Raw genomic sequence first — 112303 nt, forward strand, 5'->3', positions numbered from 1 at the left:
GGGGTGCAACTGGCTGCGATTGGTTACCCGCATCTGTCGCGCGACGAGATCTATCACCACGTCGAGACCTTCTACAAGCGCTTCTATTTCCGGCCGTCGAAGATCTGGGAAATCGTGCGTGAGATGCTGATGAGCTGGGACATGATGAAGCGGCGTCTGCGTGAAGGCGTCGAGTTTTTCCGCTTCCTGCGCGCGCACCAAGCGTAACCGGCATGCACGCCTCCCGCCGTGTTGCGTGGCTGGACCAGGCATGAAGCGCCTCGCCTGGCTTCTGTACCCGATTGCCGGGTTGTTGGCGATCGGGCTTATTGACCTCGAAGGCCCTCTGCTTGCGGTACATATGGTGCGCCTCGCACTGGAAGTCCTGTGCGGCGTGGGCGCCGTATTCGGCATTGCCTACACGTTGCTGGCGGGTGCCCTGGTTGCGCGTTTCTTTGCTCGCAACACCTGTGAGCCCACCAGCTATCCGCCTGTCACGATCGTCAAGCCGTTGCATGGCCACGAGTGGACGTTGCTCAGCAACCTGTCGAGCTTTTGCCAGCAGGACTATCCAGGCCCGCTGCAATTCCTGTTCGGTGTACACGACGCGCAGGACGCGGCGCTGCAAACGGTGGAACAACTGCGTCTGCTGCATCCGCAAGCGCATATCACCGTGGTGTCCGATACGCGTTTGTATGGCCCCAACCGCAAGATGAGCAACATCCTCAATATGCTGCCCGAGGCGCAGCATGATGTGCTGGTGTTTGCGGACAGCGACGTGAGCGTGGCGCCGAATTATCTGCGCAATGTGATCGGCGAGTTGCAGAGACCCGATGTGGGTCTTGTCACCTGCGTCTATCGCGGTCAGCCGGATCCGGGATTCTGGCCGCGCCTGTCCGCCAAGGCGACCAACTATCAGTTCCTGCCTGGCGTCGTAACGGGACTGGCACTGGGGATGGCGCGTCCGTGTTTTGGACAGACCATTGCCATGCGGCGTGAAACGCTCGAGAAGATCGGCGGCTTCGCGCAGTTCGTGCATCACCTGGCGGAGGATCATGCGATCGGCGAAGCGGTACGCATGATTGGCGAGAAGGTGGTAATTCCACCGTTCACCGTATCGCACGCCTGTGTCGAGACGAGTGCCACCAAGCTGATTGCGCACGAATTGCGCTGGAGCCGGACCATCCGGACGATCGATCCGGTGGGCCATCTAGGCTCGTTGGTGATGTATCCGCTCGCTTTTGCGTTGCTCGCCGCGGCGCTTTCGGGGGGCGCGGCGTGGGCGTGGCCGCTTGTGGCGACGGCGCTGTTTGCGCGTCTTGCACTGAAAATCCGCTCCGATCACGCGTTGCGGCAAGCTCATCGTGACCTGTGGCTGCTGCCGTTCTGGGATATCGTGTCGTTTGCGATCTTCGTGACGAGCTTCTGCTCGACACGGGTGATCTGGCGAGGCTTCAGCTTCAAGGTGGATGGCGATGGTTTGCTGTCGCCGGTTCAAGATGAGTAGGTTATGAAGCATTTAGGTCGTTTTGCTGCACTGCTTGGCCTGATTGCATCGCTCTGGCTGGTGATGCACGACAATCCGGGCGCCGTGCTGGCACTCATGCGTGCCGCGGGTGCGGGGCTGGTGCTGGCGGGGTTCGCCCACGTATTGCCGATGCTTGCCAACGCGTGCGACTGGCGCAGCCTGATACGCGGCGCGAACCGGCCGAGCCTGGCAGGCATGTGGCATCTGGTCTGGATCCGTGAATCGGTCAACAGCATGTTGCCGGTGGCACGTATCGGCGGCGAGGTCGTGACGTTTCGGCTGATGCGCAAACACGGCTTGCGTGGCTCGACGGCGGCTGCCAGTCTGGTAGTCGACATGCAACTCACGCTGATCAGCCAGTTGCTGTTCACGCTGGTGGGCATCGGCTTTCTGTTTGCGCACGCAGCGTCCGGCACGCTGCGGCTCGCTGCCGATCTCGCCTGGGGCATCGTGGCGCTGGCGCCGTTGCTGGTGCTGTTCGCCTTGGTGCAGCACGCGAGCCCGTTCGAACGCGTCACGCGCATGCTGAACCACGCGACGAGCGGCAAGCTCGCGGCGCTCGTCGGCCAGTCGGCGCAGATCGATCGCTCGATCAAGCTGATCTGGCGCCGCCGTGGCGTGGTGCTGCGCTATCTGTTCTGGTGGCAACCGCTGCAATGCGTGCTGACCGCGCTGGAAATCTGGCTGGCGCTGTATTTTCTCGGTGCGCAGGTGAGTTTCAGCGAGGCGGTGGTGATCGAGTCGCTGATTCAGGCCGTCAGTAGTGCGGCGTTTTTTGTGCCGGGCGGTCTGGGGGTGCAGGAGGGCGGCTTCATCCTGATCGGCGGCGCGTTGGGGCTCGATCCTGCGACGTGTCTTGCGCTTGCGGGAGCGAGACGAATTCGCGATCTGTTGATCTTCGTGCCGGGGCTGCTTGCGTGGCAGATTGCCGAGTCGGCGGGAAAGGGGCTGCATTCCGCACGCTCGGCGACAAGCCAGGCTCAGTGCTACAACAACTCGCGAATCCGGTGATACAACATCCCGAGTTCAAGGGCGGGTCCACGTAACGCCGGCCCACCCGGAAAGCGCGCATGACGCAGTTGCGCAAACAGATCGAACGCCGCCGTTTCACCCGCCATCGCCTGCGCAACGACGCGCCCGGCAATTCCGGTCAGCGCGACACCGTGCCCTGAAAACCCCTGCACATAGAAGTAATTCGGATCGATCGAACCGAAATCCGGTGCGCGGTTGCGCGTGACATCCACGAAACCGCCCCATGCAAACTCGACTCGCGCATCGGCGACTTGCGGGAACACGCCAACCATCCGCGTGCGAATCTGTTCGGACAACTGCGCAGGTGACGCACCCGTCGAACTGGCACGGCCACCAAACAGGACCCGGTGATCGGCTGAGACGCGAAAATAGTCGAGAAAGAAATTGTTGTCGCATACAGCGGCGCGCCCCTCAATCAACGCAGAGGCTCGTGCTTCGCTGAGCGGCTCGGTGGCGACGATATACGAGGCAATCGGCGCTATGCGCGCTGCAACGGCTGCGGGCAGCACATTGCTGATGGTCGCGTTGCCGCACGTAGCAACAAAGCGGCAGCGCACCTCACCTGTCGCCGTCCGAACGATTGGCCGCGCGCCGCGCACGACTTCGATCACCGGTGAGTGTGCGAACAGCAACGCGCCAACGCTGCGCGCTGCGTCGGCGAGCCCGAGGCAATATTTGAGCGGATGCAAATGCCCCGACAGCGGATCGTAGACGCCGGCGAGATAGCGCTGCGAGGCTACGCGAGCGCGAATCTCATCCGTGTCGAGCCACGAAAGTTTCGAATAGCCCCAGCGCGACGATGCATCGTTCATCCACGACCGCAGATCGGGCACGCGTTTCGGTTTGGTGGCGACGGTCAGATAGCCGGGCGTGAAATCGCACGCAATGTCGTAGCGTTGGATGCGCTCGCGCACCAGCGCGACACCCTCCACCGACATCGCCCACGCCGCACGCGCGCCTTCGAGCCCGAGTTGCTTTTCGATGATCTCGTCTTTCGCAAACCCCACCAGCGTCTGGCCGCCGTTTCGACCCGACGCGCCCCAGCCGGGACGGTGTGCGTCGAGCACGATCACCGACAAGCCGCGTGCGCGGCATTCGAGCGCGACAGACAGCCCGGCGAAGCCTGCGCCGATCACGCAGACATCGGCTTCCATTGCGCCGTCGAGCATCGGATCGTCGGCGAGGGGGCGCACCGCGCTCGCTTCATAATAAGAGTTGCGGATCAGCGCATCCGCGCGGCGGTCGAGACTCTCTGTCATCAAAGCAGGTCCTTCATTCGATACCAGGCCATCGCGAGGACGAGGGCAGGGGTGCGCAGTGTAGCGCCGCCGGGGAAATCGCGATGGCGAATCTTGCCGAACAGGTCGAAACGCGATGCCTGTCCATGGATGGCTTCGGCAATTAGCTTGCCGGCGAGTCCGGTCGTGTTGACGCCATGACCGGAGAAACCTTGGGCGAAATAAACAGTAGGCGAAAGACGGCCAAAATGCGGCGCGCGATTCATCGTGATATCGACAAACCCACCCCACGCATAATCGACCTTCACGTCGGCCAGTTGCGGGAACGTCTTCAGCATATCGCGACGCATCGCTTCACCGAGGTTACGCGGGGCAAACGTCGAGTAGCTGACCTTGCCGCCCCACAACACGCGGTGATCAGGTGCAGGCCGGAAATAGTCGAGTACGAAACGGCTGTCGCAGATGGCCGCATGCGCGGGCATCAATGCCTGGGCGCGGGCTGCATCCAGCGGCTCGGTGGCGATCACGTAAGTGCCCACCGGCATGATCTTGCGCGCGAGTTCCGGCGCCAGCGCGCCGAGCCAGGTATTGCAGGCGAGCGCGACGAACTGCGCGTGAACCTGGCCGCTGGCGGTTTCGATCACATGTCCGCCGCCTTCGCCGTGCATACTCGTCACGCAACTGTCTTCGAAAATCTGAACGCCGGCTTCGCGCGCCGCACGCGCGAGGCCAAGCGTGTAATTCAACGGATGCAGATGGCCGCTGTCCGGATCGAACAGGCCGCCCAGGTAGCGGGCGGATTGCACGTAGTGGCAGAGCGACTCGCGCTCGATATAGCGGAAACGGTCGTAACCGAAGCGTGTTGCTGCTTCGTCACGCCACTGCCGCAACGCGCTGACGTCGCGCGGTTTGTTCGCCGCATGCAGATAGCCGAAGCGAAGGTCGCAGTCGATCTGGTGCTTCGCAACCCGTTCCCTGACGATGTCCAGCGTCTCGAGCCCCATCGCCCACATGCGTTTGACGTCTTCGGCAGGCAGGTGCTTCGCGAACGTATCCATATCGCACGCAAAGCCGCCAATCAACTGACCGCCGTTGCGCCCGCTCGCCGCCCATCCGACTTTCGACGCCTCCAGCACCGCGACCGAATAGCCGCGTTCAGCGAGGTTGAGCGCGGTCGAAATGCCGGTGAGGCCGGCGCCGATCACGCACACATCCACCTTCAATAGACCATCGAGCGGCGCGTGACGGGTTGTATCGTTGAGCGTCGCGGCGTAATACGACGCGGTATGAGGCTGGTTCGAGAACCGGAGCATAGGCAGAACACTTGAAATGCCGAAGCACGATGCCGGAAAGCAGGGCGCTGCGCTTCGGCTGGACTGATTAGAACGAGTAGATGAACTGCGTGGCGAGGATGTCGTTAGACTTGCTGTACGACCCATCGTTGCGCAGGAACACATTCTGGCTGGCCCAGTCGTGCCGGTATTCCACCTTCACCGTGATCTGCTGGGTCGCGTAGAACAGCACGTCGAGCGCGACGTCCTGGTGCGTGGCGCCCTTGCACTCGAAGCCGTGGTTCGAGGAATTGGCGAGACAGTTCGCACCAATGCCGAAGCCGTCAGCCGTATCCATGCCGTTCGAGTTCAGCGCAATGCCACCGCCGCCGCCACCGTTCTTCTGGTCGACCAGCAGGTCGTAACGCACAGTCGCGCCCATGCGGCCTACCATCGGCATATTGAACTTGCGGTGCGCGAGCAGCGACAGACCGTACCATTGGGCCTGGCCGCCGTTGTACGCGGCGTTCTGCTGCTGGCCATAGTCGAGTTCTGCGTTGTACTGAACGTCGGCGAGCGTGTAGGTCGCGTCCGCTTCGGTGAAGAAGAACGTGCCGAAGGCGCTAGGCGCAACACCACCCACGCCATAGACCGGATTGCCATTCGAATCGAGTCCGGAAGCGAGCGTCTGGCGGCCAATATTGAACGAACCGCCGATATCCAGCGCGCTAGACCACGTATAGTCGACCCGGCCCGTGAAGGTCGGAATCTTGTTGCTGCTCGTGATCGGGTCGCCGAGTGCGTTGGTGCCCGTCTGCACCACGGAGCCATACGTGCGGTACTGTTCGTTGCCCAGCATGAATTTCCAGGCCCACGCGCTGTTGTCGCCCGTATAGTTCACGCCGACACCCACGTAGCTGCCCGGGTCCGAGAAGTCATACAGCAGGTTGTGCGTGAGCGTGAGGATCTGATTCGACTGCTGCACTTCGTAACCGCCGAAGCTTGGCATCAAACCCGCGACGAAGGTGGTCGTCGCCGTCACCGGCACGGTCACAACGGCCGTGTTCAGGATGTTGTCGCTGATCGTGCCATGCTCGTTCTGCAGCAGCGTGATGCCATTGCCGCGGTTCGGCATCAAGGTGATTTCAGCCGAAGGCGCCATCGGCCCCACACCGAAGGTCTTCTTGATGTCCAGGTAGAGATCGCCGAACGTGCTGTTGAAGTAGTTGTAGGCGCTTTCGTGGTTCGCGAACAGGAACGACGAGCTGCTCAGATCGCGGTTATACAGGTACGTCGGGTCGATATAGCCCGTCACCGAGAGACCTGCAATCGGGCCCGTGTTCTGTGCATCGACCAGCGAATCGACCTTCAGTTGCTGATTGGCGATCTGCTGCTTCATCGAGTCGACCTGATCGTTGGTCAGCGTGGCCTGCGCCTTGCCATAATCAGGTGACGAAATATCCACCGGCGCCGCGGCCACGGCAGGCGCCGCCGGCGCGACAGGCACGGCTGCCGGAGCGGCGGCCACCGTTTTGGGTTTTGCTGCAACCTCTGCCCGCAATTGCTTCACTTCTTTTTGTAATGAGTTCAATTGCGCCTGCAGCGCCTTGATCTCATCGCTGGTGGCATCCGCCATGGCGAGGCCAGGCAGACTCCCCGCCACTAGCAGGCAGATGAGTTTCTTTCTCATGCACATTCTCCTTGTTGGTGTATTGCGCGTAACTGTTTAAATCTGGACTGCACCGAGCGACTTGCGCACGGTGGCGGGTTGTGGGGGAACGGTGGCCGCATCGGCGGCTTCCGCCACGGCGAAGGCCATCTGCATGTCGCGGGTGCGCTTGCGTTCGCGGATCTGCATCCAGCGGTTGACGGCGATCACCCCGATCGTCACCACGCTGATAAAGATGGTTGCGAGCGCATTCATTTCCGGATTCAGACCGAGACGAACGCGCGAGAACACGACGAGCGGCAGCGTGGTCGAACCCGGACCGGAAAGGAAGGCGGACAGCACGAGATCGTCGAACGAAAGGGTGAACGACAGCAGCCAGCCGGACATCAACGCCTGCGAAATCAACGGCAGGGTGATCAGGAAGAACACCTTGAACGGTGTTGCGCCGAGATCGAGCGCGGCTTCTTCGAGCGACTTGTTCAGTTCCTTGACCCGCGATTGCACGATGATCGCCACATACGACACGCACAGCATCACGTGACCGATCCAGATTGTCAGCAGGCCGCGACCCTTCGGCCAGCCGAGCATCTGTTCGAGGGCGACGAACAGGAGCAGCAACGAGATGCCCTGAATGACTTCCGGAATCACCAGCGGCGCGTTAATCATCCCGGCGAACAGCGTGAAGCCGCGAAAGCGGCCGAAGCGCGCGAGAACGAAACCGGCCCACGTGCCGATCACGACGGACGCACAGGCGGTCAGCAAGCCGATCTTGAGCGAGAGCCACGCGGCGCTCAGCAACTCCTCGTCCTGCAACAGCGCGCCGTACCACTTCAGCGAGAAGCCGGACCACACCGTGACGAGCTTCGATTCGTTGAACGAATACACCACGAGGCTGATGATCGGGATATAGAGGAACAGAAACCCGAGCGTCAGGACCGTATTGGAAATCTTTCTATTAGGCTTGATCATTTCGCGCCCTCCAGTTCCTTGACCTGGTAGTACTGGAACACGGCCATCGGCACGAGCAGCAGCAGAACCATCGCGACCGTGACGGCGGATGCCATCGGCCAGTCCATGTCGTTGAAGAACTCGTCCCACATCACGCGGCCGATCATCAGCGTGTCGGCGCCGCCGAGCAGTTCGGGGATCACGTATTCGCCCACGGCCGGGATGAACACCAGCAGGCTGCCGGCGATAATGCCGTTCTTCGACAACGGCAAGGTGATCCGTGTGAAGGCCGTCCACGGTTTGGCGCCGAGGTCGTACGCGGCTTCGAGCAGCGTCAGGTCCATCTTCACGAGGTGGGCGTACAGCGGCATCACCATGAACGGCAGGTACGAATAGACCATGCCGATATAGACGCCGATATCGGTGTGGTATAGCCGCAGCGGCGAGTGGATCATGCCGATCGCCATCAGCGTGTGATTGAGCAGGCCGTCATCTTTCAGGATGCCGATCCATGCGTACACGCGAATCAGGAACGACGTCCAGAACGGCAGCATCACGCCCATCATCAGCAGGTTGCGTTTGGCCGGCTCCGAACGGGCGATGTAGTACGCCACCGGATAGCCGATCAGCAGACAGAAGAAGGTGGAGACCGCGGCCATCTTCAGTGAGCTGATGTAGGTCGCGATATACAGATCGTCCTGCAGCAGGAACGCGTAGTGGCTGAGCTGAATCGCGAAGTGCACGACCCCGTCCTTGATGCTGAGGAGGTCGGTGTAGGGTGGAATGCCCAGCCGCAGATCGGCGAAGCTGATCTTCAGCACCAGCACGAAGGGCAGCGCGAAAAACAGCGTGAGCCACGCGAACGGCACACCGATTACAGTCGTACGGCCCGAGGGCAACATGGCCGTCAGGCGCTTTTTCAGCCAGGCGAGCGCGCCGTTCGCTTGCGGCGCACCGAGCGCCGCGGAGGAGGTGGGGGCGGACGTTTTCATTGCGTCACCACCACGCCGCTGGCGGGCGACCAGTAGACGAACACGTCGTCGTTGTAAGCGGGTGCGCCTTCGCTCATCAGGTGCGAGCTGGACAGGTTGGACACGACCGTCTTGCCGCTCGGCAGGCGCACGTGGTACAGCGAATAGCTGCCCATGTAGGCCACATCCGAAACCACGCCACGCGCCCAGTTGTGGGGTGTGCCAGGCTTTTCGAGCGACACCTTCACGCGTTCCGGACGCACCGAGATACCTACCGGCATGCCGAGCGGCCCGGTGATGCCGTGGCTCACATACATGCGAGCTTCGAGGTCTTCGCTTTCGACGAAGATGTGATCGGGTTCGTCTTCCACCACCACGCCTTCGAACATGTTGGTCGAACCGATGAACTCGGCCGAGAAACGGCTGTTTGGAAACTCGTACACCTGCGACGGCGTGCCGATCTGCACGATGCGGCCTTCGCTCATCACGGCGAGGCGACCGGCCATCGTCATGGCTTCTTCCTGATCGTGCGTCACCATCACACAGGTCACGTCGACCTTCTCGATGATGTTGACCAGTTCGAGCTGCGTCTTCTGGCGGATTTTCTTGTCGAGCGCGGACATCGGCTCGTCGAGCAGCAGCAGCTTGGGACGCTTGACGAGCGAGCGCGCCAGTGCCACACGTTGCTGCTGGCCTCCGGAGAGCTGATGCGGCTTGCGGCCCGCGAACTTGCTCATCTGCACGAGGTGGAGCGCATCCGCGACACGTTCCTTGATTTCGTTCTTCGGCGTGCCTTCCTGCTTGAGACCGAAGGCGATGTTCGCCTCGACGCTCATGTGCGGAAACAGCGCATACGACTGGAACATCATGTTGACCGGACGCTTGTACGGCGGCATCGCCGCGAGGTCTTCACCGTCGACGAAGATGCGTCCCGAGGTCGCTGTCTCCAGCCCCGCGAGCATGCGCAGGAGCGTGGACTTGCCGCAGCCCGAACTGCCGAGCAGTGCGAACAGTTCGTTCTTCGCGATGGTGAGATTGACGTTGTCGACAGCGGTGCTGTCGCCGAATTTCTTCACGACGTTTTCAATCCGGACGAATTCGTCCGATTTGCTTTTAGCCGCAACCGCGGGTTTGGCCGCTTTGGGTGCTGCCTGGGCGACGGCATTTGAGGTGGTCGAGTTCATGGTGTAACCATTCCTTGCGGATCGCGGGCATAAGCCTCTCCGTGCGGGGCGCGCGAGGCGGCTCACAAAGATCTGCTGCGATCGGGAAACATGGGGCTGCGCGTGCAAGGCGCAGGCTGACTGCCTTATTGCCTGATTCAGGCGGAGAGGGATCGAGCGACCCCTGCTCCGCGGTTAAATATGCTTATCAGCAATGAGTAGAAAATCAGTGGCCGGTTTTGAGCTGGGCCCAAAGACGGTTTTCAAGGCGCAGAATGTCGCTCGGCATTGGCTTCATCAGCGTCATCTTGCTCAGCACGTCGTCACCCGGATAAACCGTGGTGTCCTGCGCGACGCCTGGGGTGACGAACTGACGGGCTGCCTTGTTGGCGGTCGGATAGAACACTTCGTTGGTGATGGCGGCGTTGACCTTCGGATCTTCGATGTAGTTGATCCACTTCAAGGCGGCTTCAGGGTGCGGTGCGTCCTTCGGAATCACCATCACGTCGAACCACAGCAGGCCGCCTTCCTTCACGTTCGAGAACTTGATCTGATACGACCGCTTGGCTTCGGCAGTGCGGCGACTGGCAATGCCGACGTCGCCCGACCATGCCACTGCGACGCAGACGTCATTGTTGGCGAGGTCGTTGATGTAGCCGGACGAGTTGAATTGGGTGATATACGGGCGGACTTTCTTCAGGACTTCGAAGGCAGCCTGATAGTCGGCCGGGTTCGTGCTGTTCGGGTCCTTGTGCATGTATTGCAGCACGGAGGCGAATACGTCGACGGCCTGGTCGAGGAACGACACGCCGCAGCCCTTCAGCTTGGAGAGGTTGGCCGGATCGAACACGAGCGCCCAGCTATCCACCGGGGCATCGGCGCCGAGCGCCTTTTGCACGGCCTGCACGTTATAGCCGATACCGTCGGTGCCGTAGGCCCAGGGCACACCGTACTGGTTGCCCGGATCGGCGTCGGTAATCATCTTCATCAGGACCGGATCGAGATTCGCCAGATTCGGCAGCTTCGACTTATCGAGCTTCTGGTACACGCCAGCCTGAATCTGCTTGGCCATGTAGTTCGAGGTCGGCACCACGATGTCGTAGCCTGAACTTCCGGCAAGCAGCTTGGCCTGCAGCGTGTCGTCGCTATCGTAGTTGTCGTACTTGACGTGGATGCCGTCCTGCTTCTCGAAGTTCGGAATCGTGTCTTTGGCAATGTAGTCCGACCAGTTGTACACGTTTAGATCCGTGTCGGCCGCAAGCGCCGGTGTGACCGACAGCGCAGTAAAGCTCGTGACGGCGAGCAGCGCGGCCCCCGCAACCGCATGTCGAAGATGACGTCCAGTATGACTAGCGCTCATGACTTTATTTTCCCTTGAGGTTGAAGTCCCGGCATGAGCACGCGTTGTAAAGCGCCCATGCCGGAAAAGAACTGCCGTTACGAAATTCCGAGTTGTTGTGCGGTCGCGTCTACGGCTCTTTTCGCCTTCGATACGATTTCGTCGATTTCCTGCTTCGTAATAACGAGCGGCGGCGACAGCAGCATCCGGTCGCCGCTTGCGCGCATGATCAGATTGCCGTTGAAGCAGAAGTCGCGGCAGATCGTGCCGACGTCGCCTCCATTGGCAAAGCGCTTGCGTGTGGCGGGATCCTGCGCGAGTTGCAGGCCGGCCACGAGTCCGGTGCCGGCGATATCGCCGATGATCGGATGGTTCGCAAAAGTGTCGCGCAGTGCCTTCTGAAAGTACGGGCCGGTGTCGGTCTTGACGCGTTCGACGATCTTTTCGTCGCGCAGCAGTTTCAGATTGGCGACCGCCACGGCCGCTGCGACCGGATGACCCGAGTAGGTGAGGCCGTGATTGAAGTCGCCGTTTTCGACGATGGCCTTGGCCACGCGATCATGCAGACCGACTGCGCCCATCGGCACATAGCCGCTCGTCAGACCCTTGGCGAGCGTGATGAGGTCGGGCTCGAAGTCGAAGTGCTGATGCGCGAACCATTCGCCGGTGCGGCCGAAGCCGCCGATCACTTCATCCGCGACCAGCAGAATGTCGTACTTGCGGCAAATACGCTGGATTTCCGGCCAATAGGTGGACGGCGGGAAAATTACGCCGCCTGCCCCCTGGAAAGGCTCACCGATAAACGCGGCGACATTCTCGGCGCCGATCTCGAGGATCTTGGCTTCGAGTTGTTGCGCGCGGGCGAGACCGAATTCTTCCGGCGTCAGATTGCCCTCGGCTTCGCCGAAGTAATACGGTTGATCGATATGGACGATGTTCTCGACCTTCGACGGCATCTGCTCATGCATGTAGCCCATGCCGCCCAGCGTGCCGCCGGCGATGGTCGAGCCGTGATAGCCGTTCTTGCGCGAAATGACATACTTCTTGGCGTGCTTGCCTTGCGTCGCCCAGTATTGATGGACGATGCGCAGCACCGTGTCATTGCCTTCCGAACCGCTGTTGCAATAGAAGAAGTGGTTGAAGGGCGCCGGGGCCAGTTCCGCAAGCAGCGCGGACAGTTCGATGACCGGCGGATGCGTGGTCTTGAAGAAGGTGTTGTAGTAGGGCAGTTCCAGCATCTGCCGGTAAGCCGCGTCGGCCAGTTCCTTGCGGCCATAACCGACGTTCACGCACCACAGACCCGCCATGCCGTCGATGATCTGATTGCCTTCGGAGTCCCAAAGGTACACGCCCTTGGCCTTGACGATCACGCGGCTACCCGACTTGTTGAGCGAGCCCATATCCGAAAACGGATGGATGTGATGCGCTGCGTCGAGCGCGCGATATTCTGCCGTGCTGCGATGTTGCGAAACCTGCGCGGCGGCGGCCGGCTGGGCCGGCTGCACGTACGCGACTTCTTCTGTTCTGTAGCTCATATTGCCTCCAGTTGTTCTGTTTGTCGCGGCGCGTCTTAAACGTGCAGCAGCAAATGGCGGCGTTCCCACGAACTGATCACGCGGAAGAACGCTTCGTATTCGGTTTCCTTCAATGCCAGGTAGGCCTTGACGAATTTCTCGCCGAGCACTTCTGCGATCGGTTCGCACGCACCCATCAGCGTCAGGCCCTCTTCGAGATTGCGCGGGAGCTGGTAGGGCAGTTCGTAGCCGTCGCTGATGAGCGGCTCGGTCGGACGCAAACCTTGCGTCATACCGAGGTAGCCTGCTGCGAGCGTGGCCGCGATGGCGAGGTACGGATTGCAGTCGACGCCCGGAATGCGGTTTTCGATGCGGCGCGCGGCCGGCCCCGAATGCGGAATCCGGAACCCCACCGTGCGGTTGTCGTAGCCCCACTGCACGTTGATCGGCGCGGCCATGAAGCGCGACAGACGGCGATACGAGTTGATGTACGGCGCGAAGATCGGCATCAATGCGGGGGTGTATTTCTGCAGGCCGGCGATATAGCCGTCGAACAGTTGCGTCGGCTTGCCGTCGCCACCCGTGAACAGATTCTGGCCGCTTTCTTCGTCGACGAGGCTCTGATGCATGTGCATCGCCGAGCCGGGTTCACCTTCCATCGGCTTGGCCATGAACGTCGCATACATCTTGTGACGCAAAGCCGCCTCGCGCACCGTGCGCTTGAACAGAAACACGCTATCTGCGAGCTTGAGCGGGTCGCCGTGCATGAAATTGATTTCCATCTGCGCCGCGCCGACTTCGTGAATCAGCGTGTCGACTTCGAGCTCCTGAATATCGCAGTACTCATAGATATCTTCGAAGAGCGGATCGAATTCGTTCACCGCTTCGATCGAGTACGCCTGACGGCCGGTTTCCGGACGACCCGTACGGCCGATCGGCGGTTGCAGCGGCAGATCCGGGTCCTTGTTCATGTCCACCAGGTAGAACTCGAGTTCCGGTGCGATGACCGGCTTCCAGCCCTTCGCCTTGTAGAGTTCGAGCACCTGGCGCAATACGCGGCGCGGCGAGATCGCGACCGGCGTACCGTCGAAGTGCACGCAGTCGTGAATCACCTGTGCGGTAGGGTCGACCGCCCAGGGAATGAGGCGGATGGTCGACGCATCGGGAACGCAGACCATATCCGGGTCGGTGACGCCGGTCAGGGACCCGTCTTCCGGATAATCCCCCGTGACGGTCTGGATCATCACCGCTTGCGGCAGGCGCATGGATTCGCCGGATTCGAACTTGCTGCGCGGAATGATCTTGCCGCGCGCGATCCCGGCCATGTCGGGAATGATTGCTTCGATCTCGGTGATGCGGTGTTGTTTCAGAAATTCGTCGATGTCATGCATGATTGTTCTCTCAGTTTTTGCGCGGACTGGACGCGGCTTGCGTGGCGGCGGTGGAGACCGCGCCGTGGCCGGCCCTGGTGCGCATTCGATCGCGGCAGGCATCGCCGAAGGCCTGGAAGATCGCGGTGGAGAGCGCATCGCTCGCATGCTTCCACTCGGGGTGCCACTGCACACCCAGAGCGAAGGCGCGGGCATCCTTGACGCTCACCGCTTCGATCAATCCGTCCGGCGCCGTGGCTTCGGCCACGAGGCCGTTGCCCAGCCGCTCGACGCCTTGACCGTGCAGGGAATTCACCCGCGCCTCGTGCGCTCCGGCTGCGAGGCGCTGCAGCAAGCCGCCTTGAGTCAATGCGATGAGATGCGAGGGTGCGTATTGCACGTCCAGTTCGTCTTCCTTGTTCTCGCGGTGGTCGTTCAGGCCTGTCACCGCGTGAACGCTTTGATGCAGCGTCCCGCCAAACACCACGTTCATTTCCTGAAAGCCACGACAGATGGCGAGCACGGGGACACCAGCGTCGACGGCGGCCATGATGAGCGGCAGCGTCGTCGCGTCGCGTGCGGCGTCGTGCAGCGTGCCCGGCGCGCTTGCGTGACCGCCGTAATGGTGCGGTTCGACATTCGAATAGCTGCCGGTCAGCAGCAATCCGTCCACCGTCGCCAGAATGTCGGCGGCAGCCTGACGATTGCCGAGCGCAGGCAGCAGCATCGCCAACGCCTGCGAACCGTCGACCACGGCGGCGATGTACTTCTCGCCCACCATGTGCGACGGGTGCGCTCCGTTCATCGTTCTGTCGGCGCTAATGCCGACCAGAGGTCTGGTTTGCATGACTAATTGAATGGACGTGTTTGTTCCCCGCGGGATGCGGCACGAACAACGTTTAAACAGGCGCGGCACGGTTGCGCAGCCGTGCGCAGTGCGCAAAGCCACCAGAAGTGCAGGCGGAGGTCGAAAGCGGACCATGCCGCGCGTTGCTATCAGGGAGACCGTTCGATTCAGTCTGTTGTCCGGCGCAACCCGCAAAGGTTTGGGCAGCCAGCAGGCGCAACTATGCCTGCACAAGCGCAGATACCCACGAAGGCGCGCTCAGACAAACAGGTGAACCGAACGGTAAATAGGCGGGAGGCGCTACGGCAGCAGCGAAGCGACCTCGTCCGTGCGTACGGCTATGAAAGCACGCGCAGAGACGGAATTGTGGCGTCGGACAGAACGGCGGGACAGGATCGTGAAGACGGACAGAAAGCGGCGAAACGCCAGACTGCCGTTGCTGCCGTCGGCGATGGCGCCTTCAGGACGAAGACGTCTCGCCTGACTGCGTTCCCACCTAACCAAAGGGCCTCGGACTCTCACGATTACACTCGACTAGCGACGTTGAAAGTATTGAACGCCTCGCTCCAGTAACGCACCGTGCGTTTAAAGAAACGTGACGCGGGATGATCGTCCAAGCCCTCGCGAACCAGCTTCGCTGCGTCGCAATTCACTCCGGTGAGTGTCTGTGACGTGGGCATGACGATCGCCTGTGAACCAGCATATACGAGCCAATATTGCCGTCAAATCATTTTTATAAAAGATTTATCAGGGCTTACCCGAGGTCACAGGCCGAAACACGTAGGTTGGGAATGTTCGTTGCGATAGTGAGTAATTCTAATTTCGCTCAGGGTTTGCCCTAGCAGCGGCGGCTTTAAAGTGATTAGAATATTCAACACTCGCGAGAGGCGTGGGTGACCTTTACCCGACCCTCGTGGGTTCCCTGAACCGGTTCATCCACTCTGAGAGTGCAGCGATGTCCATCGAAGTAGCGACCCGCTTGCAGTACATCCGTAAGAAGAATGGCCTGTCTCAGCGCGAGCTGGCCAAGCGGGCGGGCGTCACCAACGGCACCATTTCGTTGATCGAACAAAATCGCGTCAGCCCCTCGGTCGGCTCGCTTAAGAAGCTGCTCGAGTGCATTCCAATGAGCCTTGCGGAGTTCTTTACGTTCGAAGTCGAAGCGGACCGCTCGGTGGTATCGCGCCGCGCCGACATGCCGAATCTCGGCAACGAGTCGATCGAGTTCTATCTCGCCGGTGCAGGCGTGAAAGACCGCAACATGGGCATTCTGCGCGAGGTCTATCAGCCGCTCGCGGACACCGGTCCGGAAATGCTGGTGCATACGGGACACGAGGGCGGCGTGATCGTCAGCGGTCAGATCGAATTGACCGTCGAGGGCGCCACGTGGCTGCTCGACCCTGGTGACAGCTATTACTTCGAAAGCCGCCTGCCGCACCGTTTTCGCAATCCCAGCGCGGAACATGTCTGCGAAATCGTCTCGGCGAATTCACCCCCGAGCTTCTAGACACTCCGCGTCAACGCCGTTACGGCGCACGTGAGGGCTGCAAGCGCGGTCCGCACGTCGAACGTCGAGCGCATAACATTGAGGCATCCTGATGGAAAAAACCCTGGCATACTGGCAAGACAAAGCGGCAACGCTTTCAATCGAAGGCCGCGCGTTTATCGACGGCGAATACCGCCATGCAGCAAGCGGGCGTACCTTCGATTGCCTGAGCCCGATTGACGGCAAGCTGCTCGTCAAGGTGGCCGACAGCGCAGCCGAGGATGTGAACGCGGCGGTGGCCGCGGCGCGCTCCGCGTTCGACGCGGGCGTGTGGTCCGGGCTGAATCCGCGCAAGCGCAAAGCAATTCTGCTGCGTTGGGCGGGCTTGCTGCGCGATCATCTCGACGAACTGTCGCTGCTCGAAACGCTTGATGCGGGCAAGCCGATTGGCGATACGACTTCGGTCGATGTACCCGGCGCCGCGTATTGCGTGGAATGGTTCGCTGAAGCCATCGACAAGATCGGCGGCGAAGTCGCGCCGGCGGACCATCATCTGGTGGGACTCGTCACGCGTGAACCGATCGGCGTGGTGGCGGCGGTGGTGCCGTGGAATTTCCCGATCCTGATGGCCTCGTGGAAATTCGGCCCGGCGTTGGCCGCAGGCAATAGCGTGGTGCTGAAGCCCTCTGAAAAATCCCCGCTCACGGCGATTCGCATCGCCCAGCTCGCGTACGAGGCGGGCATTCCCGCAGGCGTGTTCAACGTCGTACCGGGTGCGGGCGAACCGGGCAAACTGCTTGCGCTGCATCCGGATGTCGACTGCCTCGCTTTCACCGGCTCGACCAACGTCGGCAAGCAGATCATGCAGTACGCCGGTCAGTCCAATCTGAAACGTGTGTGGCTCGAACTCGGCGGCAAGTCGCCGAACATCGTGATGTCCGACTGTGCGGACCTCGACCGTGCCGCCAACGCGGCGGCAGGCGCAATCTTCTACAACATGGGCGAGATGTGCACGGCGGGTTCGCGCCTGCTCGTGCATCGCGACATCAAAGACGTGTTTCTCGACAAGCTGATTGCCGCCGCGCGCAGTTATACGCCGGGCAATCCGCTCGATCCGAAGACCTCGATGGGCGCAATCGTCGATCAGGTGCAACTGGACCGCGTGCTGGGCTATATCGAAGCGGGACGCGCGGAATCGAAGCTGCTGCTCGGCGGCGGGCGCGTGAAGCACGAAACCGGCGGCTACTATATCGAGCCGACCATCTTCGACACGAAGGCGGACGCGAAGATCGCCCGCGAAGAAATCTTCGGGCCGGTGCTGTCGGTCATCACATTCGATACGGTTGAAGAAGCGATCAGGATTGCCAACGACAGCGAATATGGCCTTGCCGCCGCGGTCTGGACCTCGAACCTGACAACCGCGCACGAAGTCGCGCGCAGCCTGCGCGCCGGCACCGTGTGGGTCAATTGCTACGACGAAGGGGGCGATATGAATTTCCCGTTCGGCGGCTACAAGCAATCGGGCAACGGCCGTGACAAGTCGTTGCATGCATTGGAGAAGTACACCGAGCTTAAATCCACTCTGGTGCGGCTGCGCTAAAGGATTCGCAAGCCAGCGCGGGGGGGCAGGACTCGCACCGTCGCGTTCCCAATGAATCCGAAGCCGGGCGACACGCGCACAACTTCAGGAAAATCGCGCGTGTTGCCGGCGTGTTTTATCAGGTCGTCCCATGACTGAACTGCTCTATGGCGACGGTGCAATCCGCCGCCCGTCTCTCTACGGCTCGTCGATCGAGAACACTTACGCGGGTGTGCTGTCGTTCATGCGGCGCAAGTACACACGCGAACTGGCAGGGGCCGATGTGGTCGTTTCCGGTGTGCCGCTCGATCTGGCCACGACCTTCCGTTCCGGCGCGCGTCTCGGTCCTGCCGCGGTGCGGGCGGCGAGCGTGCAGTTGTCCGAATTACATCCCTATCCGTGGGGCTTCAACCCATTCGACGATCTCGCCGTGACGGATTATGGTGACTGCTGGTTTGATGCGCACAATCCGTTGACGATCAAACCAGCGATCGTCGAGCATGCCCGCACCATTCTGCGTTCGGATGCAAAGATGTTGACGCTAGGCGGCGATCACTACATCACCTACCCGTTGCTGATTGCGCATGCGGAGAAGTATGGCAAGCCGTTGTCGCTGATTCACTTCGACGCCCACTGCGACACCTGGGCCGACGACAGTCCGGACAGCCTGAATCACGGCTCGATGTTCTACAAGGCGGTGAAAGACGGCCTGATCGATCCGAAGACCTCGGTGCAGGTCGGCATCCGTACGTGGAACGACGACTTCATGGGTATCAACATCCTCGACGCGGCGTGGGTGCACGAACATGGCACGCGTGCGGCGGTGGAGCGGATCATGTCGATTGTCGGGGAACGTCCCGCGTATCTGACCTTCGATATCGATTGTCTCGATCCGGCCTTTGCACCGGGCACGGGTACGCCGGTTGCCGGCGGGTTGTCGTCGGCGCAGGGGTTGGCTATCGTGCGTGGTCTCAGTGGCGTGAACCTGATCGGCGCGGATGTCGTGGAAGTGGCGCCCGCGTACGATCAGAGCGAAATCACCGCGATTGCCGCCGCACACATAGCCTGCGACCTGCTTTGCCTATGGCGGCAACGCAAGGTCGCTGAAGCGCGTTAGCGGGTTGGGTGGGTTGGGTGGATTTAGCGGCCTTGCGGCCCGCGTCAGCCCGCGAAGAATGCTTCGCGGAGCTGACGATCAGGTTCGCGATACGCGCGTCGCCGCGATCACATCGGCTACGCCTGCGGCGGTCGCCGCCGAAAGCGTCCAGCCAAGATGCCCATGTCCGGTGTTATAGAACACACCGGGCAGGCGGCCTTTACCCACTTTCGGCAACATGCTCGGCAGCATCGGCCGTAAGCCGGCCCATGGGATCACGCGCGACGTATTGACCTGCGGAAAATGTCGGCGAGTCCATTCAGTCAGCGGCGCAATACGCTCAGCGCGAATGTCGCGATTGAAGCCGTTGATTTCAGCGGTGCCGGCCACGCGGAAGCGGTCGCTGCCGAGGCGGCTCGTGACGATCTTCGCGCTGTCGTCGAGCAGACTGACCCACGGTGCGCCGTGTTGGCTCGCGGCGTCGTCGAGACAAACCGTGATGGAATAGCCTTTGACAGGGTAGATATTGACGCGGTCGCCGAGCATCGACGCGAATTCGCGGCTCTGCACGCCGGCACAGACCACGACCTGCGCAAACGTCTGCTGAAACGGCTCGCCCGCTTGCCTCGCGTCGATGCTGAAGCTGCCTGCGCGGCCGGGCGTGATCGACGTGATCTCCGTGTCGTAACGGAATTCGACGCCAAGACGCTCGCATGCCTGCGCGAGGCCACGTGTGAACTTGTGGATGTCGCCGGTCGAATCGGACGGGGTGAAGAAGCCACCATGGAAGGCACCGTCGAGTGCCGGTTCGATCTGGCGAATATCCGCCACGCTCACCGGGTTGCGTTCGAGTCCGCCTTCGTTGAGCAGCGCGTTGACTTTAGCCGCCGCGTCGAATTCCTTGCCGGTCTTGTAGACGTGCAGAATGCCGCGCCGTTCGAGGTCGAAATCGATCTGCTCGCGCGCCGCAATCGAAAACAGATGCTCGCGCGCGGCAATCGCCAGTCGCACGGTTTCGATGGTGTTCGCACGGTAATGCGGAATCTGCCGCAAAAATTCGCCCATCCACGAATACTTGTGCCAGCTCGGCAGCGGATTGAGCAGCAGCGGTGCGTCGCGGGTCAGCATCCAGCGCAGGCCTTTGACGACGGTTGCCGTGCGGTTCCACACCTCGGCATTGCTAACCGACAACTGGCCGCCGTTGGCGAAGGAGGTTTCCATCGCGGCATAGCGGTGGCGTTCGAACACGGTAACGTTGAAGCCGCGTTGCGCGAGGGCGTAAGCGGTCGTGACGCCGGTAATGCCGGCGCCAATGATGGCGATGCTTGACATGTCATGGTCCAGAGTAAGTGAGCACGGCCGTTTCCGGCTTCCATGCCCCATCTGTCCATGTACCTGAGAGTTTCTTTTCGCGCGCATCCCGTTGCCGGGCGGGCGAAAATCCCCTTCGGTGGGCGCGTAAAGCGCCGCTCTCCAGATGTTCCCGCTGGGCGGTCCTTGTGCCTGAGAGTTTCCGGGGCGGTTGCTCCGTCGGCGCCGTCAACGCATTGCTGCGTGACAGTCTCTCCCGCGACAGCGTGTAGAACGGCGTAACGGTAGCGGTTGCCAATCATTCCGGCAAGTGATTTTTTGCGGGTTGGCAGCTCTGCGGTTTCGCTGATGCGTTCAAAGCGGGCGTGCCGCCTCGATGCAATCCGGCTGCTGCGCGATGGCGGTTCGCCCGGCATATATTTGCGCATCACGCATCAATCGTATAGCCTTGCTTCGGCATCCCGCCTCAAACCAGTTATCGGGCACCGTGAAGGATATCCTCTCCCTCAAGCTGTACACCCGCGTCGCGCGGCTCGGTAGCTTCTCGGCTGCAGCGCGCGAATTCGGGCTGTCGCAATCGCAGGTATCGCGCATCATCGCCGACCTCGAAAGCGACCTGGGGGCGCGTTTGCTGACGCGTACCACGCGAGCAGTCGTATTGACCGATGCAGGCGCCGAGTTTTTGTCGCGTCTCGACCCAATCCTCACGGCGCTCGAGGACGCCGGTCAGAGCGTGCGCGAAGGCAGCGAACTGCGTGGCATGTTGCGCATGAGCATGCCGAGCAGCGTGGCGATCCGCGAAGTGATCCCGCGTGTCGCGCCGTTTCTTGCGCGTCATCCGGAATTGCGGCTGCAGATGCTGCTGGGCGATCGTCCGCAGGATCTGGTTAGAGACGCGGTGGATGTCGCCATCCGGCTCGGAAATCTCGTCGATTCGAGCGCCACCGCAAGGCTGATGACGCACATTCAGCGGGTCATCATCGCGGCGCCTGAGTACATCGAACGTCACGGTGCGCCGGCCACGCCCGATGAGCTGAAACAGCACCGCATCGTTGGCGGACCGGCGTCGGTGGTCCCGGCGGGCTGGAAATTTTCACGCGGGGACGAGGACGTGACGGTCGAGCTCGAAGCGCATTTTTCAACCAACGAGAACGAGGGCGCGGTGGCTGCGGCGATCGCAGGGATCGGTATCACTTCCACCAGCGAATGGGCCTGCCGCCGCGAGCTTGCCGATGGCTCGCTCGTCAGGCTGCTGGTCGAATGGCAAACCGCCGACATTCCGGTGCACGCATTCTTTCCCATGGGCCGGGCCACCCGCGCTGCGGGACGCGCGGTCGTCGAATACCTCACGGCTGATTTCAGGCGCGAAGAACGCGCTGGCTCATTTCGCGTCTGACGATTCTTTTCGCACTGCCAGATGCTCGACGCGGGTAGGCGACCAGGCGCCGCCGTCAGTTGCGCCATCTATGCATCCCATACATAAAAGATAGCGAAAACCGATGGCTACCGCCGTCGGCATTCCGCCGTTATCTTTCTCTTCACCACGCCGCCAGAAGGGAAGTGAAACGACAACGACACGCTCCGTCCATGAGCCTCGCCAATCTCAGACTTCCGCCGGGCCGCGATTCGATTCACTCACTTTGATCGAGACCGACATGAGCAAAACCACCCCTAAACAGAACAGGGCCCTTGTTCTCGAAGCGTTCGATACGCTTTTCAACAAGCGCGACTATGCCGCTGCCGAACGCTTCTGGTCGGACCGCTACATTCAACATAGCGCGCATATCGCGCCGGGACGTGAAGGGCTGTTTGCCCTGATCCGCACGCTACCTGACACGTTGCGTTACGAGAATCAGCTGATCGTGGCCGAAGGCGATTATGTGATCGCACACGGGCGTTTCTCGGGTAGCGGCAGGCCGGCCGCGTGGATCGCAGCAGACGTGGTCCGCTTTGAAGACGGCAAGCTCGCCGAACACTGGGACGTATTGCAGGACGAAGCCACCCAGGCGGAATCCGTCAGTGGACTGCCGATGTTCGGTGACCGGTTTCCCGCTTAAGCGCTGCACGAATCCACCTGCACAACCCTTGCAATTTTTTTAAGGACTCCATCATGAAACTCAGCGGAAACACGATCTTTATCACTGGCGGCGGCTCGGGCATTGGCCGTGGACTGGCCGAAGCGCTGCATCAGCGGGGCAACAAGGTCATCATCGGCGGACGCCGGCGCAGCCATGTCGACGAGGTGGTGGCGGCGAACCCCGGCATGGCGGCAATCGAGCTGGATATTACCGACGCCGGAAGTATCGAACGGGTCGCGGCCCAGTTGATCAAGGACCATCCGGCCCTCAACGTGCTGATCAACAACGCGGGCGTCATGCAGCCGGACACAGCGCATGGCCTTGACGTCGGTGTATTCGTCGACCAAGGCCGCGCTGCATTCGTACGTCATGTCACAACGCTTCATGCTGCGCGATACCACGGTGCGTGTGCTCGAAATCGCACCGCCGTGGGTGCGCACCGACCTGATGAACAGCCGCGAGGCCGAACAGGCGATGCCGCTGGACGCGTATATCGAGGAAACCATCGACGTCCTCGCAAGCGGATCGGATGAGGTACTGGTCGAAGGCGCGAAGCTGTTCCGGGGCAATCCGGGGCCGGGCGAGCATGATGTGGTGAACGGCTTCAACGCGCAGATGGTGGAGGTATTCTCCGCTTGATCTGCCTCCGGGCTTGCGCGCCTATGTTCAGTACGACAGACTGGGCAATGGATGTTGTTACTGGCCCGGTTTTGCGCGAGCGGTCAGCCGATGTGGCCGCTCGCGCTGCACTTCATTGCGCTGCGGCGCTCAGGCTTGCACTTCGATCGCGTCGACCCGGTCAGGGTAGAAGGCGAGGTAAGCCTTGATGGGTTCGACTGCCGCATACGGGTTTTCATACGTCCAGACCGCGTTCACCGAGCGCTCGCCGCCAGCCGGAATCGAGTAATACGAGCAATCGCCCTTGTAGGGGCAGTAGGTAGCATGCGTGGTGCGCTCCAGCAGGCTCATGTCCACGTCCTTACGCGGGATGTACAGGACGGCTGGGTAGGCGGCCTCGCGCAGCGTCACCGCTTCGCGGGTATCGGCGATCACCTTGCCGGCCAGCTTGACCACGATATGCGCCGGATTCGGCTCGATGGTGATCGGATGGTCCGGACCGGGCACCTTGACAGTTTTGGCGGCGGGATTGGGGTTGCTTGACATCGAAACACTCCTTGAGTTGATCGCCGTATGCACACGCAAGTGCGAGGCGAAGCCGGTATGGCGGGCCGCGGCCGCTCAGGCGGCAAACGGCATGAAGTCGAGACATGCGCGTTCGTCCGCGCCTGTCACCATGATGGGGCCTTTGAAGATTTTGCGCAGGAGCAATGCCGCGGCCGGCGGCCGAGCCTCGACCCGCGCTTCAGGTTTTCACTGGTTCGATCAGAGTTTCGAGCCGCCGTCGACGTGCAAGGTGTCGCCCGTCACCCAGCGTGCGTGATCGGAGGCGAGGAAGGCGACCGCACCGGCGATGTCGTCGGGTTGCGCGATGCGCTGAGCGCCTGCATGCCAAGCGTGATGTCGCGGCCCGCATCGGTTTTTGTGAAGTTCGACATGTCGGTCGCGACCACGCCGGGCGCGACGGCATTGACGCGAATGCCGCGCTCGCCGAGCGCTACAGCGAAATGCCGGACCAGCGTATCGACGGCGCCTTTGGTTGCCGCGTAGGCCGACAAGGCACCCACTGCCGAATGAGCCGCGAGCGAGGAAAGCAGCACGACGCTACTGCCTTCTCCCAGCACCGGCAGCAACTGCTGCACGAGAAAGTAGGGCGCTCGCACATTCACGGCGAACAGGTCGTCGAAGTCCTCGACCGTGGTGTCTTCAATGCGCGCTGCCTTGGAGATGCCGGCGTTGGCGACCAGCACATCCAGACGTTCGCCGACAAATTCGCGTACTTGTTTTGCGAGCTTTTGCGGACCATCGGCTGCACGCAGGTCTGCGCCGACTTTTTGGGCCTTGCCGCCCGCCGCGCGGATTTCCGCGACCACCGCATCGGCTTCCTTCTCTCCACTGCTGTAGTGAACCAGCACCTCGGCGCCCTGTTTGGCGAGGGCGAGCGCGCTGGCGCGCCCAATGCCGCGGGAAGCGCCGGTCACGAGGGCGGTCTTGCCGTGCAGATCAGTCATGATCAATTCCTTTAAGGTTGAAGGCTGCTATGCCTGCGGGGTGCGCGTGCACGCCGGGCGCTTGCGAATCAAAGCTGCGACGCGTGGCGTGTTGTCGGTTTGCGTCGCTGACATGAAAGCCAATTTAATGGCGCAAGGGCAAAAGGAAAAAGACTTTGTAGGTGGGTGGCCATGCTTCAGGAGCATGCTTTGACGATGACGTGCCCGATCGTTAGGACTGCATCGTCCAATGCGTGAGGTAGAGCCGGGTGTCGGGAAAATGAAAGCATGCGCTGATACGCATGGCTCGATGGGCTTGCGGGATCGTCCACATCGAAGAAGACGAGCGCAACAAAGCCCTCGCGATCTGCTGGGATCGCAGGCAGAGGTCTTGTTGTCGCGACTGGATATGCGCGTAGGTCGGAGCTGAGCTCGGGCAGAAAGAGGACCGCAATGGACCAAAAGAGTGGCGGCGGATCAGCCGGTGGGCCGATCCGCTATATCATGCCGGGCCTTCGAGGTATTCGATCGCTTCGGCCAGCACCATTTGCGCGGCATTGGCCGGACGGGCCGCAGTGCGGCCGGCCGGTCCATAAACGGCGTCGCCGCGCACGATACTGTTCCCAGTCAGCGCGCACACCCCTTGCGAGCGGGCGATCCGGCGAATCCAGAGCTGCTCGCAATAGTTGGCGGCGGTGGAGTCCCGCCATGTAATCGACACGGATTTGGGGCTGAAACGTTCGACGAAGGTCACGACGGCGCTCTCCGCGAGGGCCGCGGGCGCGCGGGCACGATCGGCCGCTGCGCCGCGCCGGGCGCGGTTGCTACACTCGCGCCCGGAGCGGGAGGCGGGCTGGCGTGGCTCTTCGGTGACATCCTGCGCGGTCTTGTCGACCCGCGCTGCGCCCGCATTGACCGCGCTCGACAGGGGCCCCGCGCCGTCCTTGAGCCCGGCAATCACGACCGCCCATGGATCGGCAAGCCGCGCGGGCGTCATGGCGGACCGGGGCAACGCGGCGCCGCTCGACGGGAAGGCTGGTTCGGTGGCGTCGTGGCGCTCGGTGGCATCGACCTTCAGTTGTCGATTGCGCGTCGCGGTTCGCTTGTGCGTCACCGCGAAGTCTGACCCGGTTCCTGTTCCGTTCACGTCGAATCCTTTATTTGGCGCCGTCCTTGCGGACAGGGCGGCCTGTAACGATGTGCTGCCATTCGCTTCGGCGCCCGCTGCCGCGCAGCGAAGAGACGCCAACGCCCGTCGTGGCGGCAAGCGACACAACGGGGCATGGAGTGTGGGTGCCCTTTACGACACCCTCGAGGGCATGATATCGACTGCCTTACAGCGGATAAATACGCGTTCGCTGAAAACTCCGTTTGGGTTCTGCCAACAATCGAACCCTGCGGGACATGGGGCGCGGTTGCGCCTGTGCCGGTCACACGGTGACGACGATCTTGCCGAACTGGCCGTTTTTCTCCAGATAACGGTGCACTTCCACGAAGTCGTCGAACCTGAAGGTACGATCGATAACCGGTTTGAGTGCGCCGCTTTCCAGGCCTTTAAGGACAAATTCGACCGCAGCCTTGCGGCGGGTTTCGTCGCCGCTCGTCAGCCAGATGTTGTGCGCCTTGACCGTGATGACCTTGGCAATCATGTCAAGAATGGGCAGCGGCGTGACCTCGGTGCTGAGCGCGCCGTAGATGAACGCGATGCCACCGAACGACAGGGCGCCCACCAGTTTGGCGAAGGTGGGACCGCCAACCGGGTCGAACGCGACGCGCGCCCCGTTGCCGCCGGTGATACGCATCACTTCCTGCACCAGGTCGGATTCTTCCGTGGCGATCACGTGCGCCGCGCCGGCTTCGAGCAACTGGGCGCGCTTTTCCGAGGTGCGCGTGAGCGCAATCGTCGTCGCGCCCGCATAGTTGGCGAGCTGGATCGCCGCGAGGCCCACGCTGCTGGAGGCAGCCGGAATGATGACGAAATCGCCCTGGGTGACCTTGGCGTCTTCGATGAGCGCGCCGTAGGCCGTCACGAACATCATCCATACCGAGGCAGCCTCCGCATACGAGAGCGTCTTTGGATGCTTCACGACCGCGTAGTCCGGCGCAATGATGACCTCGCCGTACGTAGCGTATTGGTTCATCGAAAACGACGGGATGATGCTGACGTCGTCGCCCACTGCAATACCGTTGACACCTGAGCCGACGGCATCGACGACGCCTGCCGCTTCGTAGCCGAGACCGGCGGGGAATTTGACCGGTTCGATATAGATGTCGGTGCGCCACATGGCTTCGGCGCGGTTGATACCGATTGCCTTCACGTTAATGCGAACTTCATTGGGACCGGGCGCGCGAACTTGCTGTTCGACGAATTCGAGTACTTCGGGACCGCCGGCTTTTGCAAACTGAATCGTGCGTGACATGTGAACCTCGTGATCGGGACATCTAGATGGATGATGAAGGGGCACCGCGTTGAGCGTATTGAGTCTAGTGCAGGGTTACGCTGTCGCAAGGGCTTCGTAAGCGGGGAAGTCCGTGTAATGCGTTTCGTCGCCGCCCCAGAAGGCCGCACGGACGTAAGGCGTGAGCGGCAAAGCGTGCTTCAGGCGGTACGGCAGGTCCGGATTCGACGAGAAGTGGCGCCCAAACGCTACGAGGTCGGCATCGCCCGATGCAACGATCGCTTCAGCGCTCGCGCCGTCGAAACCACCTGCGGCGATAATCGGACCCGTGAAATGTGGCCGCAGATACTTCACCGCGACCGCAGCGTGTCCTTCGTGCAGTGTTTCGTCGCCCTTGATTCGCGGTTCGATCACATGCAGATACGCGAGGCCGTATCCGTCGAGCACTTTTGCCACGTAACTGAAGGTGGCTTCCGGATTGCTGTCGGAGATGCCGCCCCACTCGCCGGACGGCGAGATCCGCACGCCAACCCGTTCTGCACCGAACACCGAGATCAGCGCTTCGACCGCTTCCCGCAGGAATCGCACACGGTTTTCAAGCGGGCCGCCGTAGGCGTCCGTGCGCTTGTTGGTACCGTCCTGAATAAACTGGTCCACGAGGTAGCCGTTTGCGCCATGCAGTTCGACACCGTCGAAGCCTGCGTCGAGTGCCCGTTGAGCGGCCAGCCGGAAATCTTCGATGATGCCGGGGATTTCTTCGATCGCCAATGCACGATGCGGTGACGCCGGAACGAAACCGTCCTTGGTGAGTGCTACGCCATCGAACGGGACGACCGAGGGCGCCAGCGGCGCAACGCCGCCCGTCATTTCCACGTGGCTTTGCCGGCCGCCGTGAATGAGTTGCATGAAGACGCGGCCGCCCTTGGCATGAACCGCGTTGGCGATGGCCTTCCAGCCTTCCGTCTGGCCGTCGTGATAGAAGCTCGCGGCGCCCAGATACGAACGGGCCGTGATCGAGATGCTGACACCTTCGATGATTTCGAGGCCGCCTTCCGAGGCGCGCTGGCCGTAGAAATCCGCCATCATCGGGCTGGGGATGTCGTTCGGCTGAATGGTGCGCAAACGGGTCATCGGCGCCAGAACGACACGATGGGAGAGGGAATAGGCACCGACCTGCTTGGGAGTGAATAAGTTTTTCATGATCTCGATTAATATGGATGACGAATTAAATTGAAATGAGGTTGGACCTGCGATACGGCGTTACTGGATGGAATAGTGGTTAAATTTTTTCGGGCCTCCGTCGACGCATAAGGTTTCGCCCGTGATCCAGCGCGCGGCATCCGAAGCCAGAAAAACCACGCTGCTGCCAATGTCCTCGAACTGCGCACTACGTTTCAATGTCTGCCTCTCGAGCGTGGCCTCGCGGCTATTCTTCGTGGTCGCGAGCGCCGACACGCTGTTTGCCGCCACGCCCGGTGCAATCGCATTCACGCGCACACCGCGGCTACCGAGCGTAAGTGCGAAATGCCTGACGAGCGTATCGACCGCGCCCTTGCTTGCTGCGTAGGCCGAAAGCGAACCCACCGAGGCATGCGCGGCCAGCGATGAAACCAGCACGACGCTGCTGCCTGTACACATCGCCGGCATGAGTTGCTGAACCAGAAAGTAGGGCGCACGCACGTTCAGGGCGAACAGTTCGTCGAAATCGTCGACGGTGGTGTCTTCGAGGCTCGCGTCCTTCGCGATCCCGGCGCTCGCCACCAGCACGTCCAGACGCGCGCCGATCACGACGCGCACCCGCCTGGCCAGCCGGTGCGGACCTTCCGGCGTGCGCAGGTCCGCGCCAATCTTGTCGGCATGCCCGCCGTCGGCGCGAATCAGCGCAACCACTTCGCTGGCGGCCTGGTCTTCGCGGCAGTAGTGAACCAGCACCTGGGCACCCGCCTGAGCGAGAGCCAGCGCAGCGGCGCGGCCAATTCCGCGTGAGGCGCCCGTTACCAGCGCGGTTTTGCCGTTGAGAAGGCTCATGCCCGGCTGGCTGGCAGTTGCGTATTCGCCGCTGGGCAAAACGACCGACATGTTCATTTCAGTTCCTCAGCGATATAGATGTCAGGCATGGAGCGGAATCGGAGCGGGTTGATTGTCTTGATCGGATTGCCGTTGCGTCGCCGCCTGATGGGTAATCTAGTGGGGGCTTGCACAAAATTAAAAGACTTTGTAGGCTGGCTGGCATGCCTGTGAGGCATGGGTCGTCAAAGAGGGTCTATGGAACTTCGCCATTTGCGGTACTTCATCGTGGTCGCCGAGACCGGCAGTCTCACGGTGGCGGCCGAACGCCGGCTGTTTACCTCCCAGCCGTCGCTGAGCCGCCAGATTCGCGACCTGGAAGAGGAGGTCGGCGCCGAACTGTTCAGTCGCAGCGCACGCGGGGTTGAACTGACGGCGGCGGGCAAGGCATTTCTCGACCACGCGCGACTCGCGCTGTCCCAGGTCGACGCCGCCACCGAGGCGGCGCGGCGTGCGTCGCAACCCTCCAAGCCGGTCTTCGCGCTCGGGTTTCTGACGGGGCAGGAAATGACCTGGCTGCCGCGTGCGATGCAGGTGTTGCGCGAGGAATTGCCGAAGATCGACGTGACGGTGTCGAGCCACTACTCACCGGACCTGGCCGATGCTGTGGCGCGCGGCAAGCTCGACCTCGCGTTTCTGCGCGCCGAACCGGGGTTCGATCTGGACTACCGGGTGGTGAGTCGGGAAAAGCTCATTGTGCTGATGCCAAGCGATCACCGGCTGACCGCCCGGAGCACGATCCGCCCGGAAGATTTCGCGGGCGAGCCGTTCATCATGGCGACGAACAAGGCGACGGTGCTCAATCAGGTGATCTTGCGCTATCTGCGCGACAACGCGATCGAGGTCACGCCCGAACACGGCGTGGACAATCTCGCCATGGCGATGTCGCTGGTGGCCTCCACGCGCGGGCTCGCCCTGTTGCCGGAGTACGCCAACAACCTGCTGCCGTGGTCGGTGGTGAGCCGCCCGCTCGAAGGCGAAGCGCCGACGGTCGATCTGGTGATCGGCTACAGCCGGTCGAATACGTCTGCAGTCCTGCAGATGTTTCTTTCCAGGGCGGATGAACTGGCGCTCTGACGGTGTTGCCGCGTGATGGCTGATACGTAAACGATAGGATCATCACAAACTGCGCGATTCTTGTTGTGATTCTCTCGCCGTTTACCGATCAGATAGGGCTAAATGTTATTGACGCATCATTTGGCTGATGCGAAGATCACAACACACCTCGCGGCCCGATCGCGAAGCATAAGAATTCGTCATACGGACGAAGGAGACATCAGGATGAGTGAGCCGGTTGCGGTCGCGGCCGCTTCATCGCCTCAAGTGCCATTGATCCGCGTCACGGGCGTCACCAAGAAATTTGGTGGCGTGCAGGCGCTGCGCGGCGTCAATCTGGAGGTTTTGCCGGGTGAAGTGCATGCACTGCTCGGCGAAAATGGCGCGGGCAAATCCACCCTCATCAAGATACTGAGCGGCGTCCACGCGTACGACGAAGGCTCGATCGAAATTGCCGGCCAGAAGGTCGCGTTCGAATCGCCGGCGAAGTCGCGCGAAGCAGGCGTCGCCGTCGTCTATCAGGACCTGAGTCTGGTCGAATCGCTGTCGGTGGGCGCCAATCTGATGCTCGGGCGCGAGCCGCGCACGCGGCTGGGCTTCGTCAGGCAGCGCGAGCTGATGGCGCAGGTCAGCGCCTTTCTGCGCGAACACCATATTCCGCTCGATCCACGCGTGCCGGTCGATTCGCTGCCGTTTGCCTATCGTCAGATGACGGAAATCTGCAAGGCGCTGATGGGCGATGTCCGTGTGCTGATTCTCGACGAACCCACCTCCGCGCTCACGGGCGGCGAAGAACAGATTCTGTTCGACGCGATTCGCACGGTGACGGAGCGCGGTGTCGGCGTGATCTACGTCACGCACCGGCTCAACGAGGTGTTTCGCATTTCCCAGCGCGTGACGGTGTTCCGCGACGGCGCCAACGCGGGCCATTTCGCCACCGCCGAGACCGACATGAAGCAACTGGTCGCAGCCATCGTCGGCCCGCGGCATGCGGCCATGCAGGCGAGGCAGGAAACCACGCGGGGCGTGGCGACCCAACCACAACCATCCGCGGACACAGGCGCGGCAGCGCAGATCGCGCCGCCGGTCGATCATGGCGCGCCGGTGCTGACGCTCTCGAACGTGAGCAACGCGCGTCTCTCGCGCGTGGATTTCGCCGTGCGCAAGGGCGAGGTGCATGGTCTTGCCGGGCTGATCGGAAGTGGCCGCACGGAAATCCTGCAGACAATCTTCGGTCTGCTACCGATTCACACCGGCACGATCGAACTCGACGGCGAGCCTCTCGCCGCGCGCAGCCCCGCTGACGCGATCCGGCGCGGCGTTGCGCTGGTGCCGGAGGACCGGCATCTGCAAGGGCTCGTGCTCGACCATTCGATCGAACGCAATCTGACCTTGCCGCGCCTTGCGCAGTTTTCGCGCGGGGGCTGGCTGCTTGCGAAAGCGGCTGCACTTCAGGCGCGCACGGCGATGAAGCAACTGGCCGTGAAGGCGCCCGATGCGTCGACCCAGGCGAAGTTTCTCTCCGGCGGCAACCAGCAGAAGGTCGTGTTTGCCAAATGGAACTATCCGCGCCCGAAGGTGTTGCTGCTCGACGAGCCGACAGTCGGCGTCGATGTCGGCGCGCGCGAAGAAATCTATGGTGTGGTGCACGACGCGGCGCGCGCGGGCACTGGCGTGGTGGTGGTGTCGTCGGATCTGGACGAACTGTTGCGGCTGTGCGACCGAATTTCCATCGTGGTGGACGGCTCGATTGAACGAACCTACGAGCGCGGGCAGATTCGCCATGCGGAAGAACTGCACCATCTCATTCAACTTCCCCGCTTTACCGAAGAGCTTGCAACATGAACGAGTCTGTTTCGCCGATGTCCGCCGAGCAACAGGCCGCCCAGCGGCACGGACGCGCGTGGCGCATCGCGCAGCTTCTGCTGCAGGGCGATCGCCCGTACATGCTGTATATCGCGTTTGCGATTCTGTTGGTGGTGTTCAGCTTTGCGTCGCCATGGTTTCTGTCCGTCGATAACTTCCTGAATATTGGGCGGCAGACGGCGCTGGTGTCGATCATCGCAATCGGCATGACGTTCGTGATCATTGCGCGGCAGATCGATCTTTCGGTGGGATCGGTGCTGGCCTTGTCGGGGATGTCGGCGGCGCTGGCGATGTCGCACATCAGCGACAACTGGATTCTCGGCGCGATCGCAGGCATTGGCACCGGCGCGATCGTCGGCGCAATCAACGGCTTCGTCACGACGCGCCTGTCCATTCCGTCGTTTCTCGTCACGCTCGGAAGCCTGAGTGCAGCGCGCGGTCTGGCATTGATGGTCACTACGACGCGCCCCGAGATCATCACCAACGACAGGTTCATCGCGATCTTCGGTGAAGGCGATATCGCCGGCGTGCCGGTGCCGATCTTATGGACGCTGCTCGCCGTGATCGGCGGCATTCTGCTGCTGCACTACAGCGTGTTCGGCCGGCAGATTTATGCGGCAGGGGGCAATCCGACGGCCGCGCTTTATTCAGGCATCAACATTCGCCGCGTGACGACGCTCGCTTTCGTCCTGACGGGCGCGTTGGCCGGGCTCGCCGCGCTGGTACTCGCCGCGCGTTCGCATGCCGCGCGCCCCGACGTGGTGCAGGGCATGGAACTCGACGTGATTGCTTCCGTCACGCTGGGCGGCTGCAGTCTGTTCGGCGGACGCGGCTTCATTCTTGGCACGCTGCTCGGCAGTCTCATCATCGGCACGCTGAATAACGGGCTGGTGCTGCTCGGCGTGAGTTCGTCGCTGCAACTCGTAATCAAGGGCGTCATCATTGTCGCGGCAGTCGCGTTCACCCGCAAATAGGATAGTTAGCACTCAGAGTCAATTGGTTCGCCATGGATGCAACGTTGCGTGTCGGGCCGTGAAGGGTAGTCCAAAAGAATCGCAGGAGACGCAGTACAACACGACCAACGGAGGAAAACCATGAACTATCGTCGTGGATCTGGAGCGAGACTGGCCAGTGTTCTGGCAACAACGGCGCTCGCGCTATGCTGTTCGCAGGCTCTCGCGCAGGCATGCACGAGAGCCTGCCGGTGAACTCGATTGGACCGAAGGGTATCGTCGGTCAGGGGCCGAATGGCGAAAAGGCCGCATCGGTCGATGCCGTCAAGCTGATGGATGCCGAAGCCGCGAAGGTCAAGGCCGGCAACTTCAAGGTCGGCATTTCGATGCAGACCATGAACCTCGACTGGTCGCAACTGCAGGTGCAGGGCATCACGGACACGCTGAAGAAATACGGCGTGGAAGTGATCGGCACGGCGTCGGCCGAGTATCAGGTCGACAAGCAGATCGCCGACATCGAAAACACGATTCAGCGCCATCCGAACGGCATCATCTCGATCCCCGTCGACGGCACGGCAACGGCTGCGACCTACAAGAAAGTCTCGCAGGCCGGTATCAAGCTCGTGTTCATGGACAACGTGCCGACCGGCCTCAAGCATCCTGAGGAGTACGCGGCAATGGTCTCGGCGGATAGCGAAGGCAATGGCCAGATCGCGGCGAAGGTGCTCGCATCGTGCGTGCCGAAGGGCGGGACGGTAGGTCTGGTGAACTTCGGTGTGGATTATTTCAGCACGACGGAGCGCACCAAGGCCGTCAACGACTGGATGAAGAAGAATCGCCCCGACATCAAGGTCAAGCAGGTCGCGTTCACGGACCCGTCGAAAGTCGGACAGATTGCGGGTGACTTCCTCACGGCGAATCCGGACGTCAAGGGCGTGTTTGCCGTATGGGACCAGCCGGCGCTCGACACGCTGACGTCAATGCGCGCACAAGGACTCAATACGCCTATGACGACGGTCGACCTCGGTCTCGAATCCGCCATTGAAATTGCCAAGGGCGGCCCGCTCAAGGCAACCGGTTCGCAGCGCCCCTACGATCAAGGCGTGGCCGAAGCCATGGCGATGATGAAGGCGTTGATTGGGCAGACGCCGCCGGCATGGATCGGCGTGCAATCGCTGCCTGTCGTGCAGTCGAACGTGCTCGAATCGTATAAAACGGTATTCAAGAAGGACCCCCCGCCGCAACTGGCCGATGCCTGCAAGAAGGCCGCGCCCGCCTGCGGTTGATGACCTGAAAGCGCTTTAGCGCATTTGCTGGGATGGTTCGAGAGCGAAGCCTTGGTGGGCTTCGCTCTTTTTTATTGCGCGCTGGAGGCTGTGACCGCATCCGGAGCGCTGCGAAACCCGCTTGCCAAACCGTGAAGCGAAAACCAGATTGACGCGCACTGGCGTGCTTGCTAGTCTGCTAGAAAACCGACCCCGTTTTAGGTAATGGCTAAGACATTAGCCCCTGCCGGAAGGGTCAGATGTTTACAGTTATTACTGTGACTCACCTGGTGACCATTTAGGCAGTGCACAACTGGCTTTATCACCGACGCTTGAGGCCTTCCCAAGGCCATAGATAGCGCCGCCAACGATTGCTTCTTCCAAGAATGGGAGCAGTGCAATGAGGCACGAATCAACAGAAAACCCGGCAAAAGTGGTGTTCGCAGAGCGAGAGGTGCCCATTTTTCGCGTCGGCGATGTCGTCCGTGTTGCTGAACGAACGCCGGTTGGGCATTACCGCGTGCCGACCTATCTGCGGGGCAAGACGGGTGTCGTGGAAGCGGTCATCGAACCACCGGGTATCGACAACGAAGACGAAAGCTTTGGCCGGAACGCCGGAATCAAGCTGCACTATTACCGCGTCTCGTTTCCGATGACACGTCTTTGGGAAAACTATAAAGATTCACCCGGCGATGCTCTGCACATCGAAGTGTTCGAAACGTGGCTCCAAAGGGAGAAACCATGAGCAGCGAAGTTCCGGCACACGGCGACGATCACGATCACGATCATTCTCACGCGCCCGTCCAGCAGGAAGGGCATCCGTCGTACTACGAAATCATGGAGATTGCAGTACGCGAATTGCTGGTCGAGAAGAAATTGCTTGGCCCCGGTGAGGTCAGACGGCAGATAGAAGTGCTCGATTCCCGCACACCGGCCCTTGGCGCCAAGGTAGTCGCGAGAGCGTGGGTTGATCCTGCCTTCAAAGCGCGCCTGCTGGAGAATGGCCGCCAATCGTGTGAGGAGCTCGGGGTCAGTTTCTATGACGACACTCAGCTGATCGTGCTGGAGAACACCGAGAAAATCCATAACGTCATCGTGTGCACGCTCTGCTCGTGCTATCCACGTGCGTTGCTGGGCCTGCCCCCGGACTGGTACAAGCTCAAGCCCTATCGAGCCCGCACGGTATTGGAACCGAGAGCGGTACTCGCCGAGTTTGGTACGGTGATACCGGACGACGTCGAAGTGCGTGTGAGCGACTCGACGGCCATGGTCCGATACCTCGTCTTGCCACGTCGTCCACCGGGCACGGAAGCGCTGTCGGAGGATGAACTCGCCGCGCTGGTCACGCGCGATGCGATGATCGGTGTCATTACGGTGAAAGGGCCCGCTGAGAAGGAGGCATCATGACTGGCACAGAGCAGCAGGTAAAACGCCTTCCCAACGACATCGGCGGTCTTCCGGCTGCGCCTATCCAGCAAGTAGAACACCCGCTTGAACCTTGGGAGAAACGCTGCCATGCCTTGGCCGACGTGCTTGATTATCACAAGATCATCAATACGGAAGAGAAGCGGCGGGGTGTGGAGGCGTTGGGCGCCGAAATGGTCAACAGCCTGAGTTACTACCAGCGCTGGATTGTCGCCTTCGCCAACATACTCTTCCAGAAAGGCATTCTGGTGCCCAGCGAGTTGGCCCTCAAGATGGATGAGGTGGAGTCTCGCTTCCATGATTCTGATCCCGGTGCAACGGCACCGCACGGTTCATGAGTTCGCCACTTGCGCATCTCGTTCCGACCTGCTTTGTCGAGGCCGATCCGCAACTCGAACTGACAAGGCGAGCGGCGATTGAATGTATCGGCACGTTGCTGCTCACCACCGTGGCCGCAGGTGCAGGCCTGGCGGTAACGCAGGTGGAACCGGGCAACCACGGGTTTGCTTTGCTGCTTAGCGCGTTAGTCACGAGCGGCGCACTGGTGGGCCTGATCCTGGCGCTTGGCAAGGTCTCGGGCGGCCATTTCAATCCGCTGATCACGCTGCTGCAGTGGATTTCCCGGGAGCGAAATGGCAAGTGCACGATTGCCTACGTCGTGGGTCAGCTGATTGGAGCCGCACTTGGCGCCGCGATCGCAAACATGCTGTTTCCAACGCCGTCTGTTGAGCAAGCGATGGCCACGCCAACAGTGGCTCTTGTTGCAAGCGAATTCATTGCGTCCGCGGGGTTGATGACGATTGTGTTCGGTTGCACGCGAAGCGGCCTGGCCAGTACCGGACCCTTTGCCGTGGGTGCCTGGCTGTTCGCTGCGATTATCGCGACACCATCCGGTTCTTACGCTAACCCTGCGATTACTGTGGCCTCGATCATCGCCCATGGGCCCGTCCACCTGAGCGTTCGGGCCGTGTGGCTCTATGTGCCCGCCGAACTGTTGGGCGCGGTGCTCGCGATCCTCATTATCGCCATCGGCTTTCCGCGCAAAAGACTGCCTGATGTGGTGGAACAACCCGTGGATAGAGCCGCGCTGCAGCGCTAAACCTCGTGCCGCGTTAGTGATGAGCCTTCGGTACGACCGGCAATCACACAATCAGCTGGGCAACGCCAGGCATGCCTGATTGGCACGCTTCTTCCAGGACCGAAAGAGGTCGAGCAACGTTCTGGACGGAGCGGACATCGCCCCCTTTCGTTGCCAAACCGCTCCGACATCCATCGTCGGCACCGCGATGCTTAGGTCGCGACGGCTAATTCTGTTTCCTTCAAGGGACCACGGGCGGTAGACCAGGTCCGAGAGAATGGTGACGCCCTGTCCGAGTGCCACGAAGCTTCGCACCGCTTCTATGGATTTACTCTGCAACCGGACATCATTTTTATGCTCTGGGCGTTGGCGGGAACGCTGACCTATCATCCGCCGATCATGTCGTGACAAGAGTTGCTCAACCTCAACCTCTCATAGCCGCGCAATGAGCGCTTTCGCCGCGGCCGGATTGCGCTCCTTGAAGCCACTGATCACGTAGAGATAAACATCGTGCCCGCTTTTTGCGACCGGTTTGGTTTCAACTGGTTCGAGATCCTCAGGAACGATACCAGCGGCAAGCTGGCGCGCTCGTTCGGCCCACGCATCGAGTGCCTTCTTTGAATATCCTTCGCCCTGCTTTTCGGTTGTCCCCATGATGCGCGCATACACAAACGGCGCGGTGAGGTTGGCTATCTGCGGATAGTCGCTATCGCCAGCCAGCACGATCGCTACACCGTATTTTTTCGCCAGCGTGACAAAGGCTTCGTTGCGGAAACTTTCATGCCGGACTTCGACGGCATGCCTGAGGGTAAGTCCGTCGAGCGTTTTTGGCAGCAAGGTCAAGAATGCTTCGAAGTCCTCTGGGTCAAATTGCTTGGTGGTGGCGAACTGCCAGTTGATCGGGCCGAGCTTGTGCTTCAGATTCGCGAGGCCGCTGGCGAAGAAGCGTTCGATACTGTCGCCGGCTTCGGCCAGCACGCGCCGGTTCGTTGCATAGCGCGGCGCTTTGAGCGCAAATGCGAAATCGTCGGGCGTCTCGTCGTGCCACTTCGTGTAGCTCTCAGGCTTTTGCAAGCCGTAGAACGTCCCATTAATTTCTATAGTCGACAGGTGGCGGCTGGCGTACTCCAGCTCGCGCTTTTGCGTCAGGTCTTCCGGATAAAAGACGCCGCGCCATGGGGCATAAGTCCAGCCTCCAATACCCACCCGGATGCGCGGTTTCGTACGCGTTGCCATATGCGGTTTTCCTTGTTGTTCGGGTGTGCGTGGCGGGGCTCAAGCTTGCGCATTGGGACAGCAAGCGCAATGCCACGCTGGCGGTTCGCAGCGGATTCCGCGTGTCGCTCAGCGAGCGCATAGCTTAACCCAGCCACCCTTTCCAGACACTGCGCGGGCGAAAGCGGTTTCCTGATGCCCAAACGCTAATGCTTTTATCTCTAAAGCAGATAGTTGTTATCCGCCATATCGCGTTGCGCGATACGGTCGGTGATCGGCACACTGATGCAACAAATCAATCGCCGCTATCAGGAGACATTCATGCGCACTCAAGTTGGCATCATCGGTGCCGGGCCGGCAGGCCTGCTTCTTTCTCATCTGCTTCATCTGCGCGGCATCGACTCAGTTGTGCTCGAATCGCGCGCCCGTGGGCAAATCGAATCCACCATCCGCGCGGGCGTGCTCGAACAAGGCACGACGGATCTGCTGCGCGAAGCGGGCGTCGGCACGCGCATGAAGGCGGAGGGCGCGCTCCACCATGGCTTCGAGCTCGCTTATGAAGGCAAGCGTCGACGCATCGATCTGACCGGGCTGACGGGTCACTCGATCACCGTCTACGCGCAGCACGAGGTCATTAAAGACCTGGTGGCCGCACGCATGGAAGTGGGTGGCGCCTTGCTGTTTGGCGTGTCCGACACGTCGATTCACGGCATCGATACCGCGACGCCTTCAATCCGCTTTACGCACGAGGGCGAGGCTTGCGAATTGCAGTGCGATTTCGTAATGGGTTGCGACGGCTCGCAAGGCGTGTCGCGTGCGTCGATTCCGGCGCCATTACGTAAGGATTACGAACGGGTCTATCCATTCGGCTGGTTCGGCATCCTGTGCGAAGGCCCGCCCTCTGCGGACGAACTGATCTATGCGCGCCATGAGCGCGGCTTTGCGCTCGTCAGCACGCGTTCCGCGAACGTGCAGCGAATGTATTTCCAGTGCGACCCGAAGGACTCGGTGAACAACTGGTCCGACGACCGCATCTGGGCCGAACTGCACGCACGGGTCGATTCCGCCGACGGTCAGAAGGTGGTGGACGGCAAGATCTTCCAGAAGAACATAGTCGGCATGCGCAGTTTTGTCTCGACCACCATGCAGCACGGGCGGCTGTTTCTGGCGGGCGATGCGGCCCATATCGTGCCGCCGACGGGCGCCAAAGGCCTGAACCTCGCGGTCGCCGACGTGCGCGTGCTAACCGCCGCCCTGCGCGCATTCTACGAAGAAAACCGCAGGGATCTGCTCGATAGTTATAGCGCCACGGCCCTCAAGCGCATCTGGCGTGCCGAGCATTTTTCGTACTGGATGACCCGCATGCTGCACCGGCTCGACGATGCGTCCCCGTTCGAACAGCAGTTGCAAATCGCGGAACTGGACCACGTCACGACTTCCCGTGCCGCTGCGACGGCGCTGGTGGAAAACTACGTGGGTGCGGCATCGGTATAACGCCACGCGCTTGCCGCGCGCCCCGCATCAAGCGTCAAGCACCGCCGCCCTTATCGACCTTCTTGCCGCGGCGCGCGACCGGCGTCACTTCGATGGGCGCCGGCTGCTGCGCCGCCTCGGCCGCTTCCAGGCGCCGGCTTGCTTCGCCCACCTCGTGCCTGAACTGCACCAGCGCGGCCAGCGCCGCATCCGGCGGCTGCAGGGCGGCCCACAGCACATCGATCAGGCTGCCCGCGGTAGCTTCGATATCCGTGCGGCGGTTGGCGAGCGTGGCGTCCCACAAGACGTGCTCCATCGGCCCGAACACCATGGATCGCAGCAGCCGCAGCGGCATATCCGCGCGCACCTGGCCGGTTTCCTGGCCACGCGCGAGCACGCGCATGAGCGGCGCCGTATAGCGCCGTTGCATATCCGTCAGCGCTTCGCCGAGTTCGTGATGCCGCGCACGGCCCTCCGACAGCACCAACGCGCACAGATCAGTGCCGTTCACCAGCATCAGGCGCAGGTGCATCCGCACAATGAAAGCAAATTGTTGGCGCACGCTGCCGTCGCGCGGCAGGCCGGTTTCAATCGCCTCGATGATTTCGTCGTACCAGTCGCCGATCACCCGCGCGCACAACTCCCGCTTGCCGCGGAAATAGCTGAAAACGGTGGCCTCGGAGATGCCGAGGCGCTGCGCGATCTCAGCCGTGGTGGCGCGCTCGTAGCCCTTCTCGGAGAACACATCGCGTCCAGCCTGAAGGATCTCCTTCACGCGCTGCTGCGATTTGCGTCCGGCCGGCTGGCGACGCGATACCGGCGCTTCAGGCGCGGTTCCGGCCCTGGGTGCAGCCATCATCTGAGTCCAGTTCAAGTTTCAAGGTACGGGGAACCCGGCTTCACCGAGTTTAGCACGCTGATACGGGGCTTCAGTCCGTCAAAGGAGTATCTGAGTATCACTCAAAAATACCTATTGACGTATACGTAAATCTAGCGTGAAATTCGCCTTGTGCGAGCGCGCGCCGTGAAGCCGCGCATGCGAACGCCTACGAATTCCTGGAGACACTGCAATGAGTAACCTGCCCGGTTTGCAATTCCCGCTTGGTGAAGAGATCGAAATGCTGCGCGACAGCCTCGCGGGTTTTGCAGCGAAGGAAATCGCGCCGCGCGCCGCAGAAATCGATCGCACGGATCAGTTCCCCATGGACCTGTGGAAGAAGTTCGGCGACCTGGGCGTGCTCGGGATGACGGTGTCGGAGGAATATGGCGGCGCCAACATGGGCTATACGGCGCACATGGTCGCGATGGAAGAGATCTCGCGCGCCTCGGCTTCGGTCGGCCTTTCATACGGCGCGCATTCCAACCTGTGTGTGAACCAGATTCACCGCAACGGTACCGAGGCGCAAAAGCGGAAGTATCTGCCCAGACTGGTGTCCGGCGAACACGTGGGCGCACTCGCCATGAGCGAGCCGAACGCCGGTTCGGACGTGGTCAGCATGAAACTGCGGGCGGACAAGAAGGGCGACCACTATGTGCTGAACGGCACCAAGATGTGGATCACCAATGGCCCGGATTGCGACACGCTGGTGGTCTACGCCAAAACGGATATTGAAGCGGGCCCGCGCGGCATGACCGCGTTTATCGTCGAAAGAGGCATGAAGGGCTTTTCGGTCGCGCAGAAGCTCGACAAGCTCGGCATGCGCGGCTCGCACACGGGCGAACTGGTGTTCGAGAACGTCGAAGTGCCGGAAGAAAACATCCTTGGTCAGTTGAACGGCGGCGTGAAGGTGCTGATGAGCGGGCTCGATTACGAGCGCGCGGTGCTGGCAGGCGGCCCGACCGGCATCATGGTCGCGGTGATGGACTCGGTGGTTCCCTACATTCACGACCGCAAGCAGTTCGGTCAGTCGATCGGCGAATTTCAGCTCATTCAAGGCAAGGTGGCCGATCTGTACACCACGCTGCAGGCGTGCCGCGCGTATCTGTACGCGGTGGGCCGTCAGCTCGACACGCTGGGCTCGGAGCACGTGCGCCAGATGCGCAAGGACTGCGCGGGCGTGATCCTCTACACCGCTGAAAAGGCCACGTGGATGGCCGGCGAAGCGATCCAGATTCTCGGCGGCAATGGCTACATCAACGAATATCCGGTGGGCCGTCTGTGGCGCGATGCGAAGCTTTATGAAATCGGCGCAGGCACGAGCGAAATCCGCCGCATGCTGATCGGCCGCGAACTGTTTGCGGAAACGCTTTGACACTTGAGCCGGGCCGCTCAAGCGGTCCGGTCCGCGCAAGGCGGTGAATAGAATAGCGGTGCACAGGAGAGCCAGGCAATGCCCATCATTGAAACAAAGCTGAATCCGCGCTCGGACGATTTCCGCAACAACGCGGCTGCGCTCGAGGCACTGGTTGCCGATCTGCGCGCCAAAGTCGAAAAGCTCGCCTTGGGCGGCGGGCAGGCTGCGCGCGACAAACACGTAGGACGCGGCAAGTTGCTGCCGCGCGACCGGATTGCGCAATTGCTCGATCCGGGCACGCCGTTTCTGGAACTGTCGCAACTGGCCGCGTTCGGCATGTATCACGACGACGCGCCGGGCGCCGGCGTGATCACGGGCATTGGCCGCATCGCCGGACACGAATGCGTGATTGTCTGCAACGACGCCACGGTCAAGGGCGGCACGTACTATCCGGTGACGGTCAAAAAGCACGTGCGTGCCCAGGAGATCGCGGCGGAAAACCATCTGCCATGCGTGTATCTGGTGGATTCCGGCGGCGCCAATCTGCCGAATCAGGACGACGTTTTCCCCGATCGAGATCACTTCGGGCGCATCTTCTTCAACCAGGCGAACCTGTCCGCGGCCGGCATTCCGCAAATTGCCGTGGTGATGGGTTCATGCACCGCGGGCGGCGCCTATGTGCCGGCAATGAGCGACGAGTCGATCATCGTAAAGAACCAGGGGACGATTTTTCTCGGCGGGCCGCCGTTGGTCAAGGCCGCGACCGGTGAAGTGGTCAGCGCGGAAGATCTGGGCGGTGGCGACGTGCATACGCGTCTGTCCGGGGTGGTCGACCATCTGGCGCAGAACGACGCGCATGCGTTGGGGATTGCTCGCAGCATCGTCGGCAATCTGAATCGCACCAAGCAGGTGCCGGTGGCGCTGCAGGAGCCGAAGCCGCCGCGCTACGACCCGAAGAGCATGTATGGCGTGATCCCCGTCGACACGCGCAAGCCGTTCGACATTCGCGAGGTGATTGCCCGTATCGTCGACGATTCGGCTTTCGACGAATTCAAGGCGCGTTATGGCACGACGCTCGTGACGGGCTTCGCGCATATCTGGGGGCATCCGGTTGGCATCATCGCCAACAACGGCATCCTGTTTTCGGAGTCCGCGCTAAAGGGCGCGCACTTTATCGAACTGTGCTGCCAGCGCAAGATTCCGCTCGTTTTCCTGCAGAACATCACGGGCTTCATGGTGGGCCGCAAGTACGAAAACGAAGGTATCGCGCGCAACGGCGCCAAGATGGTGACCGCGGTGGCCACGGCCAAGGTGCCGAAGTTCACGGTGATCATCGGCGGCTCGTTCGGCGCGGGCAATTACGGCATGTGCGGCCGCGCGTATTCGCCGCGCTTTCTGTGGATGTGGCCGAACGCGCGCATCTCCGTGATGGGCGGCGAGCAGGCGGCGTCGGTGCTGGCGACGGTCAAGCGTGATGGCATCGAAGGCAAGGGCGGGACTTGGACGGCCGAGCAGGAAGAGGCGTTCAAGCAGCCGATCCGCGAGCAATATGAACACCAGGGGCACCCGTACTATGCTAGCGCGCGCTTGTGGGACGACGGTGTGATCGATCCGGCACAAACCCGCGATGTGCTGGGCCTGGGACTGTCCGCGTCGATGAACGCGCCAATCGAAGACACGCGTTTCGGCGTGTTCAGAATGTAACGCGGCAGGCCCTGAGCGAAGGAGTCGATCGATATGGAATACGAAACATTGAGCCTGACGCAGGCGGGCCAGGTGGTGACGGTGACGTTGAACCGCCCCGACGTGCGCAACGCATTCAACGAAACGATGATCGCCGAACTGACGGCGGCATTTGCCGGGCTGAATCAGCGCGACGACGTGCGCGCCGTCGTGCTGGCCGCCAGCGGCAAGGCGTTTTGCGCGGGCGCGGACCTGAACTGGATGAAGAAGATGGCCGGCTACTCAGACGAGGAGAACCGTGCCGACGCCATGCGTCTCGCAGCGATGCTGTCGGCCATCTACCGCTGCAACAAGCCGGTGATCGCACGCGTCAATGGCGACGCCTACGCGGGCGGCATGGGTTTGATCTGCGCCTGCGACATCGTGGTGGCGGCGGACACGGCGCGCTTCTGTCTTTCCGAAGCGCGTCTGGGCCTGATTCCCGCGACCATCGCCCCCTATGTGATTCGCGCGCTCGGTGAGCAGGCGTCGCGCCGCTATTTCACGACCGCCGAGCTGTTCGACTGCGCGACGGCGCTGCGTGTTGGGCTCGTCAGCGAAGCGGTGAGCGACGACCAGCTGGACGCGACCGTGCAGCAACTGACCGACACGCTCTGCGCCAACGGGCCGCAGGCAGTGCGCGCCTGCAAACAACTCGTGCAGGACGTGGCTGGACGCGAACTGGATGACGCGCTGATCGAAGAAACAGCCGCGCGTATTGCCCGTGTACGCGCCGGCGCGGAAGGCCGCGAAGGGGTGGCGTCGTTCCTCGAGAAGCGCGCGCCGGCATGGCGCCACTAAGGTCGCTGTACGCTACGACAAACCGCAGAACAACAGTCCTGAACCGGACCACTCAGCGAGACACCTCATGTTCAACAAGATTCTGATCGCCAACCGCGGTGAGATTGCCTGCCGGGTTGCCGCCACCTGCAAGCGTCTCGGCATCGCGAGCGTGGCGGTGTATTCCGACGCGGACGCCAATGCGAAGCATGTCGCGGCGTGCGACGAAGCGGTGCATATCGGCGGTTCGACTGCGGCCGAGAGCTATCTTCGCTACGAACGCATCATCGCAGCGGCACGCGCGACGGGCGCGCAGGCGGTGCATCCGGGCTACGGTTTTCTGTCGGAAAACGAAGATTTTGCGCGAGCTTGCGAAGCGGCCGGTATTGTCTTCATCGGACCGCCGGTCGAAGCCATTGCCGCGATGGGCTCGAAAGCGGCCGCCAAGGCGCTGATGCATGCCGCCGCGGTGCCGCTGGTGCCCGGCTATCACGGCGACGATCAGGATGCCAAACTGCTGCAACGGGAAGCCGATTCGATGGGCTATCCGGTCCTGCTGAAGGCAAGCGCGGGTGGCGGCGGCAAGGGGATGCGGGTGGTGGAGCGCAGCGAAGATTTCGCCGCGGCGCTTGCGTCCTGCAAACGCGAGGCGGCCAGCAGCTTCGGCAACGACCGCGTGCTGATCGAAAAGTATCTGACCCGGCCGCGTCACGTGGAAGTGCAGGTGTTCGCCGACCAGCAAGGCGGCGCCGTGTATCTGTTCGATCGCGATTGCTCGGTGCAGCGCCGCCATCAGAAAGTGCTGGAAGAAGCGCCGGCACCGGGTCTGTCCGCCGAATTGCGGCGCGAGATGGGCGAGGCGGCGGTCGCCGCGGCGCGCGCGGTGAATTACGTGGGCGCGGGCACGGTCGAGTTCATCATGACGGGCGCGAGCCAGTTCTATTTCATGGAGATGAACACGCGTCTGCAGGTCGAGCATCCGGTGACCGAAATGGTGACGGGACTGGATCTGGTCGAATGGCAATTGCGGGTGGCTTCCGGCGAGCCGTTGCCGCTCACGCAGGCGCAACTTAAACTCGACGGTCATGCCATCGAAGCGCGTATTTATGCCGAGCATCCGGCGCGTGGGTTCCTGCCGTCGACGGGCACGCTCAAACATCTGCGCATGCCGCAAGGCGTGGAATTTACGCTCAGTTCGACGGATTTACCCGGTTCACGCGCAGCGGTGCGGATCGACAGCGGTGTGCGCGAGGGCGACACGATCACGCCGTTCTACGATCCGATGATCGCCAAGCTGATCGTGCATGGTGCCACGCGGGCCGAAGCGCTCGCGCGGATGAGCCGCGCCTTGCGGGCTTGCGAAGTCGTGGGTCCGCATACCAATGTCGAGTTTCTGCAGCGCATCGTGGCGAGCGAGCCTTTCTCGAGCGGCGACCTCGATACGGGCCTGATCGAGCGGTATCACGATGTCCTGTTCGCGCCGGTGAAAAAGCCCTTTCGTGAAGCGCTTGCGCTGGCCTGTGCGGCCTTGCTCACGCGTGAAGGCGGTACCGCACATGGCGCGTCGCCGTGGGATGCGCTGTCGCACTGGCGTCTGAACAGCGGCTATACGCAGACGCTCGCCTGGCGCGATATTGAGGGCGAAACGGCCTTTGCTGTGGTGTTTGCCCGCGATGGCGGCGCGCAAACGCTGGAATATGCAGGGCAGCGTGACGGTTTTACGTGGTGGAGCGGCGCGGGCGTGCATGAGTTCGGCGCGACGATCGGCGACTCGCACGTTACGGGGCGCGTGTTTGTCGACGGTGACGTGTTTCATGTGTTTTGCCTCGGTGAGGCGCAGGCCTTCGAATGGCAAAACCTGCTGGCGCATGCCGCGGACGCTGAACACGGTGAAGGGCGTCTCACTGCGCCGATGCCCGGCAAGGTGATCGCCGTGCTGGTGGAGCCGGGTGCGGTGGTCGAGAAAGGCACGCCGCTGATCGTGATGGAAGCCATGAAGATGGAGCACACGATTGGTGCACCGACGGCCGGCACGGTATCGGAAGTGCTGTATGCCGTCGGCGATCAGGTCGCTGACGGCGCGCAATTGCTGGTGCTCGAGGTGGGCTGAGCCGCCTCGATCGAGCGGTTTGGAATGGCTGTTGCGGGCCGGCGGGTCCAGTTCAGGCGAGGCGCGGATAGCCCAGGGCTCGCGCCTCGTTTTCCAGTTTCGTGATGCGCGCGTAGTCGCTCAAAGGCAGGCTCGCGAAGCCTTTTAGGCGCAATCGCGCAGCACGTGCGGGTTGCGCTGCGGTGGCTTCGTTCAGCGCTAAACGCATTGCCTCGATCATGCCCTGCGGCACGGTGTTTGCAGCAATCAACGGCAAACCTGGCGACGCAGCGGTCCAACGGATCTCCCTCACCTGGTGGGCGAGTTCCGGCATTTCATCGCGCACGAACGCGAACGTCACGCAGTCGATTGCGGCAATGTCCGCGCGGTTTTCCGCCACGGCCAGCAGTGAGCTCAGGTGTGAGCCGGTGCGTATCACCTCGTCAAAAAATCTGCCGTCCTGAGCAATGGGTGCCACGGCGTGGCGGAACACGTTCATGCCGCTATTCGAATCGTCCTGATTGTAGGCAGCCCGTGCGCCGCGGCAGGCGTCGAGCGTGTCGAGGCGTGCGTTAGTGCGTGTGATGAGCGCGCTCGAATAGTCCGTTCCGCTGCAACCGGGGGCGTCGAACTTTGGGGTCGCAATCAACTGGACCTGCGCGTGCAGGCCGCTCATCAGCGGATAACCGCAGGTTTGCGAAACGAGAAGTTCAGGGCGTCGCCACAAGGCGTGCAGATCGTCGCCCGGTTCGACGATGCTGGCGCGCGGGGCGACTGCTTGCAGGACGTCGGCGAGCAGCGTGCGCCACTCGGCGGCGAGCGCGGGCGTGACGTTGTACATCGGGAAGGCGGCGATCCAGTTCATGGTTGCGATTCTGGCATAGCAATGCCTGTTCCTGTCAATCGGCTACGCACGAGGAACGCTGCTTGCGCAACCTCCTCAAGCATGGGGCGGAGTCGCGCCGTGCCGTCCCGCACTGAAGCTGCGGCCATGCGTTTGTTCAGGGAGGCAACAATGAGTCGCATGATGGCTTATCGGATTCATCGCTTTGGCAGCCTGGAGGAATTCCGACCGGAAACGGTCGACGTGCCGGATCCTGCCGATAACGAAGTGCTGGTCCGCGTGCAGACTGCGAGCGTCAACCCGGTTGATCTCAAGACGCTGGCCGGACATTATCCGCTGATAGGGGAAGACCAGCTGCCCTACACGCTAGGACGAGACTTTGCCGGTGTGGTGGAACGGGTAGGCGATGGCGTGACACGATGGAAGGCAGGGGATGCGGTGTTTGCCTTCGTAGGCCAGGGGCCTGGTGCGTACGCCGAGTATGTGCTGGTCGATGAACACGCATTAGCGCGCCCGCCCAGGAAAGTCGACCTGTTCACGGCAGGAGCCGTGCCCCTCGCCGCATTGACGGCATGGCAGGGGCTGTTCGATCACGGCGGGTTGAAAAGCCGGGATCGTGTGCTGATTCATGCAGGCGCGGGCGGAGTCGGCCATTTCGCAGTGCAGTTCGCCCGGTACAAAGGTGCGGAGGTGTTCGTGACCGCGTCGGGCGACGGCGTGGAATTCGTGCGCGAGTTGGGCGCCGACCACGTGATCGACTATTCCACCCAGCGGTTCGAAGAGCATGCCCGCGACATGGATCTGGTGTTCGACCTTGTCGGCGGAGAAACGCAAACACGTTCATGGGCCGTCGTCGCGCCCGGGGGCGCGTTGATCTCGACACTCAACGAACCCTCGCAAGAGGAGGCGTCAAAGCACGGCGTGCGCGCCGAACGCTATACGGCGCAGCCCGACGGCGCGCAGCTCGCGGTTATCGCGTCGCTGATTCAGGACGGCAAGATCATCGTCAAGGTGGCGGCAACGTATCCGTTCGATGCGACGCACGAGGCGCTGGCGAGGCAGAAGGAGGGACACGTGCGCGGCAAACTGGTGGTCGATGTTCGAGCGACGAATGGCACGTATCAGGCGGCGTGACGCGTGTCATGACGGCAGAACAGTGAGGGCGGTGCTTGCGTTCATGGCCATGCAACGCTACATCGTTGCATGGCTGACGTTCTGGACAACGAACGGCCGCGCCAAAGCTACTCGTGTAACCACGTGTCTACTTTGACCACCACGAAGTCTGCTATGAGCTTTTGCAGATGAGTCGCCGGGTGATAAGCGTCGGCGAACATGTAGACATTGTCGGCATCCGGCGACACATAGGTCGCGCGTGAGCAGAAGAGCGCGCTGGTGTCGTCAGCCTGGAACGCCGGGGGCAGGTTTGCCGGTGCGCACGCTACGTGGGTGCCGACGCTTCCGTCGAAGCGAAAACCCAGTTGACGATAGTTATTCGACACTTCATCAATGAACGTGAACGCGTCGATCCGCAGAATGGCGGGCGACGCGGGGAGGGCGTCATCCAGCGCGCTATTGAATACCTGCGCCATGCGCCGAAGCACGGTTGAGGAACCCGGCATTTGTTGATCGAGCAGGTTCGCGATGGGCGCCTTGCTGATGTCCGGAACGTTTTGCACAACGATATGTGTGGCGCCATGCTGCTGGACATGGTGCGCCAAAGCCGCAAATTGTTGCGCCGCCTGTTGCAGCGAAGGTAGCACCGCCTGCAGGGACGAGCCCGGATCGCCGCCATTCGCAACCATGCCCGCCCATGCACCGTAGGCATCCTGAACGTCATTGGCCCCGCCTTGCATCAATACCAGTTGCTGACTGGTGAAGCGTGTGTGCAACTGAAGATAGGCGGCTACCTGTGAGGTCAACGGGGTCTGCAGCTCGCCGGTGTCGCCGGTTGCATTACCGGGGTTCGGCGGAGCGGCGACGCGCGCACCGCCTTGGGCGTAGCCCAATCCTTCCGGATGTTGCACGGACCGTTGCCCGAAGCCGCCCGTCAACGCCGGCGTGAGGCCCGACCCATAATGTTGCGCGATAAGCTGTACGGAGATCGCGCCCGGATGGGTGGTGTAAGTACCGCCGCCGAATTGCCGGGCGTAGGCATAGGTGCCGACGTCCGAAAGACTGTCGCCGAACGAGACGACCTGCATGAGGCTGCGTGGCGGCCCGGCGGAGTCGGCCGACGCGTTCGATGAATGGGACAAACCGATGACGCTGCATGTCAGCGCAAGGAACACGAAACGACGGACTGTCTGCATGGGGCACTCCGGGGTGGTGTGGTGTACCGAAGAATAGCCGCATCGTACAATTGAGAGAAGGTGCGCTTGACGATGGCCATCAGGGCCGGGGCGCCAGTGAGACAACCGCATTGGAGAGGGACCCATGAAAAAAGGAAAGACGAAACTCACCCGCCATGATGCCGAACGTCTCTTCGAGGGACTTCCTGCCGGCAGTGCGAGGGTCGCGAGCCGCCCCGAGAATCCGTTCGAAGCGGGCGCGTTCGACGAGGTCGAACGCGTCGACGACGAGACCAAGCTCTGGAAAGACAACCTCATCACGCTTCCGGCAATGATTGAATTGCCGGCTGGATATGCATCAGTGTCCGGCATGCGCGAGGCGATGGTCCGGGCATGGCGCGTGAAGTGGGTGAGGGAGGGCGGAAACGAGGTGGTCACCGAATTTCCTGAAGGCTGGAAAGCCGTGCGCCCGGAAAACGGACCCATTGAGCTGCGGGATTCCTTTGGTGTGGTGCGCGCCCTGTACGGATGGGCCGAAGACGCCGAACTGCGGATTCTACCGCGGTACCTGGTTGAATCGCAGGCAAACAGTACGAGCGGCCTGAGCAGCCTGGTGGTCCGCGATCGCGAGAGCAGTCAGATTCTGGAGCGGTCCAGTACCTGGTCGGCTCAAACGGGCACGAACCATCCTGATTGGGCCAGGCTGTCGGCGTGGCTCAATTCCCGCTACCCGCATCATGGCGATCCGCTGCGCTACTGGAAGGATTGCGAAAGCAACGCTCAAAGCTGAGCGATGTCTGGAGGCACTGCCTGCTCTGGAGGTGTTGCTTTGTGCGGATATTGACAACAGTGAATTCGGCTGGCGGCCCTCGTCACTGAGCGAGCGCGGTTCTACACTGGGTACATCGGATGCGTACAAGACGGTACGCGGACACCTGTTGGAGAAAACGCCATGAAAGTTGCTCAATTGCTTGTCGCCGCTGCTCTCGCCATTCCCGCTGTGTCCTCCTTTGCCCAGTCGACGCCCATTTCAATGAACGACGACGTGAGTGCGCAAATCGCGCAAGAACAGCCCACGTACCACTACGCCGATTCCGCAGATCAGTCGCAAGCTGCGTTCAACGACGCCAGGCGGACGAGCGTGCCGCCACGCGTCGCCCAATTGAACATGGGGCGTTATTCGCTTTCCGTGACCCGTCCTTCCTTTTGATGCGTTCAGGCATCGTCAGGAGCAGGTTGTCCTGACCGAACTCGAGGATCGCGACGGCAAGCTTGCCTGCCGTCGCGCGATGCATTCGAGTGTGGGGAGCGGGAAGCTCGGCGCTAGACGCAACGTTATTGCTTCATCATAAACCTGGCTGCCTGCTCTCCAATGATGACGCAAGGCGCCATGGTGTTTCCAGTGGTCACGCGTGGCATGACGGATGCGTCGGCGACGCGAAGTCCTTCGATCCCGTGAACCTTCAGGTTGCCATCGACAACCGACATCGTGTCACGTCCCATTTTCGCCGTCCCGCATTGATGCCAGAAGGTCCCGAGTCCGTTGCGCAGGTACGTCTCAAGCGCGTCTGTGCTTTGTGAAATGGGCGCGACCTGTCTGCGTGTGAATGGCTTCAAGGCGTCGGAACGGCCGAGTTGCTGAGCCACCTGGATGCCGGAAACCAGCTTGTCGAGGTCATCGGGATCAGCCAGGTACCCCGCGTCGATCTTCAGAGGATCCGTCGCGCTGGGACCGGTCAATCGAATCGAGCCTCGGCTCTTTGGACGCATTCCGACCACTAGCGACCAACATGCAGCAGGGACATCCATCGATGCAGCATTTTCCGGCGTGATAAACGGGTGTTGGCTCGCGTAAGTGTAAAAGTCGGGGCTGTCCAGATTCTTGGCACTTTTCCAGAAAGCGACAGTTTCGCTTCTCGATCCGGCGAACGGGGACAACTCGGTCTTTTCGTAGAGAACGCCAAACGAAACGTGATCGTGAAGATTGCGACCGACGCCTGGCAGTGACTGGATGACGGGGATGCGGTGCTGATCCAGTTCCCGTTCGTCGCCGATTCCGGATTGCATGAGCAGCTTAGGCGTATGAATGGCGCCTAAAGACAGCACGATTTCCCGATCGGCGCGCACGGTGATGTCCTTCCCACCATAGGAGAACTCAATACCGCTTGCCCGTTGATTCGTAAAGAGGACGCGGTTGACCACGGCCCCCGTCAATACGGTCACATTGTTCCGGTCCAGAAGAGGGTACAGGTACGAACGGAAGATCGATTGCCGTCGGCTGTTTCGCACCGTTTCGTCGATGATTGAAGATCCGCCGTCTGATTCCATCATCAGCCCGTTAGGGTTCGGGAAGCGTTCGATTCCAATCGACTGCGCGCCCTGCAAAAACGCGGCGGCAAAGGCGTGCGGCGCAGACGACGGCTGGACGTGCACGGTTCCGTTCGTCCCTCTGTATCTGACGTCGGATGCACCCGTCCAGCTTTCCACCCGATCGCGGTAAAGGCCCAAAACCGATTCGTAGTTCCACGCCGCGTCACCGGTTTCCGCGGCATAGAAGTCCCAGTCCGCTCGATGGCCACGGGACCATGTCGATACGTTGATTGTCGAGCCGCCTCCCAGCGCCTTTCCCATCGAATAGCCGATGGCCCGGTTATTCAAGCGGGGATTGGCTTCCGCGGTGAAGCCCCAGTCCAGCTCGCTGCCAAGCGTCATCGGCCAGCGGTTCGGATCGTTGGTAATCTCCAGATCGTCTGTGCCGCCTGCTTCGAGCACCAGGATCTTCGCATCCGTGTTGGCGGCGAGCCGCGCTGCGACCACCGATCCTGCCGAACCCGCGCCACAGATGATGTAGTCGTAGCCGCGTTGCAGGGACGCGGACAACCGGTCCTGATTCGCTCGAACCTGATTGCTGAATTCACTTGTCGAAACATCACTCATGTGCCAAAGCCTTGTCGAAATAGGATGCATATACCGGCGGACCAAGGCGAGCCTTTCACCAGACGAATCGCCGCGCCGTATCGCTTGCTCAAAGAGATAACACTCAAGCGCGCCGGTTATTCCAGGGAAAAAAAAACTTTCTCAATGTGGCGCAACAGGCAACGATGTCGCCTTTCCCGCACGACCGAAGCGGGTGCTCAGTTGTACTGGTCAAATGATGCGGGTTCCTGGTCGGCCCCCGCACGGGGGGCAGCTGAGACCGCCCGTCATTGTGCGAACTCGCGGCCGGCTCCCGAGGATTTTTCGAAGAGCAGGAAACTGGCTGTCAAAAGCGTGCTGCCTATGCCGACTGCGAGCGGAAAATGCCAGTCGGGGCGCGTCATGACTTGCGGCAGGAGCCCGATGGCAAGCGCGGGAATGGCATGCAGACGAGTCATACGCAGCATGACGACGCCGAACAGCATGGCCATTACCGTGGAGATGATGCCTGGACCAAACGCCGCCAGCGTAGCGACGCCCGCGGCCGCCGCGAGCGTGCATACCGCGGGCAACAGCATGGGGCGCTTCGCCCAGGGGCAGACGTCGGCGTGCGCGAACATTTCAAAGACGATCACCACGAGCGGCGGGAAAAACACCATTCTCATGCCGGTCGCGATCGAAAGCAGGTACGCGGCACCGAGAAACACGACGAAGAACGGCACCCAGCGAAACTGTTCGGGCAACGATTCAATTTCATCATCCACCCGATCTGCGGCGCTCGGCGCGGCGTGTGCGGCCTGTTTGTCGAAGAACCTGCGGTAGATCGCGGCGAGGAGGGCAAGCGCGCCCGTGCCGAGCAGGATCGAAAGCGGATACGACCAGCTTTTCTCGTCAAGCGAGAGGGCGAGAACGCAGGCCGAGATGGCCGGCGCGATGGGCGAGCGCATGAGCTTCAGAATGACCATTGCTCCCACGATACAGATCGCAATGGACGCTGCGGAATACGGCAGATAGCGGGTCACGAGTACGCCCAGCACGGCGGTTACTGCAGGAGAGAGCGCGAGCATCCAGGGGGCACGTGCCCAGGTGCCGCGCGGACGCAGGAAGACGTCGTAGGACAGTGCGGCCAACTCGGGGAACAGAAGCAACGCCATGCCGGCCGCGGACGCGGCACCCGCGATCCCACCCATGAAGCACAGCGAGATGAGCACGGCCGACACAATGCGGCGAGATTCAGGAGTTTTCATGTAATGGACCTCTATATTGCGCTGAGCCAGGCCGGCAGGTTATGCAGGAAATACGCATTGGCGAGCGAAGCTTGTTAACCGAAATATTCCCTATGGTAGGTAAATCGGCTTCGTGCGAATATTCCCCATAACTGCACAGCGTCCTGGAGAAAATGCACCGATGTTCGATTGGGAAAATATGCGTCACTTCCTCACGCTCGCCCGCATCGGTACGTTTTCGGGGGCCGCGCGCAGCCTGAAGGTCGATCACGCGACGGTCAGCCGACGCTTGAGCGCGTTGGAGGATGAGATGAAGACCCGCCTGGTTGAGCGTCTTCCGCGCTCCTGCACGCTCACTCAGGCCGGCCAGCGGGTGTTCGAACTGGCGCAGGGAATGGAAGAAAGTGCCTACGCGATCGAGCGCTTCGTGGATGTCAGCCTTTCTCCGCTGAGCGGCAAGGTCTCATTGAGCGCTCCACCTGTTTTGGTGGCCAGTTTTCTGGTGAAGCATCTGGCGGACTTCCGGATTGCACATCCGGGCGTGCAGTTGTCGGTTTCGGGCGAGCCACGGCAAGTTTCGCTGAGTCGGCGCGAAGCGGACATCGCCCTGCGGCTGGTTCGGCCAAAGGAAGCGGCTACGGTGGTACGAAAGCTGGGGCGTATGTCGTTTGATCTTTACGCAAGCAAGGACTACCCGCATCTTCACCATCCGGCTGCGTGGGAATTCATCGCCTACGATGCCGGATTGGCCGACAGGCCGCAGCAGGCGTGGTTGAAGGACGTCGCAAGAGGGCGACCCGTTGCATGTGAAATCGGCGACATCACGGGTCACCTTGCAGCGGCTCAGGCAGGCGCCGGCGTGGCGGGCCTGCCGTGCTTCGTGGCAGACGCCAATCCGAATCTGCGACGCGTCGCGTACGATGGCGAGCGATTTTCGCGCGATATCTGGATGGCGGTGCATCGGGATCTGCGCCGCGTACCGCAAGTACGGGCAGTCATGAACTTTCTACTGGAAATCATCGCGGGAAATGCCGCGTTTACAACCAGCGATTAGAAAGCATTCCGAACTTTGAGCCGGCGCGGAGTTGTTCGGCTCTGGTCTATAGCGAGAGGGAAGGCGGTCAGCAAGCCCGATCATCTGCAAACCGATGCCGCCTGTTCAGACACGCTGCGCCTGGGCGTAACCCGGGGCGTTTGGATCGTACGTGTTGGCGGGGGCAAGCCGTTCCCGGTACATGGCAACGACTTCTGCGAGCGCCTTGCCGACCTGATCGGCGTTCCTGATGCCGGGCAAACGTCTCACGGGACGCGTGGCATCGTTAGTCGTCAGAATGATCGAGCCGGTGCCGAATGGACGCTGCCACCATGGGTGGATCGAGTTGACGCTCTGAATCCGTGAAATCTCGAGAACCGATACGCGGCGATGCAGAATGCCTTGCGTCCAGGTAATCCCCGTGGTGTCGATGACGATGCGAGTGAACGCGGTCTTGACGAACGGAAAGCCGGCCCCGATCAGGACCGCTCCCGCTTGTGCCAGCAGCAGGTGCCACTGAAGCGGAAAAGCATTCGATGTGCATACATGTATGGCGCCGATCATTGCCATAACAGCACTTCCCTTCAGAAGCGCCGGCAGGTTACAGGCCTGCGACGGAGCACCGCTGAAAATTAATTGATTGGCCATCGCACATGTCCCCTTTTTCTGACCCAAGGACCATTAATCCGTCGAAAAAGGCAGCGCTGCCTGATTCGGTTGCGCGTCAGCGAAAAGACTGGCGGAAGTCAATACAACGGATCTCGCGCCGAAAACGCAGGCCCGGCCGCCTGGTGGCACGCGTTTCGGACGTGGGGCGGCGGGGCGATGCATCGGCTGCTGAAATGAACGGGGTTGAGTCGAACGCCACTGTTTTGAAGTCATCGTAGCTCGATGTGGTGCCTACGGTGCGTCAGTATAGCCCCTACGACGAATGTCGTCCGAGACCTACACCCAGAGTGGCGGGCGGGGCAGGCAGGATGTGCGGGTGAGGCGGGCGGGTCGCGCCCGACTACCATGAGTTTTGGGCGCGCGGTGGGATGCACAGAACCCGCACATGCCATTCAGGCAGCAGCGGGCCTCGTTTTGTCAGGTCTATTTGCCAACGTTCAGGAATGGGAGTGGGGCGCCGCCGCCCATATAGGTTGGCAGTTGGCCATTCCATTTCTTGACCGCTTCGAGTGCGATGAACTTGTCGCCGCCTTGATTTTCTACCGCCGATGCCTGAATCGCGATGGCTTTGGCATTCCCTTCAGCCTCGACGACGCGCTGTTCGGTGGCGATTTTGGCGGTTTCGAGATTTTGTTCTGCAGTCAGGCGATTTTGCCCGGCAACTACCTTATTGCGAATTGCCTCGGCAAACCGGTCATCGAACTTGAAATTCTGGACGTTGATGTCGGAGACAATAATGTAATACTTCGACAGTTTCGCCTGAACCTTGGTGATAATCGCCTGCGATACTGCGGTGCGTTTGGTGACCAGCTCCTCGGCGGTATACTGGGACGTAACAGCCTTGAACGACTCGTAAAGCGCTGGCAGTATGAAACTCTGCTCAATAACGTCCGGCGCACCAAAGTGACTGTAGACGTAAGTGGCATGAGTTGGGTCGTATTCGTAGTTAAGGGAAATATCCTCGAATACTTCCTGAAGGTCGGAAGTTGCGCCTTCAGCTTTCGGTGCAAGCGCGGACTGGAATTTGACGTTGAAATCTTCGACACGCGCTATCGGGCCCACAAAATGGAGTCCTGGCGGAAGCGCGTCAGGGCTGACCTTGCCGAACAATTGCACCACGCCCACGGCTCCAGGCGGCACGCTGTGAAGTGGCCAGAATCTGGCCAATGCCAGCAGCACGACAAGCGCAGCGATACCGGCACCGATTGATTTTTTCATTTTCCCCCCAGGAGCATGACAAAACAGGTTTTGGTTTCTGGATGGTTCGGTATTCGTCTCGAACCTTGATTTTTTCCAGCTTTCTTTTCAAACCTTGTTATTTAACCCAAGCTTGTCGTACATGCAATATGTCTCAACAATTATCCACAATTGATGCATGGTATTGGCAATTTCGTTGAATCGTGTTGCGGCGCCTGATCGACAGCTTGTGACAGGCGCTCCCGCCATGGCGGCTCTTTCAACGACAGCGACTCAATGCCCAAGCTGCTGCCGTAAGCGCTTTTCCTGCTCCTGAAGCTCAGGCGTAAAAGCCTCGCCAAAATCCGCAGGCTCAAAGAGAGGCCGAATCTCGATCTCTGAATCACTCACCATCGGGTTCGGGCAGCGTTTTACCCACTCGATCGCTTCGTCCATTGATTGAACTTGCCAAAGCCAGTACCCGGCGATCAATTCTTTGGTTTCAGCAAATGGGCCATCGACGACGGTCCGCTCCTTCCCTGAAAACGTTACACGTGCGCCTGCCGACGTCGGTTTCAGTCCGTCGCCGCCTTGCATGATGCCGGCCTTCACCAGTTCCTCGTTAAATTGGCCCATCGCCGCGATGAGTTCCATGTCTGGCATTTGTCCCGCTTCGGATTCGGGCGTTGCCTTGATGATGACCATGACTCGCATGTTGGTTTTCCCTTTGAAAACGATAATGTTTGAAGGTAAAGGCGCCTTCAGTGACTACGACGAATGATCGTAGGAGAAATCGACACGCGCAAGACGGGTCTGCGCAACCCGTCTCCAATCGAATACTCTCAACCGGCGCCCGCCCATGCGCGCAGGGATGCTTCTTCACCCCGATCGCCCGGAGGCGTACCATCAATAGTCGATCAGCGACCGGCGGGGTGGCTCATGTCGAATTCGTCTCCGTGTTTGAACTTCCGCTCATTCATTGATGAGTTGCGCCGCCGGAATGATCTGGTCGAGATTGCGCAGCCAGTGGATGCGAATCCGGAGATCGGTGCCATCCCGCGAAAAGTCTACGAAGACCGGGCGCCCGCGCCACTCTTCCAGTCAATTCGGGGCGTGGAGCCGGGTTTTCGCGTACTAGGCGCGCCTGCCGGACTGAACAGGCAAAAAGGCGAAGAGTTCGGCCGCCTTGCGCTTCACTTCGGTTTGCCGAAATCGGCGCGACCGAAGGAGATTCTTGAACGCATTATTTCGGCGTCCGGTTCATCGCCAATTGCTCCGCAGATCGTCGACAGTGGCCCCTGCAAGGAAAACATCTGGCGCGGCAACGAAGTGGATCTGACGCGATTCCTGGTGCCTTTGCTTCATGCGGCGGACGGCGGACGCTATTTTGGCATCTATGGATTTCACGTCGTTCGAAGCCCGGACGGTAGCTGGGACAGCGGGTCGGTCGCCCGTTCGATGTTGCATGACAAGAACACACTCGTGGGCCCGGCGATGCCCCAGCAACACATTGGCATGATTCACGGGATGTGGAAGAGTCAGGGCACGCCGACGCCATGGGCGATGGTTCTTGGCGCGCCACCCGCGGCTCTGGCTGTGGCCGGCATGCCGTTACCCGAGCGCGTCAGCGAGGGCGGTTACGTCGGCGCAATGACCGGCGAAGCCGTCGAGGTCGTCAGGACCGAGACCAATGATCTGCTTGTTCCCGCAAACGCGGAAATTATTCTGGAAGGCACGATCAGTTTGTCCGAAAGAGCCATGGAAGGTCCAATAGGCGAATACCACGGGTATTCCTTTGCGGTCGGGCGCGAACAACCCCTTTTTCACGTGGAGGCGGTCACGTTCAGACATGATCCGATCTTGCTCCCAAAGTAAATTGTCTGTTCCCCGAACAGTTTCGTGGTGCGATGCGAGCACCTGTCGCGTCGTTCGGTACGTCCTATCCCGAGGAAATGAAGCGTCGCGTGCTGGAAAACTGGGCCGCATACGGGTTTCCCGCATGACTCTTCAAACCACAACCCTAAACTGGGTCCGTGATCTCAACTGCTAAATGGAGAAAACCATGTCACGCTGGTTCGAAGACAACTCGCGGTCCATCGGTCACACGCCACTGGTCCGCCTCAATCGCGTGACGGACGGTGCGTCAGCCATTGTTCTGGCAAAAATTGAAGGGAGAAATCCCGCCTATTCCGTGAAGTGCCGGATTGGTGCCTCGATGATCTGGGATGCCGAAGAACGAGGCGAGCTAGGCCCAGGTAAAGAGATTATTGAAGCGACAAGCGGCAACACCGGCATTGCTCTTGCCTACGTGGCAGCAGCGCGGGGGATTCCGCTGACCCTCACCATGCCGGAAACGATGAGTATCGAGCGACGCAAGCTGCTGGTCGCCTATGGTGCGAAGCTCGTATTGACGGAAGGCGCGCGCGGCATGCCTGGCGCCATCGCTAAAGCGGAAGAAATCGCCGCTTCGAATCCTGAACGTTACGTAGTCCTTCAGCAATTCAGGAATCCTGCTAACCCTGCCATCCACGAAAAGACGACGGGTCCGGAGATCTGGGACGATACCGACGGTAGCGTGGACATCTTTGTATCGGGCGTGGGCACGGGCGGCACCATCACAGGTGTTTCGCGCTTCATCAAACAGGTTAAGGGCAAGCCAATCCGGTCTGTCGCAGTCGAACCTACGGCGAGCCCCGTCCTCACGCAGAAGCGGGCGGGCGAGCCGCTAAAGCCGGCTCCGCACAAAATTCAAGGCATCGGAGCCGGGTTCGTACCGGAGGTTCTGGATCTCTCTCTGGTCGACGATATCGAACAGGTCTCCAATGAGGACGCAATCCTTTATGCGCGACGTCTGACGAGCGAAGAGGGGATATTGTCGGGCATCTCATCGGGTGCCGCCGTGGCAGTTGCCGTGCGGCTCGCGAAGCGCGCAGAGAATGCAGGAAAGACGATCGTCGTCATACTGCCCGACTCGGGCGAGCGATATTTGAGTACGGTCCTCTTTGAAGGACTGTTCGATGCGCAAGGGTTGGTCACGGGACCCTAGGCGCGTTGCGGGCCATTCCGGCAATCCACTGACATGCAAAACATAAATATTGAATAAATATAAACATATCGAAATTGAATAATTCTCTAGCCCGTCGTTCGTCGCTACGCTGTGCTGATTATCTTCAGGCGAGCACTTATGACGGCTTCCGTTCCAGCATCTTTTTTCGCGCGACGACATGTATTGCGCGCGCTCGCTGTTGCGCCATTAGCCGTGGCCGGGGTGGGACGCGCGGCCGCGGCGACGGCGACCGAAGGTGCCGCTGCGAGCACGAGTGGCGTCACGCTCGTGCTCGGCGATCAGGCTGGCGGCACGCGGGCGCTGGTCGAAGCGGCGAAGGTACTCGACGGTGCGCCCTACGCATACCGCTGGGCCAACTTCCAGGGTGCAGCTCCGCTCTTTGAAGCGCAACGCGCGGGTGCCGTCGATCTTGCGCCCGCCGGCGATCTACCGGTTCTCGCTGCGGCGGTGGGCGACCCAGCATTGAAGATCGTGGCGACACGAGTCGGTTCTGGCGCGCAACTCGGCATTCTGGTCGCACCTCATTCCACGGTCCGCACGGTCGCCGATCTGAAAGGGCGCACCGTGTTCGTATCGTCGGCACGGGGAAGCATCTCGCAGTTCCAGCTTTACGGCGCATTGGCGGAAGTGGGGTTGTCGAAAGACGACGTCACTGTCCGCTTTATTCTGCCCGTCGATGCCTTTGCCGCATTTGCGTCGGGTTCGATCGACGTGTGGGCGACGTTCGACCCGTATTACGGCATTGCCGTGCAACGCGGCGGTCGAATTCTGCGCGACGGCAGCGGCATCAATAGTGGACTCGGTTTCATTACCGCATCGGGCGACGCGCTGACCGATCCACGCAAACGCGCGGCGATTGCCGACGTGCTCGCTCGCTATCAACGGGCCCGCGATTGGGCCATTGCAAACCCCGACGCGTACGCACAGATTTACGCAACGCTCACGCGTTCGCCGCTCGAAGCTGCGAAGCAGATCACGCAACGCGCTTCACTGAAACAACATTTCGTCACCAACGCGGATATCGAAGCGCTGCAGAAAGTCGCGGACAGTGCGAGCCGCGACGCAATCCTGCCGCGCCGCATTGACGTGCGCGCGATCTCGGAGACTCATCTTGCCAGCGCATGACCTCGTATTGACGGAGCGCGACATGTCTACGCAAATTCAAGCTGTCGATCTGTCCGGACTGCAGGCCGCAGACGCAGTCACTCCACGCGATGACCGCAAGCTGATCGTGAGTGGACTTGCCGCGCTTGGTTGGTTCGCCGGCGCGGCGATCACGCAGTGGTGGCCGGCGCTCGACGACTGGCCCTACACGCGCGAGCTGCTGATCCTCAAGCTTGTATTCGGTGCGTTGTCGGTGGCCATTGGGGTGGCCGGCTGGCGCGCCAACGCATCGACGAAGTCGGGCTACGCGCAGTCGAACCGCTTGCGCGCGCAAGCGTGGCTCAATGCGACGCCGTGGCTGCTGGCGCTGTCCATCGCGCTCTCGGTGTGGGAGATCACCACTGCTCAACTCGAATGGCTGCCACGCCCGTTTTTCGCGCCGCCACAGGCGTTGATTGGCGCTTTTGCCGACGACCTGCCGCGACTTGCCGCCAGCGTCGGCCATTCGTTCGTACTGCTCGCTTATGGTTATGTTTGCGGCGCACTCACGGGCTTCGTGATCGGCGTCAGCATCGGCTGGTCGAAGGCGGTCGGCTACTGGCTGCATCCCGTTTTGCGTCTGCTCGGTCCGCTGCCTGCCACGGCGTGGTTGCCGCTCGCGTTCTTTTTCTTCCCGTCGAGCTTTAGCGCAAGCGTGTTCCTGATCGCTCTGGCCACGATGTTTCCCGTCGCGGTGCTGACGTGGTCCGGTGTTGCTAGTGTGAGTTCCGCGTATTACGACGTCGCTCGTACGCTCGGCGCGCGGCCATCGTTCCTCATTCTCCGCGTTGCAATTCCCGCCGCGTTGCCGTCGGTGTTCGTCGGGCTGTTCATGGGACTGGGTGCATCGTTCGCCGTGCTGATCGTCGCCGAGATGATGGGTGTGAAGGCGGGACTCGGCTGGTATCTGCAATGGGCGCAGGGCTGGGCCGCGTATTCCAACATGTATGCCGCGTTGCTGGTGATGGCATTGATGTGCTCCGGGCTCATCACGTTGCTGTTCCGTGTGCGCGACCGCCTGCTCGCGTGGCAAAAAGGATTGCTCAAATGGTAGCCGCTACTCGTCCCAACCCGCTTTCGCAATCGGCTACCGGTTCCGCGAGTGCGCCTGGCCTGCGAGGCACACGCGTCGACGTGCGTGGCGTGAGTCATCAATTTACGCTGCGCGGCGAAGCGCTACCCGTGCTCGACGATATCAGCCTCACGGTCGAACCCGGCGAGTTCGTTGCGTTGCTCGGGGCCAGCGGCTGCGGCAAATCGACTTTGCTGCGGCTTGTCGCTGGTCTGGATGCGCCCGCACGCGGCGCGATCCATGCGGACGGTGAGGTCGTGGCGGGCCCCGATCCATCGCGCGTAGTCGTCTTCCAGGACCCGACGCTATTTCCGTGGCGCACCGTGCGCGATAACGTTGGGCTCGGGCCGCAAGCCCAGGGCAAGACACGTGGCGAGGTGGCGAGGCGCGAAGTCGCCGAACGGATCGACGCCGCTCTGGAGTTGGTCGGCTTGTCGGCTTTCGCCAATGCCTTTCCGCATCAGTTGTCGGGCGGCATGGCGCAACGCGCGGCGCTGGCGCGCGCGCTCGTCAACAACCCCCGCTTGCTCGTGCTCGATGAACCGTTCGGCAAGCTCGATTCGCTGACGCGTATCCGTATGCAAAGCGAGCTAGTACGACTGTGGCAGGCACAGGGGTTCTCGGTGCTGCTCGTCACGCATGACGTCGAGGAGGCGTTGTACGTCGCCAATCGCGTGATTGTGCTGAGCGAACGTCCCGCGCGGATCGTCGCAGAAGTCCGCAACGACGCACCGTACCCGCGCCATCGCGACGATCCCGCGCTGGTGTCATTGCGCCGCGACGTCCTGGGGCTATTGGGCCTCGACACCTAGGCTGCGCGAAGACGCGGCCACCGACATCCATTTCTTCACAGGGAAGCATTGCCATGAGCCATACCGACGACAACCCGCCCTCTAACGCCGCACGCCGCGTGTGGCTGCGCAACACGGCGTGGGCCGCTGGCGCGGCCGCGCTGGGCGGCGCCGCATTCGGCCTGCCGGGCGCACGCGCGTCGGCCGACGAAGCACTGAAGCCGATCACACTCTCGTGGAATGCGGGTGCGATCTGCACGGCGCCAATCCCTGTCGCCGAAAAGCAGGGGTTCTTCCGCAAACATGGTCTGCAGGTCGAACTGATCAACTTTTCAGGGTCCACTGACCAGTTGCTGGAAGCGATTGCAACCGGAAAATCGGATGCGGGCGTCGGCATGGCGCTGCGCTGGATCAAGCCGCTCGAGCAGGGTTTCGACGTCAAGCTGACGGCCGGCATTCACGGCGGTTGCATGCGTCTTCTGGCGACGAAAGCGTCCGGCATCGTCGATCTGCAAGGGCTCAAGGGCCGCACCGTCGGCGTGAGCGATATGGCGAGCCCTGCGAAGAACTTCTTCGCGATCACCCTGAAAAAGATCGGCGTCGATCCGGATAACGATGTGCACTGGCGCCCATACCCGGCGCCGCTCCTTGGCGAAGCGCTGAAGAAGGGCGAAGTGCAGGCGATTGCCGACGGCGACCCCACCATCTGGACGATTCGCGAAGGCGACCATCTGCAGGAAGTCTCTAACAACCTGTGTGGCGAGTATGCGAACCGGGTGTGCTGCGTGCTGGGCGTGCGTGGCTCGCTGATCCGCAAGGACCGTGCGACCGCGCAGGCGCTGACCCAGGCACTGCTCGACGCCACTGAGTGGACCGCGAACAATCCAGCCCGCGCGGCCGCGATTTTTGCGCCGAATGCGCCGGGTGCGAACGTCGAACAACTGACGGCGATGCTCAAGAGCCACACGGATCGTCATCATCCAACCGGCGATGCATTCAGGAAGGAAATCTCGCTCTACGCGGACGATCTGAAAACGGTTGGAGTACTGAACGAGGGAACGAATTCGGACCGTTTCGCGGCGCGGGTCTTTTCGGATGTGCTGGCTTGAGAAGCGAGCGGCGTGGATTTCGTGTCGCGCCTTGAAACGTGAAGCGAGAAGTGTCAAGCGAACGAAAGTTGGTACGAACCGGCTACTAAGGTTGAAACTTTTTCGATTTTAGAGGGATGTCGTAACGGTCAGCCTGAAGGAGCAACGGTTTGCGGGCGATTGACCTGAGGTTGCAACCCCTCCACGAAGTGAAAAACCGTCGGTTCGACAGAAAGCACCACGCTAACATGCGGGGCAAGCTTGGGCGTATCGGTCCGCGAATGCCACACGGATCTGCCTGGCCCGCTTGACGTCATCGCTGTGCGGGTAGATCAATGTCGTCGCAATCGATGCATGGCGCAGATTGTCGCGCACGGTTGTGAGTTTCACGCCGCGCGCGGGCATAAGTTGCATGGGAGTGCCGAGTTCTATGCGGACTCGCGCGACACGGCTTTTCCGCGAGTACCGGATTGTCCTTCTCGAGGCTGCCGATGAGCGGCGTGTCAGGATGCCACAGGGGCGTGACCGGCAACCTTCACGCTACCAGATAGCGGTCGAGCTCAGTGCGGGCATTTGTGACGGCGCAACTTTACCCGCTTTGCGACCTCTCCGGATAACGCTCACCCAATGATCGCCCCCGGCACCAGTTTCTATGCTGGAAAGACTGGAGCCGACCAGTTGGCTCACGCGAAGGCCGGTCGAATACTCACAGTCCAACACGAAGCGCAGGCGTTGCGCCGCTAGCATTTCCCGCCATACGACTACTCGGCTCCGTCTGCAATGGTGCGCACGAGGATCCACTTGGTTCCTTCCGAAGCAGGTCGTGCCGCGGTGGATGCGTGCAGAGACAGTCATGCCTGAACGGCTGCGTAATCATGGTCTGCATCGAGTATGCACGTCGGCTGCGGCGTACGAATGGTGCGGGACGAACCATCGACCTCGTGCGGAAGCGGGGGCGAATCCCGCGGGACGACCCCGCCCGGACCTAAGGTCGTCGTCACTGATCTGCGGCTCCGGCGCCGGCAACGCTCGGAGGGTCCGTATCGCGTGCGTCATTGCCCTGGCGTGCTCGATACGTTCGGCCGCCGGATGTGTGAAAAGCATGGCGAGATCGTCGTGGTCATGCGCGCGAGCCACTGCATCCAGCTGGCGGCGAATTCGTCCGACGATGCCACCTGCGGACCGTCCCTCGCGCACTTTGCCGGACAGGTAACGCTGGATCGCTTCCTGCGCGCGCCGGCCTGCGTACTAGGCACGCAGCGCACCCCAGTGGGTCGGCATTGGAGAAACCGTGCGATATCGAGGCAGAAGCGGAGAATGATGTGAGGCGCATTTTCATGGATTGGAGTTCAGTCCATGACTGTGAATGCTGATCACCGCCGCATGAAATTCGCATGCGACGGAAGACAGCCCCTGGTCGCTCAGAGGGCCGCAAACGCGGCCCGTCCGATATTGCCCAGCACTGTGTCGTTTTGAGGCGTGTGAATGCGCGCGCACAGTACGTCGCGATAGTGGCGCTCAAGCGGATTGTTGCGATTCAGCCCGGGGTTGCTGCTTGCTTCGAGCGCGAGTTGGACGGCTTCGATCGCCTGCTTGCTGATGAGATATTTGATGGCAGGCGCCTCGGCCGCACTGACTCCGCCTGCCGCACCCGCATCAAGCAAAGCGCGGTTGCTGAAGAGCAACGTGTCGATCCGTCCAACCGTCTGCTGGAAACTGTCGAGGCTCGATAGCGGGGCGTTCAGTCCCGACGGCACGCGCGAAGCCACCCAGCGCACGAACCAGTCACGGGCGGCACGTGCCACGCCGTCGTAGATCGACGGAAGCAGGACGTTCATCCACACGCTCGTGACAGGGTCCATGCCACTCCCGGCCTCGGGCGACTGGAGGTCGACCGCGTAGTCGAGCGGCACCCGCACGTTTTCGAAGATGACCTCGTGACTGCCCGTCGCGCGCATGCCGAGATGATTCCAGGGCTCGCCGAAACGGATACCCGGCGTGTCGCGATGCACGAGCCATGTGCCCACGCGCGGCGTTGCTTCGTCGGTGCGGCCCCATACGGCGAGCCACGTAAGGCCGGGACTGCCGGTCGAATAAAGCTTGCGGCCGTTCAGGCGCCAATGATCGGCTTCACGTTTCCCGACCGTCGCAGGCAGGCCGCCGCGCGACGGCGATCCCAGTTCGGGCTCGACGCGCAGCGAATTGATTAGCGCGCCGCGCTCGACTGCATCCCGTGCAATGTGCTCTTTCAAGTCTGCAGGCCAGTTTGGATTGGCCTGCAGGCGCAAGTGATAGAGACATTGCATCACGAAGACGAGCGCCGTGGAGGGCTCGCCACGCGCGATAGCACGGACCACCTTCAGCGTTTGCGCGAGGTTCGCTTCATGTCCACCTAGTGCACGCGGAACCGTCAGTGACAGCAGGCCAGCGCGTCGCAGGCGCGCGAGGTTGTCATGCGGAAACGCAGATGTGCTGTCCAGTGCGGCCGCGCCTGCTGCGAACTCGTCGGTCAGCGTTTTGAGCCATGCATCGGCGTGGGGACTGTCGAGTTCGGCCAGCGCGTGAAGGGCGACGGCGTCGCGCTCGAGGTCGTCAAACGCTGTATCGGGAGGGCGGCTGGTCATGGAGGGAAGCAAGAAAACGAAAATGGACGCGAACCCGTGTCAATGCGCGGCGAGCGGGAACTGACGATCGAAACTAGGCGCCACGTCGAGATGGGTTTTGATGACGTCCGCGCGCTCGTAGAGATTGGCGGTCTTTTGCTGCTCGGCAATCAGGCCGTCGTCGATCGGGACAGGGTGCAGCTGTGCGCGCTGATACACCGTCTTCAACACGTCCGGCGGCAAGCCTGTGACTTTCGACTGCATTGCGGCCACTTCATCCGGATGCGACAACGCCCAGCGCTGCGCCGCCGCGACGCGTATCAGAAAGTCCGCGATTTCGCGTTGCTTTTCCTTGATCGACGACTCGGTCGCCGCCTGGAAGCTGAGACCCGAAGACAGATTGACCCCATTGGCGATGCTGCGGTCGTGATCGCGCTGCTCGGCGAGCGCGACATAAGGATCCCACGTGGACCATGCATCGACATCGCCCGACGCGAGCGCGGCTTTGGCGTCGGCCGGTTGCATGAAGCGCAGCGATACGTCCGATAGCTTGATGCCTGCGTGCTCGAGGGTCGCGATGGCCAGATAGTGGCCAATCGAGCCGCGAGTCGTGGCGATGCGCTTGCCCTTGAGATCGGCGACGGATTTGATCGGCGAGCCGTCGGGCACGATGATCGCGAGGTCGATCGGTGTCGAGCGCGTCGCGGCCACCGCGCGCACTCTCGCCCCCGCTGCATAGGCAAAAATCAGCGGTGCGTCGCCAAGGCCGCCGACGTCGATCGCGCCCGCATTGAGCGCCTCGCCGAGCGGCTGTGCAGCGGGGAAGTTGAACCATTCGATCTGGTACGGGACATCCTTCAATTGACCGGACGCTTCGAGAACGCCGCGCGTCTGCAATTGCTGATCGCCGACTTTCAGCGGCGCGTCGGCAAAGGCGGCCTGCGCTACGGTAACGGCCAGAACGCCTGATAGAAGGTACGAAAGACAGCGACGCAAGAAACGATCGGCAGATTGGGTCATGAGAAGTCGGCTGTTGAACGCGCGGTGAAAGTGCGGTGGCGCAAAAGCACACAATACGTACGCCTCTTCTATAAGGCAAACGCATTGTTCTGCTAAGTTAATATGCAAATGGAACAGCATTGGCACGCTTGAACGGAAGCGTGAGACCGCGTTAAGCTCACGGCAGCACCCTGTTTCATGGTCTTTTCACTATTCCAGGCTGGAATCAATCAATGAAACTCGATGACATCGAGGCTTTCGTCGCCGCCGTGCGTAATCAGTCGCTCAGTCAGGCAGCCGAATCGCTTGCACTGACCCAGCCTGCGGTCACGCGCCGTATCCAGAACTTCGAAGAAGCGCTCGGCGTCGAACTGCTGGACCGCAATACCAAGCCGCTGAAGACCACTCCAATGGGGCGGGCGGTCTACGATCAATGTCGCGCAATCGTGCGTGAAGTGGATGCACTCAGACACCTCGTCGCCGACGAGGCGCCGCTGACAGGTGTGCTGCGGCTCGGTGTCGCGCAAACGGTTGCCGATGTCGCGATGCTGAAGGCATTGCACGCGCTGCGCAGCGCGCATCCGGAATTGCAGGCAAGGGTATCGACGGGGTGGGGCAATCCACTGTTGCAGAAGGTCGAAGACGGCGAAATGGATGCGGCGATCGTCCTGCTGCCATCCAATCGCGTGTTGCCGGAAGCGCTGTCGGGACAGATGCTCGGCGATCTGAAGATGGCGATGGTGGCTCGCAAGGGCAGCCTGAAACGCCGTGCGCATACCTTGGCGGAATGCCAGTCGTACGGCTGGGTCTTGAATCCGGATGGCTGCGGCTTTCGCGCAGGATTGCAGCAAACGCTCGCGGCGCAAGGCCATGTGCTGAAGCTCAATCTGGAAACGCTGGGTACGGAGTTGCAACTGGGTCTCGTGGCCGATGGCGTCGGACTAGGGCTGGTGCCGCAGCCGCTGTTGCGCGTGAGCGCACACGCCGCGCAGCTTGATGTAATTCAGGTCAGCGATTTCAAACCGGAAATTACGGTGTGGATCGTACGCGCACGTGCACTTGGGAAATTCGAGTCCGCGTTGCAAGTCCTCGCGCAAAGTGTCGAGCAGCGCTTCAAGGCGGCCCATCTTTCCCGGGCGGCCTGAGTACGAGAGAACGCAAGCGGCCGCGTCGGAGCGCTCGTGTCGATCACGGCCTTAGATCACGAAAAAGCCGTGCGTACCGTCCCGATCGAGTTGCGCGACGAGACCATACTCCCATTCCAGATACGCGGTCATCGCCTCTTGCGCATTGTCGGTGCCCTCGTACGGACGCCGGTATCGATCGATGCGCGGCGAAGCAAGGCGCTGATCGCCGCTTTCGGTGGGCAAGCCCGCTGCAATCCACGCTGTCGTGCCGCCTTCGAGCACATGGACTGGCTTGCCCGTCAACGCCGCGATTTCCGGTGCGACGAAGGGCGCCAGTGCATTGGTTCCGCAGGTGAGCACGTAGCGTTTGGCATCGGATAGCGCGCGCAGGTCTTCGGCGCCTTGTGACAGCCGCGAACGCACGAGCCAGTGCGCGCCCGGAATATGCGCTTTCACATGATTCGCGCTCGACGTTACGTCGATCACAAGCGTGCCGCTGGCCGGGTCCGCGAGAAGCGCAGCAAGTTCATCCGGCCGAACGTGCGGTGTTGATGCGGGCTCGGGTTTCGCGCCGCGCCATGCGCCGCTGGCGCTGAGATCTGCCGCCGACGCATCGTCGACGACATAGACTTCGATATTCATTTGGGCGAGCCACGACGCCGTCATGTTCGCGCGCACGCCGTCGTCGTCGAACAGCACGACGCGCGCGCCGCGTACCGGCGCGAACATCTCTGTCTCCTGGACGAGCTGGCCGCCGGGCGCGCCCTGAAAACCAGGCGCATGAGCGCGCTCGTATTCGGCTGGCGTGCGCACGTCGAAGCGATAGGTGGTGCGTGCGGAATCCGCTGCCCAGCGAGCCGCTTCAACCAGTGTCGCGCGCCGCACGCCCGCCCGTTCCGCAAGTGCGCGGGACGGGCCGCGCGACGTGTCGAGATGGCTGTGGTCCAGACCGGCCTGCGGATCGAAGCGTCGCTGGCTGCCATGTTCGAGCGTTTGCCCTGCGAGCGTCCAGCCAATCGTGCCATTGCGCAGCGCGGCGACCGGATTCGGCAAGCCGGCATTCACCAGCGACTGCGTGCCGATGATGCTGCGCGTGCGCCCCGCACAATTGACGATGACGCGCGTCTTCGGATCCGGCGCGAGCGCGCGCGCTCTTAGCACGAGTTCCGCACCAGGCACGCTGATGCTGCCGGGAATATTCATGGTCTGGTATTCGTCGAAACGCCGCGCATCCAGCACCACCACGTCGTCACCCTCCGCGAGCAACGTGCTGACCGTCTGCGCCGACAGCGAGGGCGTATGCCGTTGCGCTTCCACGAACTCGCCAAACGCCTTGCTGGGCACATTCACATCGCGGAAGACTTCGCCGCCGGAGCGAATCCAGCCGTCGAGGCCGCCTTCGAGCAAGGCGAGTTGGGTGTAGCCGAGCGACGTGAGAATGTCGGCGGCGCGCTGGGCAAGTCCTTCGCCGGCGTCGAACAGCACGATCGGCACGTCGCGCCGTGGCAAACGGGTATAGGCATCCAGTTCGATCCTCGACAGCGGAAAATTCGCGGCGAACAACGGGTGGGACCGCGCGTGCGGGTCTTCCTCGCGCGTATCCAGCAGCGCAATTTCGTGCCGCGCAAGCAAAGCTTGTTGCACGTCTCTATAAGTGCGAACAGGGTATGACGTCATGGACGAAGCAGTTCCTTGCTGAGGTCCCACAGATTGGGGAGCGTCTGGTTCGAGTAGCCGGAGATGAAAGGTTTTGGCACGCCGTCAGGCGAGTAGGTCGAGCGCCGCACACCGCCGATATTCGCGCCGTACACATGGATGCTGATCGACGTGCGGTCGTCGTAGGCATTGCGAACGCGATGGATATCGCCGATGGCGGGCGACACGGCTTCGACGTCTCCCGCCTCGAGACGCACTTCATCGCCGGTTGGATGAAGCGAGCCATCGTCGCGGCGCGCATAGGGCGCAGCCAGTTCGGCGCCGCGCAGCACGCCGATGAGACCCCACACGGTGTGGTCGTGAATCGGCGTCTGCTGACCCGGTCCCCAAACGAAGCTGACTACACTGAAGCGTTGTCGCGCGTCCGCGTAAAGCAGGAATTGCTGATAACGCTCGGGAGATGGCCGCGCGTAGGCCTCAGGCAGCCAGTCGTCGACGCGAATCAGTTGGCGCAACGCGTCTTTGCCGTAGTGGAGCAGCGCGTGTTCCGCTGCATTCGAATCGACCAGTTCCGCAATTTCGCCGACAAACTGTCGCAGCTTATGAATGGCCGTCAATCGAGCAGATCCTTTTGAGTGTCGAGCAAGTCTTCGTACAGGCTGTTGAATGAATGGCGCGCACCGTTGCGACCCACCTGCTGATGCGTCAATGCGGCGATATCGTGAGGAATGGGTTGTGGCGTGCCGGCGGCTTCGGCCAGCAGTTGCGTATGGCACGCGTTTTCCAGTGCGATGTACCACCACGCGGCGGCTTCCACCGACGGACCCGCGGTCAGGATGCCGTGATTCTTCAGGATCACTGCCTTGTGTGTGCCTAGCGTCTCGGCGATACGTGCGCCTTCGGTCGTGTCGAGCACCACGCCACGAAAATCGTCGAACAGTGCGTGGTCCTCGTAGAACGCACAGGAATCCTGCGTAAGCGGATCGAGCTTACGGCCTAGTGTGGACCATGCCTTGCCGTACAGCGAATGCGTATGGGCAGCCGCGACGATCTCGGGGTGCGCCTCGTGAATCGCGGCATGAATCGCAAAGGCCGCCTGATTCAACGGCGCGTCGCCGATCACGATTTCACCGTGCCGGTTGACGAGCAGTAAATCGGAAACACGGATACGGCCAAAATGGCGGCCGAGCGGGTTGACCCAGAAATGATCGGTCCATTCGGGATCGCGGGCGGTGATATGTCCCGCGAGACCTTGCGAAAAGCCGGCGCGTGCAAACAGGCGGAACGCGCCGGCAAGACGCTGCTGCCGATGCAGACGCTCTTGCGCGAACGAACGCTGTGGCGCGGCATCGTCGTCGAACCAGAATTTGCGCACAGGCGTGTCGTGAAACGGGATGGAGGGTAGAACGGCGCTTGGCGTACTCATGTTGTCGGGACCCTTGCTCTCAGGCGGCGTGATGCAGGTGCGAAGTCAACTCGCGTGTGGCGGGGATGAGTTCACGGCCATAGTCGATGGCGTCTTCGAGCGGATCGAAGCCGCGGATGAGAAAGGTCGTAACACCGAGTTCGTAGTATTCGGCGAGCGTCTGCGCAACCTGCGCGGGGGTCCCCACCAACGCCGTCGAATTCGAGCGACCGCCGATTTCTTTAGCCACCGCTGTCCACAGACGATCGTCAGCACGGACACCGTCGCCCGACGCGGCGAGCAGGCGCCGCGCACCTTCGCTTTGCTGCGGGCCGCCGCGTGAGAATCCGTGTTCGACGCGCAGGCGGCGGGTCTCGTCGAGGATGTGTTCGGCGCGTTCCCAGGCGGCGTTTTCCGTCGCTGCAAGAATAGGCCGGAAAGACACCGAGAAGCGTACCGTGCGGCCGTGTTTGGCGGCCTCTGCGCGTACCCGTGTCACTTGCTCGTGCACCTGCTGTTTTGATTCGCCCCACAGGGCATAAACGTCGGCATGCTTGCCGGCCAACGCGAGCGCGGGCGGCGACGCGCCGCCGAAATAGATGGGCACGTGCGGGCTCTGTTTAGGTTTGACCTCGGAAAACGCACGCTCAAAGCGGTAGAAGCGACCCTCGTGATCGAAGGGCCCGTCTTCGGTCCAGACGCGGCGCAGCACTTCCAGATACTCGTCGGTCCGCGCATATCGTTCGTCGTGACTCAGGAAGTCGCCGTCGCGCCGCTGGTCCTCGTCACTGCCGCCGGAGATGAAGTGCACCGCGAGCCGGCCACCGGAAAACTGGTCGAGTGTGGCGAGTTGCCTGGCGGCGAGCGTCGGTGCGACAAAGCCGGGGCGATGCGCCAGCATGAAATGAACGCGTGACGTGACACTTGCGGCATACGCAATCGTGACGGTCGCGTCCGGACTGGTCGAACTGTGCGGGACGAGAATACGGTCGAACCCGGCGTTTTCATGCGCCTCGGCGAATGCACGCACGTAATCGATGTCGACAGCGGGGCCTTTCGGAAGGTGCGTTTCCGACACCTTGCGTTGCTGAATCATGCCGATGAATTCGACGCTCACGTTAGTTCCTGGCAGTTATCCGTTCGGGTGGATAGATAGGTGCTCAAGCAGATGAATCGCACAGTGACACATTCACCTGACGTATCGAGGCTAGCATCACGTTATGCAAAGGCTAAATAGTATATTTAGATAAACATATCAAATGAGCATGTTAGAGATCGCGTTGACGGGCATTCGATCTGCCGGAAGTTTCTAAGTAAATGATTTCTTGTTGGTTGGGTTTGCGTCGATTTGTGCAGAAAATGTGCGTTGGTTACGCAGCCGAAGCATCGGTGCTTTGAAGGAGTAGGGAGTGAGTTTGAATTTCATCCGTCTGACGCCGGCGCTCGGTGCGTTGGTGGAGGGTATCGATCTGGCACAACCCGTCGATAAGGACACGCGGGACGAGATCCGGACAGCGTTGGCGCACCATCAGGTACTGTTTTTTCGCAACCAGCGCATCAGCCCACGACAACAGCGCGATTTCGCTGGGCAATTTGGCGACCTGCACACGCATCCCATCTATCCGCAACACCCTGAGGCGAGTGAGATCATGGTGCTGGATACCGACGCGCTCGACCTCAAAGACAATGCCGTCTGGCACACCGACGTGACATTCACGCAGACCCCTCCGCTGGGCGGTGTGCTTGCCGCGCGTCAGTTGCCGGAAAGCGGCGGCGACACGCTGTGGGCGAGCAGCTTTGCGGCGTACGACGCGCTATCCGGGAGGATGAAGGCTTTGCTGGAAGGGCTGACTGCAACGCACGATTTCACCAAGAACTTCCCGCTCAAACGTTTCGGTCTCACCGAATCGGACCGGCAGCGTTGGGATGAGACGCGGCTCAAGAACCCGCCGTTGAGTCATCCGGTGGTCCGAACCCATCCGGAAAGCGGGCGCAAGGGCCTGTTCGTCAACGAGGGTTTCACCACCGAGATCGACGATTTACCGGAAGAAGAGGGTAAGGCGTTGCTCAACTTCCTGTTTGCGCACCAGTCGCGCCCGGAATTCAGCGTACGCTGGCGCTGGGCATTGGGCGACGTGGCGTTCTGGGACAACCGTTCTACCAGCCACTACGCACTCGACGACTACCGTCCCGCGCGACGTGTCATGCACCGCGCCACCATTCTCGGCGACAAGCCTTATTGAACTGCCCTGCGCGATCATGCTCGCGGGACACACGCGGGCGCGTGTCCTATGCGGCGCGCTGATGATCAGCGCGCAAGCCTCAATGAATGCGCTTGCGGCCGCCGCGGAATGGCTGCTGTCGGATCGGTCCTCGCTCGTCACGGGCGCTGTGCTCGCCGTGGACGGTGGTTTTCTCGCTGCATAACGCATTTCGTCTGGATACCTTGTCACTGTGGTTGTTGCCGGTGGCCACTCTGCCGCTGGCGACCCAGATCCTCGAATCCCGCAACGAGCGCATCGAGCAACTGACGCACGGCTGGGACCATGCCCCGGCGCGTGGGGAAGATCGCGTGCACGAGCCCCGGCGTGCTGGACAGCCCTGGCAGCAGGTGCTGCAGGCGGCCCCTCTGAAGATCCGCCTCGACCAGTTCCCTTGGCAGCATGGCCACGCCAACGCCTGCTATTGCCGCGACCCGAAGGCTCGCCAGGTCGTCGGTCGCGAGGCGCGGTTGATGCGTCCATGGTGTCACGCGCCCTTCGGCGTCGACCAGATTCCAGACGAAGCGCTCGCTGCTGCTCGCCATCGAAAGGGTGGGCCACGCCTGCACGGAATCGATCGAGGTGGGCACCGGATGACGCGCCGCCAACGCGGGGCTGGCCACCAGAATGTGGATCGACAGGCCCAACTGGCGCACCGCGAGATCGGTGTTCTCCAACGGCGGAAGCCTGACGCGGATGGCAAAGTCCAAACCTTCCTCGACGACATCCACGCGGCGGTTGGTGGCATCCAGCAGCACCTGGACATCGGGATTGTCCTGTACGAACCGCGCGATGATCGTGGAGATGCCGGACTCCAGTAAGGCCACAGGGCAGGCAATACGGACGGTGCCCTGGGGCCTCGAGCGCGTGCGGTCCACGATATCTTTGGCGGCCTTTGCTTCCGCCACCAGCGCAAGGCAGTGCTGGTGGAACTGCCGACCGGTCTCCGTCAAAGACAGGCTGCGGCTGGTGCGATTGAGCAGGCGGACGCCAAGTTCCTCCTCCAGAGCGCGAATGCGCCGGCTGAGTTTCGACGTCTGCAGGCCGAGGCTGCGCGCGGCGGCCGTGAAGCTTCCTCGCTCGACCACCTCTGCGAAGAACCGAAGATCGTTGAGATCAGTGATGGCGTTCATGCAGCGTTGAACTCCTTCTTATCGTTCTATCTGCGGCAACGATGCGTTTCAGTATAGGAGATAGGCACGGGTTCGTTGCGAATATAGCATCCGTCTCATCGCTCGAACCCACGCTGTCTTTGACGGGTGGCGCAGCGCATCAGCGTTGCAGTGGCGATGGCGGGAAACGGAGACGGACATGCTCACACACAGGCGGTGGAAATCATTGGACCGGGCGGATCTCGGCTGGCTGCGCGCGAAGCACCATTTCGCAGTCGGCGCCGATGGCAATCCCGCGCACGCCGCGCTGGGTCCGCTGATCGTCTGGAACGACGACGAGATCGCACTGGGCAGCGGTTTCCCCATGCACGGGCACCGTGACATGGAAATCATCACGTATGTGCGTCAGGGCCTGCTTGGGCATCGGGATACTTTGGGATCCGAAGGAACCATAAAAGCAGGCGATGTTCAGGTGATGAGTGCCGGAACGGGCATACGTCACGCGGAATTCAACCGCGGCGAGGTGCCGCTCAAGCTCTTTCAGATCTGGCTGCGGCCGCGTGAAACGGGTGGCGAGCCCGCCTGGGACACGAGGCCATTTCCAAAAGACGACCGCTCAGGACGATTCGTGGTCCTTGCCAGCGGATTCGCGAGCGATGACGCGGCGCTTCCTGTTCGCGCCGATGCGCGCGTGCTCGGCGCGCTGCTAAAGACAGGCGAAAGCACTCAGTACGAACTAGGTCCAGCACGTCGTGCATACCTCGTCGTCGCCTCCGGGCGCATTGAAGTCAACGGCGAACCGGTTGGGCCGCTGGACGGCGTGGCGATCACGCAGGTCGCCGCGGTACAGATTTCCGCTCTTGAAGATTCTGAGCTGGTGATGGTGGACGCCAGCTAACCCCTTTTTTGTTGTCCACCTACGCACATTCATTTCTGGAGCTCGTAATGGAACGCTTTAAATTTCTTCCGCTGTTGGGCCGCATTCTGATTGGCGCACCGTTTGTTATGAGCGGGCTGGGCAAACTCGCCGCGTATGGTGCGACGGTTGGCTATATTGCGGCGATGGGGCTGCCCGTGCCGCCTCTCGCGTTTGTCATTGCCGTGCTGACCGAACTGGGCGGCGGCCTGCTGCTGCTGTCGGGCTACCGGGCGCGGACCGTGTCGTTGGCGATGGCAGTCTTTTGTGTCGTGACGGCGATGTTCTTTCATCACAACTTCGCGGATCAAAACCAGATGATCCACTTCCTGAAGAACGTGATGATGGCCGGCGGCCTGCTGCAGATCACTTATTTCGGTGCTGGCGCGCTAAGCCTGGATGCACGTGCGCGGCGTACCGCGACGGGCGTCTCGGCGCTGAATGCGAGCTAGGAAGACAGACTCGTCGAGACGATCGTCAGCCTGATCCGGCGGGCGATTGTGCATTCATTCAGTAATGCAGAAGATGGAGCATGGCTCGATATGAAAACAACTGCCCTAACCACCAGTCCGTTGAGAGACGGCAAAGCGATTGTCGCCCGCACGGCGGGTCGGCAACACGGTCCCGTCAAGCGGCTGGTCAGCCCGTCCGACCTGGGAGCGCTGCTAAAACCTTTTGTCTTTCTCGACTACTTCGATAGTTCGGTGGAAGCGGAGATGCGGTTTTCCATGCATCCGCACTCCGGCCTGGCCACGACCACCGTGCTGCTGGAAGGCGAAGTCGAGTATGAGGACACGACAGGCGCATCAGGGATCATGCCCGCCGGCGGCGTCGAGTGGATGAATGCGGGGAGGGGCGTGTGGCACGATGGCCGCGCACGAGGCGACGGTCCGGTGCGCGGTTTCCAGCTATGGATCGCGCTGCCGCCCGAACTGGAATTGGCCGAGCCCCGTAGTCAGTATTTATCGGGGAACGAGATCCCTCATGTCGGTCCGGCCCGCGTTATCCTGGGGCGATATGAAAACGCTGAAAGCCCGGTGCCCGCACCCTCGGACATCAACTATCTGCTCGTGCGGCTTTCGGCTGGCGAGCGGTGGCAATACACGCCACCGGCTGGCCATAGCGTCGCCTGGCTGAGTGTTCAACGCGGCGCACTGCGCGTCGGTGACGAAGGTATCACCAACGAACTGGTCGTGTTTGACGGGTCTGACGACGTTTTGGCCTTTACCGCCGAGGAAGACACGGAGTTCGTGCTCGGCTCAGCGGTCCCGCATCTGCACACTCTCGTGCTCGGCTACTACTCGGTTCATACGTCAGCCGAGGCGTTGCGTACGGGCGAGGCCCGGATCATGGAGATTGGGACGCAACTGCGTCGCCGTGGCCGCATCGGGTGATCGGCGGCAGGCGGTTTGGGCAGGATGGGTGATATTGGCGATTGCGTCGCGGCCTCCGGCATCTCACGGAGCGAAATGTTTCCAGGTTGGGACACCACGAACATCTGATTACACGGCTGCGACGCGCTTTACATCCAGCCCGCTTTCCGGAAGCGCCGGAAGAGAAGGGCGTCGATCATGACCATCACCGCAATGCAGGCGGGATAACCGAACTGCCAGTGCAACTCAGGGATTTCCTGAAAATTCATTCCGTAGATACCGGCGATCATGGTCGGCACGGCAAATAGCGCAGCGAATGACCCCAGCCGCTTGGTCACTTCGTTCTCGGCGAGCGAGATCATCCCAAGGTTGACCTGAACCGCAGTCACGACCATTTCACGGCGTCCTTCGATGGTTCGCACAATCCGCTCGAGATGATCGAAGAGGTCGCGGAAATAGGCCTGCATGCCTGCGCATACTTTCGGTACGCGACCGCCTGTCAGCTTACCGATGCCCTTCTGAAACGATTCGACATGGTGCTGAAATTCCACTGCTTGAGCGGATCTTGAACCCGTGCCTGGAAACGCATTTCCTGTTCGTCGTCCGTGATCGAGAACCAGTACTTGATGATCTGGATGCCGCTGCGAACCAACATTCGTTCGAACTCAGGGACCGAGCGAGAAAACTCTTCGTACTCTTCATCAGTGCAGAATCCCATGACGCGTTCCACTCCCGCGCGGTTGTACCAACTGCGATCGAACAGCACGATCTCACCGCCTGCCGGTAAATGTTGCGTATAACGCTGGAAATACCATTAGGTGCGCTCACGGTTATTGGGTGCGGGTAGCGCCACGACGCGGCATACGCGCGGATTCAGCCGTTGTGTGATCCGTTTGATCACGCCGCCCTTGCCGGCGGCGTCCCGTCCTTCAAAGATCACTACCATCCGGTAACCGGTGTGCTGAACCCAGTCCTGCAGCTTCACCAGTTCGCCCTGCAAGCGGAAGAGCTCCCGGAAATAGAGTCTGCGTGAAACGCGCGCGTCCTCGATAAGGTCCGTGACGCCGTCCTGGCGGCGATCGTCCACCTCCAGTTCAAGTTCTTCATCGTAGGCATCAATGAGGTCTGCCTGAAGGCGACGTTGTCGCTCGGCAAGCGCTTCGGTGTCAACGGCTTGATAGATCTCAGTCATGGCGGTTCTCCTGGGCAACGCGGTGAGTTGCACGCGCCCTCGCTGGCCGCGTCGACAGGACCATCATCCGACTGCAACATGGCATTCACATTACTCGGACCCGACACTCGAGAAACTTTTGATCGAGGCGATCTGCGCAGAAGTTCGGGGTGCGGATCGAGGTGGCCAGCAGACTGCTTCCGTGACGTATTCGCAGGGGGCGTAGTGTGATTTTCTATCATCATTTTCCACTTTCGACTTCGCGGTGCGATGCGCGAGCGCATTTGTGGACGGCGATCCATTGCCGCACTCGCCATTCCAGGCCGCAAATGGCCGACTGCTCAGGTTGCTGCCGGTTGGGCATGCACCTCTCGCGCTGGATGCCCGGCTACTTCCTGCGACGTTGACTCATGAGCTTCACGATGTCGGTCGTCGGCCCACTGGTCATGAGGCCACGAATGTCATCGAGGTGAACCCAGCGACACTCGGCTATTTCGTTGCTGGGGCGAGCTTTCGCGCGATTCGAGATTTCGCAGGCAAACACGTGATGGTGTTTCTGCTTGCCGCGGAGATCGAACAGATACTTGGCTGATTTGCCCGAAAGCCGCGTTTCTTCCTTGAGCTCCCGAAGCGCGGCGTGCGAGAGATGTTCTCCCCGCTTCAAAATCCCGCCCGGCAATGCCCATTTCGACTGACTGCGTGTGACGAGGAGGATGCGTTTTCCTCTGCGACAGATCACGGTGGCACGTTTTTTCAAACCCTACTCCCAGATATTTTCGAGGCGCGCGCGACGCGCCAGCGTGTCAGACAGTGATAGACGGAGCCAAGCTTCCTAATATAGAACACCGGACGCCCGGCGACGTGGTGAATTGCGGGCGAAATTTGTACGAAACATCAAGAGACGATTCATCAAATCGTCACAAAAATGGTGGCGCACGAATATCGACGTGGTAATGTCTTGGCGAAACATATCCCTCTGTCCCACCTGAGGCTGAAATGGATCTGGATGGTGACTGGCCGTTACCCCGGCCAAACACTCGCTTCAAAGTCAACCGGCGGCCGGCCGGTTCGTCGCTCACCAAATCGAGCACCATTGCCGATACCTTCTCATCGCTGGCGACGCCGGTGATAGCCGAGGCCTTGCAAAGGTCGAAAGCGTTATCCACCCAAAGCGATGCCGAGGGATTTCATCAACTTCGAATCGCCTTCAGAAGGCTTCGTGCGCTTTACTGGGCTTACTCGCCCTACCTCGGAGAGGACGTTGCCACGCAAGCCACCGAAGAACTCCGGCGTCTCGCCGCGGTGGCAGGTGGGACGCGTGACTGGGACATTGCCGGCGATCTCCTGAAAGCCGCACAGGAGTCCGGCGCATCGATCGAACCGCTCGTAGCAGCCGTGCGACAGAAGCGTGCGGAGGCGGTGGTGGATAGCCAGGCCGTGATCCAAAGCGCTGATGTCGAGGCGTTCTTGACGGATGTCTCGCTTCGCGCGCAAACCATGCTGCAATCGCGTTGCAGCGATCTACCCATCCGGGCCTTTGCAAGGAAGCGGGTTCGCCTGGCACAGCGCACGCTGCAAAAGCGAAGCAGGCGTGCGGCACGGAGTGAGACTACCCACGAGGAAGACCTGCACGACGTTCGAAAGGCCGGCAAGAAGCTGCGGTATCTGCTCGAGTTTTTTCAGCCTGTCCTCAAGGATAGGCACGATCGCACGATCAAGGATTTGACGACGGTGCAGAACAAGCTGGGGACGTTCAACGACATCGCGGCAAGCGAGACGCTGATTCGTAACGCGTCGTTCAACGACGTTCCGGCCGGAGTTGTGCAGGAATCGCTGCAATGGTTGGAGGAGCAGAAGTACCGACGAATGCTTGCAGCGTCACGGCAGGTCCGGGCTGTGGCTGACGCAGGCTGGTGCGATCAGGAGCGCTGAGGTGCGGTGACGCAGCGTCGAACGAGACACCGAAAGAACCGGGCATGGGCTTACCGCGCGTTCGCGCGGCGTCACCGATGATTTGCAGCCCTGAAGATGCCGTCCTCGAACGCTCATGTGCGCGTAATCGAGGTCCCGCCGTCGACCAGTGAAGCCGTACCTGTCACAAAGGACGAATCGTCGGAAGCGAGGTAGAGCGCCGAGCGCGCAAGCTCTTCCGGCTTCGCGACGCGCTTGGGCGCGTGCAGACCGTCACGAATGTCTGCGATTCGGCCGTATCGTTCATACCGCGATACATTTCCGTGTCCACTGCGCCCGGCACAATCGCGTTGACACGCACGCCTTGCGGGCCATATTCAGCCGCGAGCGTTTGCGTTAGTCCGATCAGTCCGGCTTTGCTCGCCGGATAGGCGGCCGTCCCCGGGAACGCGAACGAGTAGCCGACGAAGGTCGAGGTGAAGATGATCGACCCACCGCCGTGCTTGATCATTTCAGGGATCCGATGCTTGGCGCCGAGAAACGCGCTCGTCAGATTGGTGGCCAGCGTGGCTGACCAGCCTGCTTCCGAAACCTCGGTGGACGGACCCATTTCACCGAGCGTGCCCGCATTGTTGTACGCGATGTCGAGAGGCCGAAGCGGCTGACGGCGAGGGCGACCAGCGCCTTGGCGAATGCTTCGGATTACACATCTCCTGCCAGCGAAACAGCCGCCCGCCGTCGCGAGCGATCTCGGCTACGAGCGCGTCGAGTTCAGCTTCGCGGCGTGCCGCCACCACGATTTTTGCGCCCTTTGCGGCGAACAATCGTGCGGCAGCACGACCGATGCCTGCGCTGGCTCCAGTGACGATGGCGACTTTTCCTGTCAAGCGGTGCATGTTCAATCTCCTGTTTCTTCGCGGGTCGATGCCCAATGCGTCGACCCCTCAGAACGCACTATAGAATTCCGTTCCGAATACAGAAAGACCAAAAATGCGGGGATATCATTTAGTTTTCTTGAATGATCGCGGCGCAATATGGACCGGTTGCGCGTAGAGTGGTCGGCAAAGGGATCACTGGAATCGTCGGACACTTCTTCTCAAACATTTTTTGATCGAGGTTGGGACGCTGGAAGCCAGATATCCTCGACGACAGGGTCCCAATCCGTGCGGAAAGCGGTATTTATTCAACGTCACCTGTCCGTTAGCACGCGCCCCGAGCGTCATTGTGATGGCGGCCCAATTCGATCCAACCGCCTTAACCTCATGACGGAGACTCAAATGCAATACCTGTTGATGATCTATTCGGAAGAAAACGGCTGGAACCAGATGACCGATAGCGAGCGGCAGCAAGGGGTCGCCGCGTATCAGGCGTACACCGAATCGCTGAAAAAAGCGGAGGTGCTGGTGGGCGCCAACCGGCTGCAACACACGAGCATGGCTACCAAGGTACGGCTCGTCGACGGCAAGCCGCAGGTGCTTGACGGACCGTATTCCGATTCGAAGGAGCAGCTCGCCGGTTACTACCTGATCGACGTGCCCAACCTGGACGCGGCGATCGCGTGGGCGTCGCGGTGTCCCGGCGCGGCGCACGGCCTCATGGAAGTGCGCCCGGTCTGGACGGCCCCCTACGACGCGCCTTCTGTTGCATGAGTCCTTCCGGCGGCGGCCCTGACGCTGGCGCCGCCGCGCATGCGACCGCCGAGGCGGTCGCTCGCCGCAGTTACGGCAAGCTCGTCGCGTTGCTGGCGATGCGCACGCGCGACGTCGCCGCCGCCGAGGACGCGCTGGCCGACGCGTTTGCGGCCGCCCTCGCGGACTGGCCCACGCGAGGCTGCCCCGCGAATCCCGAGGCGTGGCTCATGACGGTTGCGCGCCGCCGGGCGCTCGATGGCGTGCGTCATCGGCGTATCGGCGACGAAGTGGCGAACCAGCTCGCGATCCTCGCCGACGAGATCGACGAGCGTGAAGCAGGTCTGTTGCCCGACCGGCGGCTTGCCCTGCTGTTCGCGTGCACGCACCCTGCGCTCGAGGCCGCGATTCGCACGCCGCTGATGCTGCAAGTGGTGCTAGGGCTCGAAGCCAGGACGATCGCCTCCGCGTTCCTGATGTCGCCTGCCGCGATGAGCAAGCGCCTCGTGCGGGCGAAGAACAAGATCCGCGAAGCGCGCATCCCATTCAGCGTACCGGAACGCGAGGAGCTTCCCGGCCGGCTCGCAGCGGTGCTGGAAGCCGTCTACGCGGTGTATGCGCAGGGCTGGAGCGATCCGGTCGGCGGCGATACCGAGCAGCGCGATCTCGTCGCAGAAGCGTTATTCCTGGCACACCTGCTTGTCGAACTGATGCCCGAGGAGCCAGAGACGCTGGGTCTGCTCGCGCTGATGCTGTACGCACAGGCACGCCGCGATGCGCGACGCGATGCGGCCGGCGACTACGTGCCGCTGTCGGCTCAGGACCCGGTGACTTGGAATACGCCGATGATCGACGCAGCCAATGCATTGCTGCGGCGTGCTAACGCATTTAACGCAATCGGACGCTTTCAGCTCGAGGCCGCACTGCAGTCGGCGCACGTTCACCGCTGCCTGACGCGTCGTCCGAACTGGGACGAGCTCGTGCTGCTCTACGATGCGCTGCTCGCGATTGCTGCGTCGCCGGTGGTGGCGGTCAACCGGGCGATCGCGCTGGCGGAACGGGACGGTCCGCAGGCCGCACTCGACGCGCTCGAGCCGTACGCAAACGATCCGCGGCTGGTGGACTACCAGCCGTACTGGGCGGCGCGTGCGGATCTGCTCGCGCGTGCCGGCGTGAGGACGCAAGCGCTTGATGCGTACGATCTCGCGATTGGACTTGAGCGTGATCCGGCCGTGCGCCGGTTCCTGCAGCGCAAGCGCGCCGAACTGTTATCGGCGAAAAGTTAGAGGGGTGCGTTGCGTGTGTGCCCGCAATTTACCCGCAAAGCCGCCGGAAACAGGCAGATCGTTTGGGACGACATCGGACAGATTTCGATGCACCGGGCTGGCTACCGGCGCGAACGCATAACGCTTCAGCCATTCGCCGTAACCTCTCACCACAAAGCCGCCTGAGCGCTCCACGTATTGCTGACGATACGTTTCATAAACTTGCCGAAGTGCGTACCACGGCACATGCGGCAAGTCATGGTGTACTAAATGAAAATTATTGTTGAGGAACAGTACGCGCCAGAACCACGCGGCTTCATTCAGGACGGTACGGTGTTCGACGGCGCCGGCCACGCGATGTTCATGAAACGAGCGGACCGACCCCAGCGACAGGGCGCCGTAACCCACGCCGAGGACAAACAGCCACGCTGGTATTCCACACGCGCTGTGCAGCCACCACACCAGCCCGGCCAGCGACGCGCCATGCGCAACCCACAGCGGCACGTCGCGCCAGTCGCCTCGGGCGACCTTGCGCACGGCATCGAGGTGGGTCGCAGCAATCGCGAAGGCGGGGCCAACCAGCAGTCGCCCGGCGAAGGTGTTGCGCAGCATCAGCAACGCACGGGTCGCGGCACCGGCGCGTCGCCACGTCGTGCTGGTGACGAAGTAACTTTCCGGATCGAGTTCGGGGCGCGTGAGGTGAGGATCGTCGTGGTGCCGCAGATGCGAATCACGATAGATGCCATATGGGAACCAGACCGCCAGCGGCGCGAAGCCGAGTAATCCGTTGAAAAGACGAGAGCGGGTCGGATGGCCGTGCAGCAATTCGTGCTGCAGGGACATGTACCAGGTGCTTAGCAGTGCCAGCAAACCCGTGGTGAGCGGCAGACCGAGACTGCGTGCATGCGTTGCAACGCCGAACCATCCAGCGTAAATCGTGACGATCAACACCCAGGTCGGCCACTCGGTGCGCCAGGTCCAGCTCGCGCTCAGGCGGGCCAGGGCTTTGCGTTGCGTGTCGTCGAGATAGATCGCCATCAGCAGGACAGATAGAGCCGGGTCAGGATTCGGAAAGGCGTCAGGAGACGCGTTAAAGCCGATCCTACGGGGCGTGCTGTCCACGACGAACCATTTTATTGCGCAAAGCATCTGCAAAAATGCGCTTAACCCCGGGTGACGGGGCGTAGCGGGCGCTACTGCGTGTCGGCCAACCGGCAGGCGTGATCGAGCAGGCCTTCTGCGGTGCCGCTACCGTTTTCGACATCGAGGCCGCTATTGAGCACGAGCCAGCCCTCCTGATCGACGGAAGGACCGGCGCCGGTCACGAGGATCGTCTGCGTCGCCATGGCTTGTGGGTCCGGATGATCGCGCGCGACGAGCCGGAATGGGTCGTCCTGCTGCGACAGGCTCGTGACGCGCATGATGCGGTAACGCGCGCCGCCGATCGTTGCCCAATGCCAGTGGTTCGGGGGAAGGTGGCGGTAGGGGGCGAGCGCAGCGATGATGGTCATCTGCATGCAGTCCATATGAATATGCAGTTGCTGCTGCGAGCGGCGGAATTTCGAATTGATTTCGAGTCCAAACTGACCGGCGGAAAGCGGCTGTTTCAGCGATGCTTCCACGACCTTGCGCGAGGCCCAGCCATCCGCCCAGTAATTGGGCGCATCGGCATCCAGTATGCTCGGGCTTTCGATGCCGGTGACACGCTCAGTCGGAATCAGCAGGTGCTGCGTACTCCCGAAGATGTCTTTCAGGATCGCATAATGCTCCGCGAGATTCACACTCGTGCATTGACCTGGCCGTCCCATTGCGCGCGCTTCGGGCACACACTGTCCGCCGACGATCTTCCATAGCGCGTCGGGATCGGCCGCTTCGACCACGGCACAACTGCTCGCAGCGACTGCGACGACGATGAGAGCGGCCACGCGGCCCATGCGATGACGCGCGCTCATCAAAGCGTGGGCGCCGGCAATGCGCCGAGCACCTGTTCAAACGCCACGCCTATCGCCAGCAAGCGCCGGTCGCTGCCGAGCGGGCCGTCGAGTTCGAGGCCAACCGGCAAGCCTTCCGTCGTCAGACCGGCTGGCAGCGACAAGCCGGGAATGCCGGCGTTGCTGCCAGGATCGGTGTTGCGCAGATAGGCGCTCATTTCATCGATGGGCGCATTGCCGTTGATCGACACCGCCGACGAGCCAGCCAGATCGTCGATCGGCACCGCGGCAAGGCGCGTGGTGGGGAACAGCAACGCATCGAGGCGATGCGTGGCAAAGGTCTGCGCATACAACGCCTGAAGCTGTGGCCGCCAGACGGTGAGCGCAGTCTGGTACTGCTGGGCCAGCGGGTCCGCGAGGATCACATCGTAAATGCTGCGCACATCGGGGCTCGCGATGCGCGCAGCCACCTCTGCGAGGGTCTTGACCGGTGCATGGTTGGCCACCAGCCACGCGGGCACGTCGTCGTGCGCCTCGTGGATCGCGACTGCGGAGGCAATCGGGTCGCTCAGATCCAGCAATCCGTCCATCTCGACGTCCACGAAGGTGACACCTGCCGCCTCCAGTTGCGGTAACGCGGCGCGTACGACGTCTTCTAGCGCGTATTCCAGGCCTTCCCATAGCGGAGCAGGCAGGCCGACGCGCAAGCCGTTCAGCGCGACCTCCGGCAGCGGCCCGGCGCCCGTCACGACCGCATCCAGTAGCGCGATGTCGGCGACGCTGCGCGCCATCGGCCCCACGGTATCGCGGGTATGGCTGAGCGGCACCACGGCGTTCGGATCGTGGTAGCGGCGTTCCGCTCCCCCGTCGCCGACCGACGGCCGCAAACCGGCCGTGCCCGTCAAGGCGGCCGGAATGCGGATGGACCCCGCGGTGTCGGTGCCGAGACCCGCCGGCACGATACGCGCGGCGATGGCAACCGCGGTGCCGCCCGACGAGCCGCCTGGAATCAAGCCCGGATCGTACGGATTGCGAACGGGTCCGGCGTGCGTGGCAAAGTTGGTGCTGGTAATGCCCGCGGCCAGTTCGTGCATGTTGGCCTTGCCGAGCACAATGGCGCCGGCGTCGAGCAGGCGTTGCACAGTGGGCGCATTGTCGGGAGGTACGAAGCTTTCCAGCGCAGGCGTGCCCGCCGAGGTCATGAGACCCTGTGTATTGATGTTGTCTTTCACGACGATCGGCAAGCCCGCCAGCGGCAATGCCGCGCGCGCTTCAGGGCTCGCCGCGTCGAGCCGTTGGGCGGCGGCGAGCGCGCCTTCCATGTTGAGCGCGGTCAAGGCGTTGAGGGTGGCCAGTGCTGCGGCGCGCGCCAGTAACGTGGCGATATAGTCCGTGGCTTTGAGCTGGCCAGTCTGGATTGCAGCTACGGCTTGCGTGGCCGTCAAGGCTAACTGTTCGTCGACAGTCCATGTCATGCGTGAGATCTCCTGGTGTGCCCGGTCAGGGGATGCGTAGTTTCGTGAAGCACACCAGGCGGGACGTGCCGCCTATTCTGTCACAGCCGCTTAAATCGCGTCATCACTGATGGCTGTCGACCCACATGCGTCCCCAGCGAAACGCGTAGGCCACTGCATGTTCCGCGTCGAAGAAATAGTCGAGCGCGTCGAACGAGTAAGCGCGGCTCGGGTCTGCAGTGGCTTTGCCGATGGTGAGATTCGCTGCAAACAGCCCATTGGGCAGTTGCTGTGCGACCGGGGCAACTTCGTAACCTTTGTATTGGATAGCTTGTCGATTCATGTTCATGACGATGGTTCTGCCCGCATGCGTTGCAAATGAAGCTGGACGCATAGTGCCGACCGGATGGTGGGCGGGCAGGAACAAGCGTAGGCCGGGCGGCCTCGCGAGTGAACCAATCATTCGTCGCAAGCAAATCACGGCGGACCTGGAACGGTCTTCGCGGATTCGGCTGAGGCGGCCCCGGATGCGTTGAGATCAGTATCGAGTGCGCTGCCTAGCCAGTCTGTTGCTTGGCACACGCTGTGTGCCGCCGTCATGTGGCACGGCGGACACTGTCGTTTTTACGCGCTCAGTTGGCAAGCGTCAGCACGTTGGCTTTGCGTGCTTCGGGGGCTGTGCCCAGATGGCTCGGCGTGAGGTGTGCGCTGAACGCGAGCGCGAACTGCGCGGCCTGCTGGCCGACTGTGGCAAGCTGATCGACCACTTTCGGGTCGGAGCAGCTATCGATGGATTCGAAACGCGTTTCGAGCGTATTGATGCCGGCGCCAAACGGCGTGGGCCAGCCGCGCAAGGCGTGGACAATCGAGCGCAGCGACGTCAGCACGGAACCGGCAGCCTGCCAGCCGTACGCCGTGACGATACAGCCGACCGCGCGGCCATCGAGGTAGGGGCGTTCATCGGCACGTAACTCTTCCAGCGTATCGAGCGCGTTTTTCACGAGGCCGGATACGCCGCCGTGATAACCAGGCGTGGCGATGATCAGCGCGTCGGCCTCGCGCACGGCTTCGATCAGTTCGAGTTGCGCGGCGGTCCGTTGCGGATCTTCGGGCGCGTAATGCGGCAGGCTATGCAGAAACGTGCCGCCGAACAGGCGAGTGCGCGCACCGGCGGCTTCTGCGCCGCGCAGTGCAAAACCGAGGGCACGCTCGGTCGACGACGTCGCTCGCGTCGTGCCGCCAATGCCGATGACGAGCGGCCGGCGATGATGATCGAAACTGGTCAACGAAATGCTCCTTCGGTTACGGCTGCCGGGGGCCGCGCACGGGCTGCGCGCAGGCCCGCCGGCACAATCTGGGCTCGAACCGCCATCTTAGTGACCGATGGCAACGGGACGAAGCGACTTTTCCTTCTAACGTTATACGCCGGGCGGGTTTTCCATGCAGAACGGCGGTGCAATGCACCTGACGCGGACAGGGATAAGCAAAGCGAAAACGGTTGGTTGGAGGCGTGGCGCGTGTGCGGCTAAGATCGGCTGGTCTCCTCCATGACTACTCCTTGACATGGGATTCGGCCCTGTCGTCGCAAGATGACGGGGCCATTTTTTTGCAATGGCGGCCCGCGTTTCTCTGCAGGTTTTTTCACCAGCATCGTTATGGCGACCGTCCAGCCGGGCGACGTCTGCAGAACACCCGCGAATTCCTGCGGGTTATTCGACGCGTTGTCACATGGATCTGGTACACGGAAAGGGACAACCTGTGCAGGAGATCGATGTGAGTACCCGAGTCCCCGAATTGCGCCCCATGATTGCCGCGAAACACCCTTTCGAGAGTTGCTTCGTCGACCTCGGAAATCATTCGGCCGACAAGGCGCTCATTGCGTTGACGCATGCCGTGCATGCCGAGCAACGGGATATGAACGCCTACGACTGGATCACGCAGGCGCTGCCCGGCGCGACCCTCAAGCCGGCGCTGGCTTTTGGCACGGTCGGCGAACTGTATCGGTCCTACACGCGGCCTGCCGAATTTGGCAGACTGAAGGAGGTCTGGCGTTCCTGAGGAGAGGGTCGCGGGGCATTGGGCTCGTTCATCGGCTCGCTTATCGGCTTTTGCTCATCGGCTCGATTTGGAGAGCCGATGGCCGAGACCCAGATTCGTCGCAATCTGCCACGTATAGACCCGCGAATACTGCACCCCGAACTTTGCGCCGATCACCTCGCGCAAGCGCGCGTTGGTCCATGCATCGCTCGGAAAGCCGTGTGCTTGCGCGGAACCACGCAAGGCGGCCGCGATCCATTCCAGCGCCGCGGCGTCGAGCGCGGACGCCCGGCCGCCGACACTCATTTTCCTCAGCGCGTCGAGACCGCCGTCGTCCAGAATGGCTTTGTAGCGTTTGACCGTGGCCGTGGACAGGTTCAGGGCCGCGGCCACCGCGCTCACCGACGAGCCGGCGAGCAGCATCTGCGCTGCGTTCAGGCGCCGTGCAACAGTCGGAAGCTCTTCGATTCGGGAGCGCATGGATAGGCCGTCCGTCAAAGTCCGGGGCAAACAGTGGGGGCGCCGCCCGTCGTGGAAAGAACAGAGCCACGCGACCCGGATCTCACTACTAATAAATGATTTTTAATTGAATGTGTTGAGACAGGGTGAAAATAACTGCGTGTGAGGTTTAATGCTCTATTGCTATGAGCTATCAATGTGAAGGTTGCCGGAATCCTTTATTGAAACAATCGTCCTCATCATTACGATTTTTGGCATCACCGCGTTGATGCTTGATGTTCGCTAAAACGTTTGCTAGCATCCAGTCATATTCCTTACATTCTGAAGATTAGCGCAGACATCTATTCTGCACACACTTCATCGCAAGCCCTTCTGCGTCTATTCGAGCGGGGTTATATAGCCCTTTTTGCCGGTTTATATTGGATTAATACGAAAATGATCCCGGGCTATTCGATTATTTCAAGAATAACTCTGCCCCGTCGCATTCTGTCGACTGTCATCCGCTGAGTAAAACAGGGGTTCTTGATTTTTAGCGTAAATCGTTCGACGTGCGGAATCGCGATTGCCGCGCGAAATCCGCATCGTCTTGTCCCTTCTGGACGTGATTATTCAGCTTCATGAATGCAAAAGCAGGTCAATGCCCAATTCGCGCAACGTTTCAGTGATTTAGGAGAGCATAGTGAACCTGTTTATTTCGCATCAGGGCGGCGAAAGCGCCTTGCGGGGCAGGCGCTTCGTCCTGCTGGGCTGCGCGCTGGCGGCCATGACGGGGGCGTCTGTCGCACTTGGCCAAGCTCCGGCGTCCGGCAGCGACGAACCCGCGCAAACGCAAGCAGAGATGCAACCTCAGGCTGTCGACGCCCTGAACAAGGTCGGCAATTACCTGCGTACGCTAAAGGACTTCCGTATCCAGGCGGACAGCGTGACCGACGCCGTCCTGACCACCGGGCAGAACGTCGGCTTTCTGCATCGCACGGAGATGTCGGTGCAGCGTCCGAACAAGGTCAGGGTCGTGGTCACCGGGAGCCGTGCGCCGAAAGGCCTGATCTACGACGGCCACACCCTCGTGCTGTTCAACGACACGCATCACTACTACACCCGCGTACCGGCGCCACCCACCATCCGCCAGCTGATTGCCGACGCGGATGAGAAATACGGAGTCCAGTTGCCGCTCGTCGACCTGTTCTACTGGGGCGAGCAATCCGATGACGAAAAGGCCCTGACGAGCGCGCTGTTTATCGGGCTCGATCGAGTCGACGGCAAGTGGTGCAACCACTATGCGTATCAACAGCCGGGCCTCGATTGGGAGCTCTGGGTCCAGAGCGGTTCGCGGCCATTGCCGTGCCGGTTCGTCGTCACCGATACCACGCAGCCGTCGCGGCCGCAGCACGCGGTCAATTACCAATGGACGCTGAATCCCACGTTCAACGCCGCCACCTTCGAGTTTCATCCCGGCCCAGGCGCGCACGAAATTCCGATGCGCCCGCCAGCCGTAACGGGCGACGACCAACAGGGAGACGCGCAATGAGACCACTGATGCGACTGACGGCTATTGCGCTCGCTCTTACGTTTTCGGCGACTTCGGTCACCACCTTCGCCTTCGGAATTCGTGGCGGAGCGCGTACGAGTGTCCATGGAGGCGGTGGAGGTTTCCACGGCGGGGGTGGGGGAGCAGGCGGTGGAGGCGGTGGATTTCACGGTGGCGGCGGGGGCGGAGGTGGCTTCCAGGGCGGCGGCGGAGGTGGCGGCTTCCAGGGCGGCGGTGGAGGCGGAGGCGGGGGGTTCCAAGGCGGTGGAGCCGGCGGGTTTCAGGGAGGCGCAGGCGGTTCGCACGCCGGCGGCCAGACTTCGCGCGGCGGAGGCCAGCCGTCCAATGGAGGCGGTGGAGGCGGTGGGGGCGGTGGCTCGAACTCACACGGCAATGGCGGCGGCGGTGGCGGCGGGCAGAACTCGCACGTCGGTAACAGCAATGGCGGCGGTAGCAACGGTGGCGGAGGAGGCGGACAGAATTCGCACGGTGGCAACAACAACGGCGGCGGCAACAGCAGCAACAGTGGCGGAGGCGGTGGCGGACAGAACTCGCACGGCGGCGGTAACAACAACGGCGGCAACAACGGCAACAACGGAGGCGGCCAGAACTCGCACGGCGGTAACAACAACGGCGGCAACGACCACCACGACGACGGGCATCACGACGACGGTCACCATGACAACGGGCACCACGACGACGATCACGATCACCATCACCACGACGACGGATGGTATGTCGATCCTGTCGCAGTCGGCGTGGCCGTGGGCGTGACAACTGCAATCGTGGTGGGGACGACCGTCGCGGCGCTGCCGCCGAGCTGCAGCAGCGTGATGGTGGCCGGCGTGCTGTATCAGCAGTGCGGACCGAACTGGTACCAGCCGCAATACGTGGGCCCGACGGTGCAGTACGTGGTGGTTGCGGCGCCGCGGTAAGCGCTGGATTCCAACGCCGGCATGCGAGTTGACTGAACGGCTCGTGTGCCGGCGCGAGGCGCCGGACGCCGCTCGTGAAATGGCGAACACCGAAGCCGCACACGGATTCGGAAAAACAATGCGCCGGCTAGGTCCTGGCCCCGCGCGATAGCGCGCTCCTGCTCGCACTCGCTGTCATGATAAGGACTGAAGATGGATATCGAACTCGAGGCGCGGATTGCTCAACTGCTCGTGCGGGCAGCGCGGCGCAGGAAGCTCGTTCCGTACGGCAGCTTCCACGCAATCTTTCCACCGGATCTCCCTCTGGTCAAACGGTACAAGGCATTGGAGAAGGCGACATCGTCGATCTGCGAGCCCCAGCTTGCAGATTATGGCGCGCTTCTGTGTACCGACTCCGGCCTGCCCGGACCGGACTTTTATGCGCGCTTCAAACGTCTGCATGCCGAACGCTACTACGCGGTCGTCGGTGCGGACCGTTCCCGCAAGCTAAAACTGGTGGAAAAGCAGCGCTTCGCACGCGAGGCGCGTGAAGAGGTGTTTCGGCATGTCCGTGATGTCCTGTCCGACGCGCCAGCGGACGCACCCAGGCCAAAACAGGCCGTCGTGGAGGGATTCTCCGCGCGGCCGGTTTGCAGCGTCTTGCTGGGCATTGCGCTGATCGCAGGCGGCCTGCTCGGTTCGCCGAGGGCCGAAGCCCAGGAGTTTTCGCTGTTCGGCGGGGGTTCGAGGGCGGGCGATACCAATACCTACAGCTGGGCTTTCAATTATCAGGAGGGCCTGGGACAATATTTCGCGGGCAGCTTCTCGTGGCTGAACGAAGGGCATATCCCCAATCATCATCGCGATGGCCAGCTGCTGCAGCTCTGGGGGCGTATTCCCGTAGGGAATCCTAAATTTATCGTGCAGGCGGGGATCGGTCCATATCGCTATTTCGACACGACGACTGAGCAGCAGGGCGGCAGTTATTCCGATACCCACGGCTGGGGCGTAGTCTACAGCGTACGTGCCGCGTATTACGCATCGAACCGCTGGGTGACCCAGTTGCAGCTCAATCGCATTCATGTGCAGCGCGGACCGGATGCGACCAGCGTCCTGCTCGGGATCGGCTATCAACTCGACGCCCCGGACGGCCCCGGTCCGCGTGACTGGGCAAGCGGCAGCACGACGAAGGTGACCAACAACGAAGTCGCCGCGTACCTTGGCAAAACCATCGTCAATTCGACGAGCTCACCCTCGGCGCTGGCCGGCGCCGTTGAATACCGGCGCGGCCTCGCCAAATATCTCGATGTGACGCTCGGTTATCTGCATGAAGGCAGCAGCAAGCTGGCGCGGCGGGACGGCATCACGAGTCAGCTCTGGGCAACCCGTGCGTTCCTGAACGACAAGGTCACGCTCGCGGTTGGCGCCGGTGCGTACTACGCGATCAACGAAAACGAGAACAGCGAATCGCCGGGACCGGGAGCGGGAAAATTCTCCGGCCTGGTCACGATCGCTGGTTCGTATCGCTTCACCCAGCATTGGGACGCGCGGCTCGAATGGAACCGCGTCGTGACACGTTACGATCGCGATACCGATGTGATATTTGCGGGTGCGGGCTACCGGTTCTAAACTTGCGATGTCAGACCGTGCAAGGCGGCCGTTTCTCCGCATCGGCGCCGGATATATTGCCTGGTGGAGGTTCTCAATGACCATTACAGGTCGCGGCATCGTCGCGCTGTGCCTGGTTGCGTGCTGCATGGATATGGCGAATGCGTACGAAGATCCCGGCGCAGTCGCAGAGCGGATTCAGTCGGCTGGCCGTGGTGCGCATCTTGGACGTGAACTGTGCGGCTATACGTCCGCCCAGGTTGAGGATTACAAGGGGAGACTGAGGCGCTCGCTGTCGTCCCCGGCCAACTTCGATACCGAATGGGACTACGGCTGGAAAAGGGCCGAGCCAATGCTGCTCCAGTACCAGTCGCTGCGGACCGGAGACCCGCAGGACTACGAATCGCGCGTACGTCTCGTCTGCGCGACGCTCCGAAGCCTCGCGCGGCGCCTGCCCAAGCCGGGTAGCAAGGCCGCTTCGGAGGCCGCCTCACAGCCCGCTTCACAGCCCGCTTCACAGCCCGCCTCGGCCCCGCGATAGACGCGCGGCGGCAAGACGACGCCGGGTCATGGCCAAAGGTACACTGAATGGGTTGCGCGCATCCGAAGCCATGATCTGGAGCGCAATCGCCACGACTCATCTCTCCTGAGCGGCGTCAGCCTTGCCGAACACAGCCGTTTCGAACCGGCTGTTTTCATTCCGTTTATCCCCCTTGCAGAGGGCTTCAATCATGGAAGCACTGGTTCTCGAAGAAGCGCGCCGCATCAGCTTGCGGCCGTTTACCTTGCCGCAGGTCGTCGGTCCGCGTGATGTGCGTATTCGCATCAATACAGTTGGCATTTGCGGCAGCGACATTCATTATTATCAGCATGGCCGCATCGGGCCGTTCGTCGTCAACGAACCGATGGTGCTCGGTCACGAAGCCGCCGGCACCGTGATCCAGACCGGCGATGAAGTCACGCACCTCAAGGTGGGCGATCGCGTCTGCATGGAACCGGGCGTGCCGGACATGGCATCACGGGCGTCACGTGAAGGCATGTATAACCTCGACCCGAGCGTGCGTTTCTGGGCGACGCCGCCCGTGCACGGCTGCCTGACGCCGTTCGTGGTGCATCCCGCCGCGTTCACGTTCAAGCTGCCGGACAACGTCAGTTTCGCCGAGGGCGCGATCGTCGAGCCGTTGGCCATCGGCATGCAGGCCGCCACCAAGGCGAAGATAAAACCGGGGGACGTGGCCGTTATTCTGGGCGCGGGGACGATCGGCATGATGTGCGCGCTGGCGGCGCTCGCCGGCGGCTGCAGCCGCGCTATCGTGTGCGATCTGGTGCCTGAGAAGCTCGAACTGATCGGCAGTGTGCAGGGCGTGACGGCGGTCAATATCCGCGACCGGAAACCGAAGGACGTGGTCGCTGAACTCACCGAAGGGTGGGGCGCAAACGTGGTCTTCGAAGCCAGCGGCAACGAGAAGGCCTTCGAAGGGATCGTCGATCTGCTGTGTCCGGGCGGTTGTCTCGTGCTCGTCGGCATGCCGCAAAAGGCGGTACCGATCGATATCGTGGCCGTACAGATCAAGGAAGTGCGGATCGAATCGGTGTTCCGCTACGCCAACATGTTCCCGCGCGCCATCCAGTTGATCGCCTCGGGCCGGCTCGATATCAAGCCGTTCATCTCACGCACGTTCCCGTTCGCGGACGGCATCCAGGCCTTCGAAGAAGCGGCAAGCGGCAAGCCCACGGACGTGAAGGTGCAGATCGTGCTGGAGTGATCAACGCTACGGCGACGCCTGCCTAAGCGGGCTTTTTCGGACGCTTGGGCCTGGCCGCCGCAGTGGAGGTATTCAGGGCGATCGCGGCACGAATGAGTGCCTTGAATTTTGCGGCATCCACTTCCTCGCCTTCATGTATGTCGATGGCGCGTCGGGTGTTCCCGTCGAGGCTCGAGTTGAAGAGCTTCGACGGGTCCTTCAACGAGGCTCCCTTGGCGAACGTCAACTTCACCACCGCCTTGTATGACTCGCCGGTGCAGATAATGCCGTCGTGCGACCAGACCGGCGTGCCGCGCCACTTCCACTCTTCGATGACGTCCGGATCGGCGTCCTTGATGAGTTGGCGCATCCTGCTCAAGGTTGCGCCGCGCCAGTCGGCGAGATCGGCGATGCGTTGGTCGATCAGTCCGGATGCCGGCGGATCCTCGTTCGAATCCGACTGTGTCATGTTGTTCTCCTGAAGTTTCCGGACGCCTTACCGATTTCGCCGCAGGCGTTACCGTGTGCCCGGCACTCGAAAGTCTCCACGTTTGCCGCGTCGTGCGGTTTAGAGACCCCATTGCTTCGCGTACTCGTCCTTCAAACGCGGCCAGCCGAATTTCATTGCGTCGCCGCCAACGATACGTCCAATCGGATCACCCGCAACGAACCGTTCGAGCACGTCGAGGCAGATATGCCAGCCGGCTGCGCCCATCGTGATGAAGGCGCGGTCGATGTTGTGCCAGAGCGTGAGACGTGTGCCGTCGCCGAGCGGCTCCAGTTGCCATCGCATGTCGTTCTCGCCCCAGCGGTATTCGAGCAGATGCGGTGCTTCGACGCGCGTCACCTGCGTATCCGAGATCTGCGGCGTAGGCGTGCCCACCGTCGAAAGCCTGACGGGGCCGACTGCTGCCAGACTGCGATCTGCATCGAACGGGGCCCATTCACGCAGGCTGACCGGATCGGTCAGCGCTTGCCACACCTTTTCCGGAGGATGACGCAACTCGCGGACCAGAACGAGTGTCCACCGGTCGCCGTCCTTGTGGACTTCGGCGCCGGCGGCAGGGCCTGCCCTATATTCGTCGCGATTGCTCATGGTTTCTTTCCCTTTGCTTGCGGTAGCGGATCCATCCGGTCAAGGTGGCGTTCGAGCGCGTCGAGATGCCCGGACCACAACTGGCGAAACGGCGCGAGCCATGTGTCGATCTCCATCAGCGGTTCCGGTTTGATGCGGTATAGACGCCGCTGCGCGTCGACGCGCGATTCGACGAAACCCGCCTCTCGAAGGACCCGCAGATGTTTTGAAACCGACGGCTGGGACAGGCTCAACTGCTCCTCGATATCGCCCACGGACCGCTCGGCGGACGCAAGCAGACTGAGGATGGCGCGGCGGTTCGGCTCGGCGATGATGGCAAATGTCGAATCCATGGTGTTTATATACCTGACGAGGCATATACATGTCAAGCTAGTGGTTGACGGCGCTGCCTGCGCACGCGCGGTCCAATGCTCTACATGGAATTGGCCGCCAGCATCACGGCATTCGCCACGCCAAACAGCGTCTGCACGGAGTTGCTGGAGATATGCTTGGCCAGCGCGGCCAGATCGGTCCCTTCCGGTTTGCCGATCAGCGCATAGCCGAGATCGGCATGCCGCCACGTGACCACATTCATGCTGTCGATGCGGTGCTCGGCCGGCGCGGCGTCGGGGCGCGTTTCCTTCATCACGCACAGCGCAATCGGGCCGCCTTGCGGCGGCAGATAGACGATCTGCACCAGCGGCTTGTCGTCATAGCGCAACCGCTGGACGCGTTTGAATGTCAGTCCGTCGGCGCTCAGATCCGGAATCCGCACATTCAGCCCGTCCTGATGCTGGATTTCGTCGACGGTTTGCGCCGTGACGTCGGCATTGACCGGCACCTGCGCCACCGTTTCGCGCGAATAAAGCTGCTGGTAGCCCGCTGCCGCCGCGACCCAGCTCGAAGCGTCGGGATTCGCCTCGGTCAGCGTCGCGGAAGGCACACCGGCCGACCGCACGCCGAGCCCCGGCAGGAAACGCATGCCGACGCCGTAGCAGAACGATCCGGCCACGAACGCCACCACGAGCCACTGCGGCGCGATCCGCAGCCGTGAGCGCACGGGCGAGGCGAGCGAGGCGGGCGAGGCGGCCTCGCTGGACGCGTCGCGGGCGATGGTGGCGTCGTTGGCGCCCGAGGTTGTCGTGCGTTGCGCGTGGGCGCGCGCCATCGCCGTGACGGCCTCGGTCAGGCTGTCCGGCACCGGCGGCAATTTTTGCTGCGCGAAGGCTTCGGCGTAGGGCAGCCTTGCACTCTGCAACTGGGCCACCAGTTCGGCGGCATCCGGCGACACGGCGATCTCCTTTTCGACCTCGTGGCGTTCCTCGGCGGACAGTTCGCCGTCCACGTAGGCCATCAGCAGGATAGAGTCCATCTTCATGAGATCGGGTCCTTACTCGCGACTGCAGCTTTCGTTTTTTGATTGACGCGCACGCCGAACAGCGCGCCGATGGTCTGGCGCGCGCGCGACAGTCGGCTCATGATGGTGCCGATCGGCACCTCGAGCACTTCAGCCGCTTCGACATAGCTGAGGCCTTCGACGGCAACCAGCAGCATCACCGCCCGCTGCGCTTCCGGCAGCCGGCCCACGGCGCTGACAATCTGGTTATTGATGGCATTTTCCTCGGGCGTACGCATGGCCGGATCGGCGACGGTTTCCAGCATGTCGTCGTCCCACTCCGTGCTTGCGCGGTTGCGCCGGCTGCGGGCGCGCAGTTCGTTGATCCAGGTGGAATGCACAATGGCAAACATCCAGCTCAAGGCCGAGGTGCCCGGCTGCAACTGATGCGCACGTTCGAGCGCGCGCACGCACGCGCGTTGCACCAGGTCTTCGGCGTCGTGCCGATCGCCCGAAATGCGCAAGGCAAAGGCCCACAACCGCGGCAGCAGAGCCGGGAGCAGAGTGGGTAAATCCGGGCCGGTCGTCGACATGATTCCTTGCGGGTGTCCGGTGTCTCCGGAATGACGCGTGTACTGCGGCTGGCGCTCAAGCGCGGCGACCCGGTGGGTGCCCGTCAAGTCCGGGCAGTCCTTGCGAGGCCCGCCAGCGCGGGCACTTGCTGAAGGCTCGCAGGAGGGCGACCGTCATCAGGATAGTAGCTGCAAACCGCGGCCCTCGCTGGGACGTGCTGGCGAGGGGGCAACCCTACGCGTGAGCGGTGACAACTGGGACTCAGGGCAGGGCGACAGCGCGTCGGCGTTGATGGCCGCAGCCGATGCGCAGCTCTATGCGGCGAAGTCAGCGGGACGCAACCAGGCGAAGTCAGCCGTTTGAGCGCGCGCGCCATGGCGGCGAACTTATCCCCGGCGCTTTCTTTGCGACATCACGATTGCGCCAACGCCACAAGCCGCGATGAGCAGTAACACGCCAAGCGCGACAAATAACGGATTCGATGAGCCGCTGCCGGCGTTGCCCGAAGTGCCCGAGTTGCCCGTAGCCGCGGATGCCTCACTGACCGGAGCCGGCGCGGACGCCGCTGAAGCGACCGGCTGAGGCAGCGCGATGCCATAGGCGCTTCCTTGCCGCGCGACCGGCACGCTCGACGCTTGCTGACTTGCCTCTGCAGCGGCCAAAGAAGCGGCGGAAGTAGCGGGTGAAGCCGGCGGGCTCCCAAGCGCTTCCGATGCGGTGACACCCAGCGCTTGAGATGCGGTGAGACCCAGCGCTTCGGGTATGGTGGCGACCGGCGCGGCCGGCCCGTTCCCAGGATTCTTTTCGACGCTGCTCCATTGAGCGAACACAACGTCGATACAGTGCACGTCAATACAGGCGTCACGCTGATGTTGCCAGGCAGCGAGGGCGGCTGTCGTCAGCTTGCCTGTCTGAAGCAGCTTCTGCTGCTGCTCATAGATATTGTCGTACTCGTGATTCAGGATTGCGTGGTCGCAAATGACCCGCTGGGCCGGTTGCCGCGTGCTCTCACACTGGATGTCGCTGGCCCATGAGCTTGCGCTGCAGAGCAGGAAAGAAATCAGGACGGCACGTTTGATACTGGCTGCGTGTAGTGGCAATTCACCCTCTTCGAAGGACAGGAAAGGTGCCGCCCGCCAGTCCGCAGGTCTATGCGCTACTGCGACTCGCGGGCTTCGGCGCGAGCCTTGGCAATCTCGAGCGGGTGCTGGTCGTGATAGGTGTCGACCAGTTGGGAGCATAACTGAGCCAGCGCGGCCAGGTCCATGGCCTGGTCGGCCTGCTCGACTTCTCCCGCGTTGAGCACGTCGTCGAGAACCGGAGCGAGACGGCGCAATCGGCGGAAAGTGGCGTCGTCAAGTTTCATGTTGGTCTCCTGCTGGGGCGCAGCACTCAGGCTGACATCCTGATGCATCAGATTATGTGGCGCGCATTGCACGACTACGCGGAGTGGTTTGTTGCAATGCACAATAAGTCTCGTCAAAGAGATGAAGCGTGCGGCGTAATGGTCTGTAACACGGGGCGGGGGCGCCACCAGGCGCCGCGCCGATAATGCGAAAGAGCGTCTGCTGTATCGTAACTAGCATAGCCCGGATTGTGCGGCGCGCAAATACATACAATTGTCAATCCACTGCCAGAGGGTTTACGCTTACGTGACTTCCCCGCGAGACGACTATGGGTACACCAGCACTTTTGGATCGTTACGAACTTCTCGCTGCATGGCATCGCCTTGTTCCCGAAGCAGAGCCCGCCGGCCGTTACGGATATGAACTGGACGAACTGGGCGAAGCCATAATGAATCGCGCCCCGTCAGCCAGACGCCAGATCGTGCTGACCGACGTCTACTGCCACCTGACCGAAACGATCGGTCACCTCGCCGCCATGTCGGTGGCCGTCACGACGCCATCGTTCGGCATCAGGATTCCGGACGTCGTGTGGATGCCGTGTGACAAGTGGGAAAGTTTCGATCGCGACGACCCGGCGCCGTTCGTCCCCGACCTGTGTATCGAAGTGCTGCTGGATAGCGACCGGATCCACGACATCGACCGCCGGGTCGCGGCCTATCTGGAGGGCGGTGCGCACGAAGTCATCGTCATCGGCCAGCGCGGACAGGTCGACTATTGGGGCGTTACCGGCCGCCGCAAGACCTCCTTCTTCGACGTGACGGTCCCACTCGATCCCCTGTATTTCGAAGAGCGCGCCGCAGTCATCAAGGCAACTGACGTTCGTCGTTAAGACAAGTCTTCATCGCGCGCCAGTTTCGATTCACTTTTGTTATCGCACGTTCCAATACTCGAATTGTTCAGGTATCGGCCAGGCCGTATATTGGCTGACACCAACACAACCATACCGGGACGCAGCACGAACCCGGTCACGGAAGCGAGACAAAGCGATGAACCGAATCGATCTGGAGGGGCGTGCCGTCGTCATTACCGGCGGTGCGCGCGGCATTGGCTACGCAGTGGCGCAACGCGCCCTGAAATCGGGCGCTTCGGTTGCCCTCTGGGATGTCGACGCGGCGCGCCTCGAACGCAGCCAGAGCGAACTCGCCGAATTGGGCAAAGTCTCGTCGGCGGTCGTCGAACTGACGGATGAAACGTCAGTGGCCAACGCGGTCACCCAAACTCTCGCTGCCCACGGCAGCATCGACGTCCTGATCAACTGCGCCGGCATCACCGGCGGCAATGGCACGACGTGGGAACTGGAACCCGACGTCTGGCGTCGGGTGATCGACGTGAACCTGATCGGCCCGTATCTGACCTGCCGCGCCGTCGTGCCGCAAATGCTCAAGCAAGGCTACGGCCGCATCGTCAATATTGCGTCGGTGGCGGGCAAGGAGGGCAATCCGAATGCCTCGCACTACAGCGCGTCGAAAGCCGGCCTGATTGGCCTCACCAAGTCGCTCGGCAAAGAGCTGGCCACCAAGAACATCCTCGTCAACGCTGTGACCCCCGCGGCGGCCAAGACCGAAATTTTCGACTCGATGGCGCAGCAGCATATCGACTACATGCTCTCGAAGATTCCCATGAATCGCTTCCTGTTGCCCGAAGAGGCGGCCTCGCTGATCTTGTGGCTGTCATCGGAAGACTGCGCGTTCAGCACTGCTTCGGTGTTCGATCTCTCCGGCGGCCGCGCGACCTACTGACGCTGACACGGGCATGCGCGCGCACGCGTCATGCCCTTCGTCGAGCCCGCTGAGACGGGCCGGATGATCCGGCGACGCAAGGCGTGACACGCAGCAAGGTCACGCCCGCGCGAGCGGACCTCGCCCGCCGTCATGGACCGTTTTGCATGGAACCTGAGACGCCATGAATCTGAATTCGCCCGCTTCCCTCGAGGCGATCAACAGCAAGGTGATGCGGCGCCTGTTGCCGTTTCTGCTGCTGATGTACGTGCTGGCCTTTCTCGACCGCGCCAATATCGGCTTCGCGCAAAAAGCGCTGCAGCACGATACCGGTTTGTCGAATGCCGCGTTTGCCTTCGGCGCCGGGGTGTTCTTTATCGGCTATGCATTGTTCGAAGTGCCAAGCAATCTGCTGCTGCATCGTGTCGGCGCGCGCGTCTGGATGTGCCGGATCATGGTGACGTGGGGACTGGTGTCGGCATCGATGTGTTTCGCGCACACGCCCACCGCGTTTTACACGTTGCGATTTCTGCTAGGCGTCGCGGAAGCCGGATTCTTTCCGGGCGTGATCTATTACCTCACGCACTGGTTTCCGCAATCGGCGCGGGCGCGCGCAGTCGGCGTGTTTTATTTCGGCGCGCCGCTTGCGTTCATTTTCGGCAGTCCGCTTTCGGGCGCGCTGCTCGAATTGCATGGCGCAGCCGGTCTGGCGGGCTGGCAGTGGCTGTTCCTGATTGAAGGCGGCATGGCAACTGCGGTCGGCGTGTGGGCGTTCTGGTATCTGGACAACCGGCCCGAAGACGCGCGCTGGCTCGATCACACGCAACGCGTCACGCTACGCGCGGCACTCGACGCCAACGCCCGCGGTGCGGCCGCGCACGGACCTCGCAATACCCTGGCGGCATTGCTCGATCGTCGCGTGCTGGCGTTATCGGGAATCTATCTGCTGATCCAGATGAGCGTGTATGGCGTGATCTTCTATCTGCCGCAGCAGGTCGCGGCCTTGCTCGGCACCACGGTGGGCGTGCGCGTCGGACTCGTCGCGGCGCTGCCCTGGTTGTGCGCGCTCGTCGTGACGTGGATCGTACCGCGGCGCGCAGATCGCTGCGGCGGGCATCGCCGCTGGACCGTTGCGCTGCTGGTGCTCGCCGGGCTCGGTATCGGCGTGTCCGGTCTTGCGCACAGTCCGTTGCTTGGACTCGCTGCGCTGTGTTGTGCCGCAAGCGGTTTTATCGCGGCGCAACCGCTGTTCTGGACTTTTCCCACGCGCTATCTGACCGGCGCGGCGGCCGCCGGCGCGATCGCCCTGATCAATTCGCTCGGCGGCCTGGGTGGCTTTATCGCACCGTCGCTGCGCACCGCGGCTGAACACACCTTTGCTTCGACCTCGGCGGGCCTGCTGGTACTCGGCGCGGCGAGCTTGCTGGCGGCGTTGCTGATCGGCATGCTGTTTCGCCGCGACAGCAGCATGGCGGCCGAACCTCTTGCATCACTCATTCACCACTGATACACCGCGCCCGCTAATCATCGACGGCCGCGCTTTACTGCACTAAAAACGGAGCCTCTCTCTTATGGCCATGCCTACTATCAAGCACGTGCGTGCCTTTATCGTCCGTGGCGGCGGCGCGGATTATCACGACCAGCCGGACGGTCACTGGATCGACGATCACATTTCCACGCCCATGGCGCGCTACCCGGAATACCGGCAAAGCCGCCAGTCGTTCGGCATCAATGTGCTGGGTACGTTGGTGGTCGAGATCGAAGCGAGCGACGGCACCGTCGGCTTCGCGGTGACGACCGGTGGCGAAATCGGCGCCTTCATCGTCGAGAAGCATCTGGCGCGTTTCCTCGAAGGCCAATTCGTGACCGACATCGAGAAGATGTGGGATCAGATGTATTTCGCCACGCTCTATTACGGCCGCAAAGGCGTGGTGCTGAACACCATCTCCGGCGTCGATCTCGCGCTGTGGGATCTGCTCGGAAAGATTCGCCAGGAGCCGGTGTATCAGCTGCTCGGCGGCCCGGTGCGCGACGAACTGGTGTTTTATGCGACCGGCGCGCGGCCCGATCTCGCCAAGGAGATGGGTTTCATCGGCGGCAAGCTGCCTTTGCAACACGGACCGGCTGAGGGCGAAGAGGGACTCAAGAAGAACATCGAGCGCCTCGCCGACATGCGCAGCCGCGTCGGCGACGATTTCTGGCTGATGTACGACTGCTGGATGAGTCTCGACGTGCCGTATGCCACGCGGCTTGCGCACGCGGCGCATGAGCACGGTCTGAAATGGATCGAAGAAGCGCTGCCGCCGGACGATTACTGGGGTTACGCCGAACTGCGCCGCAACGTGCCGCGCGGCATGATGGTTTCGACCGGGGAACACGAGGCAACCCGCTGGGGCTTTCGCATGTTGCTGGAGATGAACTGCTGCGACCTGATCCAGCCGGACGTGGGCTGGTGCGGCGGCATCACCGAACTGATCAAGATTTCCGCACTGGCCGATGCGCACAACGTGATGGTGGTGCCGCATGGTTCGTCGGTGTACAGCTACCACTTCGTCGTCACGCGTCATAACTCGCCGTTCGCGGAGTTTCTGATGATGGCGCCGAAGGCCGATGAAGTGGTGCCGATGTTCACGCCGTTGCTGCTCGACGAACCGGTGCCCGTCAATGGCCGGATGAAGGTGCCGGATACGCCTGGCTTTGGCGTGCGGCTCAATCCGGAATGTGCGTTGGTGCGGCCGTATCCCCGGTAAGATGTGCGCCGGGTTGTGCATCGCAAGCGGCGCGCATCGGTGCCCGGTCGCACCGAGTGGGACTGAAGAAGAAAGATGAGCGCGACGGCTCAATCGAACAAGGAGAAAGAAGTGCTGCTCAAGGATAAGGTCGTGATCGTGACAGGCGGGTCGCGCGGCATTGGCCGGGCAATCGCGGTGGCTTGCGCTCGCGACGGCGCCGACGTGGCGATCAACTACTGGGGCGACAACGACGCATCGTATGGACGCCGCTCGGCAGTGGAAGAAGTGCTGGCTGAAATCGAAGGGCTGGGGCGCCGGGCCATCGCCGTGGAAGGCAATGTCGCGGCGCGCGAGACGGGTGCGGAACTGGTGAAGCGCACTGTCGAGGCGTTCGGCAAGGTGGACGTGCTGGCGAGCAATGCGGGCATCTGTCCGTTTCATGCGTTTCTGGATATGCCTGCCGAAGTCCTGGAGACGACCGTGGCGGTGAACCTCAACGGTGCCTTCTTCGTGACCCAGGCCGCCGCGCAGCAGATGAAGGCGCAAGGCACGGGCGGTGCGATTGTCGCCACGAGTTCGATCAGCGCGCTGGTGGGTGGCGGCATGCAGACGCACTACACGCCTACGAAGGCGGGCGTGCATTCGCTGATGCAGTCGTGCGCGGTGGCGTTGGGACCGTACGGGATTCGCTGCAATTCGGTGATGCCCGGCACGATCGCGACCGATCTGAACGCCGAAGACCTCGCCGACGAGTCCAAGAAAGCCTACTTCGAAAAACGCATTCCGTTGGGCCGGCTAGGACGCCCGGAAGATGTCGCGGATTGCGTGGTGTTTCTGGCCTCGGATCGCGCCCGCTACGTGACGGGCGCCGCGTTGCTGGTGGACGGCGGTCTGTTCGTCAACCTGCAGTGAACTCGCGCGGCTCGGTGCGAGGATCAATGAGCCGGCAGTGGCACAACGTCGCCGCCGGCCGAAGCGGTGGCATGCGGCTGGACGATAGCGTCGCGCGCGAGCTGCAGCGAGACACTGCGCAGCAGGTCGATGAAGTGCAGCGCCGGTTCGGCGAGCGCTTCTTCCTTGCGCGTGAGAATGCCGAAGCCGGCCAGACTCTTACCGATTTCGACGGGCAGCGCCACCAGCAGCTTGCCGCGCACATGGTCGCGCACCACGGATTCGGGCAGCATCGCCACGGCATCGTAGTTTTCGAGCAGTTGCAGGGTCGCGAAGATCGACGCGCATTCGGTCAGGTTGACCGGCGTGGCGAGCCCGGCGCGGGCCAGTTCTTCTTCGAACAGCACGCGCGCCGGACTCGTGAGCGGTTGGGCCACCCACGGCCAGTCGACCAGCTCGCGCAAGTTGATGGCGGTGTGTTGCGCCAGCGGATGCGCCGTGCGCACCACCAGCAACAAAGTCTCGCGGGCGAGCGGTTCGAAACTGAAATCGTTGTGTTGCAAGGGATGGGTGAGCCGTCCGAGCGCGAGATCCACTTCGCGGCGATGCAGCAACTGAACCACCTGATCGCTGGTTTCGCCGAGAATGCGCACGTTCAGCAGCGGCCGTTCGGTTTTCAGGGCGGCGACCGCCATGGCCAGCAGGTCGGGCGCGGCGCCCATGATGGCGCCGACGGTCAACTGGCCGTGCCCGCCCTTGCGTTTGACGTCGAGGTCTTCGGCGAAGCGGGTCAGCTCCGCCAGCGCGCGGCGCGCGTAGGCGAGGGTGACCACGCCGAGCGGCGTGGGCGTCATGCCGCGCGCGTTGCGCTCGAAAAGCAGGAAGCCGAACGCTTCTTCGATATCGCCCAGCATGCGGGACGCGCTGGGTTGCGCCACGTTGACGGCGTCGGCGGCCTGATGGAGGTTGCGGGCATCGTCCAGCGCGACCAGCAGCGCGAGGTGTTTGAATTTGAGCCGGTTGACGAGGGCGACGGTAGCAGCGTTCTGGCTCATGGTGCAGAGGCGGTTGGCAAAGCAGATGGGCGGGTGCGGAGGCAGAGGCGTGAGCGATCGTGCGATTCGGTTTCTGGATCGCCCAATCCCAACAACGGATTGAGAGGCTATCGATCGAGGAATTATAGTCCGATCAGACGCTTCACCCAGAAAGCGCCCCGATAGATGAATAGTCAGGACTGGAGACAGGCTGCAATGGAGACAATCGCTTTCCGGATGGTGCTTAACCCTGGCATGCGCGAGGAATACGAGCGCCGGCATCAGCAGATCTGGCCCGAGCTGGCCGATGCGCTGCAGCAAGCCGGTGTGCGCGATTACCGCATCTTCTTTGATGCCGATAGCCATCACCTCTTTGCGATCCTGACGCGTACCCCCAATCATCAGATGGACCGTTTGCCGGAACTCGACGTCATGCGCAAATGGTGGGACTACATGGCCGACATCATGCAGACCGCGCCGGATCACACGCCGTTGCAGCAGGTGCTGGAGCCGGTGTTTCATCTGCAGGCGCCGGCCTGAACGACACACACTCATTGCAGCCGCGCCATGCCGGGTTGCGGCTGATGCCAGGAGACACGCCTCATGCAAGTTATCGACCCGCACATTCACTTGTGGGATCTGAAGACACATCACTATCCGTGGCTCGCGAATCCCGGTGTGTCGTTCGTCGGTGACGCGCGCGAACTGAAGCACGACTATCTGGTTGCCGATCTGCTACGCGAAGCCGGCGCGATCGAGATTCTGAAAGTGGTGCACGTCGAGGCGAATCACGATCCGGCTGATCCGGTCGAAGAAACGCGCTGGTTGCAAAGCCTTTCCAGCGAAGCGGGCTCGCGTGGCTTGCCGAACGGCATCGTCGCGGCGGCCGATCTCGCGGCGCCGAATGCCGAGCAGGTGCTCGAAGCGCATGCGGCCTTCGCCAATACGCGTGGCATTCGCCAGATCCTGAACGTGCATGAAAACAAGCTGTTCGATTACATCGGCCGGCATCTGATGCGCGAGCCCGTGTGGCGTGAGAATTTCGGTCTGCTGCGCCGTTATCATCTGTCGTTCGATCTGCAACTGTATCCGTCGCAGATGGAAGAGGCGGTCGCGCTAGCCCGCGCTCATGCCGACACGCAGATCATCGTCAATCACGCGGGCATGTTCGTCGACCGCAACAGCGTGGCGGGTTATCGCGCGTGGCGTGAAGGCATGCGGCAACTGGCCGGCTGTCCCAACGTCGCGGTGAAAATCAGCGGGCTGGCCATGTTCGATCACAAGTGGTCGGTCGAAAGCCTGCGTCCTTATGTGCTGGAAACGATCGACACGTTCGGCGTCGAGCGCGCGATGTTCGCCTCGAACTTCCCGGTCGACCGTTTGTTCGGCTCGTACGAGGAACTTTGGCGCGCGTATGCTGCGATCGTCGCGGACGCGAGCGAAGCCGAGCAAGACGCGCTGTTTCGCAGCAACGCCGAGCGCATCTATCGAATCTGACGCACACGAAGCAGCTGGACAGCATCCCCGATGAAACGCGGCGCGCATACGACGCCGCACGATGGAGGAGACAGGTAGTGCAGGAACAGACAACCGCTGCGCCCCGGCTTGAACTGCGGCATGCGAGCAAATCGTTCGGCAGGGTCCGCGCGTTATCCGACGGCGATCTCAAGCTGTTGCCGGGCGAAGTGCATGCACTGCTCGGCGAGAACGGCGCGGGTAAATCGACGCTCGTGAAAATCCTGGCCGGCGTGCATCAGCCCGATGGCGGCGAGATTCTGGTCGACGGTGTGGCGCGTCGTTTTGCGACACCCGCCGAAGCACGCGATGCGGGTCTCGCGGTGATCTACCAGGAACCCACGCTGTTCTTCGATCTCTCGATTGCCGAAAACATTTTCATGGGACGGCAACCGGTGGACCGCATTGGACGGATCCAGTACGACGCCATGCGCAGCGAGGTGAACGGGCTGCTGGCGTCGCTCGGCGTGGATCTGCAGGCGGACCAGCTCGTGCGCGGTCTTTCGATTGCGGATCAGCAGGTGATCGAGATTGCCAAGGCGCTCTCGCTGAATGCGAATGTGCTGATCATGGACGAGCCCACTGCGGCGCTGTCGTTGACCGAAGTGGAGCGGCTCTTCGCGATCGTGCGAAAATTGCGCGAGCGCGATGTGGCGATCCTTTTCATTACCCATCGTCTCGACGAAGTCTTCGCCCTGACGCAGCACGTCACCATCATGCGCGACGGCGCGAAGGTGTTCGATGCGCCCACGGCCGATCTGACCACCGCCGCGATCGTCGCGAAGATGGTCGGGCGCGATCTGGAGAGCTTCTATCCGAAGGCGGATGTCACGCCGGGCGACGTGCGTTTGTCGGTACGCGGTTTGACGCGGGTTGGCGTGTTCAAGGACATTTCGTTCGAGGTTCGCGCCGGCGAGATCGTGGCGCTGGCGGGGCTGGTGGGCGCCGGGCGCAGCGAAGTGGCGCGGGCGATCTTCGGCATTGATCCGCTCGATGCGGGCGAAGTCTCGATTGCCGGCAAGCCGCTTGCCACCGGGCGGCCCGCGGCGGCGGTGCGGGCGGGGCTGGCGCTGGTGCCGGAAGACCGTCGCCAGCAGGGGCTGGCGCTCGAACTCAGCATCGCGCGCAATGCGTCGATGACGGTGCTCGGACGTCTCGTCAAACATGGACTCATTTCCACCCGCAGTGAAACGCAACTGGCGGCGCAGTGGGGCACGCGGCTGCGTCTGAAAGCGGGCGAGGCCAACGCGCCGGTCGGCACGCTCTCCGGCGGGAATCAGCAGAAGGTCGTGCTCGGCAAGTGGCTGGCGACCGATCCCAAGGTCCTGATCATCGACGAACCCACGCGCGGCATCGACGTCGGCGCCAAAGCCGAGGTGTATAGCGCGCTGGCGGAGCTGGTCAAGGGCGGCATGGCGGTCCTGATGATTTCCAGCGAACTGCCGGAAGTGCTCGGCATGGCCGATCGTGTGCTGGTGATGCACGAAGGACGTATCAGCGCCGACATTGCACGCGCCGACGCGAACGAAGAACGGATCATGGGCGCCGCACTCGGCCAGCCTGTGAACCCACTAGGGCACGCCGCATGATGCGCCATTCTCATACTCATCCCCATCCGGCGCCGGTGCAGCCTCCCGTCGCCGGCGGCCCGGCCGCGAAAACCGGCGGCCTGGTCGCGACCATTGCGAAAAGCCGCGAGACCACGCTGTTTATCGTGCTGATTCTGTTGATCGTCGGCACGGCGCTCGCGCGACCGCAGTTTTTGAACTTCCAGAATCTGCGCGACGTGCTGTTGAATGTGTCGATTATCAGCTTGCTGACCGCCGGCATGACGGTGGTGATCCTGATGCGGCATATCGACCTGTCGGTGGGTTCGACGGTCGGCGTCAGCGCGTATGCGGTCGGTAGTCTGTATGTCGCGTTTCCGCATATGCCGGTGATCGTGGCGCTTGCCGCGGGGCTCGCGATCGGTCTCGTCGCGGGCGGCATCAACGCATTGCTGGTGGCGGTGGGACGGGTGCCCTCACTGGTCGCCACCTTGTCGACGCTCTACATCTTCCGTGGCGCCGACTACGCGTGGGTGCACGGCGGACAGATCAACGCAACCAGCTTGCCCGACGCCTACTCGCGGCTCGCAACGGGCGTGATCCTCGGCGTGCCGACGCTCGCCCTGATTGCGATCGTGGTGCTGATTGGCTTGTCGGTGTATCTGAAGCAGTTCCGCGCCGGCCGCGAGCATTACGCGATCGGCTCGAATCCGGAGGCCGCGCGTCTTGCCGGGGTCAATGTCGAGCGGCGCGTGATGTCGGGCTTTCTGTTGTCCGGCGCGATTGCGGGTTTCGCCGGGGCGCTGTGGCTGGCGCGCTTCGGCACCGTCGACGCGAGTACGGCGAAGGGCATCGAGTTGCAGGTGGTCGCGGCGGCCGTGGTCGGCAGCGTGGCGATCACCGGCGGCGTCGGCACGATTCTCGGTGCGACGCTGGGTGCGCTGGTGCTCGGCGTCATCAGTATCGCGCTAGTGGTGCTGCGCGTATCGCCATTCTGGGAGCAGGCCATTCAAGGCGCGTTGATCGTCGCTGCAATCGCAGCCGACACGTTGCTGGCCCGCTCCGTCGCCAAACGCATGATGAGGAAACGCGATCATGGCTAAACCCGATTCCGCCCTGTTGACCCGCAAACGCGAGACGCCGTTGCGCTGGGAGATGTTGCTCGTCATCGTGCTGGTGTTGTCGCTGGTGCTGGGCAGAGTGCTCTCGCCGGTGTTTCTCACCGGCGCCAACATCAGCAACGTGCTCGCCGATCTGACCGAAATCGCGCTGATGGCCTTGCCCATGACGCTGATTATCGTCGCCGCCGAGATCGATCTGTCGGTGGCGTCGGTGCTGGGCGCATCGAGTGCGCTGATGGGCGTGCTCTGGCATATGGGCTTGCCGATGCCGGTGGTGATCGTGCTGGTGCTGATCGTCGGCGGGTTGGCCGGGTTGCTGAACGGACTGGTGATCGTCAAGCTGAACCTGCCTTCGCTGGCTGTCACGATCGGCACGCTGGCCCTGTTTCGCGGGCTCGCCTATGTGCTGCTCGGCGATCAGGCTGTGGCGGATTTTCCGGCCGGCTATACGGCGTTCGGCATGAACAACCTTGGCCCGACCTTCATTCCGTTGCCCTTTGCGATCGTGATCGTCGGCGCCGTGGTGTTCACGGTGCTGCTGCAGTCGACCGCGTTTGGCCGCAGTCTCTATGCGATCGGCGCGAACCCGACCGCGGCGACGTTTTCCGGCATCGAAGTGGCAAAGATCCGCTTGCGCCTGTTTGTTCTGTCCGGCGTGATGAGTGCGCTCGCCGGCGTGGTGTACACGCTGCGCTTTACCAGCGCGCGCGGCGACAACGGCGAAGGCTTCGAGTTGTCGGTGATCGCGGCGGTGCTGTTCGGCGGCGTCAGTATTTTCGGTGGACGCGGGTCGATGATCGGCGTGCTGCTGTCGCTGCTGATCATCGGCGTGCTGAAAAATGCCCTCACGCTCGATGACGTGTCGAGCGAAACGCTCACCATCGTGACCGGCGTGCTGTTGCTCGCGTCCGTGCTGATTCCGAATCTGGTGGCCCGCTGGCGCGCGATGCGCGACCGGCGCTTCATTGCCCGATCTGCTGCTTCATAGCCGTACGAACCCGGTACGGCGTGCCGTTCCTGATATCAACAACCCGGACGCATCAACGTCCGACTATTAGCCAGGAGACACTTCATGTTCAAACCTCTACGTCAGGCCAGCGCGGCCGCGCTCTGCGTGGCCCTGCTAGGCATCAGCTGCGCGGCCAGCGCAGCCGATATCAAAAGCGGCCTGAAGGTTGCATTCATCCCGAAGCAGATCAATAACCCGTACGAGGTGATTGCCGACAATGGCGGCATGGCCGCGATCAAGGAATTCGGCGGCGTCGGCAAGGTGGTGGGTCCGTCGGATGCGGGCGCGTCGTCGCAGGTGCAATACATCAACACGCTCATCACGCAGCGCCAGGACGCGATCGTGATTGCGGCCAATGATGCGAACGCGGTCGTGCCTTACCTGAAAAAGGCCATGTCGCAAGGCATCAAGGTCGTGACCTTCGATTCGGACACGGCGCCGGATGGACGGCAACTGTTCGTGAATCAGGCCAACGCCGAAGGCATTGGGCGCGGGCAGGTTCAACTGGTGGCGAAGCTGATGGGCGGCGAGGGCGAGTTTGCGATTCTCTCGGCCACGCCGAATGCAACCAACCAGAACACCTGGATCAAGTGGATGCAGGAAGAGCTGAAGAAGCCGGAGTATTCGAAGATCAAGCTGGTGAAGATCGCCTACGGCAACGACGACGACCAGAAGTCGTTCGTCGAAACGCAGGGCTTGTTGCAGGCCTATCCGAACCTGAAAGCGATCGTTGCGCCGACGACGGTGGGCATTGCGGCGGCCGCGCGTTATATCTCGACGTCTTCGAGCAAGGGTAAGGTGGATGTGACGGGTCTGGGTACGCCGAACCAGATGCGCGCCTTCGTCAAGAATGGCACCGTGAAAGCGTTCCAGTTGTGGGATCCGAATCAGCTGGGCTATCTGGCGGCTTATGCGGCAGCGGCGCTGTCGTCGGGGACGATCACCGGCAAGGAAGGCGATTCGTTCGATGCCGGCAAGCTCGGCAAGCGCACGGTCGGACCGCAGGGTGAAATCATCCTCGGACCGCCGACGACTTTTGATTCCAGCAATATCGACAACTTCAACTTCTAAGCGGGCAGGCGGCTTCCGGACACGGGAGAGGCCGGTCATAGACAAAGACGCCCTGCGGGGCGTTTTTGCTTTTGGAGCGCCACGGCCGCCCTCTGCTCGTACCCGCTTTTTCCTGCTTGTACGCCCGGTTGCGGCGCTATACGCTTGGATGGCTTGCCTCTCTCAAGGAGCCGGACATGAAAGGCGCTGCGGTGGATGTGCATTTCGATGCACGCTTTTTGGTGCTGGATCTGGCCGACGGCCGGATGGCCCAGTTTCCCTTGACCCAGTTTCCGGCGCTGGCGTCGGCTTCATCCGTGGAGCGGGATTGCTTCGCGATCTCGATCGACAAACAGCGGCTCTACTGGCCGGAACTTCAGCAAGACCTTAGCGTGACGGCACTCCTGTTGCCGCTGGACGAAAACACGCTGCATTGAGTCTTTAGCTTCGTTTGGTCCCAATGCGGCTCGCTTTCCGGCGACGCCGCTATCTCCGGCTGTCTGATCTCTTGCGCGCGACGCTTAAGGCGTTTTCCGGCGACGGTGGGTGTTCGACCGTGGGCGGGGCGGAGCGTTAGAGCCGCGCTTGCCGGATTGAAACTCAACGCCCATAAGAAAGGAAGTTGTATAGCAAAATGACGTTCAGGGTAAACGATCATGTGACTATATGTTCGTGTATTTGCGTATAAAAAATCACAAATTCAATTAAATAAAGATAAATACGAAAACAAG

The 112303-nt window shown here is 61.8% G+C and carries 105 protein-coding genes, 8 pseudogenes and 1 riboswitch; of the genes and pseudogenes, 59 read left to right on the top strand and 54 right to left on the bottom strand.

Annotated elements, in window-relative coordinates; genetic code table 11:
- The 3 genes and pseudogenes from P3T43_RS17635 to P3T43_RS17645 all read left to right on the top strand — a co-directional run.
- Positions 1 to 207, top strand: a pseudogene (locus P3T43_RS17635) (hopanoid biosynthesis associated radical SAM protein HpnJ); the annotation flags it as partial.
- A gap of 43 nt (positions 208 to 250) precedes the next feature.
- Entirely contained in the window at positions 251 to 1486 is a 1236-nt protein-coding gene (gene hpnI / locus P3T43_RS17640; RefSeq protein ID WP_429282326.1) for a bacteriohopanetetrol glucosamine biosynthesis glycosyltransferase HpnI, read from the top strand.
- Positions 1487 to 1489: 3 nt separating this feature from the next.
- Entirely contained in the window at positions 1490 to 2518 is a 1029-nt protein-coding gene (locus P3T43_RS17645; RefSeq protein ID WP_429282327.1) for a lysylphosphatidylglycerol synthase domain-containing protein, read from the top strand.
- On the opposite strand, the gene P3T43_RS17650 is transcribed toward P3T43_RS17645, so the two are convergent.
- The 11 genes from P3T43_RS17650 to P3T43_RS17700 all read right to left on the bottom strand — a co-directional run bounded on the left by P3T43_RS17650 (position 2494) and on the right by P3T43_RS17700 (position 15391).
- The gene (locus P3T43_RS17650) at positions 2494 to 3798 is read right to left on the bottom strand and encodes an NAD(P)/FAD-dependent oxidoreductase (protein ID WP_429282328.1); all 1305 of its coding nucleotides are present in this window, start codon (positions 3796 to 3798) and stop codon (positions 2494 to 2496) included. The two genes, P3T43_RS17645 and P3T43_RS17650, sit on opposite strands and share 25 nt — an antisense overlap.
- On the bottom strand, positions 3798 to 5090 hold the full coding sequence (locus P3T43_RS17655; RefSeq protein ID WP_429282329.1) for an NAD(P)/FAD-dependent oxidoreductase: 1293 nt from the start codon (positions 5088 to 5090) through the stop codon (positions 3798 to 3800). Before P3T43_RS17655 ends, P3T43_RS17650 begins: the two co-directional genes overlap by 1 nt.
- A 67-nt stretch (positions 5091 to 5157) precedes the next feature.
- Positions 5158 to 6738, bottom strand: coding sequence for a DUF3138 family protein (locus tag P3T43_RS17660; RefSeq protein WP_429282330.1), 1581 nt, complete (start codon positions 6736 to 6738; stop codon positions 5158 to 5160).
- A 36-nt stretch (positions 6739 to 6774) separates the two neighbouring features.
- Positions 6775 to 7686, bottom strand: a complete 912-nt coding sequence (locus tag P3T43_RS17665; protein ID WP_429282331.1) for an ABC transporter permease subunit — start codon at positions 7684 to 7686, stop codon at positions 6775 to 6777.
- A complete protein-coding gene (locus P3T43_RS17670) occupies positions 7683 to 8657 on the bottom strand; it encodes an ABC transporter permease subunit (RefSeq protein WP_429282332.1) in 975 nt (324 codons plus the stop codon). Before P3T43_RS17670 ends, P3T43_RS17665 begins: the two co-directional genes overlap by 4 nt.
- Complete coding sequence (locus P3T43_RS17675) at positions 8654 to 9820, bottom strand: ABC transporter ATP-binding protein (protein ID WP_429282333.1); 1167 nt, start codon at positions 9818 to 9820, stop codon at positions 8654 to 8656. Before P3T43_RS17675 ends, P3T43_RS17670 begins: the two co-directional genes overlap by 4 nt.
- Before the next feature lie 205 nt (positions 9821 to 10025).
- Entirely contained in the window at positions 10026 to 11159 is a 1134-nt protein-coding gene (locus tag P3T43_RS17680; RefSeq protein WP_429282334.1) for a polyamine ABC transporter substrate-binding protein, read from the bottom strand.
- Between the two features lie 77 nt (positions 11160 to 11236).
- A complete protein-coding gene (locus tag P3T43_RS17685; protein ID WP_429282335.1) occupies positions 11237 to 12673 on the bottom strand; it encodes an aspartate aminotransferase family protein in 1437 nt (478 codons plus the stop codon).
- 35 nt (positions 12674 to 12708) lie between these two features.
- Positions 12709 to 14043, bottom strand: a complete 1335-nt coding sequence (locus P3T43_RS17690) for a glutamine synthetase family protein (protein ID WP_429282336.1) — start codon at positions 14041 to 14043, stop codon at positions 12709 to 12711.
- 10 nt (positions 14044 to 14053) lie between these two features.
- The gene (locus P3T43_RS17695; RefSeq protein WP_429282337.1) at positions 14054 to 14869 is read right to left on the bottom strand and encodes a gamma-glutamyl-gamma-aminobutyrate hydrolase family protein; all 816 of its coding nucleotides are present in this window, start codon (positions 14867 to 14869) and stop codon (positions 14054 to 14056) included.
- Between the two features lie 300 nt (positions 14870 to 15169).
- Positions 15170 to 15391, bottom strand: a complete 222-nt coding sequence (locus tag P3T43_RS17700) for a hypothetical protein (protein WP_429282338.1) — start codon at positions 15389 to 15391, stop codon at positions 15170 to 15172.
- A 433-nt stretch (positions 15392 to 15824) separates the two neighbouring features.
- On the opposite strand from P3T43_RS17700, the gene P3T43_RS17705 reads away from it, so the two are divergent.
- From P3T43_RS17705 to speB, 3 genes are all read left to right on the top strand, one after another.
- Positions 15825 to 16376 (top strand): cupin domain-containing protein, encoded by a 552-nt coding sequence (locus P3T43_RS17705; protein WP_429282339.1) that lies wholly within the window; start codon positions 15825 to 15827, stop codon positions 16374 to 16376.
- Between the two features lie 91 nt (positions 16377 to 16467).
- Positions 16468 to 17955 (top strand): aldehyde dehydrogenase, encoded by a 1488-nt coding sequence (locus P3T43_RS17710; RefSeq protein WP_429282340.1) that lies wholly within the window; start codon positions 16468 to 16470, stop codon positions 17953 to 17955.
- A gap of 130 nt (positions 17956 to 18085) precedes the next feature.
- Positions 18086 to 19051, top strand: coding sequence for an agmatinase (speB, locus tag P3T43_RS17715; protein WP_429282341.1), 966 nt, complete (start codon positions 18086 to 18088; stop codon positions 19049 to 19051).
- A gap of 78 nt (positions 19052 to 19129) precedes the next feature.
- Here the strand turns inward: speB and P3T43_RS17720 are convergent, their stop codons facing one another.
- Complete coding sequence (locus P3T43_RS17720) at positions 19130 to 20362, bottom strand: D-amino acid dehydrogenase (RefSeq protein ID WP_429282342.1); 1233 nt, start codon at positions 20360 to 20362, stop codon at positions 19130 to 19132.
- A 41-nt stretch (positions 20363 to 20403) separates the two neighbouring features.
- A riboswitch (glycine riboswitch) is annotated at positions 20404 to 20517 on the bottom strand.
- 311 nt (positions 20518 to 20828) lie between these two features.
- Here P3T43_RS17720 and P3T43_RS17725 point away from each other — a divergent pair.
- The 3 genes and pseudogenes from P3T43_RS17725 to P3T43_RS17735 all read left to right on the top strand — a co-directional run bounded on the left by P3T43_RS17725 (position 20829) and on the right by P3T43_RS17735 (position 23058).
- The gene (locus tag P3T43_RS17725) at positions 20829 to 21737 is read left to right on the top strand and encodes a LysR family transcriptional regulator (RefSeq protein ID WP_429282343.1); all 909 of its coding nucleotides are present in this window, start codon (positions 20829 to 20831) and stop codon (positions 21735 to 21737) included.
- A 103-nt stretch (positions 21738 to 21840) separates the two neighbouring features.
- Positions 21841 to 22398: a nuclear transport factor 2 family protein gene (locus tag P3T43_RS17730; protein ID WP_429282344.1), complete on the top strand. Its 558-nt coding sequence runs from the start codon at positions 21841 to 21843 to the stop codon at positions 22396 to 22398.
- A gap of 53 nt (positions 22399 to 22451) precedes the next feature.
- A pseudogene (locus P3T43_RS17735) lies at positions 22452 to 23058 on the top strand (SDR family NAD(P)-dependent oxidoreductase).
- 129 nt (positions 23059 to 23187) lie between these two features.
- Here P3T43_RS17735 and P3T43_RS17740 read toward each other — a convergent pair.
- From P3T43_RS17740 to P3T43_RS17765, 6 genes and pseudogenes are all read right to left on the bottom strand, one after another.
- Entirely contained in the window at positions 23188 to 23583 is a 396-nt protein-coding gene (locus P3T43_RS17740; RefSeq protein WP_429282345.1) for a DUF427 domain-containing protein, read from the bottom strand.
- A 219-nt stretch (positions 23584 to 23802) separates the two neighbouring features.
- A pseudogene (locus tag P3T43_RS17745) lies at positions 23803 to 24548 on the bottom strand (SDR family NAD(P)-dependent oxidoreductase).
- Between the two features lie 481 nt (positions 24549 to 25029).
- On the bottom strand, positions 25030 to 25674 hold the full coding sequence (locus P3T43_RS17750) for a DUF3331 domain-containing protein (RefSeq protein WP_429282346.1): 645 nt from the start codon (positions 25672 to 25674) through the stop codon (positions 25030 to 25032).
- 283 nt (positions 25675 to 25957) lie between these two features.
- On the bottom strand, positions 25958 to 26947 hold the full coding sequence (locus P3T43_RS17755; RefSeq protein ID WP_429282347.1) for a zinc-dependent alcohol dehydrogenase family protein: 990 nt from the start codon (positions 26945 to 26947) through the stop codon (positions 25958 to 25960).
- Between the two features lie 75 nt (positions 26948 to 27022).
- The gene (locus P3T43_RS17760; RefSeq protein WP_429282348.1) at positions 27023 to 28126 is read right to left on the bottom strand and encodes an alkene reductase; all 1104 of its coding nucleotides are present in this window, start codon (positions 28124 to 28126) and stop codon (positions 27023 to 27025) included.
- Positions 28127 to 28186: 60 nt separating this feature from the next.
- Positions 28187 to 28954, bottom strand: coding sequence for an SDR family NAD(P)-dependent oxidoreductase (locus P3T43_RS17765; RefSeq protein ID WP_429282502.1), 768 nt, complete (start codon positions 28952 to 28954; stop codon positions 28187 to 28189).
- Positions 28955 to 29191: 237 nt separating this feature from the next.
- On the opposite strand from P3T43_RS17765, the gene P3T43_RS17770 reads away from it, so the two are divergent.
- The 8 genes from P3T43_RS17770 to P3T43_RS17805 all read left to right on the top strand — a co-directional run bounded on the left by P3T43_RS17770 (position 29192) and on the right by P3T43_RS17805 (position 36657).
- The gene (locus P3T43_RS17770; protein ID WP_429282349.1) at positions 29192 to 30070 is read left to right on the top strand and encodes a LysR substrate-binding domain-containing protein; all 879 of its coding nucleotides are present in this window, start codon (positions 29192 to 29194) and stop codon (positions 30068 to 30070) included.
- A gap of 204 nt (positions 30071 to 30274) precedes the next feature.
- Positions 30275 to 31894 (top strand): sugar ABC transporter ATP-binding protein, encoded by a 1620-nt coding sequence (locus tag P3T43_RS17775; protein WP_429282350.1) that lies wholly within the window; start codon positions 30275 to 30277, stop codon positions 31892 to 31894.
- Complete coding sequence (locus P3T43_RS17780) at positions 31891 to 32889, top strand: ABC transporter permease (protein ID WP_429282351.1); 999 nt, start codon at positions 31891 to 31893, stop codon at positions 32887 to 32889. The genes P3T43_RS17775 and P3T43_RS17780 overlap by 4 nt, the downstream gene beginning before the upstream one ends.
- Positions 32890 to 33074: 185 nt before the next feature.
- Entirely contained in the window at positions 33075 to 34154 is a 1080-nt protein-coding gene (locus P3T43_RS17785; protein WP_429282352.1) for a substrate-binding domain-containing protein, read from the top strand.
- A gap of 379 nt (positions 34155 to 34533) precedes the next feature.
- The gene (locus P3T43_RS17790; RefSeq protein WP_429282353.1) at positions 34534 to 34878 is read left to right on the top strand and encodes an SH3-like domain-containing protein; all 345 of its coding nucleotides are present in this window, start codon (positions 34534 to 34536) and stop codon (positions 34876 to 34878) included.
- Positions 34875 to 35540, top strand: a complete 666-nt coding sequence (locus P3T43_RS17795; protein ID WP_429282354.1) for a nitrile hydratase subunit alpha — start codon at positions 34875 to 34877, stop codon at positions 35538 to 35540. Before P3T43_RS17790 ends, P3T43_RS17795 begins: the two co-directional genes overlap by 4 nt.
- The gene (locus tag P3T43_RS17800; RefSeq protein ID WP_429282355.1) at positions 35537 to 35896 is read left to right on the top strand and encodes a hypothetical protein; all 360 of its coding nucleotides are present in this window, start codon (positions 35537 to 35539) and stop codon (positions 35894 to 35896) included. The genes P3T43_RS17795 and P3T43_RS17800 overlap by 4 nt, the downstream gene beginning before the upstream one ends.
- Positions 35893 to 36657: an aquaporin gene (locus tag P3T43_RS17805; protein WP_429282356.1), complete on the top strand. Its 765-nt coding sequence runs from the start codon at positions 35893 to 35895 to the stop codon at positions 36655 to 36657. The genes P3T43_RS17800 and P3T43_RS17805 overlap by 4 nt, the downstream gene beginning before the upstream one ends.
- A gap of 51 nt (positions 36658 to 36708) precedes the next feature.
- Here P3T43_RS17805 and P3T43_RS17810 read toward each other — a convergent pair.
- A pseudogene (locus P3T43_RS17810) lies at positions 36709 to 36984 on the bottom strand (LysR substrate-binding domain-containing protein); the annotation flags it as partial.
- Between the two features lie 84 nt (positions 36985 to 37068).
- Positions 37069 to 37872: a DUF72 domain-containing protein gene (locus P3T43_RS17815; RefSeq protein WP_429282357.1), complete on the bottom strand. Its 804-nt coding sequence runs from the start codon at positions 37870 to 37872 to the stop codon at positions 37069 to 37071.
- Positions 37873 to 38172: 300 nt separating this feature from the next.
- Here P3T43_RS17815 and P3T43_RS17820 point away from each other — a divergent pair, with 300 nt between their 5' ends.
- Positions 38173 to 39345, top strand: a complete 1173-nt coding sequence (locus P3T43_RS17820; protein WP_429282358.1) for a 4-hydroxybenzoate 3-monooxygenase — start codon at positions 38173 to 38175, stop codon at positions 39343 to 39345.
- A 34-nt stretch (positions 39346 to 39379) separates the two neighbouring features.
- Here the strand turns inward: P3T43_RS17820 and P3T43_RS17825 are convergent, their stop codons facing one another.
- A complete protein-coding gene (locus tag P3T43_RS17825; protein WP_429282359.1) occupies positions 39380 to 40183 on the bottom strand; it encodes a TetR/AcrR family transcriptional regulator in 804 nt (267 codons plus the stop codon).
- Positions 40184 to 40394: 211 nt separating this feature from the next.
- Between P3T43_RS17825 and P3T43_RS17830 the strand changes: the two genes are divergently transcribed.
- The 4 genes from P3T43_RS17830 to P3T43_RS17845 all read left to right on the top strand — a co-directional run bounded on the left by P3T43_RS17830 (position 40395) and on the right by P3T43_RS17845 (position 46170).
- Positions 40395 to 41576, top strand: a complete 1182-nt coding sequence (locus P3T43_RS17830) for an isovaleryl-CoA dehydrogenase (protein WP_429282360.1) — start codon at positions 40395 to 40397, stop codon at positions 41574 to 41576.
- 78 nt (positions 41577 to 41654) lie between these two features.
- Positions 41655 to 43262 carry a carboxyl transferase domain-containing protein gene (locus tag P3T43_RS17835; protein WP_429282361.1) on the top strand — a complete coding sequence of 536 codons (1608 nt, stop codon included), beginning with the start codon at positions 41655 to 41657 and terminating at the stop codon, positions 43260 to 43262.
- Positions 43263 to 43295: 33 nt separating this feature from the next.
- On the top strand, positions 43296 to 44081 hold the full coding sequence (locus tag P3T43_RS17840; protein ID WP_429282362.1) for an enoyl-CoA hydratase/isomerase family protein: 786 nt from the start codon (positions 43296 to 43298) through the stop codon (positions 44079 to 44081).
- Positions 44082 to 44148: 67 nt separating this feature from the next.
- Positions 44149 to 46170 carry an acetyl/propionyl/methylcrotonyl-CoA carboxylase subunit alpha gene (locus tag P3T43_RS17845; RefSeq protein WP_429282363.1) on the top strand — a complete coding sequence of 674 codons (2022 nt, stop codon included), beginning with the start codon at positions 44149 to 44151 and terminating at the stop codon, positions 46168 to 46170.
- A gap of 52 nt (positions 46171 to 46222) precedes the next feature.
- Here P3T43_RS17845 and P3T43_RS17850 read toward each other — a convergent pair whose 3' ends face one another.
- On the bottom strand, positions 46223 to 47014 hold the full coding sequence (locus tag P3T43_RS17850) for a phosphate/phosphite/phosphonate ABC transporter substrate-binding protein (protein ID WP_429282364.1): 792 nt from the start codon (positions 47012 to 47014) through the stop codon (positions 46223 to 46225).
- Between the two features lie 150 nt (positions 47015 to 47164).
- Between P3T43_RS17850 and P3T43_RS17855 the strand changes: the two genes are divergently transcribed.
- Positions 47165 to 48127: an NADP-dependent oxidoreductase gene (locus P3T43_RS17855; protein ID WP_429282365.1), complete on the top strand. Its 963-nt coding sequence runs from the start codon at positions 47165 to 47167 to the stop codon at positions 48125 to 48127.
- A gap of 107 nt (positions 48128 to 48234) precedes the next feature.
- On the opposite strand, the gene P3T43_RS17860 is transcribed toward P3T43_RS17855, so the two are convergent.
- Positions 48235 to 49302: an SGNH/GDSL hydrolase family protein gene (locus tag P3T43_RS17860; protein WP_429282366.1), complete on the bottom strand. Its 1068-nt coding sequence runs from the start codon at positions 49300 to 49302 to the stop codon at positions 48235 to 48237.
- 124 nt (positions 49303 to 49426) lie between these two features.
- On the opposite strand from P3T43_RS17860, the gene P3T43_RS17865 reads away from it, so the two are divergent.
- Complete coding sequence (locus P3T43_RS17865; RefSeq protein ID WP_429282367.1) at positions 49427 to 50071, top strand: hypothetical protein; 645 nt, start codon at positions 49427 to 49429, stop codon at positions 50069 to 50071.
- A gap of 162 nt (positions 50072 to 50233) precedes the next feature.
- Positions 50234 to 50491 carry a hypothetical protein gene (locus tag P3T43_RS17870; RefSeq protein ID WP_429282368.1) on the top strand — a complete coding sequence of 86 codons (258 nt, stop codon included), beginning with the start codon at positions 50234 to 50236 and terminating at the stop codon, positions 50489 to 50491.
- 125 nt (positions 50492 to 50616) lie between these two features.
- On the opposite strand, the gene P3T43_RS17875 is transcribed toward P3T43_RS17870, so the two are convergent.
- Together P3T43_RS17875 and P3T43_RS17880 are read right to left on the bottom strand one after the other, a co-directional pair.
- Positions 50617 to 52218: a GMC family oxidoreductase gene (locus P3T43_RS17875; protein WP_429282369.1), complete on the bottom strand. Its 1602-nt coding sequence runs from the start codon at positions 52216 to 52218 to the stop codon at positions 50617 to 50619.
- A 266-nt stretch (positions 52219 to 52484) separates the two neighbouring features.
- Entirely contained in the window at positions 52485 to 53444 is a 960-nt protein-coding gene (locus P3T43_RS17880; RefSeq protein ID WP_429282370.1) for an HPP family protein, read from the bottom strand.
- A 160-nt stretch (positions 53445 to 53604) separates the two neighbouring features.
- Here P3T43_RS17880 and P3T43_RS17885 point away from each other — a divergent pair, with 160 nt between their 5' ends.
- Positions 53605 to 54477, top strand: coding sequence for a LysR family transcriptional regulator (locus tag P3T43_RS17885; RefSeq protein WP_429282371.1), 873 nt, complete (start codon positions 53605 to 53607; stop codon positions 54475 to 54477).
- A 105-nt stretch (positions 54478 to 54582) separates the two neighbouring features.
- Here P3T43_RS17885 and P3T43_RS17890 read toward each other — a convergent pair whose 3' ends face one another.
- The 3 genes from P3T43_RS17890 to P3T43_RS17900 form a co-directional block, all read right to left on the bottom strand.
- Positions 54583 to 55026 carry a PH domain-containing protein gene (locus P3T43_RS17890; protein ID WP_429282372.1) on the bottom strand — a complete coding sequence of 148 codons (444 nt, stop codon included), beginning with the start codon at positions 55024 to 55026 and terminating at the stop codon, positions 54583 to 54585.
- A 522-nt stretch (positions 55027 to 55548) separates the two neighbouring features.
- On the bottom strand, positions 55549 to 56343 hold the full coding sequence (locus P3T43_RS17895; protein WP_429282373.1) for a prohibitin family protein: 795 nt from the start codon (positions 56341 to 56343) through the stop codon (positions 55549 to 55551).
- A gap of 252 nt (positions 56344 to 56595) precedes the next feature.
- Positions 56596 to 57015 (bottom strand): YciI family protein, encoded by a 420-nt coding sequence (locus P3T43_RS17900; protein WP_429282374.1) that lies wholly within the window; start codon positions 57013 to 57015, stop codon positions 56596 to 56598.
- 246 nt (positions 57016 to 57261) lie between these two features.
- Between P3T43_RS17900 and P3T43_RS17905 the strand changes: the two genes are divergently transcribed.
- The 6 genes from P3T43_RS17905 to P3T43_RS17930 all read left to right on the top strand — a co-directional run bounded on the left by P3T43_RS17905 (position 57262) and on the right by P3T43_RS17930 (position 63483).
- On the top strand, positions 57262 to 58176 hold the full coding sequence (locus tag P3T43_RS17905; protein ID WP_429282375.1) for a UbiD family decarboxylase domain-containing protein: 915 nt from the start codon (positions 57262 to 57264) through the stop codon (positions 58174 to 58176).
- 187 nt (positions 58177 to 58363) lie between these two features.
- A complete protein-coding gene (cysK, locus tag P3T43_RS17910) occupies positions 58364 to 59347 on the top strand; it encodes a cysteine synthase A (RefSeq protein ID WP_429282376.1) in 984 nt (327 codons plus the stop codon).
- A 138-nt stretch (positions 59348 to 59485) separates the two neighbouring features.
- Complete coding sequence (locus P3T43_RS17915) at positions 59486 to 60493, top strand: ABC transporter substrate-binding protein (protein ID WP_429282377.1); 1008 nt, start codon at positions 59486 to 59488, stop codon at positions 60491 to 60493.
- A gap of 22 nt (positions 60494 to 60515) precedes the next feature.
- The gene (locus P3T43_RS17920) at positions 60516 to 61565 is read left to right on the top strand and encodes an ABC transporter permease (RefSeq protein WP_429282378.1); all 1050 of its coding nucleotides are present in this window, start codon (positions 60516 to 60518) and stop codon (positions 61563 to 61565) included.
- Positions 61559 to 62395 (top strand): ABC transporter ATP-binding protein, encoded by an 837-nt coding sequence (locus P3T43_RS17925; RefSeq protein WP_429282379.1) that lies wholly within the window; start codon positions 61559 to 61561, stop codon positions 62393 to 62395. Before P3T43_RS17920 ends, P3T43_RS17925 begins: the two co-directional genes overlap by 7 nt.
- Before the next feature lie 53 nt (positions 62396 to 62448).
- Positions 62449 to 63483 (top strand): ABC transporter substrate-binding protein, encoded by a 1035-nt coding sequence (locus P3T43_RS17930; RefSeq protein ID WP_429282380.1) that lies wholly within the window; start codon positions 62449 to 62451, stop codon positions 63481 to 63483.
- Positions 63484 to 63705: 222 nt separating this feature from the next.
- Here the strand turns inward: P3T43_RS17930 and P3T43_RS17935 are convergent.
- The 3 genes and pseudogenes from P3T43_RS17935 to P3T43_RS17945 form a co-directional block, all read right to left on the bottom strand.
- Positions 63706 to 64265, bottom strand: a pseudogene (locus P3T43_RS17935) (tyrosine-type recombinase/integrase); the annotation flags it as partial.
- 618 nt (positions 64266 to 64883) lie between these two features.
- Entirely contained in the window at positions 64884 to 66086 is a 1203-nt protein-coding gene (locus P3T43_RS17940; RefSeq protein WP_429282381.1) for an acyl-CoA dehydrogenase family protein, read from the bottom strand.
- Positions 66087 to 66125: 39 nt separating this feature from the next.
- On the bottom strand, positions 66126 to 67085 hold the full coding sequence (locus P3T43_RS17945) for an ABC transporter substrate-binding protein (protein WP_429282382.1): 960 nt from the start codon (positions 67083 to 67085) through the stop codon (positions 66126 to 66128).
- A gap of 212 nt (positions 67086 to 67297) precedes the next feature.
- On the opposite strand from P3T43_RS17945, the gene P3T43_RS17950 reads away from it, so the two are divergent.
- Positions 67298 to 68209, top strand: a complete 912-nt coding sequence (locus P3T43_RS17950; RefSeq protein WP_429282383.1) for a LysR family transcriptional regulator — start codon at positions 67298 to 67300, stop codon at positions 68207 to 68209.
- Between the two features lie 51 nt (positions 68210 to 68260).
- On the opposite strand, the gene P3T43_RS17955 is transcribed toward P3T43_RS17950, so the two are convergent.
- From P3T43_RS17955 to P3T43_RS17970, 4 genes are read right to left on the bottom strand one after another with little or no spacing between them, the layout of a single operon-like run.
- A complete protein-coding gene (locus tag P3T43_RS17955) occupies positions 68261 to 69868 on the bottom strand; it encodes a rhodanese-related sulfurtransferase (protein WP_429282384.1) in 1608 nt (535 codons plus the stop codon).
- Positions 69865 to 70464, bottom strand: coding sequence for a cysteine dioxygenase (locus P3T43_RS17960; RefSeq protein WP_429282385.1), 600 nt, complete (start codon positions 70462 to 70464; stop codon positions 69865 to 69867). The genes P3T43_RS17955 and P3T43_RS17960 overlap by 4 nt, the downstream gene beginning before the upstream one ends.
- Entirely contained in the window at positions 70461 to 71273 is an 813-nt protein-coding gene (locus P3T43_RS17965; RefSeq protein ID WP_429282386.1) for a class II aldolase/adducin family protein, read from the bottom strand. The genes P3T43_RS17960 and P3T43_RS17965 overlap by 4 nt, the downstream gene beginning before the upstream one ends.
- A 19-nt stretch (positions 71274 to 71292) precedes the next feature.
- Positions 71293 to 72369 (bottom strand): LLM class flavin-dependent oxidoreductase, encoded by a 1077-nt coding sequence (locus P3T43_RS17970; protein ID WP_429282387.1) that lies wholly within the window; start codon positions 72367 to 72369, stop codon positions 71293 to 71295.
- A gap of 292 nt (positions 72370 to 72661) precedes the next feature.
- Here P3T43_RS17970 and tauD point away from each other — a divergent pair, with 292 nt between their 5' ends.
- Together tauD and P3T43_RS17980 are read left to right on the top strand one after the other, a co-directional pair.
- Entirely contained in the window at positions 72662 to 73495 is an 834-nt protein-coding gene (tauD, locus tag P3T43_RS17975) for a taurine dioxygenase (protein ID WP_429282388.1), read from the top strand.
- 82 nt (positions 73496 to 73577) lie between these two features.
- Positions 73578 to 73679, top strand: a complete 102-nt coding sequence (locus tag P3T43_RS17980; RefSeq protein ID WP_429282389.1) for an SDR family oxidoreductase — start codon at positions 73578 to 73580, stop codon at positions 73677 to 73679.
- A gap of 22 nt (positions 73680 to 73701) precedes the next feature.
- Here the strand turns inward: P3T43_RS17980 and P3T43_RS17985 are convergent, their stop codons facing one another.
- Positions 73702 to 74646, bottom strand: coding sequence for a LysR substrate-binding domain-containing protein (locus P3T43_RS17985; protein ID WP_429282390.1), 945 nt, complete (start codon positions 74644 to 74646; stop codon positions 73702 to 73704).
- Between the two features lie 178 nt (positions 74647 to 74824).
- On the opposite strand from P3T43_RS17985, the gene P3T43_RS17990 reads away from it, so the two are divergent.
- From P3T43_RS17990 to P3T43_RS18000, 3 genes are all read left to right on the top strand, one after another.
- Positions 74825 to 75523 (top strand): pirin family protein, encoded by a 699-nt coding sequence (locus P3T43_RS17990; RefSeq protein ID WP_429282391.1) that lies wholly within the window; start codon positions 74825 to 74827, stop codon positions 75521 to 75523.
- A 47-nt stretch (positions 75524 to 75570) separates the two neighbouring features.
- Entirely contained in the window at positions 75571 to 75993 is a 423-nt protein-coding gene (locus P3T43_RS17995) for a DoxX family protein (protein WP_429282392.1), read from the top strand.
- A gap of 90 nt (positions 75994 to 76083) precedes the next feature.
- A complete protein-coding gene (locus P3T43_RS18000; protein ID WP_429282393.1) occupies positions 76084 to 76935 on the top strand; it encodes a pirin family protein in 852 nt (283 codons plus the stop codon).
- Between the two features lie 128 nt (positions 76936 to 77063).
- Here P3T43_RS18000 and P3T43_RS18005 read toward each other — a convergent pair.
- The 3 genes and pseudogenes from P3T43_RS18005 to P3T43_RS18015 form a co-directional block, all read right to left on the bottom strand.
- Positions 77064 to 77465 (bottom strand): annotated as a pseudogene (locus tag P3T43_RS18005) (CorA family divalent cation transporter); the annotation flags it as partial.
- Positions 77429 to 78106, bottom strand: a pseudogene (locus P3T43_RS18010) (polyphosphate kinase 2); the annotation flags it as partial. The pseudogenes P3T43_RS18005 and P3T43_RS18010, both read right to left, overlap by 37 nt.
- A gap of 367 nt (positions 78107 to 78473) precedes the next feature.
- The gene (locus tag P3T43_RS18015) at positions 78474 to 78842 is read right to left on the bottom strand and encodes an NUDIX hydrolase (RefSeq protein WP_429282394.1); all 369 of its coding nucleotides are present in this window, start codon (positions 78840 to 78842) and stop codon (positions 78474 to 78476) included.
- Between the two features lie 239 nt (positions 78843 to 79081).
- On the opposite strand from P3T43_RS18015, the gene P3T43_RS18020 reads away from it, so the two are divergent.
- Positions 79082 to 80017, top strand: coding sequence for a CHAD domain-containing protein (locus tag P3T43_RS18020; RefSeq protein WP_429282395.1), 936 nt, complete (start codon positions 79082 to 79084; stop codon positions 80015 to 80017).
- 113 nt (positions 80018 to 80130) lie between these two features.
- On the opposite strand, the pseudogene P3T43_RS18025 reads toward P3T43_RS18020, so the two are convergent.
- Positions 80131 to 80892, bottom strand: a pseudogene (locus P3T43_RS18025) (SDR family oxidoreductase).
- Between the two features lie 381 nt (positions 80893 to 81273).
- Between P3T43_RS18025 and P3T43_RS18030 the strand changes: the two are divergent.
- Complete coding sequence (locus P3T43_RS18030; RefSeq protein ID WP_429282396.1) at positions 81274 to 81645, top strand: YciI family protein; 372 nt, start codon at positions 81274 to 81276, stop codon at positions 81643 to 81645.
- A complete protein-coding gene (locus P3T43_RS18035) occupies positions 81642 to 82910 on the top strand; it encodes an RNA polymerase sigma factor (protein WP_429282397.1) in 1269 nt (422 codons plus the stop codon). Before P3T43_RS18030 ends, P3T43_RS18035 begins: the two co-directional genes overlap by 4 nt.
- On the opposite strand, the gene P3T43_RS18040 is transcribed toward P3T43_RS18035, so the two are convergent.
- The 5 genes from P3T43_RS18040 to P3T43_RS18060 form a co-directional block, all read right to left on the bottom strand.
- Positions 82893 to 83927 carry a fatty acid desaturase gene (locus P3T43_RS18040; protein ID WP_429282398.1) on the bottom strand — a complete coding sequence of 345 codons (1035 nt, stop codon included), beginning with the start codon at positions 83925 to 83927 and terminating at the stop codon, positions 82893 to 82895. The genes P3T43_RS18035 and P3T43_RS18040 overlap by 18 nt on opposite strands.
- A 155-nt stretch (positions 83928 to 84082) precedes the next feature.
- Positions 84083 to 84841, bottom strand: a complete 759-nt coding sequence (locus tag P3T43_RS18045; protein ID WP_429282399.1) for a CDP-diacylglycerol diphosphatase — start codon at positions 84839 to 84841, stop codon at positions 84083 to 84085.
- Positions 84841 to 86295 (bottom strand): indoleacetamide hydrolase, encoded by a 1455-nt coding sequence (gene iaaH / locus P3T43_RS18050; protein ID WP_429282400.1) that lies wholly within the window; start codon positions 86293 to 86295, stop codon positions 84841 to 84843. The genes P3T43_RS18045 and iaaH overlap by 1 nt, the downstream gene beginning before the upstream one ends.
- Before the next feature lie 103 nt (positions 86296 to 86398).
- Positions 86399 to 86617, bottom strand: a complete 219-nt coding sequence (locus P3T43_RS18055) for a transcriptional regulator (RefSeq protein WP_429282401.1) — start codon at positions 86615 to 86617, stop codon at positions 86399 to 86401.
- A 289-nt stretch (positions 86618 to 86906) separates the two neighbouring features.
- Entirely contained in the window at positions 86907 to 87560 is a 654-nt protein-coding gene (locus P3T43_RS18060) for an NADPH-dependent FMN reductase (RefSeq protein ID WP_429282402.1), read from the bottom strand.
- 472 nt (positions 87561 to 88032) lie between these two features.
- Here P3T43_RS18060 and P3T43_RS18065 point away from each other — a divergent pair, with 472 nt between their 5' ends.
- A complete protein-coding gene (locus tag P3T43_RS18065; RefSeq protein WP_429282403.1) occupies positions 88033 to 88332 on the top strand; it encodes a hypothetical protein in 300 nt (99 codons plus the stop codon).
- Between the two features lie 54 nt (positions 88333 to 88386).
- On the opposite strand, the gene P3T43_RS18070 is transcribed toward P3T43_RS18065, so the two are convergent.
- Positions 88387 to 88791, bottom strand: coding sequence for a helix-turn-helix domain-containing protein (locus tag P3T43_RS18070; protein WP_429282404.1), 405 nt, complete (start codon positions 88789 to 88791; stop codon positions 88387 to 88389).
- 658 nt (positions 88792 to 89449) lie between these two features.
- Here P3T43_RS18070 and P3T43_RS18075 point away from each other — a divergent pair.
- From P3T43_RS18075 to P3T43_RS18095, 5 genes are all read left to right on the top strand, one after another.
- Positions 89450 to 90298 carry a DUF2092 domain-containing protein gene (locus P3T43_RS18075; protein WP_429282405.1) on the top strand — a complete coding sequence of 283 codons (849 nt, stop codon included), beginning with the start codon at positions 89450 to 89452 and terminating at the stop codon, positions 90296 to 90298.
- An 8-nt stretch (positions 90299 to 90306) separates the two neighbouring features.
- On the top strand, positions 90307 to 91233 hold the full coding sequence (locus tag P3T43_RS18080; RefSeq protein WP_429282406.1) for a hypothetical protein: 927 nt from the start codon (positions 90307 to 90309) through the stop codon (positions 91231 to 91233).
- Between the two features lie 639 nt (positions 91234 to 91872).
- Positions 91873 to 92841: a hypothetical protein gene (locus P3T43_RS18085; protein WP_429282503.1), complete on the top strand. Its 969-nt coding sequence runs from the start codon at positions 91873 to 91875 to the stop codon at positions 92839 to 92841.
- Positions 92842 to 92917: 76 nt separating this feature from the next.
- Entirely contained in the window at positions 92918 to 93361 is a 444-nt protein-coding gene (locus P3T43_RS18090; protein ID WP_429282407.1) for a hypothetical protein, read from the top strand.
- Positions 93362 to 93551: 190 nt separating this feature from the next.
- Positions 93552 to 94586, top strand: coding sequence for an NAD(P)-dependent alcohol dehydrogenase (locus P3T43_RS18095; protein WP_429282408.1), 1035 nt, complete (start codon positions 93552 to 93554; stop codon positions 94584 to 94586).
- Positions 94587 to 94608: 22 nt separating this feature from the next.
- Here the strand turns inward: P3T43_RS18095 and P3T43_RS18100 are convergent, their stop codons facing one another.
- The 7 genes from P3T43_RS18100 to P3T43_RS18130 form a co-directional block, all read right to left on the bottom strand.
- Positions 94609 to 95034 (bottom strand): DUF1801 domain-containing protein, encoded by a 426-nt coding sequence (locus P3T43_RS18100; protein WP_429282409.1) that lies wholly within the window; start codon positions 95032 to 95034, stop codon positions 94609 to 94611.
- Positions 95035 to 95133: 99 nt separating this feature from the next.
- Positions 95134 to 95661: an SRPBCC family protein gene (locus tag P3T43_RS18105; RefSeq protein WP_429282410.1), complete on the bottom strand. Its 528-nt coding sequence runs from the start codon at positions 95659 to 95661 to the stop codon at positions 95134 to 95136.
- Positions 95658 to 95993 (bottom strand): ArsR/SmtB family transcription factor, encoded by a 336-nt coding sequence (locus P3T43_RS18110; protein ID WP_429282411.1) that lies wholly within the window; start codon positions 95991 to 95993, stop codon positions 95658 to 95660. Before P3T43_RS18110 ends, P3T43_RS18105 begins: the two co-directional genes overlap by 4 nt.
- A gap of 80 nt (positions 95994 to 96073) precedes the next feature.
- Positions 96074 to 97018: an anti-sigma factor family protein gene (locus tag P3T43_RS18115; protein ID WP_429282412.1), complete on the bottom strand. Its 945-nt coding sequence runs from the start codon at positions 97016 to 97018 to the stop codon at positions 96074 to 96076.
- Positions 97015 to 97569, bottom strand: a complete 555-nt coding sequence (locus tag P3T43_RS18120; RefSeq protein ID WP_429282504.1) for an RNA polymerase sigma factor — start codon at positions 97567 to 97569, stop codon at positions 97015 to 97017. Before P3T43_RS18120 ends, P3T43_RS18115 begins: the two co-directional genes overlap by 4 nt.
- Before the next feature lie 366 nt (positions 97570 to 97935).
- Complete coding sequence (locus tag P3T43_RS18125) at positions 97936 to 98649, bottom strand: hypothetical protein (protein WP_429282413.1); 714 nt, start codon at positions 98647 to 98649, stop codon at positions 97936 to 97938.
- A 56-nt stretch (positions 98650 to 98705) separates the two neighbouring features.
- Entirely contained in the window at positions 98706 to 98915 is a 210-nt protein-coding gene (locus tag P3T43_RS18130) for a hypothetical protein (RefSeq protein ID WP_429282414.1), read from the bottom strand.
- A 326-nt stretch (positions 98916 to 99241) separates the two neighbouring features.
- On the opposite strand from P3T43_RS18130, the gene P3T43_RS18135 reads away from it, so the two are divergent.
- The 5 genes from P3T43_RS18135 (at position 99242) to P3T43_RS18155 (ending at position 104317) form a co-directional block, all read left to right on the top strand.
- Positions 99242 to 99784, top strand: a complete 543-nt coding sequence (locus P3T43_RS18135) for a Uma2 family endonuclease (protein WP_429282415.1) — start codon at positions 99242 to 99244, stop codon at positions 99782 to 99784.
- 157 nt (positions 99785 to 99941) lie between these two features.
- On the top strand, positions 99942 to 100694 hold the full coding sequence (locus P3T43_RS18140) for an SDR family NAD(P)-dependent oxidoreductase (protein WP_429282416.1): 753 nt from the start codon (positions 99942 to 99944) through the stop codon (positions 100692 to 100694).
- Between the two features lie 163 nt (positions 100695 to 100857).
- Positions 100858 to 102180, top strand: coding sequence for an MFS transporter (locus P3T43_RS18145; RefSeq protein WP_429282417.1), 1323 nt, complete (start codon positions 100858 to 100860; stop codon positions 102178 to 102180).
- Between the two features lie 64 nt (positions 102181 to 102244).
- On the top strand, positions 102245 to 103423 hold the full coding sequence (rhmD, locus tag P3T43_RS18150) for an L-rhamnonate dehydratase (RefSeq protein ID WP_429282418.1): 1179 nt from the start codon (positions 102245 to 102247) through the stop codon (positions 103421 to 103423).
- 111 nt (positions 103424 to 103534) lie between these two features.
- Positions 103535 to 104317: an SDR family NAD(P)-dependent oxidoreductase gene (locus P3T43_RS18155; protein WP_429282505.1), complete on the top strand. Its 783-nt coding sequence runs from the start codon at positions 103535 to 103537 to the stop codon at positions 104315 to 104317.
- 23 nt (positions 104318 to 104340) lie between these two features.
- On the opposite strand, the gene P3T43_RS18160 is transcribed toward P3T43_RS18155, so the two are convergent.
- Positions 104341 to 105351, bottom strand: coding sequence for a LysR family transcriptional regulator (locus tag P3T43_RS18160; RefSeq protein WP_429282419.1), 1011 nt, complete (start codon positions 105349 to 105351; stop codon positions 104341 to 104343).
- A gap of 195 nt (positions 105352 to 105546) precedes the next feature.
- Between P3T43_RS18160 and rhaM the strand changes: the two genes are divergently transcribed.
- The 7 genes from rhaM (at position 105547) to P3T43_RS18195 (ending at position 112009) form a co-directional block, all read left to right on the top strand.
- On the top strand, positions 105547 to 105870 hold the full coding sequence (gene rhaM, locus P3T43_RS18165; protein ID WP_429282420.1) for an L-rhamnose mutarotase: 324 nt from the start codon (positions 105547 to 105549) through the stop codon (positions 105868 to 105870).
- Between the two features lie 63 nt (positions 105871 to 105933).
- The gene (locus P3T43_RS18170) at positions 105934 to 106827 is read left to right on the top strand and encodes an amidohydrolase family protein (protein ID WP_429282421.1); all 894 of its coding nucleotides are present in this window, start codon (positions 105934 to 105936) and stop codon (positions 106825 to 106827) included.
- A 77-nt stretch (positions 106828 to 106904) separates the two neighbouring features.
- Entirely contained in the window at positions 106905 to 108434 is a 1530-nt protein-coding gene (locus P3T43_RS18175; RefSeq protein WP_429282422.1) for a sugar ABC transporter ATP-binding protein, read from the top strand.
- A complete protein-coding gene (locus P3T43_RS18180; RefSeq protein ID WP_429282423.1) occupies positions 108431 to 109495 on the top strand; it encodes an ABC transporter permease in 1065 nt (354 codons plus the stop codon). The genes P3T43_RS18175 and P3T43_RS18180 overlap by 4 nt, the downstream gene beginning before the upstream one ends.
- Complete coding sequence (locus tag P3T43_RS18185; RefSeq protein WP_429282424.1) at positions 109488 to 110501, top strand: ABC transporter permease; 1014 nt, start codon at positions 109488 to 109490, stop codon at positions 110499 to 110501. Before P3T43_RS18180 ends, P3T43_RS18185 begins: the two co-directional genes overlap by 8 nt.
- An 84-nt stretch (positions 110502 to 110585) precedes the next feature.
- Positions 110586 to 111593, top strand: coding sequence for a rhamnose ABC transporter substrate-binding protein (gene rhaS, locus P3T43_RS18190; protein ID WP_429282425.1), 1008 nt, complete (start codon positions 110586 to 110588; stop codon positions 111591 to 111593).
- 176 nt (positions 111594 to 111769) lie between these two features.
- On the top strand, positions 111770 to 112009 hold the full coding sequence (locus tag P3T43_RS18195) for a DUF2442 domain-containing protein (RefSeq protein ID WP_429282426.1): 240 nt from the start codon (positions 111770 to 111772) through the stop codon (positions 112007 to 112009).
- The last annotated feature ends 294 nt before the right edge of the window (positions 112010 to 112303 follow it).

Origin of the sequence: Paraburkholderia sp. GAS41 (assembly GCF_050436545.1) — a bacterium.
Classification (GTDB): Bacteria; Pseudomonadota; Gammaproteobacteria; order Burkholderiales; family Burkholderiaceae; genus Paraburkholderia.

Excerpts from the sequence above, each read along its gene's own strand:
- hpnI (WP_429282326.1), top strand. The coding sequence starts at position 251 with ATGAAGCGCCTCGCCTGGCTTCTGTACCCGATTGCCGGGTTGTTGGCG.
- P3T43_RS17645 (WP_429282327.1), top strand. The coding sequence starts at position 1,490 with ATGAAGCATTTAGGTCGTTTTGCTGCACTGCTTGGCCTGATTGCATCG.
- P3T43_RS17650 (WP_429282328.1), bottom strand. The coding sequence starts at position 3,798 with ATGACAGAGAGTCTCGACCGCCGCGCGGATGCGCTGATCCGCAACTCT.
- P3T43_RS17655 (WP_429282329.1), bottom strand. The coding sequence starts at position 5,090 with ATGCTCCGGTTCTCGAACCAGCCTCATACCGCGTCGTATTACGCCGCG.
- P3T43_RS17660 (WP_429282330.1), bottom strand. The coding sequence starts at position 6,738 with ATGAGAAAGAAACTCATCTGCCTGCTAGTGGCGGGGAGTCTGCCTGGC.
- P3T43_RS17665 (WP_429282331.1), bottom strand. The coding sequence starts at position 7,686 with ATGATCAAGCCTAATAGAAAGATTTCCAATACGGTCCTGACGCTCGGG.
- P3T43_RS17670 (WP_429282332.1), bottom strand. The coding sequence starts at position 8,657 with ATGAAAACGTCCGCCCCCACCTCCTCCGCGGCGCTCGGTGCGCCGCAA.
- P3T43_RS17675 (WP_429282333.1), bottom strand. The coding sequence starts at position 9,820 with ATGAACTCGACCACCTCAAATGCCGTCGCCCAGGCAGCACCCAAAGCG.
- P3T43_RS17680 (WP_429282334.1), bottom strand. The coding sequence starts at position 11,159 with ATGAGCGCTAGTCATACTGGACGTCATCTTCGACATGCGGTTGCGGGG.
- P3T43_RS17685 (WP_429282335.1), bottom strand. The coding sequence starts at position 12,673 with ATGAGCTACAGAACAGAAGAAGTCGCGTACGTGCAGCCGGCCCAGCCG.
- P3T43_RS17690 (WP_429282336.1), bottom strand. The coding sequence starts at position 14,043 with ATGCATGACATCGACGAATTTCTGAAACAACACCGCATCACCGAGATC.
- P3T43_RS17695 (WP_429282337.1), bottom strand. The coding sequence starts at position 14,869 with ATGCAAACCAGACCTCTGGTCGGCATTAGCGCCGACAGAACGATGAAC.
- P3T43_RS17705 (WP_429282339.1), top strand. The coding sequence starts at position 15,825 with ATGTCCATCGAAGTAGCGACCCGCTTGCAGTACATCCGTAAGAAGAAT.
- P3T43_RS17710 (WP_429282340.1), top strand. The coding sequence starts at position 16,468 with ATGGAAAAAACCCTGGCATACTGGCAAGACAAAGCGGCAACGCTTTCA.
- speB (WP_429282341.1), top strand. The coding sequence starts at position 18,086 with ATGACTGAACTGCTCTATGGCGACGGTGCAATCCGCCGCCCGTCTCTC.
- P3T43_RS17720 (WP_429282342.1), bottom strand. The coding sequence starts at position 20,362 with ATGTCAAGCATCGCCATCATTGGCGCCGGCATTACCGGCGTCACGACC.
- P3T43_RS17730 (WP_429282344.1), top strand. The coding sequence starts at position 21,841 with ATGGCTACCGCCGTCGGCATTCCGCCGTTATCTTTCTCTTCACCACGC.
- P3T43_RS17740 (WP_429282345.1), bottom strand. The coding sequence starts at position 23,583 with ATGTCAAGCAACCCCAATCCCGCCGCCAAAACTGTCAAGGTGCCCGGT.
- P3T43_RS17755 (WP_429282347.1), bottom strand. The coding sequence starts at position 26,947 with ATGTCACGCACGATTCAGTTTGCAAAAGCCGGCGGTCCCGAAGTACTC.
- P3T43_RS17760 (WP_429282348.1), bottom strand. The coding sequence starts at position 28,126 with ATGAAAAACTTATTCACTCCCAAGCAGGTCGGTGCCTATTCCCTCTCC.
- P3T43_RS17765 (WP_429282502.1), bottom strand. The coding sequence starts at position 28,954 with ATGAGCCTTCTCAACGGCAAAACCGCGCTGGTAACGGGCGCCTCACGC.
- P3T43_RS17770 (WP_429282349.1), top strand. The coding sequence starts at position 29,192 with ATGGAACTTCGCCATTTGCGGTACTTCATCGTGGTCGCCGAGACCGGC.
- P3T43_RS17775 (WP_429282350.1), top strand. The coding sequence starts at position 30,275 with ATGAGTGAGCCGGTTGCGGTCGCGGCCGCTTCATCGCCTCAAGTGCCA.
- P3T43_RS17780 (WP_429282351.1), top strand. The coding sequence starts at position 31,891 with ATGAACGAGTCTGTTTCGCCGATGTCCGCCGAGCAACAGGCCGCCCAG.
- P3T43_RS17785 (WP_429282352.1), top strand. The coding sequence starts at position 33,075 with ATGCTGTTCGCAGGCTCTCGCGCAGGCATGCACGAGAGCCTGCCGGTG.
- P3T43_RS17790 (WP_429282353.1), top strand. The coding sequence starts at position 34,534 with ATGAGGCACGAATCAACAGAAAACCCGGCAAAAGTGGTGTTCGCAGAG.
- P3T43_RS17795 (WP_429282354.1), top strand. The coding sequence starts at position 34,875 with ATGAGCAGCGAAGTTCCGGCACACGGCGACGATCACGATCACGATCAT.
- P3T43_RS17800 (WP_429282355.1), top strand. The coding sequence starts at position 35,537 with ATGACTGGCACAGAGCAGCAGGTAAAACGCCTTCCCAACGACATCGGC.
- P3T43_RS17805 (WP_429282356.1), top strand. The coding sequence starts at position 35,893 with ATGAGTTCGCCACTTGCGCATCTCGTTCCGACCTGCTTTGTCGAGGCC.
- P3T43_RS17815 (WP_429282357.1), bottom strand. The coding sequence starts at position 37,872 with ATGGCAACGCGTACGAAACCGCGCATCCGGGTGGGTATTGGAGGCTGG.
- P3T43_RS17820 (WP_429282358.1), top strand. The coding sequence starts at position 38,173 with ATGCGCACTCAAGTTGGCATCATCGGTGCCGGGCCGGCAGGCCTGCTT.
- P3T43_RS17825 (WP_429282359.1), bottom strand. The coding sequence starts at position 40,183 with ATGATGGCTGCACCCAGGGCCGGAACCGCGCCTGAAGCGCCGGTATCG.
- P3T43_RS17830 (WP_429282360.1), top strand. The coding sequence starts at position 40,395 with ATGAGTAACCTGCCCGGTTTGCAATTCCCGCTTGGTGAAGAGATCGAA.
- P3T43_RS17835 (WP_429282361.1), top strand. The coding sequence starts at position 41,655 with ATGCCCATCATTGAAACAAAGCTGAATCCGCGCTCGGACGATTTCCGC.
- P3T43_RS17840 (WP_429282362.1), top strand. The coding sequence starts at position 43,296 with ATGGAATACGAAACATTGAGCCTGACGCAGGCGGGCCAGGTGGTGACG.
- P3T43_RS17845 (WP_429282363.1), top strand. The coding sequence starts at position 44,149 with ATGTTCAACAAGATTCTGATCGCCAACCGCGGTGAGATTGCCTGCCGG.
- P3T43_RS17850 (WP_429282364.1), bottom strand. The coding sequence starts at position 47,014 with ATGAACTGGATCGCCGCCTTCCCGATGTACAACGTCACGCCCGCGCTC.
- P3T43_RS17855 (WP_429282365.1), top strand. The coding sequence starts at position 47,165 with ATGAGTCGCATGATGGCTTATCGGATTCATCGCTTTGGCAGCCTGGAG.
- P3T43_RS17860 (WP_429282366.1), bottom strand. The coding sequence starts at position 49,302 with ATGCAGACAGTCCGTCGTTTCGTGTTCCTTGCGCTGACATGCAGCGTC.
- P3T43_RS17865 (WP_429282367.1), top strand. The coding sequence starts at position 49,427 with ATGAAAAAAGGAAAGACGAAACTCACCCGCCATGATGCCGAACGTCTC.
- P3T43_RS17870 (WP_429282368.1), top strand. The coding sequence starts at position 50,234 with ATGAAAGTTGCTCAATTGCTTGTCGCCGCTGCTCTCGCCATTCCCGCT.
- P3T43_RS17875 (WP_429282369.1), bottom strand. The coding sequence starts at position 52,218 with ATGAGTGATGTTTCGACAAGTGAATTCAGCAATCAGGTTCGAGCGAAT.
- P3T43_RS17880 (WP_429282370.1), bottom strand. The coding sequence starts at position 53,444 with ATGAAAACTCCTGAATCTCGCCGCATTGTGTCGGCCGTGCTCATCTCG.
- P3T43_RS17885 (WP_429282371.1), top strand. The coding sequence starts at position 53,605 with ATGTTCGATTGGGAAAATATGCGTCACTTCCTCACGCTCGCCCGCATC.
- P3T43_RS17890 (WP_429282372.1), bottom strand. The coding sequence starts at position 55,026 with ATGGCAATGATCGGCGCCATACATGTATGCACATCGAATGCTTTTCCG.
- P3T43_RS17895 (WP_429282373.1), bottom strand. The coding sequence starts at position 56,343 with ATGAAAAAATCAATCGGTGCCGGTATCGCTGCGCTTGTCGTGCTGCTG.
- P3T43_RS17900 (WP_429282374.1), bottom strand. The coding sequence starts at position 57,015 with ATGCGAGTCATGGTCATCATCAAGGCAACGCCCGAATCCGAAGCGGGA.
- cysK (WP_429282376.1), top strand. The coding sequence starts at position 58,364 with ATGTCACGCTGGTTCGAAGACAACTCGCGGTCCATCGGTCACACGCCA.
- P3T43_RS17915 (WP_429282377.1), top strand. The coding sequence starts at position 59,486 with ATGACGGCTTCCGTTCCAGCATCTTTTTTCGCGCGACGACATGTATTG.
- P3T43_RS17920 (WP_429282378.1), top strand. The coding sequence starts at position 60,516 with ATGTCTACGCAAATTCAAGCTGTCGATCTGTCCGGACTGCAGGCCGCA.
- P3T43_RS17925 (WP_429282379.1), top strand. The coding sequence starts at position 61,559 with ATGGTAGCCGCTACTCGTCCCAACCCGCTTTCGCAATCGGCTACCGGT.
- P3T43_RS17930 (WP_429282380.1), top strand. The coding sequence starts at position 62,449 with ATGAGCCATACCGACGACAACCCGCCCTCTAACGCCGCACGCCGCGTG.
- P3T43_RS17940 (WP_429282381.1), bottom strand. The coding sequence starts at position 66,086 with ATGACCAGCCGCCCTCCCGATACAGCGTTTGACGACCTCGAGCGCGAC.
- P3T43_RS17945 (WP_429282382.1), bottom strand. The coding sequence starts at position 67,085 with ATGACCCAATCTGCCGATCGTTTCTTGCGTCGCTGTCTTTCGTACCTT.
- P3T43_RS17950 (WP_429282383.1), top strand. The coding sequence starts at position 67,298 with ATGAAACTCGATGACATCGAGGCTTTCGTCGCCGCCGTGCGTAATCAG.
- P3T43_RS17955 (WP_429282384.1), bottom strand. The coding sequence starts at position 69,868 with ATGACGTCATACCCTGTTCGCACTTATAGAGACGTGCAACAAGCTTTG.
- P3T43_RS17965 (WP_429282386.1), bottom strand. The coding sequence starts at position 71,273 with ATGAGTACGCCAAGCGCCGTTCTACCCTCCATCCCGTTTCACGACACG.
- P3T43_RS17980 (WP_429282389.1), top strand. The coding sequence starts at position 73,578 with ATGAATGCGCTTGCGGCCGCCGCGGAATGGCTGCTGTCGGATCGGTCC.
- P3T43_RS17985 (WP_429282390.1), bottom strand. The coding sequence starts at position 74,646 with ATGAACGCCATCACTGATCTCAACGATCTTCGGTTCTTCGCAGAGGTG.
- P3T43_RS17990 (WP_429282391.1), top strand. The coding sequence starts at position 74,825 with ATGCTCACACACAGGCGGTGGAAATCATTGGACCGGGCGGATCTCGGC.
- P3T43_RS17995 (WP_429282392.1), top strand. The coding sequence starts at position 75,571 with ATGGAACGCTTTAAATTTCTTCCGCTGTTGGGCCGCATTCTGATTGGC.
- P3T43_RS18000 (WP_429282393.1), top strand. The coding sequence starts at position 76,084 with ATGAAAACAACTGCCCTAACCACCAGTCCGTTGAGAGACGGCAAAGCG.
- P3T43_RS18020 (WP_429282395.1), top strand. The coding sequence starts at position 79,082 with ATGGATCTGGATGGTGACTGGCCGTTACCCCGGCCAAACACTCGCTTC.
- P3T43_RS18030 (WP_429282396.1), top strand. The coding sequence starts at position 81,274 with ATGCAATACCTGTTGATGATCTATTCGGAAGAAAACGGCTGGAACCAG.
- P3T43_RS18035 (WP_429282397.1), top strand. The coding sequence starts at position 81,642 with ATGAGTCCTTCCGGCGGCGGCCCTGACGCTGGCGCCGCCGCGCATGCG.
- P3T43_RS18040 (WP_429282398.1), bottom strand. The coding sequence starts at position 83,927 with ATGGCGATCTATCTCGACGACACGCAACGCAAAGCCCTGGCCCGCCTG.
- P3T43_RS18045 (WP_429282399.1), bottom strand. The coding sequence starts at position 84,841 with ATGAGCGCGCGTCATCGCATGGGCCGCGTGGCCGCTCTCATCGTCGTC.
- iaaH (WP_429282400.1), bottom strand. The coding sequence starts at position 86,295 with ATGACATGGACTGTCGACGAACAGTTAGCCTTGACGGCCACGCAAGCC.
- P3T43_RS18055 (WP_429282401.1), bottom strand. The coding sequence starts at position 86,617 with ATGAATCGACAAGCTATCCAATACAAAGGTTACGAAGTTGCCCCGGTC.
- P3T43_RS18070 (WP_429282404.1), bottom strand. The coding sequence starts at position 88,791 with ATGCGCTCCCGAATCGAAGAGCTTCCGACTGTTGCACGGCGCCTGAAC.
- P3T43_RS18080 (WP_429282406.1), top strand. The coding sequence starts at position 90,307 with ATGCGACTGACGGCTATTGCGCTCGCTCTTACGTTTTCGGCGACTTCG.
- P3T43_RS18090 (WP_429282407.1), top strand. The coding sequence starts at position 92,918 with ATGACCATTACAGGTCGCGGCATCGTCGCGCTGTGCCTGGTTGCGTGC.
- P3T43_RS18095 (WP_429282408.1), top strand. The coding sequence starts at position 93,552 with ATGGAAGCACTGGTTCTCGAAGAAGCGCGCCGCATCAGCTTGCGGCCG.
- P3T43_RS18100 (WP_429282409.1), bottom strand. The coding sequence starts at position 95,034 with ATGACACAGTCGGATTCGAACGAGGATCCGCCGGCATCCGGACTGATC.
- P3T43_RS18105 (WP_429282410.1), bottom strand. The coding sequence starts at position 95,661 with ATGAGCAATCGCGACGAATATAGGGCAGGCCCTGCCGCCGGCGCCGAA.
- P3T43_RS18110 (WP_429282411.1), bottom strand. The coding sequence starts at position 95,993 with ATGGATTCGACATTTGCCATCATCGCCGAGCCGAACCGCCGCGCCATC.
- P3T43_RS18115 (WP_429282412.1), bottom strand. The coding sequence starts at position 97,018 with ATGAAGATGGACTCTATCCTGCTGATGGCCTACGTGGACGGCGAACTG.
- P3T43_RS18120 (WP_429282504.1), bottom strand. The coding sequence starts at position 97,569 with ATGTCGACGACCGGCCCGGATTTACCCACTCTGCTCCCGGCTCTGCTG.
- P3T43_RS18130 (WP_429282414.1), bottom strand. The coding sequence starts at position 98,915 with ATGAAACTTGACGACGCCACTTTCCGCCGATTGCGCCGTCTCGCTCCG.
- P3T43_RS18140 (WP_429282416.1), top strand. The coding sequence starts at position 99,942 with ATGAACCGAATCGATCTGGAGGGGCGTGCCGTCGTCATTACCGGCGGT.
- P3T43_RS18145 (WP_429282417.1), top strand. The coding sequence starts at position 100,858 with ATGAATCTGAATTCGCCCGCTTCCCTCGAGGCGATCAACAGCAAGGTG.
- rhmD (WP_429282418.1), top strand. The coding sequence starts at position 102,245 with ATGGCCATGCCTACTATCAAGCACGTGCGTGCCTTTATCGTCCGTGGC.
- P3T43_RS18160 (WP_429282419.1), bottom strand. The coding sequence starts at position 105,351 with ATGAGCCAGAACGCTGCTACCGTCGCCCTCGTCAACCGGCTCAAATTC.
- rhaM (WP_429282420.1), top strand. The coding sequence starts at position 105,547 with ATGGAGACAATCGCTTTCCGGATGGTGCTTAACCCTGGCATGCGCGAG.
- P3T43_RS18170 (WP_429282421.1), top strand. The coding sequence starts at position 105,934 with ATGCAAGTTATCGACCCGCACATTCACTTGTGGGATCTGAAGACACAT.
- P3T43_RS18180 (WP_429282423.1), top strand. The coding sequence starts at position 108,431 with ATGATGCGCCATTCTCATACTCATCCCCATCCGGCGCCGGTGCAGCCT.
- P3T43_RS18185 (WP_429282424.1), top strand. The coding sequence starts at position 109,488 with ATGGCTAAACCCGATTCCGCCCTGTTGACCCGCAAACGCGAGACGCCG.
- rhaS (WP_429282425.1), top strand. The coding sequence starts at position 110,586 with ATGTTCAAACCTCTACGTCAGGCCAGCGCGGCCGCGCTCTGCGTGGCC.
- P3T43_RS18195 (WP_429282426.1), top strand. The coding sequence starts at position 111,770 with ATGAAAGGCGCTGCGGTGGATGTGCATTTCGATGCACGCTTTTTGGTG.